We start from the raw sequence: 93,458 nt of genomic DNA on the forward strand, positions 1-93,458 counted from the left end.
GTCGCGGGGTTGGCGGGCGCGGCCGCTCTTCAAACGGAAAATCCCGAAGGTTTTCGGCTGTTGAGCTCCCATGCGGCGCGGTTCGACTATGCAGGGTCGTCCGGCGTGCGGCTGCAGGCGAAGCGCCCGATGATCGAGCTTGGACCCGACGGCGAACTGATCTGCATCCGCTTCAACAACCGTTCGCTGGCGCCGACCGTCGACGTGCCGTTCGCCGAGATGGGCGCCTATTACGCCGCCTACCGCCGCTTCGCCGAGCTGATCGAGGATCCATCCTTCGAAGTCACCTTCAAGCTTGAGCCCGGCCAGGCCTTCATCGTCGACAACACCCGCGTCATGCATGCCCGCAAGGCGTTTTCCGGCACCGGCAAGCGCTGGCTGCAGGGATGCTACGCCGACAAGGACGGCCTGTTGTCGACGCTGGCGGCGATCGAACACGGCTTCAAGGAGGCCGCGGAATGATCGGCCAGGATCTGAACGCGGACACCATCGTCGAATTCATCGCCGACATTTTTGAGCGCCGGGGCGCCGAATCCTATCTCGGCGAGCCGGTGACGATGTCCGAGCATATGCTGCAAGGGGCTTGGCTGGCGGAACAGGATGGAGCCCCAGACGTGCTGGTCGCCGCCGCGCTGCTGCACGACATCGGCCACTACACCAGCGAGTTCGGCACCTATTCGCCTGACGATGTCGAGGACAAGCACCATGACGAGGCCGGCGGCGAAGTGCTGGCGCCGTTCTTCCCGCCTGTCATCGTCGAGTGCGTCCGGCTGCACGTTGCCGCCAAGCGCTATCTCTGCGCCGCCGACCCGACCTATTTCTCCAGGCTGTCGCCGGCTTCGGTTCATACCTTGTCGCTGCAGGGCGGACCGATGAGTGCCGACGAGGTGGCTGCGTTCCGCGAGAACCCGTTCCATGAGGAAGCGGTGCGGGTTCGCATCTGGGACGAGGGCGGCAAGGTCGCCAATATGCGGACGCGGGCGTTTCGCGACTATGTGCCGTTGCTGCAGCGCGTCGTGCACGACTTCGCCAATCGCCCCTGACGAGACCAATGATCAGGAGGAGACAGCCATGTGCTTCTGCTTCGACGGCGAAAGCGCGGTGGCGGCATACCGGCCCTGCCGCGAGCGTTTGGCTGACGAGGGCGTTTTCACGCCATCGCCGACCAGCCCCAGCGGCGAACTCGCCGCTGCCGCCTTGTTCGACGTCGCCGACGCGGGACAGGTTCACCGTGTCGATGCGGGAGAAGCGACCTATCCCTTGTGATGGACCTGCTGCAATCCATAGACAGGTGTTGGCAAGCCAACCTGCCGGGCTTTGAGCTGCAGCGCCAGATATTGCGAATAGTGGCGTGACTGATGGAGGTTGCCGCCATGGAACCACAGCGCCTCCTGCTGGGTCGGCTTCCACATGTTGCGCTGCTCGCCTTCCCAAGGGCCGGGATCCTTGGCGGTGTTGGAGCCAAGGCCCCAGACCTTGCCGACCTTGTCGGCCACCTCCTGCGAGATGAGGTCCGCCGCCCATCCGTTCATCGAGCCGTAGCCTGTGGCGTAGATCACGAGATCGGCCGGCAATTCGGTGCCATCGGCGAATTTGACGCCGGTTTGCGTCAATTCCCGCACCGCCGCACCTGGTCCGCTCTTGAGCTTGATCGAGCCGTCTATGACCAGGTCGCAGGCGCCGACATCGATGTAGTAACCCGAACCCCGGCGCAGATATTTCATGAACAGGCCTGAGCCGTCATCGCCCCAGTCGAGCAGGAAGCCGGCCTTTTCCAGGTCCGCGTAGAACTTCGCGTCGCGTTCCTTCATCTGCTGGTAAAGCGGGATCTGGAACTCGTGCAGGATGCGATAGGGCAGGGAGGCGAAGATCAGGTCGGCCTTGCGCGTCGTCATGCCGCTCTCCACCGCCTGCTCGGAATAGAGTGCGCTGAGCCCGATATCCATCAACGTGTCGGACTTGACAATATGGGTGGAGGAGCGCTGCACCATGGTGACGTCCGCGCCACCCTCCCAGAGAGCCGCGCAGATGTCGTGGGCGGAGTTGTTGGAGCCGATGACCACGACCTTCTTGCCGCGATATTTGTCGGGGCCGGGATGGGTCGAGGAATGCTGCTGCTCGCCCTTGAAGATGTCCTGGCCCTTGTATTTCGGCCAGTTCGCCTTGCCGGACATGCCGGTGGCCAGCACCAACTGCTTGGGCTTGAGGACGATCTCTTCGCCGTCGCGTTCGACCACGACGGTCCATTCCTTGGTCTTGTCGTCGTATTTCGCGGATTTAGCCGAGGTGGAGGACCAGTAATTCAGCTCCATCACCTTCGTGTACATCTCCAGCCAGTCGCCGATCTTGTCCTTCGGGGCGAAGACCGGCCAGTTCTTGGGGAAGTCGATATAGGGCAGATGGTCGTACCAGACCGGATCGTGCAGGCAGAGCGACTTGTAGCGCTTGCGCCAGGAATCGCCGGGACGCTCGTTCTTCTCAATGATGATGGCCGATACGCCGAGCTGGCGCAGGCGCGCGCCGAGCGCAATGCCGCCCTGGCCACCGCCGATGATCACGACATAAGGCTGTTTGCCGCGGCCGAGTTCGGCGATCTCGTCATCACGCTCCTCGCGCCAGGATTTCCTGTCCTTGCCGTGACCGTGCTTGGCGCCGAGCGGCCGATTGAAACCGGCCTTCTCCTCATGGCCCTTGAGTTCGGCCATGGTGGTGAGCAAGGTCCAGATCAGGTCGCCCTTGAACCGCACCAGGCCGAAGCCGCGCGCCACCTCGGTCTCGAAGGTGATCCAGGCGGTGGTGACGCCGTCCGCTTCGGTCGCCTCCTCGCCTTCGGCCACCCTCCAGTCGCTCGGCCGGGTTCCAGCCAGCGTCGCTTTCAGCATGTCGCGGACCTGCTCCTGGCCCTCCATCGTCCTGAGATTCCAGGTGAAGGTGACGAGGTCGCGCCAGTAGCAATCCGCCTGGAAACAGTTGACCGCCGCGTCGATGTCGCCGGTCTCCAGCGCCTTGCCAAGCTTGTCGAGCAGGGCCTGCGCCTTCGTGGTGGGTGTTCTCTCGAGCATGGTTTCTCCTCCGGTTGTCGGTTTCCAAGAACGCCTGTTCAGGCTTCCACTGGAACAGCAAGCGGCCGGCCAGGACCTCCCTGCCTGGGGATGGGACTCCCATTCGCCGGCAACGCGTCTCCTCCCAGGCACGTCGTCAGCCCGGCATAGTGGTGCGTCGATGGGATGGGCTCAACTGTACTATGGTAGCGCGCGGCGGAGCCGATCTCACGGCTGAGTGAATTCGTGCGGTACCCCATTGACGACCCCGCGACTTCGCCTTTATGGTCCGCCACCATGAAAACGGCACTCATTCTCGTAGGAAGGCGCGTGGGCAAGGCGGTGTAACCGCCGGGCGAAACCCCCCCATGCGCAGACACAGGCTCCCTCGGGGGCCTTTTTTATTGCCTGAAACACGACTAAACGACCAGCAACGCCCAATGGCGGACAGTACGGGACCAGACCGATGAGCAATGGACAGAACGAGCGGCGCGAGATGGCAGGTAGGGAAATGACCGGCGCCGAAATGGTGGTGCAGGCGCTGAAGGACAATGGCGTCAAGCATGTCTTCGGTTATCCCGGCGGCGCCGTTCTCCCGATCTATGACGAGATCTTCCAGCAGGACGAGGTCGAGCACATCCTCGTGCGGCACGAGCAGGGCGCCGGCCATGCGGCAGAGGGATATGCGCGGTCGACCGGCAAGGCCGGCGTCATGCTGGTGACATCGGGTCCCGGAGCCACCAATGCGGTGACGCCGCTGCAGGATGCGCTGATGGATTCGATCCCGCTGGTCTGCCTGACCGGTCAGGTGCCGACCTCGCTCATCGGCTCCGACGCGTTCCAGGAATGCGACACGGTCGGCATTACGCGGCCCTGCACCAAGCACAACTGGCTGGTGAAGGACGTCAACGAACTCGCCGCGACCATCCACGAGGCCTTCCATGTCGCGACGACCGGCCGTCCCGGTCCGGTCGTGGTCGACATCCCGAAGGACGTGCAGTTCGCCAAGGGCTTTTATGTGCCGCCGCAGATCGCGCCGCGCACCAGCTACCAGCCCAAGGTCCAGGGCGACCTGGAGAAGATCAAGGCGGCGGTCGAACTGATGGCCGGCGCCAGGAAACCGGTGATCTATTCTGGCGGCGGTGTCATCAATTCCGGCCCGGAAGCGAGCCATCTCTTGCGCGAACTGGTCGATCTCACCGGTTTCCCGATCACCTCGACGCTGATGGGGCTCGGCGCCTACCCGGCGTCGGGCAAGAACTGGCTCGGCATGCTCGGCATGCACGGCACCTACGAAGCCAACATGGCCATGCATGACTGCGACGTCATGCTCTGCATCGGCGCGCGCTTCGACGACCGTATCACCGGCAGGCTGAATGCGTTCTCGCCGAACTCGCGCAAGATCCACATCGATATCGATCCGTCCTCGATCAACAAGAACGTCCACACCGAAGTGCCCATCATCGGCGATGTCGGGCGGGTGCTGGAAGACATGGTGCGGCTGTGGCGGGCAACCGCCAGGGCCGACAAGAAGGCGCTCTACCCCTGGTGGGAGCAGATCGCCAAATGGCGCGGGCGCGATTCACTCGCCTTCAAGATGAACAACGACGTGATCATGCCGCAATACGCCATCCAGCGGCTGTACGAGCTGACCAAGGACATGGACACTTACATCACCACCGAGGTCGGCCAACACCAGATGTGGGCGGCGCAGCATTATCATTTCGAGAAGCCGAACCGCTGGATGACCTCGGGCGGGCTGGGCACGATGGGCTACGGGCTGCCGGCCGCGCTCGGCGTGCAGATCGCGCATCCCGACGCGCTGGTCGTGGACATTGCCGGCGATGCTTCGGTGCAGATGACCATGCAGGAGATGAGCGCCGCCGTGCAGCACGACGCGCCGATCAAGATCTTCATCCTCAACAACCAGTATATGGGCATGGTGCGCCAGTGGCAGCAGCTGCTGCACGGCAACCGGTTGTCGCATTCCTACACCGAAGCGATGCCCGACTTCGTCAAGCTGGCCGAGGCCTATGGCGGCCACGGCATTCGCTGCGACAAGCCAGACGAACTGGACGACGCGATCAAGGAGATGATCTCGGTCAGGAAACCGGTGCTGTTCGACTGCCGCGTGGCGACGCTCGCCAACTGCTTCCCGATGATCCCGTCTGGCAAGGCGCATAACGAGATGCTGTTGCCGGACGAGGCCACCGACGAGGTAGTGGCCAATGCAATCGACGCCAAGGGCAGGGAACTGGTGTAGACGACGAACCGGGGCAGGGCTTGTCAAGATAAGCCGTGCGGAAACAGATAGTTAGATCAAGAACTTGAGATTCATGTCATGAACGCACAGCACCTTCAACCCACCGGCTCCGCCTACTTTATCGCCAAGGAGACCGAGAGGCCGGAAAACCACACGCTTTCCGTGCTGGTCGACAACGAACCGGGCGTGCTTGCCCGGGTCATCGGCCTGTTTTCCGGCCGTGGCTACAACATCGAGAGCCTGACGGTCTCGGAAACCGAGCATGAAAAACACCTGTCGCGCATCACCATCGTAACGCGCGGCACGCCGCATGTGCTGGAGCAGATCAAGCATCAGCTCGAGCGCATCGTGCCGGTGCATCGCGTGGTCGATCTCACCGTGCGTTCGCACGAGTTCGGACAGGAGCGGCCGCTGGAACGGGAACTGGCGCTGGTCAAGGTTGCCGGCACCGGCGAGGCCCGGGTCGAGGCGCTCAGGCTCGCCGACGCGTTCCGCGCCAGCGTCATCGACGCCAACACCGAGCATTTTATCTTCGAGATCACCGGCAAGGGCTCCAAGCTCGACCAGTTCATCGCCATCATGAAGCCGCTCGGCCTGGTCGAGATCTGCCGCACCGGCGTGGCAGCCATGAACCGCGGCCCGCAGGGGATGTAGCAGTCATACGAAATTAAAGTTCAGCAATCACGGTCGGGCGAGGCGATCCGAAAAGCGAACTGAGACTTGGTGGCGCATGACCCCACGACAAGATCTGGTGATACATGTGATGATGTACGCACTGATCGCATACTCGATCTGGGTGCTTGCCCACGGCTGGGTGACGATGACAGTCCCAGCCTTACGAGGCAATGAATGGGTTGTCTATGCGGATAATCCAACCAGATTCTGGGACCTGATCTTCTTCCACGCGGGGTCCATTGTCATCTTCAGTTGGCTTCTCTGGGCTCTGAAGTATCGCCGTCGGAACTGACGCGCCGCTGGCCGTACAGGCGGATCACTGCGGCGCGCATTGGACCACTCGAATGACGTTGCGTCCGGCGCCGGTCGATTTAAGTCAGTATTGCTGACCTTTGGAGCCGTCATGACCCTCGACGCCTTCCTTGCCCTGCTGCTCTACGCCCTGGTGACCTCGGTCACGCCGGGCCCGAACAACTTTATGCTGCTGGCGTCGGGCGTGAATTTCGGCATCGTGCGGACTATCCCGCATATGCTCGGCATCAGCATCGGATTTCTCGTCCTTTTGCTTGCCGTCGGCTTTGGGCTTGGGGCGGTGCTGACCGCGTTCCCCGCGCTGCACACCGGGCTTAAGATCGCCGGCGCCGTCTATCTGCTCTACCTCGCCTGGAAGATTGCCATGTCGCGCTCGCTCAGCGGCAAGGGCGAGACGGATGCGCGGCCGATGCGATTCATCGATGCCGCGGCCTTCCAGTGGGTCAACCCCAAGGCTTGGGTGATGGCAATCACCGCGATGGCCGTCTATACCAATCCCGAACGGCCATTCTTGTCCGTCATTCTGATCGGCGTGGCCTTCACCGTGGTCAATCTTCCCAGCGTCTCGGTCTGGGCCGGATTCGGCACGGCACTACGCGGCTTCCTGTCCGACCCGGTGCGGTTGAAATGGTTCAACATCGCCATGGGCGTGCTGCTGGCGGCGACGCTTTGGCCGATGCTGCGCTAGATAAGGCTGCCCTCTCGGAGGCCATTTTTCGGAGCCCATCCGGCTTCCGGCTTTGAGGATAGCCGGCTGCACAGCTATTGTGCAGTGCACATTAAATCTTCGTAATGCCGTGTTTTGGCCCTTTTCCGACAAACCCGCGTCCTATCTATTCGGCGAAATCGCGGCAGTGAGCCGGGAATTGCGCTAGAATGCGACCACCTGGCTATGGCGTGTCGGACGGAGAGGTCTTTTGTCGATGCGTGGAAAAGTCATGCTTTCATTGCTGGCGGTCGCCTGTGTCGGCGCGGCCTGGCTCTATCTGTCGCCGGACGCGCTGAATAAGGCTCAGCAGTTCCTCGGCGCAAAGCAGGTCGCCGCGACAGACAAGCCAGCGACCGAAAAGCCAGCGGCGGGGGACAAGGCGGCGGGTGGCGGCAACGGTGCCCGTTCGGCCTCGATCGTTTCGGCGACGGCGACGACCGCGGATTTCCCGATCCGCCGCTATGCCATCGGGTTCGTCTCCTCTCCGGCCGTGGTCAACATCAACGCGCGCGTCTCCAGCCAGATCGTGTCGATCGACGTCAAGGACGGGCAGATGGTGAAGGCGGGCGACCTCCTGTTCTCGCTCGACGATCGGGCGCTGAAGGCGCAACTCGCCAAGGACCAGGCAGCGCTTGCCAAGGACCAGGCGCTGCTCGCCAGCTCGAACTCCGACCTTCAGCGCGCCAAGGACCTTGTCGCCAAGCAGGCCGGTACGCAGCAGACCTACGACCAGGCCGTTGCCGCGCAGAAGGCGGCGGCGGCGACCGTCGATGCCGACAAGGCGACGATCGACGCCGACAATGTCCAGCTTGGCTTTGCCACCATCACCGCGCCGATCGCCGGCAGGCTGGGTGCCGTGAATGTCGCCGTCGGCGACCTCGTCACCGTCAGCAACGGCAACAGCAGCACGGCGACGCCACTGGTGACCATCACCCAAATGGACCCGCTGCAGGTCAACTTCAATCTGCCGGAAAGCAACCTTGCGCTGCTTCACAAGGCGCTTGCCAATCCGCAGCAGAACGCGGTGACGTTGATCCAGAACGGCGACCCGACGCCGATCGGCAAGGGCACGCTCGATTTCGTCGATTCCAGCGTCGACACCGCATCGGGCACGATCGCGACGCGGGCAAGTATTCCGAATGCCGATCTTTCCCTTTGGCCGGGCCAGTATGTGAATGTCGTGCTCGACGCCGGCATCATGCCGCGGATGACCTCGGTTCCGACCGTGGCGGTGCAGCCCAGCCAGAAGGGGCCGTTCGTCTACGTGGTCAAGCCGGACAGCACTGTCGAGATGCGGCCGGTGCAGGTGGCGCTGACCGAAGGCGCAAACAGCGCCATCAGCCAGGGGCTGAAAAGCGGCGAGAAGGTCGTCACCGAGGGCCAGACAAGGCTGAAGAACGGCGCCGCGGTGCATGAAGGCAAGGCGGCCGCGCCGAAGGTTGCCGAGGCGACCAACGCCGGCGAGGCGGCCCAATGATCTCCGAATTCTGTATCCGCAGGCCGGTCGCCACCCTTCTGATGTCGTTCGCCCTCGTGCTGGGCGGACTGTTCGCCTACAAATTCCTGCCGGTGGCGGCACTGCCGAGCGCCGAATTCCCGGTCGTCAACGTCTCGGCCTCGCTGCCCGGCGCTTCGCCGGAAACCATGGCCACATCGGTGGCGACGCCGCTGATCAAGCAGTTCGCGACCATCGCCGGCATCGATTCCATTTCGACCACCAACTCGCTCGGCCAGACTTCGATCGCCATCCAGTTCGTGCTCAACCGCAACATCGACGCGGCCGCCGCCGACGTCCAGGCGGCGATCGCGCGCACGCAGAAATCGCTACCGCCGCAGATGACGGCGCCGCCAAGCTACCGCAAGGTCAATCCGGCCGATGCGCCGATCCTCTTGATGTCGCTGGTCAGCGACACGGTGCCGCTGACCGACCTCGATGCCTTCGCCGAAAACGTCATCTCGCCGTCGCTGTCGACCATCGACGGCGTCGCGCAGGTCTCGATCTTCGGCCAGCAGAAATACGCGGTGCGCATCCAGATCGATCCGACCGCGCTTGCCGCGCGCGGCATCTCGATCGATCAGCTGCAGGCGGCGGTCGCGTCCGCCAACAGCAACACGCCGCTCGGCGTGCTGCAGAACAACAAGCAGCAGCTCACCATCACCGCCAACACGCAGCTTACCGACGCGGCCGGTTTCTCAAACCTCATCATCGCTACCAAGAACGGCCACCCGGTGCGGCTGGGCGAGGTGACCCGTGTCGTCGATTCAGTGCAGACCACCACGACCGCAAGCTGGTATGACGGTACCCGCGCGATCATCATGGCGGTGCAGCGCCAGCCGGACGCCAACACGGTCGACGTCGTCGACAAGGTCAAGGCGATGCTGCCGTCCTTCCAGGACCAGATGCCGGCCGCAGCCCAGATCAAGCTGCTCAACGACCGCTCGAGCTCGATCCGCCAGGCGGTCGACGACGTGCAGTTCACGCTGCTTTTGACCATCGCGCTGGTGGTGATGGTGATCTTCGTGTTCCTGCGTCGCGTCACGGCGACCATCATCCCGGCCGTGGCGGTGCCGATCTCGCTGATCGCCACGCTCGGCGCGATGTTCCTGTTCGGCTTTTCCATCGACAACATATCGCTGATGGGCCTGACGCTCGCCGTCGGCCTTGTCGTCGACGATGCCATCGTGATGCTCGAAAACATCTTCCGCCACATGGAGGAGGATGGGCTGTCGGCATTCGACGCGTCGCTGAAGGGCGCGCGCGAAATCGGTTTCACCATCATCTCGATCTCGATCTCGCTGGTGGCGGTGTTCATCCCGGTGCTTCTGATGGGTGGCGTGATCGGGCGCATCTTCAACGAGTTCGCCGTCGTGGTGACCGTCGCCATCCTGGCCTCCATGTTCGTGTCGCTGACGCTGACGCCGATGTTGTGCTCGCGGCTGCTGTCGGTGACCAAGGCCGACCGCGAGGCACATGGTGCTGGCCACAAGCGCGATTTCCTCACGCGCGGCTACGATCGGATTCTGAGCTTCTGCCTGCGGCACACCTTCCTGGTGTTCCTCGTCTTCGTCGGCACCGCGGCAGCCTCGGTGTGGCTGATCGAGGTTTCGCCGAAGGGTTTCTTCCCGCAAGAAGATATCGGCCAGATTTCGGTGACCACCATCGCGCGCCAGGACATTTCGTTCGACGCCATGGCCAAGCTGCAAGGGCAGGTGGCCAGCGTGTTCTCGAAGTCACCCTATGTCGACCATGTGGCGTGGTCGGCGGGCAGCGGTAACAATGCGCTGAACCAGGGACAGCTCTTCGTCCAGCTCAAGGGCAAGGACCAGCGTCCCGATATCGAGAAGGTGCTTGCGGATCTGCGCAAGCAACTGGCCGGCGTGGCGGGCATCGAGACCTACATGCAGCCGGTGCAGAATCTGCGGCTCGGCTCGCGCTCGTCGGCCAGTGCCTACCAGCTTGTGGTTCAGGGCCTCGATACCGGCCTGACGGATCAGTGGGCGCAGAAACTGAATGACGCGATGGCGGCCGACCACACGACCTTCACCGACGTCACCAGCGACCTGCAGAACAACGCCTTGCAGGCGACGCTGGTGGTGGACCGCGACAAGGCCGCCCAACTCGGTATCGACACCGACACGCTGCGCTCGGCTCTTTATGGCGGGTTCGGCACCGACCAGGTTTCAACGATCTTCGGCTCGGCCGACAGTTACGAAGTCATCGCCGAACTCGATCCCAAGATCGAATGGTCGCCGGAGCGGATGCTTGCCATCCAGATGCGGACGGCGAGCGGCAGCCTGGTGCCGCTCGGCGCCTTCGCCAGGGTCGACCGCACGGCCGGAGCCTTGACGGTCAACCAGCTCGGCCAGCTTCCGGCGGTGACGATCTCCTACAACCTGCCGCAGGGCGTGGCGCTGGGCGACAGTGTGAAACGCATCGACGCGCTGAAAGAGCAGATCGGCATGCCGACGGCGATCTCCACGACCTTCGCCGGCACCGCCAAGACCTTCCAGGATTCGCTTGCCAACCAGGGCCTGCTGGTCGGCGGCGCCATCCTGACCATCTATATCGTGCTCGGCATTCTGTATGAGAGCTTCATCCACCCGCTCACCATTCTGACCGGCCTGCCGTCGGCTGTGCTCGGGGCGGTTGTCGCCTTGCGCTTCGCCGGCATGGATCTGTCCGTCATCGCGGTGATCGGCATCCTGATGCTGATCGGCATCGTCAAGAAGAACGGCATCATGATGGTCGACGTCGCGCTTGAACTGCGACGAGAGGGCATGTCGGCCACCGATTCCATCCACAAAGCCTGCCTGATGCGGTTCAGGCCGATCATGATGACGACGCTGGCGGCACTGATGGGCACGTTCCCGATCGCGCTCGGCACCGGCGCCAGCGCGGAACTGCGCCAGCCGCTGGGCGTTGCCGTCGTCGGCGGCCTGCTCGCCTCGCAGGCGCTGACCCTGTTCGTGACACCGGTGATCTACGTCTACATGGAGAATTTCTCGGGCTGGCTGGTCGGACTCATGCCGAAGCGCAAGGCCGAGTTGCACCTGGTCGAAGAGGGCGACCAGCCCTCGCTGTTCGGCACCAATGACGACATCCCCGGTGAGCCGCAGAAGACCGCCGCCGAGTAGCAGGTCGCCACGCAGCCAGTTCCGCTGGCCCAAGCCGTGATACTTGCGGCCGGCGGATCGGAACTTTAGTTTGCCGTCATGTCCCACGATCATGACCACGACAACGAACTCGATCCGTTTGCCGCGCGGGTGCGCGCGCTGGAAACCATCCTGACCCGCAAGGGGCTGATCGATCCGGCTGCGATCGACGTCATTGTCGATACCTACGAGACGAAGATCGGTCCGCGCAACGGCGCCCGGGTGGTGGCCAAGGCCTGGAGCGATCCCGCTTTTGCCGCGTGGTTGAAGCGCGACGCGACGGCGGCGATCGAATCGCTGGGCTATACCGGCCGGCAAGGCGAGCATATGCAGGCGGTGTTCAACACCGGGAATACCCACAACCTCGTCGTCTGCACATTGTGCTCCTGTTATCCGTGGTCGGTGCTTGGCCTGCCGCCGGTGTGGTACAAGGCGCCGCCCTACAGGTCGCGCGCGGTGATCGATCCGCGCGGCGTGCTCGAGGAGTTCGGGCTGGTGCTGCCGGCCGGGACGAAGATACGCGTCTGGGATTCGACAGCGGAACTGCGCTATCTCGTCGTGCCGATGCGACCGGAGGGAACCGAAGGCTGGAGCGAGGAGCGGCTGTCCGAGCTGGTGAGCCGCGATGCCATGATCGGCACGGCTCTGGCGAGTCACCCGGCATGAACGGGCCGCAGGATCTCGGCGGACAGATGGGTTTCGGGCCGGTCGCGCCCGAACGAGACGAGCCGTATTTCCATGCCGACTGGGAGAGGCGGGCGCTCGGCTTGACGCTCTGCGCCGGCGGCATGGGCGCCTGGAACATCGACGAGAGCCGGCACGCACGGGAATCGCTGCATCCGGCCGATTATTATGGCTCCAGCTACTATCAGATATGGATCAAGGCGCTTGAGATCTTGCTCAAGCGGCATGGTTTCGTCAGCGAGCGCGACCTCGGGGCGGGCGAGGCGATCGATCCGGCGGCGACACCCAAAAGAGTGCTGAAGGCGGAAAACGTTCCCGCTGTGCTGGCCAAGGGCGGTCCTTGCGATCGGCCGGTGGAGATAGCGCCACGCTTCAAGGCCGGGGATTCTGTGCGGACGAAAAACTTCAACCCGACCGGCCATACCAGGCTGCCGCGCTATGCGCGCGACAAGCTGGGCACCATCGAGGCGGTGCGCGACGGCTTCGTCTTTCCCGACAGCAACGCGCATGGGCAGGGCGAGAATCCGCAATGGGTCTATACCGTGGTTTTCGATGGCACGGAAATCTGGGGCGAGGGCGCCGACCCGACACTGACCGTCTCGATCGACGCCTGGGAGAGCTATCTTGAGCCGGCCTGAAGCGAAGGGATCCGCCGCCAGTTTGCCCGCCGGCTTCGACGCACCGGTGTTCGCCGAGCCATGGCAGGCCGAAGCCTTCGCCATGACTGTGGCACTGCACGACAAGGGCCTGTTTTCGTGGAACGAATGGGCGGATGCCCTGTCAGCCGAGGTGAAGAAGCCGGATGCCGCGGCGGACGGCCATGACTATTACGAGCATTGGCTGGCGGCGCTGGAAGGGCTGCTCGCCTCCAAGGGGCTGGCTGCCAAGCCGGACGTCGATGCGATGGCGCGGGCCTGGGAGCGCGCCGCGCACGCCACGCCACACGGCAAGCCGATCCTGCTGGAGAACGATCCGCACGCTGCCAACTGAATTTTCGTTCCCTTTACGTTCTTGCCTGCGGCTGATAGCCTGAACAGCAGGGAAGTTCGCCACCGGCGTGTCGATGGTGGTGGCGGCGATCTTGTGTTTGCCTCGCGAATCCGGTCACACGATCAGATGGAATTTTCACCCCAACAAGACGAGGCGCTGCAAGCGGTCGCGCGCTGGCTGAAGACCGGCACGCCGCAGTTGTTCCGGCTGTTTGGCTATGCCGGCACCGGCAAGACGACGCTGGCGCGCTATTTCGCCGAACATGTCGACGGCCAGGTGCAGTTCGCAGCCTTCACCGGCAAGGCCGCCCAGGTGCTGCGCTCCAAGGGCGCGGTCAACGCCCGCACCATCCATTCGCTGATCTACCGGCCCAAGGGCGAGGAATCGGTGGCCGACGAGGTCACCGGCAAGACCTCGATGTCGCCAACCTTCTCACTCAACCGGCAGAGCCCGATCTCGCGCGCCAAACTGGTCGTCATCGACGAGTGCTCGATGGTCGACGAGCAGCTTGGCCGTGACCTGATGAGTTTCGGCACGCCGATCCTGGTGCTGGGCGACCCCGGTCAGTTGCCGCCGATCTCGGGTGGCGGCTTCTTCACCGACCATGAGCCGGACTTCCTGCTGACCGAAATCCACCGGCAGGCGCGCGACAATCCGATCCTGCGGCTGGCGCTCGACGTGCGCGAGGGCCGCGAATTCATGCGTGGCGACTATGGCACCGCGAAGGTGATCGGCAAGGAAGACGTCAATCAGGAACTGGTGCTGAGGGCGGACCAGGTGCTGGTCGGCACCAACCGCACGCGGCGGCGCTACAACCAGCGCCTGCGCGAGCTCAAGGGCTTCAATGCCGATTATCCGCAAGCCGGCGACAAGCTGGTGTGCCTGCGCAACGATCCCGCCAAGGGTCTGCTCAACGGCTCGCTGTGGAAGGTGATGACCTCGTCGCGCGAGACGGTCAAGCCCGGCATCAATCTTCTGGTTTCACCCGAGGAGGACGATCCGGATCGCGGCGTCGCGAAAATCAAGTTGCTGAAGGCGGCGTTCGAGGATCCGGACGCGGAAATCCCTTGGCAGCAGAAGAAGCGCTTCGACGATTTCGACTATGGCTATGCGCTGACGGTGCACAAGGCGCAGGGCTCGCAGTGGAACGAGATCGTGCTGTTCGACGAGAGCTGGGCCTTCAAGGAAACGCGCCAGCGCTGGCTTTACACAGCCATCACCCGGGCCGCCGAACGCCTGACCATCGTCAGGTAGAAAGCTCGGCGGGTAGCCGGGAGAACCGTTTCATCCTCTTTCTGGAGCGGCGGTCGCCTCCTCACTCGTCGGCCGCGCGCCGAGCCATTCCCAGGCAGCGGCTTCGTCCTCGATCTTGAAATGCCTGAATTCGACGGGCGAGGAAGCCGGCAAGGCGTGTCGTGCGTTCGGCGTCCAATCAGGGGCGCCGATCGCCGCGCAACGGCCAATATGTTCCAATGCATGGACGGCACCCTTCTTGATGGTCTCGTCTGAGATGTCGGCCCAGTCGACGCCCTCATGATCGACTATGCGCACGGCCACGTCGATTTTCTGATGGAGCAAATAGGCCGCCTCCAGCAGGCCGAACAGGTTTTCGGCATCGGCGGCCGAGACATGGCCGACCACATCGATGGCAAAGAGGTCGTCGCGGCTGGTCTCGATGCGTCGGATCGCCGGCACGGATTGGAGGAAATTCAAGGTGGTGCCTCCCTTTCGTGGAGTATGTTGGTCTTCTGGAACACCGGAAAGGCCCTATCTGTTCCCGTCAAAGACGCTATAGATGCGCCGTCTCAAATGCGCCGTGCCGGAACGAATGAGGGTGGCGCGCCTCGATCGCCTGTTTCACGGACGCCAAACCATGCCAGCCAAGCTTTCCGTCAACCTCAACGCCATCGCCATGCTACGCAACCGGCGCGACCTGCCGTGGCCCAATGTGATCGCTGTCGGACGCCTCGCCCTTGCCGCCGGAGCGCATGGGCTGACCGTGCATCCGCGCCCCGACGAACGTCACACAAGGCATTCCGACCTGCCCGAGATCAGGGCGCTGATCGACGACGAGTTCCCGCGGGCGGAATTCAACATCGAGGGATACCCAAGCGAGGATTTCCTGGCGCTGGTGGAGAAGCATCAGCCCGAACAGGTGACGCTTGTGCCCGACGATCCCTCCCAGGCAACCTCCGACCATGGCTGGAACTTCGTCACCGATGCGGCGTTGCTGACGCCGATCGTCAGACGCCTGAAGAAGGGTGGTTTCAGGGTCTCGCTGTTTTCCGATGCCGATCCCGCCGGCATGGCGGCCGCGCGCGACACGGGCGCCGATCGTATCGAACTCTATACCGGTCCTTATGGCAGCTACCATTCCGATTCGGGTAAGGCGGCCAAGGAACTGGAAAAATTGGGCAAAACCGCTGACGCGGCATTTGCCGCCGGTCTCCAGGTCAATGCCGGGCACGATCTGACGGTGGCCAATCTGCCCGCGCTGGCCAGGCGCATTCCGGCACTGGCCGAAGTGTCGATCGGACATGGGTTGACAGCCGACGCGTTGGAGTATGGCATGGCCGGAACGGTGGGCCGCTTCCTCAGGGCCTGCGGCTGGTAGGGGGTAGTGCTTCGTATTGGTATGGCAGCCATCGCGTGCATTTGATATCGTATCGCAGCATGCATAAAGCACCGCGCGCTTATCGGAGAGTGGTCGATGGCCCTTGCCAATAGCGGGAGCGAAGCTGAAACCGTCGAGCAATCGAGCCATACCGGGGTCGAGCAGCACAGCACCAAGGTTCTCATGCTGGGCGCACTCGGCGTTGTCTATGGCGACATAGGCACAAGTCCGATCTACGCCTTTCGCGAGGCGCTTCACGCTTCGCCCGGCATCGATACGCGCGTTCACGTGCTTGGCGTGCTGTCGCTGATCGTCTGGGCGCTGACGATCATCGTGACCGTCAAATATGTTGCCTTCGTGCTTCGTGCCGACAACAAGGGCGAAGGCGGCACGCTGTCGCTGATGTCATTGGCACGCAGCGCCTATCCCAAAGGCGCTCGACTGATTCTGGTGATCGGTCTTTGCGGCGCGGCGCTGTTTTTCGGCGATTCGATCATAACGCCGGCCATCTCGGTGCTGTCGGCGGTCGAAGGCCTCACCGTGGTCACCCCAACGCTCGACGCCTATGTCGTGCCGATCACGCTGGTCATCCTTGCCATCCTGTTCTCCGTGCAACGCTTCGGCACGGGAAAGGTGGCGGCGGTGTTCGGGCCGGTGACGGCGCTGTGGTTCCTGGCCATCGGCGTTGCCGGCATCTATCACTTGATGGACGATCCATCGATCCTGCTTGCCATCAATCCCTATTACGCGGTCATTTATCTGGCCAGCACACCGACCGCCGCCTTTGTCACCGTCGGCGCCGTGTTCCTGGCGGTAACCGGGGCCGAGGCGCTTTATGTCGATCTCGGCCATTTCGGACGCAAGCCGATCGTGCTGGCATGGTTTTCCGTGGTTTTCCCCTGCCTGCTGCTCAACTATTTCGGGCAGGGCGCCTTTGTGCTCGCCAATGACGGAAAACCGACCAATCCGTTCTTCCAGATGCTGCCTGACTGGGCACTGATGCCGATGGTGGGACTTGCAACGGCCGCGACGGTCATTGCCAGCCAGGCGGTCATTTCAGGAGCTTTTTCGCTGACCCGCCAGGCGGTGCAGCTCAATCTTCTGCCGCGCATCGAGGTGCAGCATACCTCGGAAATGCAGTCCGGGCAGATCTACATGCCGCGCGTCAACCTGCTCATAGCAATGGGTGTGATGCTGCTGGTGGTCGGTTTCGGCAGTTCGAGTTCGCTGGCGTCCGCCTACGGCATCTCGGTGACCGGCGAAATGCTGATGACGACGATCCTGCTGTTCGTGGTGATGCGCAAGATGTGGAAATGGAAGCTGGCGCTCGCCCTGGCGCTGACCTTGCTGTTCGGCGTCATCGACAGCGGCTTCTTCCTGGCCAATGTCGTGAAGATCGTGGAAGGCGGCTGGGTCTCGATCACCGTTGCCTGCCTGATGGGACTGATCATGTGGACGTGGATACGCGGCACCCGCTATCTCTTCGACAAGACCCGCCGCAACGAAATCCCGCTCGATTTCCTCGCCGGCAATCTGCTGAAGAAGAAGCCGCAGCTGGTGTCCGGCACCGCGGTGTTCCTGACCAGCGATCCCTTGAGCGCGCCGACCGCCCTGATGCACAGCCTCAAGCACTACAAGGTGCTGCACGAGCAGAACGTCATCCTTTCGGTGGTGACCGCGCCGCAGCCCGTCGTGCCCGACAGCGAACGCGTCAAGATGGAGACGGTCAACGAGTTGTTCATGCGGGTGACGCTGACCTTCGGCTACATGGAACAGCCCAACATTCCGCGCGCGCTGGCGATCTGCCGCAAGCAGGGCTGGAAATTCGACATCATGACGACGTCGTTCTTCCTGTCGCGGCGGTCGCTGAAAGCCTCGCCCAATTCAGGAATGCCGGTGTGGCAGGACCGGCTGTTCATCGGCTTGGCGCGCTCGGCGGCCGACGCGACGGAGTATTTCCAGATACCCACAGGCCGCGTCGTTGAAATCGGCACGCAGGTCGCCATTTAACAGACACGTGCTCGCCGGCCCGCAGGTTTTGCCACAGGCCCGGACATGAGCCCGCGAATGTCGCATTGACCGGCATTCGCTCGAAGTCGCTCACAAGAAGCCGCGCGCTGCCAACATGAGTGCCATAACGTTACGGCACTTGATATTGCAGTGCAGCAAGCGTAGAGCACCGCGCGTTTATCGGAGTGTCGTACATGGCCCTTGCCAGTGCTGGTAGTGAGGCAGAACCCGTCGACCAATCGAGCCATCCCGAAATCGAGCAGCACAGCACCAAGGTGTTGATGCTGGGCGCGCTCGGCGTGGTCTATGGCGATATCGGCACCAGCCCGATCTATGCGTTCCGCGAGGCGCTGGTCGCGTCGTCGGGCGGGCAAGTTGCCGACCGTGGCGACATTCTTGGCGTTTTGTCGCTGATCATCTGGTCGCTGACGATCATCGTCACCATCAAATACATCATGTTCGTGCTGCGTGCCGACAATCGCGGCGAGGGCGGCGTGCTGTCGCTGATGGCGCTGGCGCGCGGCAGTTTTCCAAAGCGTTCGGCGCTGATGCTCGGCATCGGCATCGTCGGCGCCTCGCTGTTTTTCGGCGACGCCGTCATCACGCCGGCGATTTCGGTGCTGTCGGCGGTCGAGGGCATGAATGTCGTCACCCCCACCTTCCAGCCCTATGTCGTGCCACTGACGCTGGTCATCCTCGCCATGGTGTTCGCGGTTCAGCGTTTCGGCACCGGCGGCGTCGGTCTGGTCTTCGGCCCGGTGACCGCGATCTGGTTCCTGGCCATCGGCCTTTCCGGTCTCAAGCACATCATCGCCGATCCGGAGATCCTGTGGGCGGTCAGCCCGCACTATATCGTCGCCTTCCTGATCCATTCGCCCGATGTGGCTTTCGTCACCATCGGCGCCATCTTCCTTGCCGTCACCGGCGCGGAGGCGCTTTACGCCGATCTCGGCCATTTCGGCCGCAAACCCATCGTGCTCGCCTGGCTCTCGGTCGTGTTCCCCTGCCTGCTGTTGAATTATGCCGGGCAGGGCGCCTTCGTGCTGGCGAAGAACGGCGTGGTCGGCCATCCGTTCTTCGAAATGAACGAGGGTTGGGCACTGATCCCGATGGTGGTGCTGGCGACGGCGGCGACCGTCATCGCCAGCCAGGCGGTCATTTCAGGGGCTTTTTCGCTGACCCGCCAGGCGGTGCAGCTCAACATGCTGCCCAGGCTCCAAATCCTGCACACGTCGGAAAAGCAGTCCGGCCAGATCTACATGCCGCGCGTCAACCTGCTGCTGGCGCTGGTGGTGATGATGCTGGTGGTCGGCTTCGGCGAGTCCAGCAAGCTGGCCTCCGCCTACGGCATCTCGGTGACCGGCAACATGCTGGTGACGACGGTGCTGCTTTATGTGGTTATGACCCGTATCTGGAAGTGGAAGCTGTCGGTGGCGGTCCCGCTGACCGTGCTGTTCGCTTTCATCGATGTCGGCTTCTTCGCCTCCAACATCGTCAAGGTGTTCGAAGGCGGCTGGGCGTCGCTGGTGGTGGCCTTCACCATCGTGCTGGGCATGTGGACCTGGGTGCGTGGCAGCCGCTATCTCTTCGACAAGACCCGCCGCAACGAAATCCCGCTCGATTTCCTCGCCGGCAATCTGCTGAAGAAGAAGCCGCAGCTGGTGTCCGGCACCGCGGTGTTCCTGACCAGCGATCCCTTGAGCGCGCCGACCGCCCTGATGCACAGCCTCAAGCACTACAAGGTGCTGCACGAGCAGAACGTCATCCTTTCGGTGGTGACCGCGCCGCAGCCGGTCGTGCCCGACAGCGAACGCGTCAAGATGGAGACGGTCAACGAGTTGTTCATGCGGGTGACGCTGACCTTCGGCTACATGGAACAGCCCAACATCCCGCGCGCGCTGGCGATCTGCCGCAAGCAGGGCTGGAAGTTCGACATCATGACGACGTCGTTCTTCCTGTCGCGGCGGTCGCTGAAAGCCTCGCCCAATTCAGGAATGCCGGTGTGGCAGGACCGGCTGTTCATCGGCTTGGCGCGCACGGCGGCCGACGCGACCGAATATTTCCAGATCCCGACCGGACGTGTGGTAGAAATCGGCACGCAGGTGGCGATCTGACGAGTTGGATCGCCTCGGCCTGAACGGGGAGGCGGCCATTGGGCGGCGAATTGGTGCTTGTCACCGGCGGATCGGGTTTCCTCGGCGCGCACTGTATTCTTGCCCTGTTGAAGGCGGGCTATCGCGTGCGCACGACGGTGCGCGCCGCCAGGCGTGAAGCCGATGTTATCGCCATGCTCAAGGCCGGCGGCAGCGAGCCGGGCGACAGGCTTTCCTTTGCCATAGCCGACCTCATGGGCGATGCCGGCTGGCCCGACGCTGTCGCCGGCTGCGACTATGTCCTGCATGTCGCGTCACCATTTCCGCCCGGCGTGCCGAAGCATGAGGACGACCTGATCATCCCGGCTCGCGAAGGCGCGTTGCGCGTGCTCAGGGCGGCGCGAGATGCTGGCGTCAAACGCGTCGTGCTGACCTCGTCCTTCGCCGCCATCGGCTACGGCAAGATGCCGCCCGGCGGCCGGCCTTTCACCGAGGAGAGCTGGACCGATCCGACGGCCAAGGTCAGCGCCTATGTGAAATCGAAGACGCTCGCCGAGCGCGCGGCCTGGGATTTCATCGCCGCCGAGGGTGGCAAGCTGGAGTTGGCCGTGGTCAATCCTGTCGGCATTTTCGGACCAGTGCTCGGGTCCGACCATTCGACCTCCACCGAATTTGTTCAGCGCATGATGAACGGTGCGATGCCTGGGTTGCCGCGCCTGTCGTTCGGCGTGGTCGACGCGCGCGACGTGGCGGACCTGCATGTGCGCGCAATGACCAATCCCGCCGCCAGTGGCGAGCGCTTCCTGGCTGTTGCCGGCGATTTCATGACCGTGCGGGAGATCGCCCAGACGGCGAAAACGCGGCTCGGCGCGGCCGCCTCGCGGGTCACGACCCGGGAGCTTCCCGATTGGTTGGTGCGGGTGGTGGGGCTGTTCAACGCGGAAGCCGCGCAACTCGTGACGGAACTCGGCAAGGTCAAGAACGCCACCAACGCCAAGGCGGTGCGCATGCTCGGCTGGGCGCCGCGCTCGCGCGAGGACGCGCTGGCCGCCACCGCCGAAAGCCTGGTGCGGCTCGGGCTGGTCAAGACCCCGAAATAGCGCGGCGGGAGAAAGAACTTCCCGCCGCGCTGACATCAACCCGCCAGTGCGGCCTTGTTGGCCTCGAGGAACTGCTTCAGCGGTACCGATTTCGGACCGGAAAGTGTCTCGACCGAATCCGTTACCATGCCAAGGTCGCCGGCGCGCGTGGCGGCGTCGAAGGACACCAGGAGCCTGGCGATCGGCTCGGGAAGCCCGGCTGCCTTCATGCCTTCGGTCAGCGCTTCATCGGAGAGCTGGACGACCTGGATCGGCTTGCCTGTGACTTCGGTGACGAGCACGGCGACTTCGGCTGATGTGTAGGCCTCGGGGCCAGTCAGCGTGTAAGTCGTGCTTTCGGTGTTATCCGAAGCCAGCCCCGCAGCTATGGCCGCGGCGAGGTCGTCACGCGCGCCATAGGAAATCGCGCCGTCGGCCGCCGACGTATACCATTGGCCCGATGCGAGGATTTGCGGCATCGCCATGAACAGGTTCTCGTCGTACCAGCCGTTGCGGAAGATCGTGTAGGGAATGCCGCTGGCCTTGATCGCCTGCTCGGTGTCGTAATGATCGGGGGCAAAGAGCACGGCGGAACCGGGTTCGGTGTTGGGCAACGAGGTGTAAAGCAGGTGGCCAACGCCAGCCTGCCTGGCCGCCGCGACGGCGGCAAGCTGCTGCTCGCGCCGCTTTCCCCGGATCGCCAGCTCGTTGGTCGAAATGATGAGCGCCCGGTCGGCGCCCGCGAAGGCTTGGGCAAGCGAGGCCCGATCGTCGAAATCGGCCCCGCGAACGGTGACGCCGCGCGCCGACAGGTCGGCAAGATTGGCGGGCGTGCGGGTCGTGGCGATGATCCGGGCCGCCGGCACCTCGAACGTGTCCAGCAGATGGTTGATGACGCTGCGGCCGAGCTGGCCGGACGCGCCGGTGACGAGAAGAGTTGCGGTCATGGGGGATCCTGACATTGCGCCGGAAGGGCGGTTCGGGTGGTGGTCTCAAAAAGAGACCAGCACTAAAATAGGAATTGACCCGGTGCCGTAAAGAAGGCAGTTTTTGGGGAGGTAGGCACACGCAGGGAACCAGCCATGGACAGCCGGACCGTCAATCTGAAATCCAAACTCGAAGTCTACAAAGCGATGACCGACGGCGGAAACATTGCCGATTGCCCGGTCCGCGATGTCATCCAGGGACTCAATGGCAAATGGAGTTCGCTGCTGACGGCGGCGCTGGCCGAGCAGCCTTATCGCTTCGGCGAGCTGCGGCGGCTGGTTCCCGATATCTCGCAGCGCATGTTGACCCAGACGCTCTACGATCTGCAGCGCGACGGCTATGTGCGCCGCGAGGTGTTTCCGACCAAGCCGCCCAGCGTCGAATACAGCCTGACCGACCTTGGGCGATCGATGTTCGACGCTTTGCAGTGTCTGCTGCAGTGGGCCGAAAACAACCATGACGCAGTGCGTGGCGCGCGCACTGCCTTCGATTCGACGCAGGCTTGACCCACCGGGTAGCGCTCGGCGTCGCGACTTGATTTCATCCGGCGGCTGAAGGATTGTCCCGGCCAGTTCGGCTTGGGGGCAGCGGCATTTCCTACGATATCGCAATCGCCGGCGCTGGTCCGGCCGGGCTCGCCGCGGCGCTTTATCTCAAGCGCGCCGGCCACCGCGTCACCATCTTCGAGCGCTTCGAGGAACCGAGGCCGGTCGGCTCCGGGCTGATCCTGCAGCCGACTGGGCTGACGGTCCTCGCCGATCTCGGCCTGCTCGACGATATAATGGCGCTAGGCAGCAGGATCGATCGACTGCATGGGGTCGATGCGTCGAGCGGCCGCACCGTGCTCGATGTCCGCTACGATGCCCAGCGCGGCAACCGTTTCGGCCTGGCGGTACACAGGGCCGCCCTGTTCGGCGTACTCTTTCGCGCTGCCCGGCGCGAGGCGATCCCCATCGAGACCGGCGTCGAAATCGAGGCCCTGGAGACCGGCGAGCGGGCGACGCTGATCCGGGGCAACGGCCGAAGGGAAGGGCCGTTCGATCTAATTGTCGACGCCAGCGGCGCGCGCTCGAAGCTGCGGCGGTGCGCCGGTAGTGCCGAAGCGCCACGGCCACTCACCTATGGCGCGTTCTGGGCATCGCTCGGCTGGCGCGGCGAGGGCTTTGACGAGCACGCGCTTCTGCAGCGCTACGACAAGGCCAGCGTGATGATCGGCGTGCTGCCGATCGGGCGGCCCGAGCCGGGCGCCGAAAGGATGGCGGCCTTCTTCTGGAGCCTGAAACCGGCGGATGCCGATATAGTCCGCAGCTTCGGCATCGATGCCTGGAAGGAGCGGGTGGTGCGGCTGTGGCCGCAGGCCGAGGCGTTCACCAACCAGATCGACAGTTTCGACCAGCTTTCGCTGGCCCGCTACGGCCATCACACAATGAAGTTTCCGGTTGGCCGGCGGTTGGCGGTGATCGGCGACGCCGCCCATTCGACCAGCCCGCAGCTTGGCCAGGGCGCCAACATGGCGCTGCTCGACGCCGCGGCACTTAGCTATGCGCTGGCGCGAGCGGACGGCGTGGAGACAGCGCTGGAAGTCTATGCGCGAGCGCGGCGCCGGCATGTCAGGGTCTTTCAGGCACTGTCGCTGGCGTTCACGCCCTTCTATCAGTCGGATTCGGTGGCGCTGCCCTTCATCCGCGACAGGCTGGTGGCGACGATCGCCAAGATCCCGCCGGCGCCGCGGTTCCTGGCCTCCATGGTCGCCGGCACGGTGATCGATCCGTTCAGGCGGGCTGGGCTTGCCGAAGCTCTATGGCCGGATCGCCTTGCCGAATGAGGCTCGATAGAAAAGATCCCTTCGCCCGCAGGAAGGCATGCAGGCGCTGCGGATAGTCCGGCGCCACGGCCTGCCTGATCGACGGACGGTCACTCGACGCACTGCGCCAGGCCTGGACAAGCGGCTTGCCGTCAAGAATGCCGAAATCGCCGATCCGATCGAAGGCGTCCAGGTAGCGGAAGACCGGACCGTAAACGGCATCGACGAGGGAAAAGCGATTGCCAGCGAACCATGGCCCGCTCCGCCCGGCGCCGCCCGGCAGTTCAGCCTCAACACGGTCGAACATTGCCGACAGCGCGCTGGCTTCGGCGAGGAAGCCGGCCTCGCTCGGCGCTGAATAGAACCGGCCGATGGTGTTGAGGATGGCTGAGCCATAGTCGATCCAGGCGCGGTGCCGGGCGCGTGCATAGGGGTCGGCGGGGTGGAGGGGATTGGCCTGCGTTTCCTCGAGGAATTCGAGGATGACCGCGGATTCGAAGATTATCGTCTCGTCGCCATTTTGCCGTACGCGCAGCAATGGCACCTTGCCGAGCGGCGAGATCGCCTTGAACCAGTCCGGTTTGTCGGCAAGGTCGATGTCGATCCGCTCGAACGGCACGCCTTTCTCGGCCAGCGAAATCGCGGCGCGCTGGACATAGGGGCAGAGCGGATGGCTGACGAGAACAAGGGTGTCGGCGGGTTTCATAGGAATGTGCCTTTCGATATCGATGCAATTGCATTTATGTAGATGCAGTGCATTGAACGTCAAGCTTGATGCATCTGCATCTATCGCCTAGGGTGGGCCATGACCGAAAAAGCCAAGCCTTCGCCTGAAGCCATCAGGGCCTGGGCCCGCCTGATGCGGGTTTCGCGCCAACTGATGGAACGGGCCGAAGACGCGCTGAAGGAGGGCGGCCTGCCGCCGCTCGCCTGGTACGATGTGCTGCACGAGCTTGCCGAGGCGGGCGAGGGCGGCTTGCGGCCGTTTCAACTGATCGAACGCACCCTGTTCGCGCAGTACAACATCTCGCGGCTATTGGCTCGGCTCGAGGCCGACGGGCTGGTCGAGAAACTGCCGGTGGCCGACGACGGCCGTGGCCATCACATCCGCATCACGCCCAAGGGACGGGAGACGCGCCGCCGCATGTGGGCGATCTATGGCAGGTCGATCGAGGAGTTGGTTGGCGCGAAGCTGTCGTCGGATGAGCTGAGCACGGTCTCGGCACTGCTGGGCCGCCTGCGTCATCCGCCTACCGCGGACTGAGCTTGCGGACTGCGCGGCTGCGCGGACATCAGCGGATTTTTTCTTCTTTGCCCTTGCGCCGCTCACCGGATTGCGCAATATGCCGAACCGTAACGTACGGTACGGCAGGTCGAATTCACGCCCTGCCTTGTCCTTCCGAGGGAAGAGCGTGTTGCACAGCGTACCCGACATCGACAACAGCGCGGCGCTGACGGAGCGGCAGCAGGCCGTCCTGGACGCGGCTTTGCGGCTGTTGGTCGAGGAGGGCGATCACCTGACCATGACCGCGGTGGCGCGTCGCGCGAGCTGCTCGAAGGAGACGCTCTACAAATGGTTCGGCGATCGCGATGGGCTCTTGACGGCGACTGTGCAATGGCAGGCCTCGAAAGTGCGGGTGGCTTCGGTCGACGGCAAGGGGCTTGACCTTGCCTCGCTTACGGCGAGCCTGGAGCGCTTTGCCTCCGACTGGTTGAAGGTGATCTCCAGCGATACGTCGATCGCCCTCAATAGGGTGGCGGTCGGCCATGCCGGTTCGGGGAAGGACAATCTCGGCGCCGTCGTGCTGGAGAATGGGCGCTTTGCGCTGGCCAAGCGGCTGAAGCCGGTGCTGGAGGCCGGCCGGCAGACCGGCCTCCTTGAATTTACGGATGCCGAGACGGCGTTCCGTACCTTTTTCGGGCTGGTTGGCCGGGACGTGCAGATCCGCCTGCTGCTCGGCGACCGGATGGAATTGACTGAGGCGGCGATCGGCGGCGACGCCGTCCGCGCGACGCAGCAGTTTCTCGCTCTTTTCGGAGCAAAAAACGGGCCTCAGGGCTTTTGATCTTCAAAACGGGAAGGAAGTAAAATGCGTGTCTATTACGATCGTGATGCCGATCTCAACCTGATCAAGGGCAAGAAGGTCGCCATCATCGGCTATGGCAGCCAGGGCAGGGCGCATGCGCTCAACCTCAAGGATTCCGGCGCCAAGGAGATCGCCATCGGTCTCAAGGCCGGCTCGGCGACCGCCAAGAAGGTCGAGGCCGACGGGCTCAAGGTGATGAGCGTCGCCGACGCCGCCAAATGGGCCGATCTGATGATGATGGCGACGCCCGACGAATTGCAGGCCGACATCTACAAGAACGAAATCGCGCCGAACATCCGCGACGGCGCCGCGATCGCTTTCGCGCACGGCCTCAACGTGCATTTCGGCCTCATCGAGCCGAAGTCGACCGTCGACGTCGTCATGATCGCGCCAAAGGGCCCGGGCCACACGGTGCGCGGCGAATACCAGAAGGGCGGCGGCGTGCCGTGCCTGGTCGCCGTCAACCAGGACGCCTCGGGCAACGCGCTCGATCTCGCGCTTTCCTACGCCTGCGGCGTTGGCGGCGGCCGTTCGGGCATCATCGAGACCAATTTCCGCGAGGAATGCGAGACCGACCTGTTCGGCGAGCAGGTCGTGCTGTGCGGCGGCCTGGTCGAACTGATCCGCGCCGGCTTCGAGACGCTGGTGGAAGCCGGCTATGCGCCGGAAATGGCCTATTTCGAGTGCCTTCACGAGGTCAAGCTGATCGTCGACCTGATCTATGAAGGCGGCATCGCCAACATGAACTACTCGATCTCTAACACCGCCGAGTGGGGCGAATATGTCTCGGGTCCGCGCATCATCACCGCCGAGACCAAGGCCGAGATGAAGCGCGTGCTGAAGGACATCCAGACGGGAAAGTTCACCTCGGAATGGATGCAGGAATACCGCGCCGGCATGTCCCGCTTCAAGGGCATCCGCCGCAACAACGACAGCCACCAGATCGAGGAAGTCGGCGCCAAGCTGCGCGCCATGATGCCGTGGATTTCCAAGAACAAGCTGGTCGACAAGGCCAAGAACTGAGGATCCACGCTTCGCGATCAATAACGAAAACGGCGCCACGTGGCGCCGTTTTCATTTCTGGTATCAGCCGCAGGCAGCTCAACTATAGGGCGACCAGCATTGCTGGCGCGGGCCATTATAGGGTTGGAACGTGTTGTCGTAGGCGCGATACGAGCGGTAGCGGTTGTAGCACCATTGCACATGCGCGTTCGACAGCCGGCCGGCGCGATAATAGCGGCGCGGCGCCGGCGCATAGTACTCGTAGTTGTTGTAGTTGTTGTACATGCTGCCGAGGCCGAGCCCCAGGCCGAGACCGAGGACCGCCGCAGCGCCATCATCGTAGTAGCGTCCGCCACGATAATGATGGCGGCCATGGCGCCAGCGCCAGTTGTCGCCGCGGTTCCAGTTGCCACCACCGTTCCAGTGGCGGCCGCTCCAGTTGCCTCCGCCATTCCAATGGCGGCCGTTCCAATTGCCTGACCGGCGCCATCTCCAATCGCCGCCGTTGTTTCCGCCAGCCCAGCCCTCGCGGACCGGGATGACCGTCGGCGCGGCGGTGCTGGCCGGGATCGACACATCCGGCTGCAGAATCGGCGCGGCAGCGGATGGCGCCGTGATGCCGGAGACAATACCGAGCGCTATCAGCCCGGATTTGACAGTGGAAGAAAAGAGCGCGTTCATTGCACTTCTCCAAGAGAACAGGCCCCACGCCTACCCTGGGAATGGGCTTACCGTGGACCTTTGCGTCTGAACGGCGGATGAACGGAAAGGTTCCGTCAACCATGGCGTGAAACCCACCGGGACCAAGGGATCCCTGCTTGTGGTCCTGCGATCTTGTTTTCCGCCGCTCTTGCAGGCAAAGGTCAGCGCATGTCGCTGCGCCTTGCCACCTTCAATGTCGAGAACCTGATGAACAGGTTCGATTTTTCCGGCTTTCGCAACCAGCTCAATGAGGATCGCACGTTGGCGCTCTTCGATATCCAGAGCGAGGCCGAATACAAGATGCTGGAACAGGCGCGCGCCATCGCGCAATCCGACGACACGCGCCAGCTGACGGCGTTGGCGATTGCCGCCGCCCGTGCCGACATCATCTGCATGCAGGAGGTCGACAACATCGAGGCCTTGAAGGCCTTCGAGTACGGCTATCTGTTCAAGATGGTGGGGCAGGGCTACCGCCAGAAATACACCACGTCGGGCAATGATTCGCGCGGCATCGATGTCGCGGTGATGATGCGCAACGAGACCGCGCAGGGACAGCCGATCGAATTCGTGCGCATGAGCAGCCACGCCTATGTCACCTACGAGCAGTTCGGGTTGCATACGCCCGAGCTGGCGGCCCTCGGCAACCAGCCCAATGAACGCATCTTCCGGCGCGACTGCCTGGAGGTCGACATCAAGGTGGGCGGCGCGCCGATGACGCTCTATCTCGTGCACTTCAAGTCCATGGGCTCTCCCCGCAACGGGCTCGACGGACGCGAGGCGACGATGCCGGTGCGCATCGCGGAGGCGCAAGCCGTGCGGCGCATCATCGAGGAGCGTTTCGGGGCGGAGCACGCGGCCGACAAGCGTTGGGCGATCTGCGGCGACATGAACGATTACCGCCAGCGGGTGAAGATCGCCGGCGATGAGGTCGACGGCTACCGTTTCGAGGTGGTCGACGAGAACCTGTCCTGCATCAATGTGCTGACGGCGGGCGGCTTCTGTGAAAATGTGGTCGAGCGGCGGCCGGAAATGAACCGCTGGACCTTCTATCACACACGCGGGCCTCAAGAGCGGCATCTGTGCCAGCTCGACTATATCCTGCTGTCGAAGGGGCTGGCGGCGAAGAACGCCACCGCAGTTCCCGACATCATCCGCAATGGCCAGCCCTGGCGCACGATCTTTCCCGCGGGCCAGGAAGTCGAGCGCTTCCCGCGCGCCGGCTGGGATCGGCCCAAGGCTTCGGACCACTGCCCGGTGGCGATCACGCTGGACATGGCCTGAGCCGACATGAGTTTTGATCTTCCGCGCAATGTCATCCTGCCGGTCGATGCCATCGATGTCCGTCTCGATCCCGGCCCGCATCCCTTCGCGGTGGAGAATGCCGCGGTGATTGCCGAGAACTGGCGGGGCGAGATCGAGGCCAATCCGGCGCTGTTCGACGGCATTGTGGTGCTGCTTTCCGAGCTTGCCTATCGCGACCGCAGCCTTATCGGCCGCTGCCATGCGGTCAATTACTCGACCTTCATGCTGTGGCGGAAGCGGCGCGAGAATTCCGGCGCCGAACACGCCTATGCCCATGCCGTGCTGGTGGCCGGGGACAACGCTCTGGTGGCGATCCGCATGGGACCGCGAACCGTCAGTGCCGGCCGGGTCTATTTCGCCGCCGGTTCGTTCGAGCCGATCGATTTCCGCGACGGTCTCGTCGATGTCGATTTCAACATGATGCGCGAGGTGCGCGAGGAGACCGGTATCGACCTGTCGGATGCCAGGCGTGGTGTGCGCTGGCACGCTCTGTCGACGGCAAGCGGCACCGTCATCTTCCGCCGCTATCACGTCGACGCGCCCGCCGATGAGATCGCGCGCCGAATCTCGGCCTTCGTCGCCACCGAAGCCGACCCGGAGATCGAGGGGCCGGTGATCATCCGCCATGCCGGCGACCTGCCGGACGGCCTGTCGCCGCACATGAAGCCGCTGATCGAGTGGCATTTCGCGCGCGCAGACTAATATCGATGCGTACTGGTTGCATCTGATAGCAGATTTGCTATGTTGATAGCAGTGACATCATTGCAGATTGGAATGATATCGATGAGCGCCGTCACGATCCGCAATTTGCCAGAGGAAACGCTCCGCGCCTTGAAGGTGCGGGCTGCGCATCACGGCCGCAGCACTGAAGCCGAGATGCGTGAAATCCTGGAAACGGCCGTGCGGCCGGCCAATCGGGTCAAGCTCGGCTCGCTGCTCGCCGCCATCGGCCGCGAGGCCGGATTGTCGCAAGAGGATGTCGATACCTTGCAGCAGCTCCGCGACAAAACACCGGGCGAGCCGGTGCGGTTCGAATGATCCTCATCGACACCAGCGTCATGTTTGAGCCATGGAGACCTGCACCCGATGCTCGCGTCATCGCGTGGATCGACGCCCAGGCCGTCGAAACCCTATATCTTTCGGCCGTCACCGTGGCTGAGTTGCGTTTCGGGATCGCGGCCATGCCTTCCGGCAAGCGCCGCACGACCCTGCATGATCGTCTTGAGCAGGACGCGTTGCCGTTGTTTGCAGGCCGCATTCTGCCGTTCGACCTCGACGCGTCGCGCGCCTATGCCGACCTCATGGTACAGGCGCGTGCCGCAGGCAAGGCGATCGGCAACGCCGACGGTTATATCGCGGCGACGGCCGTAGCGCACGGTCTCACTGTCGCCACACGTGACACCGGTCTATTCGCGGCCGCCGGTTTGAACATCGTCAATCCGTGGGAAAGCGCGTCGTAGCCCCGCCTGCCACTGAAACCGTACGTCGGTGCCGCGATCATATCGTGGAGCGGCCAGGCCCTATGATGTCTTGCTTTTGAGTGCCTTGCGGTCGTTGCGCGCGGCGGCGAAGAACAGGATGAAGCCGATACCCAGCAACCCACCCATGGCCATTCCCATCGTCTGGCCAACGACCGCCTGGAAATCGGCGGTGACGCGATCGGGATTGGTCATGCCGTAGCGGGCGAGATACCACCAGATGCCTGCAAGGGCGGCCTCGATGATGATCATCACCAGGATCACGCGCGCCTTCTTGCTCATCAGCTGCTCCTCGACCAGATATGCCTTGGCATAACATCGCCAACACAGTGACGATAGGTTGGGCAAGGCGGAAACGTCGAAGGTTGTGTAAAACCGGCCCGGAGTGCCGGACGCCCTCGCAGCTTGCCCTTTTACTCGTGACGCAAGGCGTCGATCGGATCGAGCCTGGCGCCGCGCAGCGCCGGGAAGAAGCCGAACACCATGCCGATCAGCGCGGAGAAGCCGACGGCAAGCAGAATGACGGCCGGGCTTGGCGCGAAAGGTATGGTCAGCGTCACCGAGGCAAGGCCGGCCAGCGCCAGCCCAATCAGGATGCCGATGATGCCGCCAAGCAGCGACAGCACCGTCGCCTCGACCAGGAACTGGATGAGGATGTGCTTTTCATGCGCGCCGATGGCGAGCCTGATGCCGATCTCGCGCGTGCGTTCGGTGACCGACACCAGCATGATGTTCATGATGCCGATGCCGCCGACCAGCAGGCTGACACCGGCGACCGCGCCCAGCATGCCGGTCATCGTCGTGGTGGCGCTGGCCATGGCGTCGGCGATCTGGGTCATGTCGCGGATGCCGAAATCGCTCTCGCGATCGGGCGTGATGCGGCGCGCATCGCGCAAGATGTCCTCGACGCGCGGCTGCAATTCGGTGGTCGGCGTGCGGTCGTCGGCGGCGATGTAGATGTTGTCGATGTCGCGATTGCCGGCGATGCGGCGCTGATAGGCGGCGAGGGGCATCAGCACGACATTGTCCTGGTCCTGGCCGAAGCCGGTGTAGCCTTTCGGCTCGAGCAGCCCAACGATCCTGCAGGAGGTGCGGTTGACGCGGATGATCTCGCCCTCGGGATCGCCGGCGCCGAAGAATTGCTGGCGCACCGTCTCGCCGATCAGGCACACACCGGTGCCGGAGCGGGTTTCGGAATCGCTGAACGGTCGGCCGGACACCAGCTTCCAGTCGCGTGCGTCGAGATAGGCGCTGTCGGTGCCGGTGACGCCAGAGGTCAGGCTCTCGGTGCCGAAGATGACGCGCACCTGCTTCTGCGCCGCCGGCGAGATGGCGCGCGCACCGGTGAGATGCGCAACCAGCGCCGCCAGATCCTTTTCCGCCAGCGGCCGCACCGCCTGGTCGAGCCCGCCCGGACCGCCGGGGCCGGCCGGGCGCCCGGCTCGGACGACCAGAAGATTGCTGCCGAGCTTGGAAATGTCGGACTTGACCTTTTGCGTAGTGCCGGAGCCGATGGTCAGCATGGCAATGACGGCGGCAACGCCGATGACGATGCCGAGCAAGGTCAGGAACGAGCGCAGCACGTTGCGGCGGATCGAGCGCAGCGAGAGGCGGACGGTTTCCCAGATCATGCCACCTCCATATTCATGGTGTCGGAGGCGACATGGCCGTCGAGGAAGCGGATGGTACGCTCGGCATATTCGGCGACATCGGCTTCGTGGGTGACCATGGTGACGGTCAGGCCAAGCTCTTTGTTCAGACGCGTCAGCAGCTCCATGATCTCATGCGTGCGTGCGGTGTCGAGATTGCCGGTCGGCTCGTCGGCGACGAGCAGCGTCGGCCTGGTGACGATGGCGCGTGCGATCGCCACGCGCTGCTGCTGGCCGCCGGAGAGTTCGGCCGGCGTGTGATGCTCGCGGCCGACAAGGCCGACCTCGGCCAGCGCCTGCATGGCGAGGTCGCGGCGCTCGCGGGCGGCGACACCACGATAGATCAGCGGCAGTTCCACATTTTCGGCCGCGGTGGTGCGTGCCAGCAGATTGTAGCCTTGGAAGACGAAGCCGACATAGAGGTTGCGCAGCATGGCGCGGCGGTTGCGGTCGAGCCGGCCGGCATCGACGCCCATGAAGGAATAGGTTCCGGCCGTAGGCGTGTCGAGGCAACCGATGATGTTCATCGCCGTCGACTTGCCGGAGCCCGATGGGCCCATGATGGCGACGAATTCACCGCGCCGGATGGCAAGGTCGACTCCGGCCAGCGCATGCACCTTGGCTTCGCCCTGGCCGTAGCTCTTCCAGACCTTGTCGAAGGTGATGAGGGGGGCGCCCGCGGCCACTGCCTCAGCTCCGCGACTGCGAAGCGGTGATGATCTGCGCGCCTTCCTCCAGGCCGGAGGTGATCTCGGTCAGTTCGCCATCGGTCGAACCGATCTTGACGTTGACCGGATGCGGGCGGCCGTTCTCCAGCACATAGAGCGTGCGGGAACCATCGGTCGGGGCCTTCGCCACCGGGCGCTGGCGATTGCCGCGGCCCATGCGGCCGGTGAACAGGTCGCTCAGGCTCCAGCCGCGCGCCGCTTGCTGCGCCGGGCGATAGCGGAAAGCGGACGAGGGCACGGTGAGCACGCCCTTGGCTTCCCTCGTGACCACAGAAACGGTGGCGGTCATGCCGGGCCGCAGCAGCAACTCGTTGTTGTCGACTTCGAGCCGCGCATTGTAGGTGACGACGCCGTCCGTCGTGACCGAGGCATAGGAGATGTCGCGGATTTTGGCATCGAACGGCCGCTCCGGGAAGGCGTCGACGGTGAAACGGGCATGCTGGCCCGACTTGACCGCGCCGATATCGGCTTCGTCGACCGCCGCCACCAGTTCCATGTTCCTCAAATCGGCGGCGATGATGAACAGCACCGGCGCCTGCAGCGAGGAAGCGACCGTCTGGCCGGGGTCGACTGAACGCGTCAGCACGATGCCGTCGATCGGCGCGTAGATGGTGCTGTTGGCAAGGTCGGTCTGCTGCGACTTGAGATCGGCATTGGCGATGGCGAGATTGGCCTCGGCGCTATCGAGTGCCGCCTTGGAACGGTCGCGCGTCGCCGTCGCCGCCTCGAGCGACTGGTCGGTTGCCATGCCACGCTTGGTCAGGGCCGCGGCGCGGACAAGCGCACTCTCGTTCTCGGCGAGCGTCACCCTGGCGTCCTCCACATTGGCGGCCGCTCCCTTAGCGGACGCTTCGGCGCGTTCGATCTGGACCTGCAGCTTGGCGGTGTCGAGGGCCGCCAGCACGTCGCCCTTCTTCACCTGCTGGTTCTCGTTGACCGCGACCGAGCGTATGATGCCTGAGAGCTGGCTTGATATGTCGACCTGGGTGAGCGGCTGCAGCGTGCCTGTCGCCGACACCTGGACTGTGAGGTCGGCCTTGGCGGCCGGCACCGTGGTGTAGTCAATCCTGGTCGGCGTGCCCGCATACCATTGATAGAGGCCAAGGCCGGCGGCAAGCACGATGAGGGTCAGCAACGCATAGAGCCAGCCACGCCGGCGCGTCCTGCGCCGACCGGTCTGGTCGAGCCCAAGCGCCGTCTCGATGGCGGAATCCGATTCCGTCTTTGGCTGATTGACAATCTGGTCCACGTCGGACCCCTATGATGCGTAATGTCCCTGTCTGTGCACAGATCAGGCTTACCGGTTCGAATATCAAATTAAATTTCGCCCATGTTGGGATTGAGGCAGGGATGCAAACCCGGAATTACTTGCTTTACGATGTGTTTACGACCGAGCGACTGGCCGGCAACCCGCTGGCCGTGGTGTTGGATTGCAAAGGTCTGGACACGGCAGCGATGCAGGCCATCGCGCGCGAGTTCAACCTGTCCGAATCGGTTTTCGTGTTGCCGCCGGACAATCCCAAGCACCGCAACCGCATCCGCATCTTCACGCCCGATTATGAAATGCCATTCGCCGGCCATCCGACGGTGGGCTCGGCCATCGCGTTGGCCGAACTGGCGGGCGAGGGCGGCGCCGGCATCTTCGTGCTTGAAGAGAACATCGGCCCGGTGCGTTGCGCGGTCAGCACGCATGATGGCGCCACCTTCGCCGAGTTCGACCTGGCGAAACTGCCGGAGCCGCTGAAGCTGGAGGCCGATCCGGAGGCGATCGGCGCTGCCCTTGGCCTGGCGCCGCACGAGATCGGCTTCGAGAATCACCGCATCGCCTTCTGGTCGGCCGGCGTGCCCTATGTGACCATTCCTGTCGCCAATCTCGAAGCGGCGGGCCGCATCCGGCTGGACAACCAGGCATGGTCGGAACTGGCGCCGCGCAAGAGCGAGTGGGCCTTCGCCAGCCCGTACGTCTATTGCCGCGAGACGGTGAACCACGAAAGCGCTTTCCATGTCCGCATGATCGTTCCCGGCACGCCTTCCTATGAGGACCCGGCGACCGGTTCGGCAGCGGCGGCCTTCGCCGGCGCCATCATGCATTTCGACGGCCCGACGGACGGGGTTTCGCAGCTATGGATCGAACAGGGACTGGAGATGGGCCGGCCGTCGCGCATCCGCCTCGAACTGACCGTGCAAGGCGGAAAACTGGCGTCCGCGCGCATTGGCGGGCATGCGATCAAGGTGGCGGAAGGCAAGCTTTTCGCCTGATTGGAGAGAGCCCCGGTCGATTTGTCGGGAAATGATTCCAGCAGGGCTGGACAGGACCGGTATCGGCGGCTATATGCCCGCCAACGCCGGTTTTTGCCGGCCGAGTGGGTGCGTAGCTCAGTTGGTAGAGCAGCTGACTCTTAATCAGCGGGTCCACAGTTCAATCCTGTGCGCACCCACCAAATTCCTAGAAGACTTGGTGGAAAGACCCTGAAGGCAAGAGGCGTTTGGCGCGTCTCGCACCGCAATGGCCGTTCACTGCGCCGCTTTGCCAATACTGGCCTTGAACTTGACCTTCATGGCGATCTGCCCGGTCACCGTCATCTGCGATCCCGCAGCGCCTCCCATGCTGCGATCCCTGGCATTGACGTTCGTGGTCACGCTGGTTACTCGCACGTGTCGGCGACGGCATCGAGCACCATGGCGAAACTGGCGGCAGCGACCTTGTAGAACGAACGCAGCGCGGTTTGCTGCTGTGTGGCGACATCCTCTTCGTCCTTGACCGGAAGGGTCATGGTCAGGCTGGACTGGACCTTGGCCAGCCCATCGTCGCCCGTGTGCCGGAAGCAGCCGTTCTCATCGACATACTGCGAAAAAGCTGGCGCAGCAGTGCCGAAAAGCAGTGCAATGACAGGTATCGCCTTCAAATACATCGCCTGATCTCCGCATGAGATCCACTGATCTCATGTAACAATCAAACGACGTTATTATTTTGGCTCAATCACGTTAAAAGTTTGACCGATTATTTCTCCGAAACTCCAGCCTCGGCAAAGCTTGCCATCCCTGCATGGCACTCCAGCGCCGAGCGGACGATGTTGACGGCGAGGCAGGCGCCGGAGCCTTCGCCGAGCCGCATGCCGAGATCAAGCAGCGGCGGCATTGCGAGCGCTTCGAGCAGGCCGCGATGACCCGATTCGGCTGAGACGTGGGCGGCGATCGTGTGCGCAAGGCCGGTCGGGTGCAGCTTCGCCAGCGGCGCGGCGGCGGCGGTGCAGACGAAGCCGTCGAGCAGCACGGGTATGCCGAGATGACGGGCGGCGAGCGTGGCGCCGAAGATGGCGGCGAGTTCGCGCCCGCCGAGGCTGGCAGCGACCCCCAACGGGTCGGCAAGGGCCGCGGCGTGGCGCTTCAGGCCGGCTTCGATGGCGACCACCTTGCGCTTCAGGCCGGCATCGTCGACGCCAGTGCCGCGCCCGGTCCACTTTTCGGCGCCGCCGCCGAACAAGGCAGCCGAAATGGCAGCGGCGGGCGTCGTGTTGCCGATGCCCATTTCGCCAAAGCAGACCAGGTCGAGGTCTTTCGTCACGGCGTCATAGCCCGCCGAGACAGCGGCGAGGAAGGCCTTCTCATCCATTGCCGGCACTTGCGTGAAGTCACCGGTGGGATGGTCGAGATCAAGCGGGATGACGTCGAGTTCCGCGCCGGCGATGCGGGCGAGCTGGTTGATGGCGGCACCGCCGCCGGCAAAATTCGCCACCATCTGCACGGTGACTTCGGAGGGGTAGGCCGACACGCCCTGCGCGGTGACGCCGTGGTTGCCGGCGAAGACGAAGACTTTCACGCGGTCGAGCCTTGGCATGTCGCGGCCTTGCCAGCGCGCCAGCCAGGCGGCGATCGCTTCGAGTTTGCCGAGGCTGCCTTGCGGCTTGGTCAGCGTGTCCTGGCGGCGAGCGACGGCACTGGCGGCCACTTCGCTGCCGGCAGGCAGGTCGAGGCAGGCGGCGCGCAGTTCATCGAGGGATTTGAAGGGCATGGGGGCAATGTCTCCGGAAGGGAATCAGGTCAAGGGGGTCAGGAAAGGGCGACGGAAGCGACGAGAAGCACCGCGATTTCGCTCAACTGCTGCAAGGCGCCAACCGTGTCGCCGGTCTGGCCCTCGATCTGGTTGAGGCAAAGGGCGTGGAAGGCGGCAAAGAACAGGCCGAGCAGGATGAGCGCGGCAATGGCGCCGCCAAGCCCGAGCAGGAGCAGTGGTATCGCGCCGAGCACGGCTCCGGCTATTGCCGTTTCGAGCGAAACGGTGCCGGCGCCAGCCGACAGGCCGTCGGACCGCGCCGGTGGCAAGAGATGCATGAAGGCGCCGAGCACGCCACGCGAGGCTGCGTGCGCCGCCACGAGCGCAAACAGAGCCTGTGTGGGTTCCACCACTTGCGACAGCGCGCTCCAGCGGATCAGCAGCGACAGCGCCAGCGCCATGGCGCCATAAGCGCCGATGCGGCTGTCGCGCATGATCTCGAGCTTGCGGCCGCGCGACTTGCCGCCACCGAAGCCGTCGGCAACGTCCGACAATCCATCCTCGTGCAGGCAGCCCGTGGTAGCCACGGTTGCAACAAGGGCAAGGGCAGCCGCCGGCCCAATGGCAAGGCCAAAGCGTTCCGCCGTGGCAAAAACGATGGCGCCGATCAGGCCGACGACAAGGCCGGCAATGGGGGCGGCCCAGATCGCGGCGGCGAGGTTGCGGCCGCGAAAATCAAACACGGGCAGCGGCAGGCGGGTGAAGAAGACCAGGCAAAGCGCGATGTCGTCGAGGACTTGCCGGGGCGACAGGGTGATTTTCGGGAGCTTCATGGCCCTAGCTCCTCGCAATCGCATGAAAGAAGGTGCCGCTGACGTGGCCGCGCCGGTAGCCTGAGGCGCCGAGCGGATTGCCCTGGCCATCGGCAAGGTCAGCCAGCGGCTCGTCATTGCCGGTGGCCGTCATCTGCGCATAGTGGAATTCGTGACCCCGGATCAGCGCGCCCTGCGAACCCAGCGGGCAATCGGCACGCAGCCGAGCCTCGCGGTAGCCAAGATTCATCTTGCGCCTGGCGAAGCTGGTGGAATGGCCGAGCAGGCCGAGCATGCGATGCGTTTCGCCTGATGCATCCTCCATCGCTTCACCAAGCACCATGAAGCCACCGCATTCGCCATGGATCGGCTTTGTCGTGGCGAAACGTGCCATCCCCGCATGGAAATTCGCGGCGGCCGTGAGTTTGCCGGCATGAAGCTCGGGATAGCCGCCGGGCAGCCAGCAAACATCGCAATCCTCGTCCGGCGCTTCGTCGGCGAGCGGCGAGAACGGGACGATTTCCGCGCCGGCCTTGCGCCAATAAGCGGCGACATGCGGGTAGAGGAAGGTGAAGGCGGCATCCTCGGCAAGCGCGATGCGTTGACCGGGCGGCCGCAGCGCGTAGGCGAAGGAACCTGCTGCCGGGGCGAAGGGCGTTGCCAGGGCCATGACCGCGTCGAGGTCGAGCGACTTCTCCGCCGTGTCGGCGAGCCGGTCGAGATGCGCCATCAGGTCGTCATATTCGCCGGCCTGGACGAGGCCGAGATGGCGCTCGGGCAAATTGAGCGAGGGGTCGCGCAAAATAGCGCCGACGACGGGCAGGCCGATCGCCTCGATGGCGTCGCCGGACAGCTTCCGATGGCGCTCGCTGCCCAGCCGGTTGAGCACGACGCCGGCCATGCGCACATCCGGGTCGTACGTGGCAAAACCCTTGGCGACGGCCGCCGCCGTCGTCGACTGGCCTGACACGTCGAGCACCAGCAGCACCGGCAGACCGTAGAGCCGGGCCAGATCGGCAGCCGAACCGGTGCGGCCAGGCGAGGCCGGGATGCCGTCGAACAGGCCCATGGCGCTTTCGAGGATGACGAAATCGGTGTCGTCGGCCGCTTGCGCGGCGAGCGCATTGAGCAGCGGCGGCGACATCGCCCAGCTGTCGAGATTGACGCCGGACAGGCCGGTGGCGGCGGTGTGGAAGCCGGGGTCGATATAGTCGGGGCCGGACTTGGCGCCGCGCACTTTCAGGCCACGCCGGGTGAGTGCGCGCAGGATGCCGATGGTGACGCTGGTCTTGCCCGAACCGGAGCGCGGCGCGCCGACGATGATCGCCCGGGCCGTCATGCCCCGCCCGCCAGTGCCGCGCGCATGGCGACGATGCCGCCGACGACGATCAATGCCGGCGAGGCGAGCCCGGCCGCCGCCGCTGCCTCGGCAATGGTGGCGAGCGTGGCGACGACGGTCCTTTCCTGCGGCGTCGTCGCGGCGACGATCACGGCCGCCGGTGTCGATGGCGCCAGTCCACCGTCGAGCAGGGCGGCTGCTATGAGAGGCAGATTGGCCATGCCCATATAGACGACGACTGGCTGGCCGGTACGGGCGATCGCCGCCCAGTCGAGATCGTCATCGGTGCCGGCGGCGTGGCCGGTCGCCAGAATGACAGCCTTGTTGATGCCGCGCATGGTGGCGGGAATGCCGGTGGCGGCGAGCGCGCTCAGACCCGAGGTGAGGCCTGGCAGGACGCGGAACGGGATGTTCTCACGCGCCAGCGCCAGCGCCTCTTCGCCGCCACGGCCGAAAATATAGGGATCGCCGCCCTTCAGCCTGATGACGCGGCGGCCTTCACGCGCCAGCCGCACCAGCAGAGCGGTGATGTCATCCTGCTTCATCGAGGGCTTGCCGCCGCGTTTTCCCGCAAAGAAAAGCTCGGCATTTCCGGCAACAGCAACCACATCGGGCGAAACCAGCGCGTCGTAGACCAGCGCATCCGTCTCGGCCAGTGCCGCCAGCACCTCCAGCGTCAGGCAGCCGGGATCGCCGGGACCGGCGCCGGCCAGCCAGACATGCCCCGGCTCGAGCGGACGCGGCTTGAAGTTCAGCCGTGCGAGCGCCTGTTCGAGTGTGGCGTTTTCGCCGTTATTTCCAGTGCTGGCGCTCACAATCCGTCCCGTCCGCGAAAACGCCGCTGGTAATGGGCGTCGTACAATGAACTCTCGCCGAAATCTTGTGCCGCCAGCGAGCGGCCGACGAAAATGAGCGCTGTACGCTCCATCGGATCGGCCGCCAGTTGTGCCTCGATGGATTCCAGCGTGCCGGTCATCACGCGTTCGTCCGGCCACGAGGCGCGGAAGACGATCGCCACCGGGCAATCGCCGCCATAGTGCGGCGTCAGCTCGGCGACGACACGGTCGATGGCGTGGATGGCAAGGTGGATGGCCAGCGTGGCGCCGGTGCGGCCGAAACCGGCCAGGGTTTCGCCCGGCGGCATTTTCGACGCGCGTCCGGAAACGCGGGTCAGCACCAGGCTTTGCGCGACTTCGGGGATGGTCAGTTCGCGTCGAAGTGCGGCGGCGGCGGCCGCGAAGGAAGGGACGCCCGGCGTCAGCGTGTAGGGGATGCCATGCTTTTCCAGCCGGCGGATCTGCTCGGCCACGGCACTCCACACCGACAGGTCGCCGGAATGCAGGCGGGCAACATCATGGCCGGCCATGTGGGCTGCCACATATTCAGCCTCGATCTCTTCGAGCGACATCGGCGCGGTGTCGACCAGCTTCGTTCCCGGCGCGCAATGCTGCAGCAGTTCCGGCGCGACGATGGAGCCGGCGTGGAGGCAGACCGGGCAACTCGCCAGGAGCCTTGCGCCACGCAGCGTGATGAGGTCCGCCGCACCTGGGCCGGCGCCGATGAAATGGACGGTCATGGCGCGTCTCCGCTGATGGCGATGGCGCAGGTGACCGGACCGAGCACGGTGCGGGACCCAAGCAGCGTCGCGCCTTTGCCGGCGACGGCAAGGGCGGAGGCTTCCGAGACCGATGACGTGCCCGCCAGCTCCCGCGAGAGGCTGGAGCTGCTGAGCGTCCCCGGCGAGGCGGCCTGAAGGGCTGCGTCGTCGACGATAATGACGGGAAGGTTCAGCTTGCGACCGGCGGCGGCGATGGCGTCTTCATCCTTCTTGAGCGCCGCGGTCGCCAGTGCCGAAAGAGCTGTCATCGCCAGGCCATGCGTTTCGAGCGCGGTTTCTATGGCCGCGAGCACGTCTTCGACGGTGACGCCCCTTCGGCTGCCGATGCCCGCGACCATCATGGCTTCACCCAGCTCCATTGCGTGACGGGCATGGCCGGCCGCCATGCCTGCATGGAGCCGACCGGCGAAGCGCGGGAGATGCCGATGCGGGTGAGGTCGCCGCCGCGCCTTGTGTGCTGGGCGAGGAGCAGGGCTTCCATTTCCAACGTCACCGCGTTGGCGACAAGACGGCCGCCGGCGCGCAAGGCTCTGATGGCGGCATTCATGACGCCGGCGTCGCTGCCGCCGCCGCCGATGAAGATGGCATCAGGTGTCTCCAGTCTGGCCAGGGCCTTGGGCGCGCTGCCTTCCACAATGACGAGGCCGGGAACGCCGCAGGCGACGGCGTTATGGGCGATGCGGGCGGCGCGGGACGGGTCGACCTCGATGGCGATGGCGCGCAGCGAAGGGTGGGCGAGCATCCATTCGATGCCGATCGAGCCCGAGCCGGCGCCGACATCCCACAGCAATTCGCCCCGCCTCGGCGCCAGCGCCGACAGGGTGATAGCGCGGATTTCCCGCTTGGTGATCTGGCCGTCATGCTCGAACAGATGGTCGGCGAGGCCTGCCGTGAGCGACAGCACGCGCGCCTGCGGGGCCGAATCAATTTCGATGGCCAGGACATTGAGCGGATTGATGTTTTCGAGGTCGAAGGCATCGGCGCGAACCGAGCGCAATGTCTCCTTCGGCCCGCCCAACGCTTCTAGCACCGTCAGCCGCGAAGTGCCGAAGTCGAGTTCGGCGAGCAGGCGGGCAACCGCCGCCGGAGCGAAGCCATCGGATGTCAACGCCAGGATGCGGGCGTTGGGCTGCAGCAGTGGGCGGATCAGGTCGATCGGGTGGCCGTGCAGTGAGACGGTCTCGATATCCTGTAGCGCCCAGCCAAGCCGCGCCGCGGCCAGCGACAACGCCGACGGCGCTGGTATGACGTGCATCTCGCGCGGCTTGACCTTGCGGGCGAGGGTGGCGCCGACCCCGTGGAAGAACGGGTCGCCGGAGGCGAGCACGCAGACGTTCCTACCGGCAAGCGCCAGGACGTCGGCCATCCGGGCATCGAAAGGAACCGGCCAGGGACGCGGCTTGCCCTTGGCGAAGGAAGCGACGAGCGCCAAGTGCCGCTTGCCGCCGAAGATGAACTCCGCCTCGGCGATCCGCCGCTTGGCCTCGTCGCCGAGACCCGCTAAACCGTCCTCACCGATGCCGACGATTGTGAGCCATCTCGGGTTGGGCTTGGCGGCGCGGGGACCCTCAGCAGGCATGATGACCCACCGCATTCTGATCCTCGGCGGCACCACCGAAGCCCGGCAACTGGCCGGAAAACTGGCGGCGCGCGCCGATTGCTCGGTCACGCTGTCGCTGGCCGGCCGTACGGAAAACCCCGTCGCGCAGGGCGTACCCGTGCGAAGTGGAGGGTTCGGCGGTGCCGACGGTTTGGTCGCTTATCTCAGGGAGACAGGCACTGGTCTGCTGATCGACGCCACGCATCCCTACGCGGCGCGTATCTCCGTCAATGCCGCGCAAGCGGCACGCGCCATTGGCGTGCCGATCCTTGCCTTGCGGCGTCCGGGCTGGGATGTCGTCCAGGGCGACCGCTGGCTTGAGGTCGACAGCGTTGCCGGGGCGGCGCGGGCGCTTGGCGATGTGCCGCGCCGCGTGTTTCTGGCGCTGGGCCGGCAGGAGGTCACCGCCTTCGAGGCCGCACCCCAACACCACTACCTCATCCGCAGTGTCGATCCGGTCGAGCCGAAGCTGGTTGTGCCCGATGCCGACTATCTGCTGGCGCGCGGGCCGTTTGGCGAGACCGACGAGCGCGTGCTGCTCGAAAAGCATCGCATCGATGTCGTGGTGTCGAAGAACAGCGGCGGCACGGCGACATACGGGAAGATTGCCGCGGCGCGAACGCTCGGCATCGAGGTGATCATGGTGCGCAGGCCCGTCCTGCCGGATGTGCCTTTGGCTGAGACCGTCGAAACGCTGGCCGCGATGGTCCGTCATTTCGTCGCGCCCGACGCCGAGCGCGGCGTGTAGACCAGCGCCGGCTTTTCGCCGCGCTTGATGATCCGGGTCTCCGGCGAGCCGATGATGATGCAGGTCGCCATGTCGGCCTTTTCGGCGTCGACATCTGCCAGCAGATAGACCTCGATGCGCTCGTCGGGCCGGCCGGCGGCGCGGCCGAAGATCACCGGCGTCGTGCCGGGCAGGATGGCGGCCAGGCATTCGAAGGCGCGGCCAAGCTGCCAGGGACGCGCCTTGCTGATCGGATTGTAGAGCGCGATGACGAAGCCGGCGCCGGCCGCCGCCAGAAGACGCAGTTCGATCAGATCCCAAGGCTTTAGATTGTCGGACAGCGAGATAGCGCAGAAGTCGTGGCCAAGCGGCGCGCCGATGCGGGCGGCGACCGCGAGCATGGCGGTGACGCCGGGCACGACAGCGACATCGACCGCGCGCCATTCGGCCGGACCGGCCTCGATGGCCTCGCAGACCGCTGCGGCCATGGCGAAGACGCCGGGATCGCCGCCCGACACCACGGCGACGTCGTGACCCTCGGCGGCCTTGGTCAAGGCATCCTTGGAGCGGGCGAGTTCCTCGCGGTTGTCGGAAGCGACACGGGTCTGGTCCGGGCGCAGGCCGAGCCGGTCCAGATAGGGCTTGTAGCCGTAGAAGAATTTGGCCTCGGCGATAGCGTGGCTGGCTTGCGGCGTGACCTGGTCTGCATTGCCGGGCCCAAGGCCGATGACGGTGAGACGGCCGCTCATATCTGGGCTCCAGCCGCGCCCGGCCGACCGGACCAGCCGGCAACCAGCACAATGGCGAAGTAGGGCGCCTTGTCGTCTGGCTTGTCGGCAAGTTTCATCGAGGCGCTGCCGGCCATGGTGCCGCGCTCGACATAGACGGCGCGCGTCAGCTTGCCGGTCGCCTCCAGCGCGCGCCTGATCTTGGGCAGGTTGCGGCCGACCTTCATGATGACGGCAGCATCGGTGTCGGCGAGGCGGCGCGTCAGCTCGAACTCGCTCATCGTGCCGGGCAGCACGGTCAGCACGTCGTCGCCCTGGACGATCGGCACACCGGTCTGCGACCAGCAACCGGACATTGCGGTGACGCCGGGGATGACCTCGGTGGGGAAACGATGGGCAAGGCGGACATGCAGATGCATGTAGGACCCGTAGAACAGGGGATCGCCTTCGGACAGCACGGCAACCACCCTGCCGGCGTCGAGGTGCTCGGCGACCTGTTCCGCCGACTCCTCGTAGAAACCCGTGATCTGCGACCGGTAATCGTCGTGATCCTTGTCGATCTCGGTGGTCACGGGATAGAGCAGCGGCAGTTCCAGCATGTCGGGCCGGAAGCGCGCCTCGACGATGGCGCGCGCATTGCTGTTGTTGCCGCGCTTGGCGAAATACGCCACGACATCGGCCTCGGCCAGCACCCGCGCGGCCTTCAGCGTCAACAATTCTGGGTCGCCGGGACCGGTGCCGACACCAACGAGACGGCCTTTGGGGAGCGCGTTCACAGACCCGGCCTCGCCAGTGAATTGAGCGCGGCGGCGGTCATGGCGCTGCCTCCAAGCCTGCCGCGCACGATGGCATAGGGCACGCCATAGGAATTCTCGGCCAGTGCGTCCTTGGATTCGGCAGCGCCGACGAAGCCGACCGGCATGCCTATGATGGCTGCCGGCTTGGGCGCGCCATCGCGCAACTTCTCCAGGAGATAAAAGAGCGCGGTCGGTGCGTTGCCGATGGCGACCACCGAACCGGCGATGCGCTCGCCCCAGAGGTCGATGGCGGCCGCCGAGCGGGTATTGCCGATCTGCCTCGCGATGTCGTGCGTGCGCGGGTCGCGCAAGGTGCAGATCACCTCATTGCCGGTCGGCAGCCGGGCGCGGGTGACGCCATGCGAGACCATTTCGGCGTCGCAGAAGATCGGCGCGCCGGCCGCCAGAGCTTTGCGCGCGGCGCTGACGAAATCGGGGGAGAAAACGAAATGACTTGCCGCCTCGACCTGGCCGCAGGCATGGATCATGCGGATGGCGACATCGGCCTCGGCCTCGGAAAAGCGCGAGAGATCGGCCTCGGCGCGGATGATGGCGAAGGAGCGCTCGTAGATCGCCGTGCCGTCGTGGATATAGTCGTAGGCGGCCATGCTCATTCCTGTTGGTACATTTCGGCGATTGCTGCCGTGCCAAGCCTTGTCAGGCAAGCGGCGGCGGTTTCGCCCTGATATCGTGCGCCGCGGATCGTCGCCGCGACGCGGCTGAAGCCGCGCGCGGCGTCATAACCCGGCCTGTAGCCGGCAGGAAGGGCCTTTGCCGTCGCGTTCACGACAAGTCCGGCTCCATTTTCGCCGCCGACAATTGTGAGCGCTGCCGGGCCGGGATGCGCACAGCCCTTGGCGCAGCCCGACACGTGCAGCATGAAATCCAGGATGTCCGCGTTTTCGGTGGCGATCGCCTCGGCGATGTCGCGGGTCGCAATCCGGCCGGAGGCGCAGGCCGGGGCGCCGGGGCAAGCCGCGATGCGCGTGCGCGGGTCGGTGGGAGAGGTGACGAAGCCGAGGGTGGCGGCGGTATCTTGAAGGGATTGATTGGCTTCCGCCGGCTGGCCGAGGAAAAGCAAGGCGCGGCCGGGGGCGAGGCGGATTTCTGACGTACCGAGGGCAAGAGCTTTTTGCGCGAGGCTGATGATCTTGTCCGCCGGCATGCTGCCGTAGGGGAGGCCGATGCCGAAGGTGAAAATGTCGCCGGCTAAGGAGAAAAGGCCGATAGGCTTGCGCGAGGCGCCTCCCTCAGAGGGGGGCGCCGTAGAGTGCCAACCTGCGAGAGACGCCAACTGCCGCTCCGACAAATCCCGTGTGTGTGCGTCCGGACCCTTCTCAGCGACCATCCGAAGCGCCGCGACAGCAATGTCGCGCGCCGCACCTTCGCCAGCCGTCGCAAGTCGCTTCTCACTTTGGCGGTCACCGGCAACTGATATGGCCCAAAGGGTGCCAGCGCTGACCCCAACCGCCTTCAGCCTGACATCGGCCGTCACCCCATCCAGCGTCAGTTGCCCGCCGCCGTCGACGATCACCGAAACCTTCGGCCCGAGCCTTGTTGCCAGCCCGGCTTCTTCAACAGCTACCCGAATGCGCTCAGCCATCGGCCGGGGATCCGCAATCTCGTGTGGGTCGATACCCGCCAGCGGGCCGGTCTCGACCGGTACGCCGGTGCGCACGGCGATCCCCAGCGCATCGACCTCCGCCGCCAGCAACGCGGCACTTTCCGTTGTCAGGCCGCGGATCTGCAGGCTGCCGCGGGCCGTCACTTCCATGATGCCGTTGCCGTGCCGCGACGAGGACTCAGCCAGGGCGATCAAGAGCTTCGGGGACAACCCTCCGGAAGATGGGCCTCCAGCGACCGGGTTGAGCCGCACCAGCAGGCCGTCGCCTGTCTGCATCGGTGCGGACAGAGCAGGGCAGGCGCCACGGCGCGAGAAGGCGTTCATGCCGCGACCCCGAGCGCGTTGGCCTCGGCGATCAGCGCGGCGAGATCGTCGTCGATGGAATTGCGCAAGGGATGCCAGAGGCCGCGCCGCCGCGCCGACAGGAAGCGCTCGGCAATGACTTTGGCGGCAGCGGGATTTTCGCGCAGGATAAAGGCGCGGACGTCGGCGTCGCCAAGATAGGCATCGTGCACGGCCTGGATCAGCGCGCCTGAAATCGCATGGGTGGTCTCGGCGAAGCCGACCAGCCGGTCGACGGTTTCGGCGAATTCGGAGGCGCCGCGCGGGCCGTGGCGCATCTGGCCCGATATGAAACGTGAATTGACCGCACGGGCGCGCACCACGCGCGAGACCGCCTCGGCGACCGATCGCGGTTTCGGCCTCTGCGGATCCGTGGTGTCGAGCACGATGATGTCGGCGTTCCTGCCAAGTGTGGCCAAGGCGGCCGAGAAGCCGCCGATGAAAGCGACGTCGGCGGAGCCTTCGAGAATGTCGCGGCCGGGGTCGTCGCCGGTGTGGACGAGAAGATCGGCCTCGGCGATGCGGCCTTCAAACGCTCCAGGTGCCGAGACGCCTTCGCCGCCGGCACCGCCATAGGCATGCGAGGTCGCGTCGAGATAGGCGCGGCCGATCTCTTCGCGCGCCGTCCAGTCGCCACTCGACAGCATGTCTTCGACGCCGGCGCCGTACGTGCCGGGCGAAGTGCCGAAGATCCGTGGGCTGACCTTGCCGTCGGCGCGGGTTTTGGCGGCGAGCGGGTTTTCCGAATCGTCCTCGTCGCGCGCGGCAACGGCCTTGGCGGCGGCGTCGATCAGCGCGATCTGGGTCGGGAACATGTCGCGGAACAGACCTGATATACGCCAGGTGACGTCGACACGTGGGCGGCCGAGCGCCGCCGGGGGCAATACCTCGATGCTGGTGATGCGGCCGGTGGCAGTGTCCCATTGCGGCCGGCAGCCCATCAAGGCCAGTCCCTGCGCGACTTCCTCGCCGCCGGTGCGCAGCGAGGCCGAACCCCAGAGATCGATCACCAGCGAACGCGGCCAGTCGCCATGCGACTGCATGTAGCCGCGCACCACTTCTTCCGCTGCGGCTTTGCCAAGATCATAGGCGGTCGGCGTCGGCATGGTGCGCGGATCCGAGGTGAACAGGTTGCGGCCGGTGGGCAAAACATCGGAACGACCGCGCGCGGGTGCGCCGGCCGGGCCCGCCTTGACGTGACGGCCATCGAGCGCCGCGAGCAGGGAGGCTTTCTCGGCGTTCGCGCTTTGCAGGCGCACGGAGTCTGGTTCGTCGTTGGGGACGCGGCCGTAGATGTGCAGCCCGTCCTTGATGGCGAAATCCTTGAGGTCGCAGAGCCAGGCGTCGATGCGGCGCAGCGCTTCGTCGGGCGCGTCGGTCTTGGCGACGCCGGCTTCCGAGGCAAGGCCGGTCTTTTGCGCGGTTTCGACAATCAGCCTGGCGAGCCGGTCGCGGCGACGGCGGTCGAGCCCGTCGGCCTGGGCGTATTCGTCGACCAGCCGCTCGAGCTTGTGCTGGTCCTCGTCCAGCCCGGCGCCTGCCAGCGGCGGCGGCAAATGGCCAAGCGTGACGGCGGCAATGCGCCGTTTGGCCTGCGCTGCTTCGCCTGGGTTGGAAACGATGAACGGATAGATGACGGGTAATGCGCCGGTGACGATCTCGGGAAAGCAGGTTTGCGACAGCGCGACGGTTTTGCCGGGCAGCCATTCCAGCGTGCCGTGGGCGCCGACATGGACGAGAGCGTGGACGCCGAGCGATTTGCGCAGCCACAGGCCAAAGGCGATCAGGGCATGGCGCGGGGGGAGGGTCGGGTCGTGATAGTCGGCGCGGCGATCGGCCGAGCGGCCCCGGTCGGGGGCGAGGGCCACGGTGACATTGCCGAAGGTGGCGGCGCGGAAGGGGAAGTGGTGTTTGCCTGATAGCGAAGGTGTGTGCGAGCGCAAACCTGTCTCGCTTTCCGCTCTGCCCCAAGCAGCCTCTACAGCGGCAGTTGCAGACGTCGGTAACTCCGTCGAAAAGGAGTCATAGTCTTCCAGCCTCAGCCCACCGTCGCCCCGCTCCAGCAAATCCAGCAATTCACGCGGCGTTTGCGGAATCCCCTCCACGGCATAGCCCTGTTCGCTCAAGTCGCGCAGCATGGCCAGCACGCTGGACGGCACGTCCAGCCCGACCGCATAGCCTGTGCGGCCGGGGGCACCGGGATAATCGGGAATGAGGATCGCGAGCTTGCGCTCCTCCCGCTTCGTTTCGCGCAGCCGGATGAAAGCCGCGACTCGACCCGCCACTTGCTCCAGCCGATCCGGTTCCGGCCGGTTCGCCAACGCACGATGGCCAAGCGCCGGATCGATATCGCTCTCGGCCTTGAAGGAAATGGCGCCGGCGAGGATGCGGCCGTCGAGTTCGGGCAGCACGACATGCATGGCAAGGTCGGCGGGCGCCAGGCCGCGCTGGTTGTTTTCCCAGATGTCACGGCGCGTGGTGGCGACGATGACCTGGAAGACGGGCGCGCCGGCGCGGTCGAACAGGGTTTCGACGCCGGGCTCGGCGCCGGAAGCGAACGCGGTCGCGGTGACGATCGCGGCGGGTTTCAGCGATGCGATGGCATTTTCGACGAACGCCAGCGACACCGGATCCTTCAGACTGGAAACGAAGATCGGGACCGGTGCCAATCCCCTGGAGCGCAAAGCCTCGGCCAGCGCATCGATCGGGGCGACATCGGCGGCAAGCAGCATCGATCGGTAGAAGAGAATCGGGATGATGGGAGTGCCGCTATTGGAACCGGCCGGCTCCTCCGCGACCCCCAATCCAGCCTGATAGTAACCGGCCTTCGGCACGCTCACCGGGTTGGCGACGGGCGCATCCTGTCCAGCCAGGCCTGCCAGCCTGTGCACCAGCGCGCCCATATTGGCTGGGCCACCCTCGCGGAAATAGCCGAGCAGGCCGTCCAGTTCGGCGCGCGGCAGCGTCGACGCTTCGACCAGCCTGAGATCCTCGTCGTGGCTTTCGCCGGGAAGCAGCGCCAGTTTGATGCCGCGTTCGCGGGCAATCACCGCCAGTTGGTCGCAGCCATAGCGCCACCAGTCGTAGCCGCCGAGAATGCGCACCAGGATGATTTTGGCGTGGCGGGCGACGCTGTCTATCCAGAGGTCGACGGACATGGGATGGCGCAGGTCGCGCAGTGCGGCCAGCCGCATCGAGGGCAGGCGACCGGCATCGGCCTTCCACGCCGCGGCCAGTCCGGCGAGATCGCTGTCGGTGAAGGACAGGGCCACGATATCCGCTGGCGTCTGCCTGAGATCGACAGGCTCGGCGAGGTCGTCGAGCGAGGCGGAGGTCGTGGTGAGGATGTGCATCGCGGCCCGGGCCTGAAAATCAGCCGGCGAGGATACGTTCGATCGCCGGGCGGTTCAGCCCCTTGAGGCCAATAACGACGAGCCGCGAGCGGCGGTCGTCCCCAGCGGTCCAGGCGCGGTCATAGTAATGATTGACGCGCGGGCCGACGGCTTGCAGCAGGAGCCGCATAGGTTTGCCGCCGACCTCGACGAAGCCTTTCACGCGCAGCACGTTTTCCTGTTCGGCGGCCGCGGCGACGCGCTTTGCCAGCTCGTCGGGATTGGCGATCGAGGGAATGTCGACGATGAACGTGTCGAAGTCGTCATGCTCGTGATCGAATGCGCCGTCATGGTGGGACTTGCGGTTCTCGATGTCGTCCTCGACGGCGAGACCGAGCCCGAGCAGCACCGAGGGATCGACCTTGCCATGAGACGTCGGCACGATCTTCACGGCGCGGGCGGAGTGTTCGTTGATAATGGCGTTGGCGCGGGCTGAACCGGCGGCATCCATCAGGTCGCTCTTCGACAGGATGATCAGGTCGGCGCAGGCAATCTGGTCCTCGAACACTTCCTCGACCGGGTCGTCATGGTCGAGGCTCTCGTCCTGCGCGCGCTGCGCCTGCAGGGCGTCCATGTCGTTGGCGACGCGGCCTTCCGCCAGTGCGGGACCGTCGACCACGGCGATGACGCCATCGACCGTTACGCGGCTCTTCACCGTCGGCCACTGGAAAGCCTGGACCAGCGGCTTGGGCAGAGCGAGGCCCGAGGTTTCGATCAGGATATGGTCGACCTTAGGCGTCAGCGACAGGATCTGGTCGAGCGCCGGCACGAAATCGTCGGCCACGGTGCAGCAGATGCAGCCATTGGCCAGTTCGACGATGTTTTCCTCTGGGCAGGTGTCGATGCCGCATCCCTTGAGGATCTCGCCGTCGATGCCGATGTCGCCGAACTCGTTGACGATGATGGCAATCCGCTTGCCACCGGCGTTTTCCAGGAGATGGCGGACCAGCGTCGTCTTGCCGGCGCCGAGGAAGCCGGTGACGACGGTGCAGGGAACGCGGGACAGAGATGTTGTCATGATCAATCTTTCAGCATGTCGAGGGGAGGGATGCGGGCAACGAGGCCGCGCTTGAGGCTATCGGGTCTGCCTCGCCAGGGAATGAGGCCGTCGTTCGAGGTGGCGAAGAGTTTCGCGCCGGTGACGAGATCGGCGCCGCTGGTCGTGGTCAGATCGCCGAACACATAGCTCCAGCAGCCGTCGCGCAGGACCGCGGCGCTCAGCCGGCGCTTGCAATTGCCGAGGCATTCGACCGTGCGGATGCGAATCTTCTCGCCCGAGGCGGCTTGGCGCGTATCTTCGGCCAAAAGTTCGCCGGCCCGGGGATGGGCATCGGAGCCGGTCTCGTCGCGACAGGAAGCGCAGACGATGACCGTGATGCCGACCAGGGGATGATCCCCGCCGGACGAAATGTCGGTTGTTTCAGCCGAAAAACTGCTGTCGCGATCCACATCAGGCTCCTTGCCCGGAAAACCCGCCAGGCGATCGGATTCTTGCATTCCAGACGGCAGGTCTCCTGGCTCGCGGGTCATCGCCTTGGGTAGCCGCCTTCCCGGGACAATCCCAGTGGCTTTCGGCCTTGGCTCTTCGCTCACAGTTGCGGGGACAGCCGCGGATTTGGGATCTTCAATCCCGCACCGCATTCCCTCTTGGCTCCTCCCTTTGCCGAGAGGAGACCGTCTGGATGGGATTTAGGCTCTTGCGGGCAGTGGTGTCAACGCGAGCTTACGACACCGCGATGTCGGACAGCGCCGGGCCGAGATCGCCGGCAGGCGTTATTTCCATCCGCTCGAGGCCAAGCCAGCCCTGCATCTGCTTCAATTCCTCGAAGAGTTGAGCCGCAGTCTCCGCCGGTGCATTGGCCTGCGCATAGGCCGCATGGACACGCAGGACACTGGCCGGCCGGTCGGCCTTGAGGTCGACGCGTGCCACGATCCTGTCGCCAAGCAGGAAAGGCAGGACATAGTAGCCGTATTGGCGCTTGTCGGCCGGCGTGTAGATTTCGATGCGGTAATGGAAGTCGAAAAGCCGCTCCGAGCGCGAACGCTCGAAGACGACCGGATCGAACGGCGCCAGCAGAGCGCGGGACTCGATCTTGCGCGGGATACGGGCGTCCTTGTGAAGGTAAGCCGGCTTGTCCCAGCCCTCGACACGGACCGGCAGCAAGTCGCCGAGTTCGACCAGTTCCTCCAGCCGGCCTTTCATGTCGGCCGGCGAGAGCCGAAAATAATCGCGCAGGTCGCCTGATGTCGCCACGCCATGGGCACGGGCGGAAATGCGCAGCAATTCGCGGTGCGCGTCCTCAGGCGTCGGTACCGGCAGATCGAGGATCGCCTGCGGCAGCACGCGCTCCGGCAGGTCGTAAAAGCGCTCGAAGCCGCGCCGGTGCGCGGTGGTGATGCGCCCGGCCCAGAACAGCCATTCGAAGGCGTGCTTGGCATGGCTCCAACCCCACCAGCCACCGGAGCCTTTCTGGCCTTCGAGCGCCGAAGCGGCGATCGGCCCGCGCGCGACGACCTCGCGGTAGATCTCTTCTATATAGGCGGCGTGCTCGCGGCCCCATTTGGCCAGCCCCAGATACATTTCATCGCCTTGCTCGGCGCGCTGCATGCGCCAGCGCATCAGTGGGTAGGTCTCGACCGGCAGGAACGAGGCTTCATGCGCCCAATATTCGAAGACGGTGCGCTTGCGCGTTACGGCGGCGTTGTCGAGCAAAGCGAGGGGATAGGGGCCGAGACGCGAATAGAGCGGCATGTAATGAGCGCGCACCACCGCACTGACGGAATCGATCTGCAACAGGCCGGTGCGGGACAGAACGCGGGCGAAATGGCGGCGGTCCGGCGTGCCGGCGGGGCGGGGATCGAGAAATCCCTGGGCGGCGAGGGCGATGCGCCGGGCGGCGGCAAGCGAGATCTTTTCCTTCATGCGTATGCGTCCCTGATGGACCTGTCTGGCGTCATTGCCCGGCGTGATTCCCGTCCATGCTAGCAGGGTTTTGGCGGCAACCCTGTCAGGAGAGAAAAGTGGAGTTAAAGGCGAAGGAAATCAAACAGGAGCGGATGGGACCAGTTTCTCCCGGAATGCCGTCCAGCTCGGTGTTTTGAACAAGGTTTGACTTGCTTCGCTGGAAGTGCTGCGCTAACCCTCGCCGCGTTGCAGCATAGGCCCTTAAAACGGTTCAGCGGTTAATCTGTCACGCTTCCGCATTAAGGTTCGGTGCTGTAGTCAAAGTGGATTGGCGCCAACGGAAAGCCGCTGCATGAACGCACTTCTCAGTTCGTACCTGCCCATCGTCCTGTTTATCGGCGTGGCACTGGTCGTCGGCCTGGCGCTGCTGGCGGCTCCGTTCCTGGTGGCGTATCGCAACCCCGATCCCGAAAAGCTTTCCGCCTACGAGTGCGGTTTCAACTCGTTCGACGATGCCCGCATGAAATTCGACATCCGCTTCTACCTGGTGTCGATCCTGTTCATTATATTCGACCTGGAAGTTGCCTTCCTCTTCCCCTGGGCAGTGTCCTTCTCGAAGATCGGCATGCTCGGTTTCTGGTCAATGATGGTGTTTTTGGCAGTGCTGACCATCGGCTTTGCCTATGAATGGAAAAAAGGAGCGCTGGAATGGGATTGAACGACAGTTCAGGCACCCTCGTCGCGCCGAAGCCCAAAGGTATTATCGACCCCAACACCGGTAGGCCGGTAGGGGAGGACGATCCCTTCTTCCTCGAAATCAACAATGAGCTTGCCGACAAGGGTTTTCTGGTCACCTCGACCGAGGCGCTGATCACCTGGGCGCGTAGCGGCTCGCTGATGTTCATGACCTTCGGTCTGGCTTGCTGCGCGGTCGAGATGATCCACACCTCGATGCCGCGCTACGATTCGGAGCGGTTCGGTGTCGCGCCGCGGGCGTCTCCGCGCCAGTCCGACATCATGATCGTCGCCGGCACGCTGACCAACAAGATGGCGCCGGCGCTACGCAAGGTCTACGACCAGATGCCGGAGCCGCGCTACGTCATCTCGATGGGCTCGTGCGCCAATGGCGGCGGCTACTATCACTATTCCTATTCGGTGGTACGCGGCTGCGACCGCGTCGTGCCGGTCGACATCTATGTGCCCGGCTGCCCGCCGAGCGCCGAAGCCCTGCTCTATGGCATTCTTCTGCTGCAGAAGAAGATCCGCCGCACCGGCACGATCGAACGGTAAATCCATGGCCGCCTCCTTAAGCGAACTGTCGACCTATCTCGGCGAGAAGCTGCCTGGCCGCTTCGGCGATGCGGTATTCGCCTATGGCGAGCTCACCGTTCACGTCGAGCCTCAAAACCTGATCGAGGTGATGACCTTCCTGCGCGACGATGCGCGCTGCCAGTTCATCTCGATCATCGATGTCTGCGGTGCCGACTACCCGTCGCGGGCCAAGCGCTTCGACGTCGTCTATCACCTGCTTTCGCCGAAGCAGAATGTGCGCATTCGCATCAAGGTGCAGACCGACGAGGAGACGATGGTGCCTTCGATCACCGGCGTCTATCCTGGCGCCGACTGGTTCGAGCGCGAAACCTACGATCTCTATGGCGTGCTGTTCTCGGGCCACCCGGACCTGCGCCGCCTGCTGACGGACTACGGTTTCGAAGGCCATCCGCTGCGCAAGGATTTCCCGCTGACCGGTTTCGTCGAAGTGCGTTACGACGACGAAGCCAAGCGCGTCATCTACGAGCCGGTGGAACTGAAGCAGGAATTCAGGAACTTTGACTTTTTGAGCCCCTGGGAGGGAACCGACTATGTCCTGCCCGGCGACGAAAAAGCGAAACAGTGAGTAGGGAAGTAGTGAGTAGTCAGTAGGAGAAAAGTTGGAGCGACGGATCGAATCTTATCGCGACTTGAAGGTGTGGCAATCAGCGATGACGCTCGCTGAAGACTGTTACCGCCACACTAAGGACTTCCCGAAAGAAGAGATCTACGGCATGACCTCTCAGATGCGCCGATCGGCGGTTTCGATCGCGGCGAATGTCGCGGAGGGATACGGTCGCGAAAACAGAGGTTCGTTCGTTCAATTTTTGCGCATGGCGCAAGGTTCGTTGAAGGAACTGGAAACGCACATACTACTGGCATGCCGGGTCGGCTTGCTGCGAAAAGACAATGAGATTGAACTGCTGCTGCGATGCGAAGAGATTGGAAAAATGATGAGATCTCTTATCCGAACGGTGCAGGCCAAGCAGGCGGAATGAAGCAGGCATTGAGATTGATGATCACTACTCACTACTCACTACTGACTCTTCGCCAGAGGCGCCAGAATGGCTGAAACCTCCGTCCGCAACTTTAACATCAACTTCGGACCTCAACACCCTGCCGCGCACGGCGTTTTGCGCCTCGTGCTGGAGTTGGACGGCGAAGTCGTCGACCGCGTCGATCCGCATATCGGGCTCTTGCATCGCGGTACGGAGAAGCTGATCGAAGCAAAAACCTATCTGCAGGCGCTGCCTTATCTCGACCGGCTCGATTATTGCGCGCCGATGAACCAGGAGCACGCCTTCGCGCTGGCCGCCGAGCGCCTGCTCGGCATCGAGGTGCCGAGGCGCGGCCAGCTGATCCGCGTGCTCTATTGCGAAATCGGCCGTATCATGTCGCACATCCTCAATGTGACGACGCAAGCCATGGATGTCGGCGCGCTGACGCCGCCGCTGTGGGGCTTCGTCGAGCGCGAAAAGCTGATGGTGTTCTATGAGCGCGCCTCCGGCTCGCGCATGCATGCGGCCTATTTCCGGCCCGGCGGCGTCCACCAGGACCTGCCGCGCCAGCTGGTCGAGGACATCGGCAAGTGGATCGAACCTTTCCTGAAATCGCTCGACGATCTCGACAGGCTGCTCACCGGCAACCGCATTTTCAAGCAGCGCAATGTCGACATCGGCATCGTCTCGCTGGCCGACGCCTGGGCCTGGGGCTTTTCGGGCGTCATGGTCCGTGGTTCGGGCTCGCCGTGGGACCTGCGCAAGTCGCAGCCCTATGAATGCTATTCGGAAATGGATTTCGACATCCCTATCGGCAAGAATGGCGACTGTTTCGACCGCTACCTCGTGCGCATGGAAGAAATGCGCCAGTCGGCACGGATCATGCGCCAGTGCATCGATCTCTTGCTCGGCAAGGAAAGCACCGGCCCGGTGTCGAACCTCGACGGCAAGGTGGTGCCGCCCAAGCGCCAGGCGATGAAGCGCTCGATGGAAGCGCTCATCCATCATTTCAAGCTCTATACCGAGGGCTACCGCGTCCCGGCCGGCGAAGTCTATGCGGCGGTCGAGGCGCCAAAGGGCGAGTTCGGCGTCTACCTGGTCTCCGACGGCACCAACAAGCCCTACCGCTGCAAGCTGCGCGCACCCGGTTTCGCGCATCTGCAAGCCATGGACTTCCTCTGCCGCGGCCACATGCTGGCCGACGTCACCGCCGTCCTCGGCTCCCTCGACATCGTGTTTGGTGAGGTCGATCGCTAAATGTCAGTCCGCCGTCTCGCAGAAGCCAGCGTCCAGCCAGCCTCCTTCGCCTTCAACCGGGCGAATGCGGCCGCGGCGAAGCAATGGATCAAGAAGTATCCCAAGGGCCGCGAGCAGTCGGCGATCATTCCCCTGCTGATGATAGCGCAGGAGCAGGAGGGCTGGGTCACCAAGGCGGCGATCGAGACCATCTCCGACATGCTCGGCATGCCGCGTATCCGCGGCCTCGAGGTCGCGACCTTCTATACGCAGTACCAGTTGAACCCCGTTGGCACCCGTGCGCACATCCAGGTTTGCGGCACCACGCCCTGCATGCTGCGCGGCTCGGAAGCGCTGATGGATGTGTGCCGCTCGAAGATCCATCACGACCAATTCCACACCAACGACAAGGGCACCTTGTCGTGGGAAGAGGTCGAGTGCCTCGGCGCCTGCGTCAACGCGCCGATGGTCATGGTGTTCAAGGATACGTTCGAGGATCTGACACCGGAACGGCTGGCTGAGATCATCGATCTCTACGATGCGGGCAAGGGCGCCTCGGTGACGCCGGGACCGCAGAACGGCCGCACCGGCTCGGAGCCGGCCTCCGGCCTGACCACGTTGAAGAGCGAAAAGGCGATCCTCAAGTCGACCCGCGACCGTGAAGCCCGGGAAGCGGCCAGGGCCGCGAAGGCAGCGCCCGACGCGATCATCGCTGCGCCGGTGCCGGCACCGGCCGCCCCAGCTGCGCCTGGTCCGGTTGCTCCGTCGAAATCCAGCAGGCCGAAGACCGCCGCGCCAGAGACCAACCCGACGTTGAAGACGCCGTCGCCGGCCAAGGTCGCGCCGGTCACCGAGAACGCGGCCAGCGTTGCGGCACCCCTCCACTCGGCCGCCAACGCCAACAAGGCCGCTCCTGAAGTCGAGGCGACTCCAAAGCAACGCAATGGGCCGAAGAACCGGGCCGAACCGGGCAGCGCCTTCAAGGCGCCAGAGACCAAGCAGCCTGCCGCCAAGCCGACCAAGAAGCCGGTCTGAGGGACGAAAAATGCTTCAGGACAAAGACCGCATCTTCACCAACATATACGGCCTCTTCGACAAGTCGCTGGCCGGCGCCATGGCGCGCGGCGCCTGGGACAACACGCCCGGCATCGTCGCCAAGGGGCGTGAGTGGATCGTCAACGAGATGAAGGCGTCGGGACTGCGCGGACGCGGCGGCGCCGGCTTCCCGACCGGGCTGAAATGGTCGTTCATGCCCAAGCAGAGCGACGGCCGGCCAAGCTATCTCGTCATCAACGCCGACGAATCCGAGCCCGGCACCTGCAAGGACCGCGACATCCTGCGCAACGATCCGCACACGCTGGTCGAGGGCGCGTTTCTGGCCGGCTTCGCCATGGGCGCGATTGCCGCCTACATCTATGTGCGCGGCGAGTTCATCCGCGAGCGCGAGGCGCTGCAGCGGGCGATCGAGGAGGCCTACGAGGCCAAGCTGATCGGCAAGAACAACACGTCGGGCTACGATTTTGAAATCTACATGCATCACGGCGCCGGCGCCTATATCTGCGGCGAGGAAACGGCGCTGCTGGAAAGCCTCGAAGGCAAGAAGGGCCAGCCCCGGCTGAAACCGCCATTCCCGGCCAATGTCGGCCTCTATGGCTGCCCGACCACTGTCAACAATGTCGAATCGATCGCGGTGGCGCCGACCATCCTGCGCCGGGGGGCTGCCTGGTTCTCGTCCTTCGGCCGGCCCAACAATGTCGGCACCAAGCTGTTCTGCGTATCCGGCCACGTCAACAATCCGTGCACCGTCGAAGAGGCGATGTCGATCCCGTTCCGCGAGCTTATCGAGACCCATTGCGGCGGCATCCGCGGCGGCTGGGACAATCTGCTCGCCGTCATTCCGGGCGGCGCCTCGGTGCCACTGGTGCCGGCGGAGCAGATCATCGATACGCCGATGGATTTCGACGCGCTGCGCGATCTCAAGTCCGGCCTCGGCACGGCCGCCGTCATCGTCATGGACAAGTCGACCGATGTCGTGAAGGCGATCGCGCGGCTTTCCTACTTCTACAAGCATGAAAGCTGCGGCCAGTGCACGCCGTGCCGCGAGGGCACCGGCTGGATGTGGCGGGTGATGGAGCGGCTGGTGCGCGGCGAGGCTCAGAAGCGCGAGATCGACATGCTGCTCGACGTCACCAAGCAGGTCGAAGGCCACACGATCTGCGCGCTGGGCGATGCGGCGGCATGGCCGATCCAGGGCCTGATGCGGCATTTCCGCGGCGAGGTGGAGCGGCGCATCGACGAGTTTTCGCGCAACGCGCACCGGGCCGAATCGGTGATGGTGGCGGCGGAATAACAAGAAACTTTTGAACGCGGGAAGAAACGGGGCGGGGCGAACGAAGAAACGACCAGGAGAACTCTATGGCGCCGTATTCGACACCCTACCCATTGATGCCCAATTTGGACCAGATCGAGAAGATGAACCAGGACCTGACCAGGATGATGCCGAAGGAGATGGCCAGCGCCGTCAACCTTTTCGCGCACCCTGTCGCGGGTGCGGCGGCGATGTCGGCGCTTGGCATGGGGCTCGCCAATCATGCGTTCGGCGTCTGGATGGGCGCGCTTTCGGGGGCCGCCGAGGCATCACAACGCCTCATGCAGCCGCTGATCGAGGATTTCGAGGCACGCGTCGAGCAATTCGAGGATGCGAACTCGTCGTCCATCAGGGCGCGGGCGACCGCGAAGACGATGATTGCCGAGGCGCAGTCCTTCGCCCAGGAAGTCACCGATATCGCAGCCAGGGAAGCCGCCACCACCGCGCCGGCCGCCAATGCCGCTTCGGCAACAAGCGAGGCGGCGGATGTGCTGCTGCCGGAAGATTTCAGGCAGCCCAAGGCCATGGAGAAGCCGACGAGGCCGTCCGACCTCAAGGCTATATCGGGCATCGGCCCGAAGCTGGAAAAGGTGCTGAACGGCCTCGGTATCTGGACGTTTGCCCAGATCGCCGCATGGTCGCCGCAAGAGATTGCCTGGGTCGACGACTATCTGTCGTTCAAGGGCCGCATCGGCCGTGACGACTGGACTGCCCAGGCGGCGGCGCTGGCCGCGAAGAAGTGAATGAAATCTCGGGCGCTGCGTCTGTCGCGCCCGGAAAATGAGATTGCGGGAAATCCGCAGGGGTTTGAGGCGAATGGCAAAGCTCAAGGTCGACGGGAAAGAAATCACTGTACCCGACCATTACACGCTGCTGCAGGCGGCCGAGGACGCGGGCGCGGAAGTGCCGCGCTTCTGCTTCCATGAGCGGCTGTCGATCGCCGGCAATTGCCGCATGTGCCTGATCGAGGTGAAGGGCGGACCGCCCAAGCCGCAGGCCTCCTGCGCCATGGGTGTGCGCGACCTGCGCCCCGGCCCGAACGGCGAGCCGCCGGAAATCTTCACCAACACGCCGATGGTCAAGAAGGCCCGGGAAGGCGTGATGGAATTTCTGCTGATCAACCATCCGCTGGACTGCCCGATCTGCGATCAGGGCGGCGAGTGCGACCTGCAGGACCAGGCAATGGCCTTCGGCGTCGATTCCTCGCGCTACCACGAGAACAAGCGCGCGGTGGAAGACAAGTATATCGGCCCGCTGGTCAAGACAGTGATGAACCGCTGCATCCACTGCACGCGCTGCGTCCGCTTCACCACCGAAGTTGCCGGCATTTCCGAACTCGGCCTGATCGGCCGCGGCGAGGATGCCGAGATCACCACCTATCTCGAACAGGCAATGACCTCGGAGTTGCAGGGCAACGTGATCGATCTCTGCCCGGTCGGCGCGCTGACCTCCAAGCCCTTCGCCTTCCAGGCGCGGCCGTGGGAGCTGACCAAGACCGAATCCATCGACGTGATGGATGCCGTCGGCTCGGCGATCCGCGTCGATAGCCGTGGGCGCGAAGTGATGCGCATCCTGCCGCGCGTCAACGAAGCCGTGAACGAGGAATGGATTTCCGACAAGACCCGCTTCATCTGGGACGGCCTGCGCACGCAGCGCCTCGATCGCCCCTATGTGCGCAAGGACGGCAGGCTGGTTCCGGCGAGCTGGGCCGAAGCGTTCGCGGCGATCAAGGGCGCGGTTTCGGCGGCGGCCCCCGACAAGATCGGCGCCATCGCGGGCGATCTCGCGGCGGTCGAGGAAATCTACGCGCTGAAGCTTCTGATGGCCTCGCTCGGTTCGAAGAACACCGATTGCCGCCAGGACGGCGCGGCGCTCGATCCGGCACTCGGACGCGCCAGCTATATCTTCAACCCGACCATCGAAGGCATCGAGCAGGCCGACGCGGTGGTGATCATCGGGGCCAATCCGCGCTTCGAGGCCTCGGTGCTCAACGCCCGCATCCGCAAGCGCTGGCGCCTCGGCAATCTGCCGGTCGGTGTCATCGGCGATGTCGGCGACACGCGCTATGACTACGAACAATTGGGCGCCGGGCCGGATTCGCTGAAGGATCTGGCGGACGGCAACGGCAAGTTCTTCCAGACGCTGAAGAAGGCGACGCATCCCCTTATTATCGTCGGTCAGGGCGCTCTGGCGCGCGCCGATGGCGCGGCCGTGCTCGGCCAAGCGGCCAGGCTCGCCGCCGCCGTGAATGCCGCACGCGCCGACTGGAATGGCTTTGCCGTGCTGCACACCGCAGCGGCGCGCGTCGGCGGCCTGGACCTCGGCTTCGTGCCGGGCGAGGGCGGCAAGAACGTCGCCGGCATGCTGGGCGAGACGGATGTCCTGTTCCTGCTCGGCGCCGACGAGATCGATATGAGCAAGACCGGCGGCGCCTTCGTCGTCTATGTCGGCACGCACGGCGACGCCGGCGCGCATCGCGCCAATGTCATCCTGCCGGCGGCTGCCTATACCGAAAAGTCCGGCACCTACGTCAACACCGAAGGGCGCGTGCAGCAGACCAACCGCGCTGGCTTCGCGCCGGGCGACGCGCGCGAGGATTGGGCGATCTTGCGGGCGCTGTCCGACGTACTGGGCAAGAAACTGCCGTTCGATTCGCTGCCGCAGCTGCGCGCAAAGCTCTATGGCGAATACCCGCATCTGGCCCGCATCGACCAGGTCGCGGCCGGCAACGCCGAGGATATCGCCGGCGTGGCGAAGCTCGGCGGGCGGTTGAACAAGGGAACCTTCACCTCGCCGGTCAAGGATTTCTACCTGACCAACCCGATCGCGCGCGCATCGGCCGTGATGGCTGAATGCTCGGCACTGGCCAAGAGCGGCTTCAAGCAGGCGGCGGAATAAGCATGGACACCTTCTTCTCCTTCTACGTGCTGCCGGCGCTGCTGATCCTCTTGAAGTCAGTCGTGCTGATCGTGGTGCTGCTGATCTTCGTCGCCTACATCCTTTATGCCGACCGCAAGATCTGGGCGGCGGTGCAGCTTCGCCGTGGCCCGAATGTCGTCGGCCCCTGGGGCACGCTGCAGGCCTTCGCCGACCTGCTGAAATTCGTCTTCAAGGAACCGGTCATCCCGTCGGGCGCCAACAAGGGCGTCTTCCTGCTGGCGCCACTTGTCTCCGCCGTGCTGGCGATCTCGGCCTGGGCCGTCATACCGGTCAGCCAGGGTTGGGCGATCGCCAACGTCAATGTCGGCATCCTCTATGTCTTCGCCATCTCCTCGCTCGAGGTCTATGGCGTGATCATGGGCGGCTGGGCGTCCAACTCGAAATATCCGTTCCTCGGCGCGTTGCGTTCGGCGGCGCAGATGGTGTCCTACGAAGTTTCGATCGGCTTCGTCATCGTCACCGTGCTGCTCACCGCCGGCTCGCTCAACCTCAGCGATATCGTGCTGTCGCAGCAGGGTGGGCTTGGTACGCGGCTCGGCCTGCCCAACACGTTCCTCGACTGGAACTGGCTGGCGCTGTTCCCGATGTTCGTCATCTTCTTTATCTCGGCGTTGGCGGAGACGAACCGTCCACCCTTCGATCTGGTCGAAGCCGAATCGGAGCTGGTCGCCGGCCACATGGTCGAATATTCGTCGACGCCGTTCCTTTTGTTCTTCCTCGGCGAGTATGTCGCGATCGTGCTGATGTGCGCGCTGGCCACCATCCTGTTCCTCGGCGGCTGGCTGCCTCCCTTCGACTTCGCGCCCTTCACCTGGGTGCCCGGCGTGATCTGGTTCGTGCTGAAGGTCTGTTTCGTGTTCTTCGGCATCTCGATGGTGAAGGCCTTCGTGCCGCGCTACCGCTACGACCAGCTGATGCGGCTGGGCTGGAAAGTGTTCCTGCCGATCTCGCTGTTCATGGTGGTCGCCACCGCCGCCTTCCTCAAGATCACGGGGTTTGCGTGATGTCCGCTTTGTCCCAGGCCGCAAAATCGCTGCTGCTGCAGGATTTCGTCAGCGCCTTCTTCCTGTCGATGCGCCAGTTCTTCGCGCCGAAGGAGACGATCAACTATCCGCACGAGAAGGGCCCGATCAGCCCGCGCTTTCGCGGCGAGCATGCGTTGCGCCGCTATCCCAATGGCGAGGAACGCTGCATCGCCTGCAAATTGTGCGAGGCGATCTGCCCGGCGCAGGCGATCACCATCGAGGCCGGCCCGCGCCGCAATGACGGCACGCGCCGCACGGTGCGTTACGATATCGACATGGTGAAGTGCATCTATTGCGGCTTCTGCCAGGAAGCCTGCCCGGTCGACGCCATCGTCGAGGGGCCGAATTTCGAATTCGCGACGGAAACGCGCGAGGAACTCTACTACGACAAGGACAGGCTGCTGGCGAATGGCGACCGGTGGGAGCGCGAACTGGCGCGCAACATCTCACTGGACTCGCCCTATCGCTGACATCTGACGCATGGACGGGGCGAGGGGCCTCGTCCAGAGGATGATCCCGAAAAGTTGCGGACTTTTCGGACAAGATCATCCTCCGGAAGACAAAAGTGTCGCATGTTTCTTTTGATCGGGTATTTCAACCCGATCGGAACATGCGATAGGACACAACGAAACTTGCCGACCGGAGGCGGTCGCAAACATCAAACAGGACGAGCGTCCTGTTTGGACAGGAACCCGGGGGATCCCCAATGCTGAGTGGACTAGAGGCGGCCTTCTTCTACCTCTTCGCCTTTGTCGCCGTGGCGTCGGCGTTCATGGTCATTTCGTCGCGCAACCCCGTGCATTCGGTGCTGTTCCTGATCCTGACCTTCTTCAACGCCGCCGGCCTGTTCATGCTGACCGGCGCCGAGTTCCTGGCGATGATCCTGCTCGTCGTCTATGTCGGCGCGGTCCTGGTGCTGTTCCTGTTCGTCGTCATGATGCTCGACGTCGATTTCGCCGAATTGAAGAGCGGCGCCCTGCAATACGCGCCGATCGGCGCGCTGGTCGGGCTGATCCTGGCGGCGGAGCTGATCGTGGTGCTGGGCGGCTACACCTTCGCGCCGAAGCTCGCCTCGACGGTCGCAAAGCCCATCCCGGATCTCGCCGCGCGATCGAACACGGCGGCGCTCGGCGACATCCTCTATACCGACTACCTCTACTACTTCCAGATTTCGGGCCTCATCCTGCTGGTCGCCATGATCGGCGCCATCGTCTTGACGCTGCGCCACAAGGAAGGGGTCAAGCGGCAGTCGATCGCAGCCCAGGTCGGCCGCACCGCGGCGACCGGCATGGAAATCCGCAAGGTCAAGTCGGGCGAAGGAGTCTGAGATGGTCGTCGGCATCGCACATTATCTGACCGTATCGGCGATCCTGTTCACGCTCGGCGTGTTCGGCATCTTCCTCAACCGCCGCAACATCATCGTCATCCTGATGTCGATCGAGCTGATCCTGCTGGCGGTCAACATCAATTTCGTCGCCTTTTCGGCGGCGCTCGGCGATCTGGTCGGCCAGGTGTTCGCGCTGTTCGTGCTGACGGTCGCGGCGGCTGAAGCCGCCATCGGGCTTGCCATTCTCGTCGTCTTCTTCCGTAACCGCGGCTCGATCGCGGTCGAAGACGTGAACATGATGAAGGGTTGACGGGGCGACTATGTATCAAGCGATCGTCTTCCTTCCGCTGCTCGGCTTCCTGATCGTCGGCCTGTTCGGCAATGCGCTCGGTGCCAAGGCATCCGAATACATCACCTCCGGCTTGCTGGTGATCGCGGCCGTGCTGTCGTGGGTCGCCTTCTTTTCCGTCGGCTTCGGCCACGGCGAGGTGTTCACCGTGCCGGTGCTGCACTGGATCCAGTCCGGCGGGCTGGACGTCTCCTGGGCGCTCAGGATCGACACGCTGACGGTGGTGATGCTGGTGGTGGTCAACACCGTGTCGGCGCTGGTTCACATCTATTCGATCGGCTACATGCACCACGATCCGAACCGGCCGCGCTTCTTCGCATATCTGTCGCTGTTCACCTTCGCCATGCTGATGCTGGTGACGGCTGACAACCTCGTGCAGATGTTCTTCGGCTGGGAAGGGGTGGGCCTCGCGTCCTACCTGCTGATCGGCTTCTGGTACAAGAAGCCGTCGGCCAATGCCGCGGCAATAAAGGCCTTCGTCGTCAACCGCGTTGGCGATTTCGGTTTTGCGCTCGGCATTTTCGGCGTCTTCGTGCTGTTCGGCTCGGTCAATCTCGGCACGATCTTTGCCAATGCGGCGACGTTCATCCCGGCCGAAGGCGCGCCGCAAGGTGCCGCCGTGCTCACCTTCCTCGGCCATGCGCTCGACAAGCAGGCGGCAATGACCGTCGTCTGCCTGCTGCTGTTCATGGGTGCCATGGGCAAGTCGGCGCAGGTGCCGCTGCACACCTGGCTGCCGGACGCCATGGAGGGCCCGACCCCGGTGTCGGCGCTGATCCATGCCGCCACCATGGTGACGGCCGGCGTGTTCATGCTGGCGCGGCTTTCGCCGCTGTTCGAATTGTCGCACTCGGCGCTGACGGTGGTCACCTTAATCGGCGCCTTCACCGCCTTCTTCGCGGCGACCGTGGGCCTGGTCCAGAACGACATCAAGCGCGTCATCGCCTATTCGACCTGCTCGCAGCTCGGCTACATGTTCGTGGCGCTTGGCGTCGGCGCCTATGGCGCGGCGATCTTCCATTTGTTCACGCACGCCTTCTTCAAGGCGCTGCTGTTCCTCGGTTCCGGCTCGGTCATCCACGCCGTCTCCGACGAGCAGGACATGCGCAAGATGGGTGGCCTGAGGCAGCTGATCCCGACCACCTATTGGATGATGGTGATCGGCACGCTGGCGCTGACCGGCGTCGGCATTCCGGTGACCGTCATCGGCACCGCCGGCTTCTTCTCCAAGGACGCCATCATCGAGGCCTCCTTCGCCGGCCACAATTCGGTCGCCGGCCTGGCTTTCATCCTGCTGGTCATCGCCGCCTGCTTCACCTCCTTCTATTCCTGGCGGCTGATCTTCATGACCTTCCATGGCAAGCCGCGGGCGAGCCACGAGGTGATGCACCACGTCCATGAATCGCCGCCGGTGATGCTGGTGCCGCTGTTCATCCTGGCGGCTGGGGCGCTGTTTGCCGGTGTCATCTTCCACAATTCCTTTATCGGCGAAGGCTATGCCGAATTCTGGAAGGCGTCGCTGTTCACGCTGCCGGACAACCATATCCTGCACGAGATCCACGAATTGCCGCTGTGGGTGGAGCTCTCGCCCTTCATCGCCATGCTGATCGGTTTCGCTCTGGCCTGGAAGTTCTACATCCGCTCGCCGGAGATGCCGGTCAATCTGGCCGCCCAGCATCGCGGGCTTTACGCCTTCCTGCTCAACAAGTGGTATTTCGACGAGCTTTACGACTTCCTGTTCGTTCGCCCTGCCAAGCGTCTCGGTCACTTCCTGTGGAAGACCGGTGACGGGACCATCATCGATGGGCTCGGGCCTGACGGCATTTCGGCGCGCGTCGTCGACGTCACCAACCGCGTCGTCAAGCTGCAGACCGGCTACCTCTACCACTACGCCTTCGCCATGCTGATCGGCGTTGCCGCACTCGTCACCTGGATGATGCTCTGATGACCGCCTGGCCAATCCTCTCGCTGGTCACCTTCCTGCCGCTGGTTGGTGTGCTGCTGATCCTGTTCATCAACGATGACAGCGAAAACGCGCGCCGCAACATCCGCGCCATTGCGTTCATCACCACGGCGTTCACCTTCCTGGTGTCGCTGTTCATCTGGACCGGCTTCGACAATTCGCAGGCCGGGTTCCAGTTTGTCGAAAAGGTCGCCTGGCTCGATTCCGGCATTTCCTACCATATGGGCGTCGACGGCATTTCCATGCTGTTCGTCATCCTGACGACCTTCCTGATGCCGCTTTGCATCCTGGCGTCGTGGGAAGCGATCGAGAAGCGCGTCAAGGCCTACATGATCGCCTTCCTGCTTCTGGAAACGCTGATGATCGGCGTGTTCTGCGCGCTGGACATCGTGCTGTTCTACGTCTTCTTCGAAGCCGGCCTGATCCCGATGTTCATCATCATCGGCGTATGGGGCGGCAAGCGGCGCGTCTACGCCTCGTTCAAGTTCTTCCTCTATACGCTGGCCGGCTCGGTGCTGATGCTGCTCGCCATCATGGCGATGTTCTTCCAGTCCGGCACCACCGACATCCCGACGCTTCTGACGCACAGCTTCCCGGCCAACATGCAGACCTGGCTGTGGCTTGCCTTCTTCGCCTCCTTCGCGGTGAAGATGCCGATGTGGCCGGTGCACACCTGGCTGCCCGACGCCCACGTCGAGGCACCGACGGCGGGCTCGGTCATCCTGGCCGGCATCCTGCTGAAAATGGGCGGATACGGCTTCCTGCGCTTCTCCTTGCCGATGTTCCCGCTGGCCTCCGAAATGTTCGCGCCGCTGGTGTTCACGCTGTCGGTCGTCGCCATCATCTACACCTCGCTGGTGGCGCTGATGCAGGAGGACATGAAGAAGCTGATCGCCTATTCGTCGGTCGCCCATATGGGCTTCGTCACCATGGGCATCTTTGCCATGAACCAGGAAGGCGTGCAGGGCGCTATCTTCCAGATGCTCAGCCACGGTCTGGTGTCGGGCGCGCTGTTCCTGTGCGTCGGAGTCATCTATGACCGCATGCACACCCGCGAGATCGCCGCCTATGGCGGTCTCGTCAACAACATGCCGAAATACGCGACCGTGTTCCTGATCTTCACCATGGCCAATGTCGGCCTGCCGGGCACGTCAGGTTTCGTCGGCGAGTTCCTGACCATGCTTGGTGTGTTCCGGGTCAACACCTGGGTGGCGTTCTTCGCCGCCACCGGCGTCATTCTGTCGGCGGCCTATGCGCTTTGGCTCTACCGCCGGGTGATTTTCGGCGCGCTGACCAAGGACAGCCTGAAGGGGCTGCTCGACCTGTCGACCCGCGAGAAGGCGATCATCTATCCGCTGGTCGTGCTGGTCATCTTCTTCGGCGTCTATCCCGCACCCGTCTTCGACGCGACGGCCCAGTCGGTCAAGTCGCTCGTCACCAATGTCACCGCATCCATCGGCGCCGCGCAGACCGCGGCGGCGAACTGACCCAGGGGTTTTGCGAACCATGACGCCGGACCTTCTCTCCAGCCTGTCGCTCTCGACGCCCGAGCTGATCCTTGCCATCGGCGCGCTCGCGCTGCTTATGGTCGGGGCCTATTCGCGTTCCAACACCGCCAATACCGTGACCGGCCTTGCCGTCGCCGTGCTGGTGATCGCAGGCGCCTGGCTGATCTTCCACGCAGGGCAGGGCAGCGCCTATGGCAATGCCTTCATCCAGGATTCCTTCGCCCGCTTCATGAAGGTGCTGGCGCTGATCGGCTCGGCGGTGACGCTCATCATGTCGATGCGCTTTGCCAAGGCGGAGCGTTTCGACAAGTTCGAATATCCGGTGCTGATCCTGCTTTGCACGCTCGGCATGATGCTGATGATCTCGGCCAACGGCATGATCGGGCTCTATCTCGGCCTCGAACTGCAGTCGCTTGCGATCTATGTGCTGGCGGCGATCAATCGCGACAATCTGCGTTCGACAGAAGCCGGCCTGAAATATTTCGTCCTCGGCGCGCTGTCGTCGGGCATGCTGCTCTACGGCATCAGCCTGGTCTACGGCTATACCGGGAACACCGGCTTCCAGGAGATCGCCACGGCGCTGGGCGGCGGCGAGCGCCAGCTTGGCCTTGTCGTCGGTCTCGTCTTCGTGCTGGCCGGGCTTGCCTTCAAGATATCGGCGGTGCCGTTCCACATGTGGACGCCAGACGTCTATGAGGGCGCACCGACACCGGTGACGGCCTTCCTGGCGGCAGCGCCGAAAATGGCGGCGATGGCGCTGATCGTGCGCGTCACCATGGGTGCGTTCAAGCCGATCGCCTCCGACTGGCAGCAGATCATCGTCTTCATCTCGATCGCCTCGATGGCGCTTGGCTCCTTCGCCGCGATCGGCCAGACCAACATCAAGCGGCTGATGGCCTATTCCTCGATCGGCCATATGGGCTACGCGCTGGTCGGCCTTGCCGCCAACAGCCAGGCCGGCGTGCGCGGCGTCGCCATCTACATGCTGATCTACCTGGTGATGACGCTCGGCACGTTCGCCTTCATCCTTGCCATGCGGCGCAAGGAAGGCAATGTCGAGCAGATCAGCGATCTCGCCGGCCTCTCGTCGACCAACCCCATCATGGCGACGATCCTGACCATCCTGATGTTCTCGCTGGCCGGCATTCCGCCGCTCGCCGGCTTCTGGGGGAAGTGGTACGTCTTCCTCGCCGCCATCAACGCCAACCTCTATGCGCTGGCAATCATCGGCGTGCTCGCTTCCGTGGTGGGCGCTTACTACTACCTGCGCATCATCAAGATCATGTGGTTCGATGAGCCGGTCGGCGGCTTTGTGCCGATGGCCAGCGAGTTGCGTGTCGTGCTCGGCGTCAGTGGCGCCTTCGTGCTGTTCTACGTGCTGATCGGCGGGCCGATCGGGACCTATGCCGAAGCCGCCGCCAAGACATTTTTCTGACGGGATGGCATTTCGGCTGGCTCCAACCTCGGCGTCGGAAGGGTTCCGGCTCGAGGCGCATGACAGTGTCGGCTCCACCAACGCGCTGGCGCTGGACCATGCCCGGGCGGGCGACCCGGGCAAGCTCTGGGTCGTTTCCAAGAAGCAGGAAAGCGGGCGCGGCCGGCGTGGCCGTGCCTGGGCAACGCCGGAAGGCAATCTGGCGGCGACGCTGCTCCTCATCACCGGCGGCGAATTGCGCCTTGCCGCGACGCTCGGCTTCGTCGCGGGGCTGGCGCTGGCCGACGCGCTCGACGCGGTGGTGCCGAAGGGCCGCATCGCGATAGGCCTCGACGGAGCGAGCCAGGGACAGAACCGTTTCGAGCTGAAATGGCCAAACGATGTGCTCGCCTCCGGCGCCAAGCTGGCCGGCATCCTGCTGGAGTCGGCGATGCTTGACGGTAGCCGCTTCGCGGTGGCGGTGGGCATCGGCGTCAATGTGGTGGCGCATCCGCGGGATTTGCCTTATCCCGCGACATCGCTTCACGCGTTGGGCGCGGCTTGCGATGCCGAAACGCTGTTTCTGGCGCTGTCGGATGCCTGGAGCGAGAATGCCCGCCTGTGGGACGAAGGACGTGGCCTTGCCGCCATCAGGAAGCGTTGGCTGGCCCGCGCGGCGGGCATTGGCGGCGAGGTTGCTGTCAGAATTGACGGTAATGTGGTGCGTGGCGTGTTCGAGACCATTGACGAGGACTGCCGTTTCGTGATCCGCGACGATGACGGGTCTGTTCTGACGGTCGCCGCCGGCGATGTGCATTTCGGCGCGGTGGCGTCCGCGCGGATATAATTTGTTTTTGAGCAATTCCGGACGGAAAACCGGTAGGCACTTGCTGGAATTGCTTTAACGGCTTGGCCCGAGGGTCAGGAAGGAAAAAGTCATGGCGAAAGCGGACAACGCCGAACTCGTCTTCGTGCCGCTCGGCGGCGTCGGCGAGATCGGCATGAACTTCGCCCTCTACGGCTATGGCCCGCCGAGCGCGCGCGAATGGATCGTCATCGATGTCGGCGTCACCTTTCCCGACGCGGCGCATCCGGGCGTCGACCTGATCCTGCCCGATACGCGCTTCATCGAGGAGAACCTCGCCAATCTGCGCGGCATCATCATCACCCACGCGCATGAGGACCACTACGGCGCGCTGCTCGACATCTGGCCGAAGCTGAAGGCGCCGGTCTGGATGACGCCGTTCAGCGCCGGGCTGCTGGAAGCCAAGCGTCAGGGCGAGCAGGGCGCGCCGAAGATCCCGCTGACGATCTACCGGGCGGGCGAAAAGTTCACGGTGGGCCCCTTCGAGATCGAAGCCATTCCGGTGGCACACTCCATTCCCGAACCCATGTCGCTGGCGATCACCTCGCCGGCCGGCACCGTCATCCACACCGGCGACTGGAAGATCGATCCGGAGCCGACGATCGGTCCCAAGACCGACGAGGCGCGGTTCCGCGCCTATGGCGACAAGGGCGTGCTGGCGCTGATCTGCGATTCGACCAATGCGCTGCGCGAAGGCGAGTCGCCTTCGGAAGTGGCCGTGGGCGAGGGCCTGAAAGGCGTCATCCAGGCGGCCAAGGGCCGCGTCGCCGTCACCACCTTCTCCTCCAACGTCGGACGCATCGTTTCCATCGCCAGGGCAGCGCGCGATGCCGGCCGCCAGTGCCTTGTGCTCGGCCGCTCGTTGAAGCGCGTCATCGATGTGGCCGGCGAACTTGGCTACATGGACGGCCTGCCGGAGTTCATCGCCGAGGAGGATTTCGGCTTCATCCCGCGCGAGAACCTGGTCATCATCTGCACCGGCAGCCAGGGCGAGCCGTTGGCGGCACTTGCCAAGCTGTCGCGCGACGAGATGAAATCGGTGTCGCTGACAGCGGGCGACACGGTGGTGTTTTCCTCGCGCACCATTCCCGGCAACGAGAAGGCGATCCTCGAGATCAAGAACCGCCTCATCGATCTCGGCATCAAGATCATCGAGGACGGCGATGCGCTGGTGCATGTCTCTGGCCACCCCCGCCGCAGCGAACTGCGCAAGATGTATGAATGGGTGCGTCCGCAAATCGGCGTTCCCGTGCATGGCGAGGCGGCGCATCTGGTGGCGCAGGGCTCGCTGATGTCCACCTCCGGCATCGGCCAGGTGGCGCAGGTGCGCGACGGCGACATGCTGCGGCTCGCTCCCGGTCCCGCCACGATCATCGACCAGGTGCCGTTCGGCCGCGTCTACAAGGACGGCAATCTGATCGGCACCGATCAGGCGATGGGTATTCGCGACAGGCGCAAGCTGTCCTTTGCCGGTCATGTCGCGGTCAATGTCGTGCTTGATGACAAGTACGAGCTGGCCGGCGATCCCGACCTGGTCGCCATTGGCGTCGCCGAAACCGACGCCCGTGGCGAGACGCTCGAGGACTTGATGATCGATGCGGCCGTCGGCGCGGTCGATTCGATCCCCCGCCAGCGCCGCAAGGATCTCGACCTGGTGCAGGAGGCGGTGCGGCGCGCGGTGCGCGGCGCGGCCAACGAAGCGTGGGGCAAGAAACCGCTGGTGACGGTTTTCGTCACCCGGTGACGGAGGCGTCGGGGGCTCGGATGTTCAGCTGATAGCTGACCGGAATCCAGCGAAAGGAATGGTCTGTCCGCTCGACATAGCCCAGGCCCGGAAACGGCATGTGGTGGCCGGCGACGAGCAGGCGCTGCTCCGCAGCCATGCCGAGCAGCCGCTTGCGGGTCTCGATCGCCTTTTCCTTGTCGTCGTCGAAATCGGCATGCCACTGCGGACGCTGGATCGACACGACATAATGCAGGAAAGCGTCCGACCAGATCAGCAATTGCTGTCCGTCGCTTTCGACAAGGAAGGCCAAGAGCCCGGCGGAGTGACCGGCCGCGTCGATGGCAGTGATGCCCGGCACCACTTCGTCTCCAGGCGCTATGAACGTCGCGCGGTCGGCCAGGCCAGTGCAAATGCGCCTAAAGAGATCACGATTGGCCAACCTGGCCGGACGCACCGCATTTCCTTCGGTCCAGAAGGCGAATTCCGCTGCGCCGAATACCAGGCGTGCGCGGCTGAAAACGGATGCGCCATTCCGGACAAGCCCGCCAATGTGGTCCGGGTGCCCGTGGGTGATGACCACCACATCGATGTCATCAGGGCCGAGCCCAAGGGCTTGCAAACACTCCAGGAGTGAACTGTCTTCATCTCCGCAGCCAGTGTCGAACAGGATCTTTTCGGAACCGGTATCGATCAGCGTCGGGATGAAGCAATGCTCGTAGCGATCCTGGTCGATGAAGTTCGAAACCGCGAGTTCGAGCACGGCCGCCGGCGGCTGTCCGGCCGCGAAGGCCGATGCAAGCCCGTCTCTGACATCGACGGCATCGAGCAGAGCGGCAATTTTGAACGACCCGAGATCGAAGGTGAAAACGCGGGGGCGGGCAGGGCTGATTCCGGACATTGGCCTTTGTACTTTGTGGCTGCTGGTTGCAACAGGTGCGACAGTGCGCTCTTCGCGAAAGGCTGTTGATCTCGGCTGATTTGACGTATGACGCCAGTCGTTGGACCTGGGAGAAAAGCTCGGACATGCTCGGACGGCTGAACCATGTCGCGCTTGCGGTGCCGGATTTGACCGCCGCCGTTGCAGCTTACCGCAACACGCTCGGCGCCGAAGTGACCGAGCCGCAGGCGTTGCCGGAGCATGGCGTCACCGTGGTGTTCGTCGATGTCGGCAACACCAAGGTCGAGTTGCTGGAGCCGCTTGGCGAGGGCTCGCCAATCGCGGCATTCCTCGAGAAGAACCCGTCGGGCGGCATGCATCATCTCTGCTACGAGGTCGACGACATCCTGGCCGCGCGCGACCAGCTCAAGGCCGCCGGCGCCCGGGTGCTTGGTGACGGCAATCCCAAACCAGGCGCGCACGGCAAGCCGGTGCTGTTCCTGCATCCGAAGGATTTCTTCGGCACGCTGATCGAACTGGAGCAATCATGAGCTGGGTCTCGTTCACCGCGCTGTTTTTCGCGACCTGGTGGGTGGTGCTGTTTGCCGTCCTGCCGTTCAGCGTCAGAACGCAGGACGACGATCACGACGTGACGCTGGGCACGGTGCCGAGCGCGCCGCGCGGGCCGCATATGCTGCGTGCCGTGATCCGCACCACCATCGCAACGGCGGTCCTGATGGGCATTTTCTACGGCCTGACGCACGGGCTGGGATACAGCCTCAACGACATCCCGCACATCGTGCCGGAACTCAGTCCGACCCCAGGGAAATAGACGTGGCGGCAAGGGTGCTCCGATAAGGTCGGAGCGCTGCGGATGGGATTGAGATGCCGCCCTGTACGGCGGCTACTGGCTGCTGACGCAAGGTCATGTAGGCTGCCAATTCGCAGCGCTAACCAGATGATTGCACAAAAAAAATGCAAGGCACAAGGCCTTGCAATTAAACGCGTCCGATCTGTTTCCGGTATCCGGCGGCAGCGAGTAACCGCGCCTAGATCGCATCCTCCCAAGACTTTGACCGCGTAGGAGAGCAGATTTTTTTCTGCCCTCTCGGTTATCGGGGCACATTAGCCCAACGGAAATGAAAATGTCACGAAGAATTTTGCCTTGAAACGGGCAATCTCGTGCTGCACTGCACAATAGTGCGGCAGGCTTTGCTTTTGAAACGTCCAGTCAGGCTCGACAGAGCCTTTGCGGCATGTTCGCAATTGACGCGCGCAAAGAATTGACGGCCAAACCCGAAGAGGTTCGGTGCGTTCCATTGTCGGCGCGGGTCGATCCGGAAGCGAGGGATTCGGGCTCGGAAGGGGCCTACGTGGTGGGATGGCCGGGTTTCCATTCGGTCATGAAATCGTTATGAAGCCGGGGCAAGCAAGCCTGCGCCGCGCCGATTCTGGCGTGGCCATTCTCATTCACGGACCTGTCCATGCGTTTGTCGCGCTATTTCCTGCCTATCCTCAAAGAAAATCCGCGCGAGGCCGAAATCGTCTCGCATCGGCTGATGCTGCGCGCCGGCATGATCCGCCAGCAGGGACAAGGCAGTTTTTCCTGGCTGCCGCTGGGCAAACGGGTGCTGGACAAGGTCTGCAAGATCATCCGCGAGGAGCAGAACCGCGCCGGTGCGCTGGAGATCCTGATGCCGACCATCCAGTCGGCCGATCTGTGGCGCGAGAGCGGCCGTTACAACGACTACGGCAAGGAGATGCTGCGCATCAAGGACCGGCAGGACCGCGACATGCTCTACGGTCCGACCAACGAGGAAATGGTCACCGAGATTTTTCGCGCTTACGTCAAATCCTACAAGGACCTGCCGCTCAACCTCTACCACATACAGTGGAAGTTCCGTGACGAGGTGCGGCCGCGCTTCGGCGTGATGCGTTCGCGCGAATTCCTGATGAAGGACGCCTATTCCTTCGATCTCGACTTCGAAGGCGCGAGAGCCGCCTACAACCGGATGTTCGTGTCCTATCTCAGGACCTTCACGCGCATGGGCCTGCAGGCCATTCCGATGCGGGCCGACACCGGTCCGATCGGCGGCGATCTCAGCCACGAGTTCATCATCCTGGCCGACACTGGTGAAAGCCAGGTCTTCTGCCATCGCGATTACCTGTCGCTTGCGGTGCCCGGCGCGAACACCGACTTCGCCAATGACGGCGAGATAGCAGATATCGTCAAGACGTGGACGACGCCTTACGCCGCCACCGACGAGATGCATGACGAGGCGGCGTGGGAGAAGGTTCCGACTGGCGACCGGGTCTCGGCGCGCGGCATCGAGGTCGGCCATATCTTCCACTTCGGCGAGAAATATTCCAAGCCGATGGGGGCCAAGGTGACGGGGCCCGACGGCAAGGATCATTTCGCCTCGGGCGGCTCCTACGGTATCGGCCCGTCGCGGCTGGTCGCGGCGATCATCGAGGCCAGCCATGACGAGAACGGCATCATCTGGCCGGAAGCGGTGGCGCCGTTCGATATCGGCCTGATCAACATGAAGGCGGGCGATGCCGACTGCGATCGCGTCTGCGACGAACTCAACGCCGCCTTCACCGCCGCCGGCAAGGATGTGCTCTACGACGATACCGACCAGCGGCCGGGCGGCAAATTCGCCACCGCCGACCTGATCGGCCTGCCCTGGCAAGTGATCGTCGGGCCGCGCGGTGTCGCCGCCGGCGAGGTCGAGATCAAGAATCGCAAGACCGGCGAGCGCGTGACGCTGCCGATCGCCGACGCGGCCAAACACTTCGGTGCCGCCGCATGAGCGATGCGGCGGCAGCGAGATCGGCGGGCGCCGGCCCTTTTTCCATCTTCGAGCGCACGGTCGCCTGGCGCTATTTGCGTTCGCGGCGCAAGGAGACGGTGATCTCGGTGATCGCCTCGATCTCTTTTCTCGGCATCATGCTGGGCGTCGCCACGCTGATCGTGGTCATGGCGGTGATGAACGGCTTCCGCGCCGAGCTTTTGACGCGCATCCTTGGCGTCAACGGCCATCTGATCGTGCAGCCGCTCGATTCACCGCTTGAGGACTATGCCCAGGTCGCCAGCCGCATCAACGGCGTACCCGGGGTCAAATACGCCATCCCGCTGATCGACGGCCAGGTGCTGGCGCAAGGCAATGTCGGCGGCGGCACCGGCGCGCTGGTGCGCGGCATCCGGGGTGAAGATCTCGGCAAGATCGCCATCGTGGCCAGCAACATCAAGCAAGGCACGCTCGCCGATTTCGATACCGGCGAGGGTGTCGCCATCGGCAAGCGCATGGCCGAGAATCTCGGCCTGACGCTCGGCGATACCATTACCTTGATCTCGCCGGACGGGGATGTGACGCCGCTCGGCACCACACCGCGCATGAAGGGCTACAAGATCGCGGCGATCTTCGAGGTCGGCATGTCTGAATATGACACGTCGATCGTCTACATGCCGTTCTCCGAAGCGCAGCTCTACTTCAACATGGACGGCCGGGCGCAGACGATCGAGATCTATGTCGACAATCCCGACGATGTCGACGCGCTGAAACCCAAGGTGGAAGCGGCGGCGCAGCGGCCGATCGACATGGTCGACTGGCGCCAGCGCAACGAGACCTTCTTTTCGGCTCTGCAGGTCGAACGCAACGTCATGTTCATGATCCTGACGCTGATCGTGCTGGTGGCGGCACTCAACATCATTTCCGGACTGATCATGCTGGTGAAGGACAAGGGGCATGATATCGCCATCCTGCGCACCATGGGCGCCTCGCGCGGCGCCATCCTGCGCATCTTCCTGATGACTGGGGCGGCGATCGGCGTGACGGGCACGCTCGCCGGCGTGCTGCTCGGCGTCGTGATCTGCACCAATATCGAATCGATCCGCCAGTTCTTCTCCTGGATGACCGGCAAGGTGCTGTTCAACCCCGAGCTCTATTTCCTCAGCCAGTTGCCGGCCAAGATGGATCCGCGCGAGACGACCTATGTCATCATCATGGCGCTTGCGCTGTCCTTCCTGGCTACGGTGTTTCCGGCATGGCGGGCGGCCCGCCTCGATCCGGTCGAAGCCTTGAGGTACGAGTAGTGGCCGAAGTCATTATCGAGCTGAAGAGCGTCGAACGGCACTACGTCCAGGGGCCGCGCAAGCTCACCATCCTGAACGGCGCCGATTTCGCGCTGCGGCGCGGTGAAATGGTGGCGCTGGTGGCCCCGTCGGGCACCGGCAAATCGACGCTGCTGCATACGGCCGGGCTGCTGGAGCGGCCGGATGCCGGCGACGTGATCCTGTCCGGACGCGCCTGTGGCCGGCTGTCCGACGACGAGCGCACCTCGATCCGCCGCAACGATGTCGGCTTCGTCTATCAGTTCCATCATTTGCTGCCGGAGTTTTCCGCGCTGGAAAACATCATGATGCCGCAGCTCATCAAGGGCCTGCCGCGCAAGGAAGCGTCCGAGCGAGCGGCGCAACTGCTCGACTACATGCAGATCGGCAAACGGGCGTCGCACCGGCCGTCGGAGCTTTCCGGCGGCGAGCAGCAGCGCGTCGCCATCGCGCGTGCGGTCGCCAATGCGCCGCTGGTGCTGCTCGCCGACGAGCCCACCGGCAACCTCGACCCGGTCACAGCCTCCTACGTGTTCGAGGCGCTGGAGGCACTGGTGCGGCAATCGGGCCTCGCGGCGCTGATCGCCACCCACAATCACGAGCTTGCATCGCGCATGGACCGGCGCGTCACGTTGGCCGACGGCAAGGTGGTGCCGCTCTAAGGACGATTCTCACCCGACGTGTACCGCGCGGGGGTAGCTTAGAACCGCCAGTGAGCGCTCATTGCGATCAGAGTGGACGATATCGCGCTCGTCGCCAGGATGGCCAACCAAATTACGAGATTGCGAGAGAGGCGCCGCCGGCGACCTTGTCGCATACGCTTTCGCCAGCGTTCCCTTGATTTGCGCCTCCGTATTTCCCCATGTCGATCGCTCAGCAATGCCTCAGGCCCAGGCATTTTCGGCTCAGCCAAAATTTAATACAAGCGGTCGCTAATTTGTTCTTCCCGGGCTGAAGCCTACCCTGGCAAGCTTCCAACTCCCTCTCTTAGCGACCAATTAACGTTTCACTAACCGTGCACAGTTCCCCGCCCATGGCCATACCTCCCAGCGGTTGACACTGGAACAAAATTAGAACAAACTAGAAACATATCAACAACAGGAGAGAGTTATGACCGATCTGGTTCAGGATGTCATCTCGCTGGTTTGCATGAGCGCGTTTCTTGTCTCCATGGCGATCTGGATCGGAGCCATGTGATTTGGCAGCGTCGGCCGTCGCTGTTTCTCGATGACCAATGCCGCCCCGCCGTTAAGCTTTTCTTGCCGCAGCAAAGTTAGGGTGCGGCTCCAAGGCAGGGAGCAACGTCCAGGTGTCGCCCATCGTCACGGCCATTCTCGTGGCCAGCAATCTCGGGCTGATCTTTCTCCTGATGGCCGTGCCGCTTGGTTTGCGCACGGTCAGGTCGAGCCGCATCGTGGCGATGGACCGGCAGCGCCTGTGGCAGGCGCTGTGGCCGCTCGGCAGCAATGCCGGCTGGTCCGGCGAGATCCTGTCGGCGCAGCCGCTGGACGAAGAGGGCGTCGCCCGCATCACGCTCTCTTGGGGAGGCCGCGATGGCAAGCCGATAGAGCGCAGGGCGCAGTTTGAAGATGTCGTCGAGGGCAGCCGCTTCTCGATGCAGGTGATCGAGGACACCGCGCTCGATAGCTCGTTCTGGAAGGACTATGGCGAGACCGCCGAACTGGTTTCGGAGGGAAGCGGCACGCGCGTGACGCTCAGCCGGACCGACCGCTACCGCGGCGTGGCTTTCCTGGTGTTTCGCTATTTCGCCATGCGCCGCGAGCTCTCCAAGCTGCAGCGTTGGGCAAGGACCGGGCAGTATCGCAAGGGTGGCTGGTTCGAGCATCCGCTGAGCCAGGTCGGCTTTGCCGTGTTGTCGGCATTGATGCTGTGGCCGTTCTTCGGCCTTCACCTCGGCGGGCTGGCGCTGGCCGCGATCCTGACGTCGGTGGTGGCGCTGCACGAACTCGGCCACATGGCGGCGTTCCGGCTGACGGGCCATCGCAGGGCGCGGATGATCTTCATCCCGCTGCTTGGCGGCATCGCCATTGGCGGCCGGCCCTATAACAGCCGTTTCGAAGTGGCCTTCGTGGCGTTGATGGGGGCGGGGTTTTCCGCCTTCCTGGTGCCGATCGTCATCGCCGCCAGCGTTCTTGCCGGCGGCGAGGGTCACAAGGCGGCTGCCGCGCTACTCGCCGCACTCGCAGGCTGCGCTGCCCTGTTCAACATCGCCAATCTGGTGCCGGTGTGGAAGTTCGACGGCGGCCAGGTGCTGCGCCAGATCTGCCCGGGGCCGGTCGTCCTGGCGCTGGCGTCCTTCTCGCTGCTCTCGGCCTTTCTGGCGCTTGGCTGGCGGGCCGGTTTTTCCCTGGGCTTCCTGCTCGCGGCCGGTGCGGTATTTTCGATTCTCAGCCTGCTCACCGTCGGCAGCGGGGTGAAGCCACGCCACGAACTGGAGCCGATCGGCACTGTCGATCGTTTGGTCATCGCCGGGGCCTTGCTGGCGGTGTTCGCCATCCACGGCTGCGGCGTGTTGTGGGCGTCAGGGCAGTTGCTCTGAGCTGGTTGGGTCCGAAAGGATCAACCCGTCTTGCGGGCAGCCTCGACCGGCAAAGCCGCCACGGGACCAAAAACATCCTCGAAGGCTGATTTCAGCGCCAGATCCAGATCGGCCATGCCGACGGGCAGGCCGAGGTCGACGAGGCTAGTGACGCCGTGGTCCTGGACCCCGCACGGCACGATGCCGCCGAAATGCTCGAGCTCCGGTTCGACATTGATGGCGATGCCATGGAAGCTCACCCACCGCCGCAGCCTTATGCCGATTGCCGCGATCTTGTCCTCGGCAGGTGAGCCGTCGGGCAAAGCAGGGCGATCTGGCCGTACCACCCAGACGCCGACCCGGTCCTCGCGGCGTTCGCCGCGCACGTTGAAGGCGGCGAGCGTGCCGATGATCCACTGTTCGAGCGCCGCGACGAAGGCGCGCACGTCCTCGCGCCGGCGCTTCAGGTCGAGCATGACATAGGCGACCCGCTGGCCTGGCCCATGATAAGTGTATTCGCCGCCGCGTCCGGCCGCAAAGACCGGAAAGCGATCGGGTTCGATCAGGTCCTCGATGCGGGCGCTGGTGCCGGCGGTGTAGAGCGGCGGATGTTCGACCAGCCAGACCATTTCGCCGGCAGCCCCGCCGCGGATCGCCTCGGCGCGCGTCTCCATGAACGCAAGCGCATCGGGATAGGCGACAAGGCCCGGCTCGACCAGCCATTCCACCGGGGCCGAACCGGGCAAGGGCAGGAACGACGTGGCAATCTGGCTGCGTTCTGTCATGGGGTCTCTCTTGTCGCCTTCCATATGGCGATATCAAGCAGAAACGTCCAGTTCGCCGTGCGCTTGGGCGCCGGGCATCCGACGCGCCGGCAAGGCGATGAGTGCTTGCCGGTTCAGTTCGCAGCTGTGTCGTCAGGATGATTTGGTGCGGTCGAGAAGACTCGAACTTCCACGGGTTGCCCCACAGCGACCTCAACGCTGCGCGTCTACCAATTCCGCCACGACCGCACGTGGTAGAGCCGGAACCGACCGGCTCGCGGCGTGTAGCAAATCGTTTCCAGCGAAACAAGTGCGCCACGAGTATTTAATCGCTGGGAATGGCTATAACGGATCAATCGCTTTGCGCGCCCGGAAACGAAGGCGGCGGCGCGTCTTGGAGACTGCGTCGCCGCGTCGGCTTTCGTCCGACCCTGCGGCTACGCCGCCTGCTTCCTTCGCGCCAGCGTATCGGCCACCACCTCGCCAAACGATGAGGGCGTCGGCACGATGATGACGCCGGCCTCCTTCAGGATCTCGACCTTTTCCTGCGCGGACTCGCCGAAGGCCGAGATGATGGCGCCGGCATGACCCATGCGGCGGCCTTTGGGGGCGGACAGGCCGGCGATGTAGGCGATCAGCGGCTTCCTCATATTGTCGCGTGCCCAGATCGCGGCTTCGGCTTCCTGCGGTCCGCCGATCTCGCCGATCATGACCACGGCGTCGGTCTCGTCGTCCTGCTCGAACAGCTTCAGAACGTCCTTGAAGGAGGAGCCGTTGATCGGATCGCCGCCAATGCCGACGCTGGTCGACACGCCGATGCCGAGCGCCTTCATCTGCGAGGCGGCTTCATAGCCCAGCGTTCCCGAGCGGCCGACGATGCCGATGCGGCCGGGCAGGTAGATCGAGCCGGGCATGATGCCCATCAGCGCCTGTCCCGGCGTGATGATGCCGGCGCAATTCGGCCCGACCAGCCGCATGCGGTCCTCGTAGCGGTAGCGGCGCATGTAGCGCTTGACCTGCATCATGTCCTGCGAGGGGATGCCGTCGGTGATGCAGACGCAGAGCTTTATCCCCGCATCCGCCGCTTCCATGATCGAATCGGCTGCAAAGGGCGGCGGCACGAAGACGATGCTGGCTTCGGCACGGGTCTCGCGCACAGCGCCCTTGACCGTGTTGAAGACGGGCAGGCCGAGATGCGTCTGGCCGCCCTTGCCGGGCGTGACGCCACCGACGAGCTTGGTGCCGTAGCGCTTCATGTCCTCGGCATGGAAGCTGCCGATCTTGCCGGTGAAACCTTGCACGATGACGCGTGTGCTGCGGTTGAGCAGGATTGCCATTTTTCCGTCCTCCCTCAGGCTGCTTTTTTGTTGGCGGCCACGCGCCAGGCGGCGACGGCTTTTTCGGCGGCCTCGGCGAGCGTGTCGGCGACGATCACCGCCTCGCCGGAATCGGCCAGGATCTTGCGCCCTTCCTCGGCCCTGGTGCCGGACAGCCGCACCACCAGCGGCACGTTGACGCCGACCTCGCGGATCGCCTTGATGACGCCCTCGGCGACCCAGTCGCAACGGTTGATGCCGGCAAAGATGTTGACCAGGATGGTCTCGACATTCTTGTCGCCGAGCACGGCGCGGAAGGATTTCGCGACCCGCTCGGGCGAAGCGCCGCCGCCGATGTCGAGGAAGTTGGCCGGCTCGCCGCCAGCGATCTTGATCATGTCCATCGTCGCCATGGCGAGCCCGGCGCCATTGATGATGCAGCCAATATTGCCGTCGAGGCCGACATAGGAGAGGCCGCGATCGCTGGCGAAGGTTTCGCGCGGGTCTTCCTGGCTCTTGTCGCGCAATTCGGAGATTTCGGGCCGCCGGAACAGCGCGTTCTCATCGAACGACATCTTGGCGTCGAGTGCCACCAGGCTGCCGTCGCGGGTCACCACCAGCGGATTGATCTCCAGCATCGAGGCGTCGTAGTCGCGGAACACCTGGTAACAGCTGAAGATGGTCTCGGTCGCCTTGCCGATCAGACTGTCCTCCAGGCCGAGCCCGAAGGCGATCTCGCGCGCCTGGAAGCGCTGCATGCCGACGCCGGGATCGACGGTGGCGCGGATGATCGAATCGGGTGCCTTCTCGGCGATCTCCTCGATTTCCATGCCGCCGGCGGCCGAGGCCACGATCATGACGCGCTCTTCCTTGCGGTCGAGCACGAAGCCGAGATAGAGCTCCTGCGCGATGTCGACGGCTTCCTCCAGATAGAGGCGCGAGATCAGCTTGCCACGCGGGCCGGTCTGGTGCGTCACCAGCTTGCGTCCGAGCATGGCTTCGGCGGCGCTGGAAATTTCCTCATCATTGGCGCAGAGCTTGATGCCGCCGGCCTTGCCGCGCGCGCCGGAATGAACCTGCGCCTTCAGCACCCATTTGCCGCCGCCGATCTCGCGCGCCCGGTAGGTCGCCTGTTCGGGGCTGTAGGCCAGGCCGCCACGCGGCACATGGATCCCATGCCGGGCGAGCAGTTCCTTGGCTTGGTATTCGTGGATGTCCATTCTTTTCTCCTCCCCAAATCGTCAAAGTGCCGCGACGTGCTGTTGGCCGGCGCGTTCGATGGCGTCGTTGACCACCAGAACGTTGCGCGCCATGCGTTCCGACGCGGCGTCGATCATCTTGCCGTCGAGTGCGGCGGCACCCTTGCCCTGCGCCTCCGCCTCCTTCAGCACTTCGAGGATGCGGCGGGCGCGCGTGACTTCCTTCTCCGGCGGCGAGAAGACGTCGTTGGCCAAGGCAATCTGCGAGGGATGGATCGCCCATTTGCCTTCGATGCCGAGCGCGGCGGCGCGCCTGGCGGCCGCCTTGTAGCCTTCAGGATCTGAGAAATCGCCGAACGGTCCGTCGATGGCGCGCAGGCCGTAGGCGCGGCAGGCGACGGTCATCCGCGACAGGGCGAAATGCCACTGGTCGCCGGGATAGTCGGGGTTGAGGCCGCCAATATTGACGGTCCGCGCCTTGCAGCTTGCCGCATAGTCGGCAACGCCGAAATGCATGGCTTCCAGCCGTCCAGGGGTGGCGGCGATAGCCTCGACATTGGCCATGCCGAGCGCGGTCTCGATCAGAGCTTCCAGGCCGACACGGGTCTTGAAGCCCTTGGCCATCTCGATCTGGTTGACCATGGCCTCGACCATGTAGAGGTCGGCCGGAACGCCGACCTTGGGCACCAGTATGGTGTCCAGCCGGTCGCCGGCCTGCTCCATGACGTCGACAACGTCGCGGTACATGTAGTGCGTGTCCAGCCCGTTGATGCGCACCGAGACGGTCTTGCCCTTGGCGCGCCAGTCGATGTCGTTCAGCGCCTGGATGATGTTCTTGCGTGCGCGTTCCTTGTCGGGCGGCGCGACGGCGTCCTCAATGTCGAGGAAGACGAAGTCGGCGGCGCTGTTGGCCGCCTTGTCCATCATCTCCGGGCTGGAGCCTGGAACCGCCAGTTCGCTGCGCTGCAGCCTGAGTTTCTTGAGGTGGTTAATGGTGTGGCTCATCGTCGACTCCCTCAGGCGGCTTCGGCGACCGGCAGCGCGGCCGAGGCGCGGAAATGCTGGATGGCGGCGCCGACGCCGGAGCCCGGCGCCAGCCGGACGCCACAATCGAGCAGCGCCATTTCCGCCGCCGAAAGCGAGGCCAGAACCATCACCTCGTTCAGCCAGCCGAGATGGCCAATGCGGAAAACCTTGCCGAACACCTTGTTGAGGCCGCCGCCCAGCGAGGTCTGGTAGGCCTGGTAGGCGCGCTTGACGACGTCGCCGCTGTCGATGCCGTCCGGCACGAGAATGGCGCTGACCGTGTCCGAATGCCATTTCGGCGCCTTGGCGCAGAGCTTCAGCCCCCACGCGTCGACCGCCTTGCGCACACCTTCGGCGAGGCGATGGTGGCGGGAGAAGATGGTCTCCAGCCCTTCCTCGGCGATCAGGTCGAGCGAGGCGCGCAGGCCGCGCAGCAATTGTGTCGCCGGGGTGTAAGGGAAATAGCCGGCATCGTTGGCGCGGATCATGTCCTCGAAGGAGAAGAAACAGCGCCGGTGGGTGGCGGTTCTCGAAGCGACGAGCGCCTTCCTGCTCACCGACAGGAAGCCGAGGCCGGCCGGCAGCATGAAGCCTTTCTGCGAGCCGCTGACGGCGCAGTCGACGCCCCATTCTTCCTGGCGAAAGTCGATCGAGCCGATCGACGAGACGCCGTCGACGAAAAGAAGGGCAGGGTGGTTCACATCGTCGAGCGCGGCGCGGCAGCCGGCGACGTCGCTGGTGACGCCTGTCGCCGTCTCGTTCTGTGTGCAGAAAATCGCCTTGATGCGGTGCGTCTTGTCCGCCTTCAGCCGCTCCGCATAGAGTTCCAGCGGAACGCCGGTTCCCCATTCGCAGTCGATGACGTCGACCTCGAAACCGAGCCGTTCGGCCATGTCGACCCACAGATGCGAGAACTGGCCGAAACGCGACATCAAAACGCGGTCGCCTGGGCTGAGCACATTGGTCATCGCCGCTTCCCAGGCTCCGGTGCCCGAGGACGGGTAGATGAAGACGCGGCCGGTCTCGTTCTTGAAGACCCGTTTGATGTCCTCGAACAGCGGCAGGGTGAGGTCGGGAAAGGTGGCCGCGCGCATGTCCTCCATCGGCAGGTTCATCGCTTGGCGTACCTGCTCGGGGATGTTGGTCGGCCCGGGAATGAAAAGATGGGTGAAACCGGCCATGATGCGAACTCCTCCTGATCCAGCAAAGCGGTGGTGGGAGTTTCGTTTCGACGGCCGATGCCGACAACACCTTGGCGGGTAAGATCTCACCGCATGCGGGTGGGTATGGCCTACCCGGTCGCCCTACCCGAAAGGCTGCCTTTGGCTACGCCTCTCTCGTGAATAGAGCGCGACCGCCATGGCGCGGTTGCGGACGTCCAGCTTGTCGTACAGATTCTTGAGATGGTACTTCACGGTGTTTTCGGAGATGCCGGTCCGGGTGGCGATCTGCAAATTGGTCCAGCCGTCGGACAATACCGCCAGCAGTTCACGCTCGCGCACGGTAAGCCGGGATAGAGGCGTATCGTTGATCTTGTTGATGTCGATATAGGGGATGCAGATGCGGCCGTGCGCGACAGCCAGGATCGTGTCGAAGATGATGGCGGGATCGTCGAACTGGAAGCAGTAGCCCTGGGCCCCCAGGCGCACGCACTGTTTCAGGATGCCGATGTCATGGTCGTTTGAAAAGACCGCGATGCGAACGTCGAGCTTGCGGGTCTGGACCTCGGCCAGGACATCAGCGCCGTCCATGTCGGAGAGCTTCCAGCCGATCACGGCGACATCGAACTCCTGGACCGCTGCCAGCTCCAGGAAATGCCTGCCGCTTTGTACGGAAGCCAAAAGCTCGAAGCGCCCGTCGCAGTCCAGCATTTCGCGCAGAGCCGATATGACGAGCGGATTGCGTTCGGCCACGACCACGCGAACGCGCCGCTCGTGGATTGCCTTGTTTTCTGTCCGCGACCTGATCTTCAAGGGCTTCCGGCTTTTTTGTTGCGGCTTGGGGGTCCAGCCGATGCCTGGACCTGCATCATGACAATTCTGCCCCAATCGCGCACGGGTGCTCTTTCCCCAGCGACATGCGCTGTCGCGTGGCCGGGCCACAAGCACACCCGCTTTGACGGAATCGACTAGGTTGCGCACGCCGGACAATGTCGCGTCGGTGGAAAACGACGCCTTTGCGCAAGCGGGATTTTTCGGCTGGAATTCCCGTGCGTTGGAGCGACGGGCTGCGAAATCGAATCATGCCGCCGCTCCAAATTTCTTGTTTGTGGTCGGACCCAAAACCGATTTCCACTTTTCGGAATCATGGTCTAGACCTGATTGGCAACCTTTCCGGGATTCTGATGGCTGGAGACGCTGGTGGAAGGCCAGGACAAGCAGACGACCTCCGCCAAGGCGGCTGACGACGCCCACGCCGACATCTATGGCGAGGACGGCGCGGTTCTTTCGTCCTTCCTTGCCCAGATCGGTGCGGCGATCGCCGACCGCGATACGCTGACCCTCAAGCGCGAAGTCGACGACCTGCATCAGTCGGAACTTGGCGACCTCATCGAGGCGCTGCATCCCGAGCAGCGGCGCGCGTTGGTCGAACTGCTGGGCGCCGACTTCGATTTTTCCGCGCTGACCGAAGTCGACGAGGCGATCCGCATGGATATCGTCGACAATCTGCCCAATGCGCAGATCGCGCAGGCCGTGCAGGCACTCGATTCCGACGACGCGGTCTACATTCTCGAAGACCTCGAGCCGGAAGACCAGGACGAGATCCTGTCGCAGCTGCCGTTCACCGAGCGGATCAGGCTGCGGCGCTCGCTCGACTACCCGGAAGAGACCGCCGGGCGGCGCATGCAGACTGAGTTCGTCGCTGTGCCGCCTTTCTGGACCATCGGCCAGACCATCGACTACATGCGCGAGGACAAGAACCTTCCGGACCGCTTCAGCCAGATCTTCGTCATCGATCCGACCTTCAAGTTGTTGGGGGCCATCGATCTCGACCAGATCCTGCGCGCCAAGCGCGCGGTCAAGGTGGGGGAGGTCATGCATGAGACGCGGCACGCCATTCCCGCCACCATGGACCAGGAAGAGGCGGCGCGGGAATTCGAACAATACGACCTTCTGTCGGCCGCGGTCGTCGACGAAAACGAACGGCTGGTCGGCGTGCTGACCATCGACGATGTCGTCGACGTCATCCAGCAGGAGGCGGAGGAAGACCTGCTGCGCATGGGCGGCGTCGGTGACGAAGAGCTCTCCGACAGCATTCTGGCGACCTCGCGCTCGCGCGTTCCCTGGCTGCTCGTCAATCTGCTGACGGCATTCCTGGCGGCATCGGTGATCGGCCTGTTCGACCACACGATCGAGCGGATCGTGGCACTCGCCGTGCTGATGCCGATCGTGGCCGGCATGGGCGGCAATGCCGGTTCGCAGACCATGACCGTCACCGTGCGGGCGCTGGCGACCAGGGATCTCGACATCTACAACGCCGGCCGCATCATCCGCCGCGAGATGGGCGTCGGCTTCATCAACGGCATCGTCTTCGCCGTGCTGATCGGCATCGTCGCCGCAAGTTGGTTCCACGACCCTAATCTCGGCGGCATCATCGCGGCGGCTATGATCATCAACATGTTCGTGGCGGCCCTTGCCGGCATCCTGATCCCGCTGCTGCTCGACAGGTTCAAGGTGGATCCCGCGGTCGCTTCGGCGGTTTTCGTCACCACGGTCACCGACGTTGTTGGATTCTTTGCCTTCCTCGGCCTCGCGAGCTGGTGGTTCGGTGTCCGGTAACGGTCTCAATTGACTTTTACGTAAATGCCGTGCGAGGCTTGTGCGGGGTGTCGCGTCGATTCCGGCGGACAAGGGTTTGGTTCGGGACAGAAGGGAGACGCCGCATGGCGATCGCCTGGAATTCCGGCAGGGAGTGACAATGCGGGAATATTATTCGATCACCGAGCTGACCCGCGAATTCGACGTGTCGACGCGGACACTGCGTTTCTATGAAGACGAGGGATTGGTGCAGCCGGTGCGGCGCGGCCGCACACGCCTGTTTCGCCCTTCCGACCGCCACCTCATCCGGCAGATCATGCGCGGAAAACGCCTCGGCTTCTCGATCAACGAGATCCGCGAGATCATCCAGATGTACAAGGAGCCGCCGGGCGAGGTCGGGCAGCTCAAGCTGATGATCAAACGCATCGAGGAAAAGCGCGAAGACCTCAGGCAGAAACGTCGCGACCTCGAGGAGACACTGGCCGAACTCGACCAGGCCGAGGAGTCTTGCGTCGAGCGGCTGGTCGAGCTCGGCGTCAACACGTAGCCCTGCTCAAATCCAGCGCCGGACTCTTTTTGCATAGTCGCGGTATTTCTTGCCGAATTTCGCCGCCAATATCTTTTCCTCGCCCTCGATCGCGACCTTCTGGGTGACGAAGGCAGCGACGAAGGCAAGCAGGAAGAACCAGGCGATGCCCGAGACGAAGGCGACGCCGATCAACAGCAGCGTGTTGGCCAGGTACATCGGATTGCGGCTGACGCCGAAGGGGCCGGTCGTGACGAGATGATCGGGCACGGCGTTGGGATTGAGCGTGGTCCTGGCCCGTATCATGGTGCGGATCGCTGTGAACCAGAGTACGGCCACGGCGAACAATGCCACCCAGCCGGCGGCGAACAGGATGTCGCCAAGGAGATCGCCGATCCAGGGCAGCGGGATGTAGAGGCCGAGCACGACACTGATGAGGATGGCGGCGGCGTAGATCACCGGCGGCCACGGTACCAGCCCAGGCTTCGGCCCGGTCCCAGGCTTCGGTTCGATCCCAGGTTTTGGCCCGATCATTGTGTCCCTCCCTCCGTCATCTTGTCCTCGGTCTTGGCGGTGCACGTTGCGGCAAGATCGGACAGATGCGCCCTGAAGTCCGCAGTCTGGTCGTTGTTGAAGAGCCGATCAAGAGAGGCTTCGCCTTCGAGCGTTTCGAGCATGCAGCCGCAATAGCTCGAACAGAAGGTTGCGTTGCGCATCTGCTCGCACGATCGCTGGCAGGTTTTCAGGAAATTGACCTGCGGGGTTTCGACTTGCGCCGGCATCACTTGCGAGAACAGCCAGACGCAGCCGATCAGCAGCGGCTGGTGGATCAGGTAGAAAGCCAGGCTGTGGCGGCCGATGAAGACCAGCGGGTTGGACCAGCGTCCGGGCGCCAGGTTCGCCAGGCGTGCCCTTATGCCGGAAGTGGAAGCGAATTTGGCCACCGCAATGCCCGTAAGCACGGCGCCGAACCAGGGGAACAGCGGAACGTAGTCGTTGGAGCGCGGGTTGATCGCCGACAGGCCGATCCACCAGAGCCAGGGATGATCGAGGGCCTCGAAGCGCAGGTAGACTGGTGCCGCGATGACGAGCGCGGCGACGGCAAGCGTCAGCAGCGCCGGCAGGCGCAGGAACGCGAGGCCGAGCAGGCTGGCGAGCGCGATCTCGTGCAGGATGCCGAAAAAGATGAATCCGTCGGGCGTGGCGATGCGGGTGACGACCGAAATGGCGACCGCCGCGCCGGCGATCATGGCGAACCGCTTCCAGAAGCCGTTCCAGCGGATCTGTCGGCCATGGGCGAGATAGAGGCTGACCCCGACCAGGAACAGGAAGGTCGATGCGATGCAGCGGGCGTAGAACTTCCACCAGCCGAAGGCGGTGAGGCCGGGATCGGTGTAGCCGAAGAATTCCAGGTCCCAGGTGAAGTGGTAGCTCGCCATCGCGATCAGCGCGATGCCACGCAAGATATCGATGGCGACGATGCGCTTCGATGGCTGCGGGACGGGTACGGTCGGCGTGTGGATGCTCATGGTCTCGCGATCTGATTCAGCCCCTCCACGACGACTATCACGGTTGCACCGGATAGAAGAAGACCGGGCGCCTTGGCCTGCACCGCGCGGCGGGGTCCGCGCCAGCCGCCGGGTTGGGCCAGCGCGGAAAAGCCTTTGACCGGCTTCGCTTTTTGCCGGATGTGCGTCGGTTTCCTCTTAATGGGCCTGAAATGTCCACGGCAGATTTAACGCCTCGATTCTGCTTTGGGGAAGCAATGTCCACCCATGTTCGCCATCCGATCTGGCTTCCGGCCCTCAAGGCCGCGGATGCGCGCACCTTCGCCTCGCTGTACGCTGTCGAATCCTTCGCCCGCGCCATGGTGTCGAGCGTCATACCGATCCAGGCCTACGAGATTCTCCGCAACGAGCAGATCGTCTCGATACTCTACACCGCCGTGTCCCTGCTCGGCCTGTCGGTGACCTTGTTCATGCCGATGCTGATCCGCCGCTTCGCGCGGCGCTGGGTCTACACGGCGGGCGCCTGCCTGCTCGCCATCGGCTCGCTGTTCTTCGTCACCCATACGCTCGCCGGGCAACTGGCCGGAATGCTGTGCCGGGTGATGGGCGCCAGCGCGCTGTCGATCACGCTCAACCTCTACATCATGGATCACATCCGCAAGACCGATTTCATGCAGGCCGAATCGCTGCGCATGGCGTGGTCGATGGTTGCCTGGACCTGCGGGCCGACGCTCGGCATTTTTCTCTATACGCGCTTCGGCATTTATGCCGCGCATGGCGCGGTGGCGGTGTTCGCCATGGCCTTGCTGGCGCTGTTCTGGACCTATCGGCTGAGCGACAACCAGTCGATCCGCCCGGGCAAGACACGACCGGCCAATCCGCTCGCCAACATCGGCCGCTTCGTCGCGCAGCCGAGGCTGAGGCTCGCCTGGCTGATAGCCTTCGGCCGCTCCTGCTTCTGGACGACCTTCTTCGTCTATGGTCCGCTGTTCATGGTCATCACCGGCGAAGGCGAATTGGCCGGCGGTCTGCTGGTCTCGGCCGGCAACGCACTGCTGTTCATGGCGATCTTCTGGGGCAAGGCGGGGAAACGCTTGGGCGGCCGCAGGACCATGACATTTGCCTATTTCGCTATGTCGGCGACGCTGCTGGCGGCCGGTGCCGTGGGCGAAACCGTGCCGTTGCTCACCGGCGCCTTCCTGCTGTGCGGCGCCTTCTTCACCATCGCGCTCGACGCGCTGGGTTCGACCGCCTTCATGCGCTCGGTGCGCTCCTATGAGCGCGCGCAGATGGCGGCGGTCTACCGCACCTATCTCGATTTTTCCGAACTGACGCCGCCGCTGGTCTATTCGGTGGTGCTGGCCTTCTTCGGCCTGGGCTCGGTGTTCGTCACGCTTGGGCTACTGGCAGCCTTTTGCGGCTTCATGACCTGGCGATACCTGCCGAAGTCGCTGTGATCTTCAGGCCTCGGGTGAGCGCGCAGCGTGCCGTTCGCGCACCCAGTTGTGGAAACGGTCCAGGTCGTACTCCTCGGGCATCAGCACGCCAGCTGTATGACGCATCGAGCGCAGGCCCTTCTGGTTGACCTCGCAGATTGCCGCGTCCTCCTCCAGCACCTGTGTGCCGAAGGCAACGATGTTGTCGATGTCGGTCTCAGCGAGCGCCTCGGGCGCGAACAGCCATTCCGCGGTCAATTCGGTCTGTTCGGGACCGAGCGGCGTAAGCCGCACGGTCCTGACATAGTCGACATGGCCGACAATGAACATCGACGGCAGGTTGGTGGAGTAAGTCTGACCGGCGGTTCGTTCCGCCGGCGTCAAGCCCGGGAAGACCGGCCCGTGCGCCTGCCCATCACGCGACCATGTCTCAGCCCCGGTGCGCAGGCCGCCGGAAAATTCCGGCGCGTCATTGTCGGCGTGGCGGAGCCATTCGGGATCGTCATGCCGGCTCATCAGGCCGCGGCCATAGATCGGCACCAGCCGCGACAGGTCCTTGTGGACGCCCGGGCAGTGCAGGCACTCGTTGAAATTTTCCCAAAAAATCTTCCAGTTGCAGTTCATCACCTTGCGCAGCACGTGGCCCGATACCAGCGTTTCCAGCGGCCAGTTGCCGAAGTCGCCGGAGGCCGGGTCGAAGGAGGATTGCGCCGAGCTGGCGGCATCTTCCGCAAGATTGACGAAGACGAAGCCCCGCCACACCGAGAGCGCGACGCGATAAAGCGGGTGATCGGCCTTGTCGAAGCCGTCAGGCAGCGATTTCGACGGCACGCGCACCAGATCGCCACGCAGCGAATAGGACCAGGCGTGATACGGGCAGGTGATCAGCCGCGCCTTCAGCCGGCCCTGGCTTTCCTGGCAAAGCTGCGAGCCGCGATGCCGGCAGGTGTTGTGGAAGGCATGCAACTCGCCGGTGTCGTCGCGCAGCAGGAGGATTTCCTGCGTACCGACGCGGAAGGTGCGGAACGCCAAAGGCTGGGCAAGGTCGGCCTCGCGACAGACGAGCAGCCAGTTCCTGTACCAGATGGCGTCGAGATCGCGCTGATAGTTGTCCTGGTCCCAATAGGCCGACGAGGGCAGCGTCGGCTCCGTTCGAGTCAGGCCGTTGTAGGGCTCGCGCTCGCTGGCATTGGGCTGCATGGCTGGCTTCCCGTGAGGGGTGCCAGCCGACACCCGGCCATGAAGTTTGTCAATCGGGACGGGAGGAGGGCAGCTTCGCCGATACGGCGCTCCTGCGCTGGCGGCTGTCGGAATTTGGTTTGCCGGGCGCGGCGAATTTCCCTATAGTCACCGATGTCGTCGGTTCCTTTTTGGAGCCAAGAGGGAATGCGGTGCGGGCAGGAATTCCTGCCCAATGCCGTGGCTGCCCCCGCAACTGTGTGCGGTAGTCCTCTCCATATGCCACTGAAGATTTTTCTTCGGGAAGGTGGGGAAGGGCGCTTATCCGCGAGCCAGGAGACCTGCCGGCGACAGGAAACTGACTTCGATGCCCTCGGGTGGAGGGCGAAAGGACAAGACATGACTACCGCTTCCGTCTCCCTCGGCGCCTCCGTCTCCTCGCAGTCGCGCTTCATGCAGCTCGCGCTCGCGGCGCTGCTCGGCATCTTCGTCGTCGGCTTTGTCGGCTTCTCGCATATCGATGCGGTCCACAATGCTGCCCACGACTATCGCCACTCGATGGCGTTTCCCTGCCACTAACGAGGATCCGACATCATGAATCTGTTTCGCAACGTCGTGTTCGTCGCGGCGATCGCGGGGCTCGTGGCCGGTGTCGTTCTCGCCTGCATGCAGGCCTATGCCACCGTGCCGCTGATCCTCAAGGCGGAAGTCTACGAAAAGGCCGGCGGCGGCCACCACCATGATCACGCGGCCGCACCAGCGGCGACCAATGATGCCATGAGCACGGTGGCGCCCGCTGGGAATGCCATGAGCTCTGCCGCGCCCGCGGGCACCGATGCCGTGACACCGGCGGAGGAAGACGAAGGCTGGGCGCCGGCCGACGGTTTCGAGCGTTTCGCCTTTAGCGTGGTTGCCAATATCGTCACCGGCATCGGCTTCGCACTGGTCCTGGTCGCGGTTTCCGAGTTCTTCGGCGGCGTCGGCAACTGGCGCCAGGGTGTGTTCTGGGGTTTGGCCGGCTTTGCCGTGTTCACACTGGCACCGGGTCTCGGACTGCAGCCGGAACTGCCGGCAATGCCGGCGGCCGATCTTCTGCCGCGCCAGATCTGGTGGACGGCGACGGCGGCCGCGACCGCGATCGGCCTAGGCCTGATCGTCTTTCGCAGATCGCTGCCATTGACCATCCTCGCCGTCTTGCTGATCGTCGCGCCGCATGTCGTCGGCGCGCCGCAGCCCGACAGCTTCGAAACACCGATCCCGGAAGGCCTGCACCATCAGTTCGTGGTGGCGGTGACGGTGACCAATCTGGTGTTCTGGCTGGTGCTCGGCGCGATCGTGGGCGTGGTGCGCAGGCGCTTCACCGGCATGGCGACCAGCCTGCGCGACAGCTTTGCCTGATCGCGGCAGGCTGACCTTCATCATCGGTGGTGGGGGCTCCGGCAAGAG

General features: G+C 64.1%; 91 protein-coding genes, 2 tRNA genes, 1 pseudogene and 2 riboswitches. Of the genes and pseudogenes, 57 read left to right on the forward strand and 37 right to left on the reverse strand.

Features of this window, described 5'->3' with window-relative positions; translation table 11 throughout:
- From LB555_RS28510 to LB555_RS28520, 3 genes are all read left to right on the forward strand, one after another.
- Positions 1 to 462: TauD/TfdA family dioxygenase (locus LB555_RS28510; RefSeq protein ID WP_224684311.1), on the forward strand; the 462-nt coding region annotated here is incomplete at its 5' end.
- Positions 459 to 1,043, forward strand: coding sequence for an HD domain-containing protein (locus tag LB555_RS28515; RefSeq protein ID WP_015317289.1), 585 nt, complete (start codon positions 459 to 461; stop codon positions 1,041 to 1,043). The genes LB555_RS28510 and LB555_RS28515, both read left to right, overlap by 4 nt.
- Positions 1,044 to 1,071: 28 nt before the next feature.
- Positions 1,072 to 1,266 (forward strand): hypothetical protein, encoded by a 195-nt coding sequence (locus tag LB555_RS28520; protein ID WP_140724120.1) that lies wholly within the window; start codon positions 1,072 to 1,074, stop codon positions 1,264 to 1,266.
- On the opposite strand, the gene LB555_RS28525 is transcribed toward LB555_RS28520, so the two are convergent.
- Complete coding sequence (locus tag LB555_RS28525) at positions 1,254 to 3,062, reverse strand: NAD(P)/FAD-dependent oxidoreductase (protein WP_224684312.1); 1,809 nt, start codon at positions 3,060 to 3,062, stop codon at positions 1,254 to 1,256. The genes LB555_RS28520 and LB555_RS28525 overlap by 13 nt on opposite strands.
- Before the next feature lie 445 nt (positions 3,063 to 3,507).
- On the opposite strand from LB555_RS28525, the gene LB555_RS28530 reads away from it, so the two are divergent.
- From LB555_RS28530 to LB555_RS28570, 9 genes are all read left to right on the forward strand, one after another.
- Positions 3,508 to 5,304, forward strand: coding sequence for an acetolactate synthase 3 large subunit (locus LB555_RS28530; RefSeq protein ID WP_140822173.1), 1,797 nt, complete (start codon positions 3,508 to 3,510; stop codon positions 5,302 to 5,304).
- A 78-nt stretch (positions 5,305 to 5,382) separates the two neighbouring features.
- Positions 5,383 to 5,958 (forward strand): acetolactate synthase small subunit, encoded by a 576-nt coding sequence (ilvN, locus tag LB555_RS28535; protein ID WP_013894763.1) that lies wholly within the window; start codon positions 5,383 to 5,385, stop codon positions 5,956 to 5,958.
- 424 nt (positions 5,959 to 6,382) lie between these two features.
- Positions 6,383 to 6,979, forward strand: coding sequence for a LysE family translocator (locus tag LB555_RS28540; RefSeq protein ID WP_015317294.1), 597 nt, complete (start codon positions 6,383 to 6,385; stop codon positions 6,977 to 6,979).
- A 235-nt stretch (positions 6,980 to 7,214) separates the two neighbouring features.
- Positions 7,215 to 8,477 (forward strand): efflux RND transporter periplasmic adaptor subunit, encoded by a 1,263-nt coding sequence (locus tag LB555_RS28545; protein ID WP_140615751.1) that lies wholly within the window; start codon positions 7,215 to 7,217, stop codon positions 8,475 to 8,477.
- Positions 8,474 to 11,635, forward strand: a complete 3,162-nt coding sequence (locus tag LB555_RS28550; protein WP_140660968.1) for an efflux RND transporter permease subunit — start codon at positions 8,474 to 8,476, stop codon at positions 11,633 to 11,635. The genes LB555_RS28545 and LB555_RS28550 overlap by 4 nt, the downstream gene beginning before the upstream one ends.
- A 78-nt stretch (positions 11,636 to 11,713) precedes the next feature.
- On the forward strand, positions 11,714 to 12,319 hold the full coding sequence (gene nthA / locus LB555_RS28555) for a nitrile hydratase subunit alpha (RefSeq protein WP_224684313.1): 606 nt from the start codon (positions 11,714 to 11,716) through the stop codon (positions 12,317 to 12,319).
- Positions 12,316 to 12,975 (forward strand): nitrile hydratase subunit beta, encoded by a 660-nt coding sequence (gene nthB / locus LB555_RS28560; RefSeq protein ID WP_224684314.1) that lies wholly within the window; start codon positions 12,316 to 12,318, stop codon positions 12,973 to 12,975. Before nthA ends, nthB begins: the two co-directional genes overlap by 4 nt.
- Positions 12,962 to 13,327 (forward strand): nitrile hydratase accessory protein, encoded by a 366-nt coding sequence (locus LB555_RS28565; RefSeq protein ID WP_015317299.1) that lies wholly within the window; start codon positions 12,962 to 12,964, stop codon positions 13,325 to 13,327. The genes nthB and LB555_RS28565 overlap by 14 nt, the downstream gene beginning before the upstream one ends.
- 126 nt (positions 13,328 to 13,453) lie before the next feature.
- Entirely contained in the window at positions 13,454 to 14,581 is a 1,128-nt protein-coding gene (locus tag LB555_RS28570; protein WP_140714693.1) for an ATP-dependent RecD-like DNA helicase, read from the forward strand.
- Positions 14,582 to 14,611: 30 nt separating this feature from the next.
- Here LB555_RS28570 and LB555_RS28575 read toward each other — a convergent pair whose 3' ends face one another.
- On the reverse strand, positions 14,612 to 15,040 hold the full coding sequence (locus LB555_RS28575; RefSeq protein ID WP_015317301.1) for an STAS/SEC14 domain-containing protein: 429 nt from the start codon (positions 15,038 to 15,040) through the stop codon (positions 14,612 to 14,614).
- A 160-nt stretch (positions 15,041 to 15,200) separates the two neighbouring features.
- Between LB555_RS28575 and LB555_RS28580 the strand changes: the two genes are divergently transcribed.
- From LB555_RS28580 to LB555_RS28595, 4 genes are all read left to right on the forward strand, one after another.
- Entirely contained in the window at positions 15,201 to 15,941 is a 741-nt protein-coding gene (locus LB555_RS28580; protein WP_224684315.1) for a pyridoxine 5'-phosphate synthase, read from the forward strand.
- 96 nt (positions 15,942 to 16,037) lie between these two features.
- Positions 16,038 to 17,951, forward strand: a complete 1,914-nt coding sequence (locus LB555_RS28585; protein WP_224684316.1) for a potassium transporter Kup — start codon at positions 16,038 to 16,040, stop codon at positions 17,949 to 17,951.
- 194 nt (positions 17,952 to 18,145) lie between these two features.
- Complete coding sequence (locus LB555_RS28590; RefSeq protein WP_224684317.1) at positions 18,146 to 20,065, forward strand: potassium transporter Kup; 1,920 nt, start codon at positions 18,146 to 18,148, stop codon at positions 20,063 to 20,065.
- Between the two features lie 38 nt (positions 20,066 to 20,103).
- Positions 20,104 to 21,144, forward strand: a complete 1,041-nt coding sequence (locus LB555_RS28595) for an SDR family oxidoreductase (RefSeq protein ID WP_224684318.1) — start codon at positions 20,104 to 20,106, stop codon at positions 21,142 to 21,144.
- 35 nt (positions 21,145 to 21,179) lie between these two features.
- Here the strand turns inward: LB555_RS28595 and LB555_RS28600 are convergent, their stop codons facing one another.
- Complete coding sequence (locus LB555_RS28600) at positions 21,180 to 22,070, reverse strand: SDR family oxidoreductase (RefSeq protein ID WP_224684319.1); 891 nt, start codon at positions 22,068 to 22,070, stop codon at positions 21,180 to 21,182.
- 135 nt (positions 22,071 to 22,205) lie between these two features.
- Between LB555_RS28600 and LB555_RS28605 the strand changes: the two genes are divergently transcribed.
- Together LB555_RS28605 and LB555_RS28610 are read left to right on the forward strand one after the other, a co-directional pair.
- Positions 22,206 to 22,616 (forward strand): winged helix-turn-helix transcriptional regulator, encoded by a 411-nt coding sequence (locus LB555_RS28605; RefSeq protein WP_140724094.1) that lies wholly within the window; start codon positions 22,206 to 22,208, stop codon positions 22,614 to 22,616.
- A gap of 53 nt (positions 22,617 to 22,669) precedes the next feature.
- The gene (locus LB555_RS28610; RefSeq protein ID WP_224684320.1) at positions 22,670 to 23,935 is read left to right on the forward strand and encodes an FAD-dependent oxidoreductase; all 1,266 of its coding nucleotides are present in this window, start codon (positions 22,670 to 22,672) and stop codon (positions 23,933 to 23,935) included.
- Here LB555_RS28610 and LB555_RS28615 read toward each other — a convergent pair.
- On the reverse strand, positions 23,883 to 24,620 hold the full coding sequence (locus LB555_RS28615) for a glutathione S-transferase family protein (RefSeq protein ID WP_224684321.1): 738 nt from the start codon (positions 24,618 to 24,620) through the stop codon (positions 23,883 to 23,885). The genes LB555_RS28610 and LB555_RS28615 overlap by 53 nt on opposite strands.
- A gap of 99 nt (positions 24,621 to 24,719) precedes the next feature.
- Between LB555_RS28615 and LB555_RS28620 the strand changes: the two genes are divergently transcribed.
- The 3 genes from LB555_RS28620 (at position 24,720) to ilvC (ending at position 27,024) form a co-directional block, all read left to right on the forward strand.
- A complete protein-coding gene (locus LB555_RS28620) occupies positions 24,720 to 25,178 on the forward strand; it encodes a MarR family winged helix-turn-helix transcriptional regulator (RefSeq protein WP_224684322.1) in 459 nt (152 codons plus the stop codon).
- 148 nt (positions 25,179 to 25,326) lie between these two features.
- On the forward strand, positions 25,327 to 25,980 hold the full coding sequence (locus LB555_RS28625; RefSeq protein ID WP_224684323.1) for a TetR/AcrR family transcriptional regulator: 654 nt from the start codon (positions 25,327 to 25,329) through the stop codon (positions 25,978 to 25,980).
- Between the two features lie 24 nt (positions 25,981 to 26,004).
- Complete coding sequence (ilvC, locus tag LB555_RS28630) at positions 26,005 to 27,024, forward strand: ketol-acid reductoisomerase (RefSeq protein WP_013531065.1); 1,020 nt, start codon at positions 26,005 to 26,007, stop codon at positions 27,022 to 27,024.
- A gap of 78 nt (positions 27,025 to 27,102) precedes the next feature.
- On the opposite strand, the gene LB555_RS28635 is transcribed toward ilvC, so the two are convergent.
- The gene (locus LB555_RS28635; protein WP_224684324.1) at positions 27,103 to 27,684 is read right to left on the reverse strand and encodes a BA14K family protein; all 582 of its coding nucleotides are present in this window, start codon (positions 27,682 to 27,684) and stop codon (positions 27,103 to 27,105) included.
- A 189-nt stretch (positions 27,685 to 27,873) separates the two neighbouring features.
- Between LB555_RS28635 and LB555_RS28640 the strand changes: the two genes are divergently transcribed.
- The 4 genes from LB555_RS28640 to LB555_RS28655 all read left to right on the forward strand — a co-directional run bounded on the left by LB555_RS28640 (position 27,874) and on the right by LB555_RS28655 (position 30,467).
- Positions 27,874 to 28,986 (forward strand): endonuclease/exonuclease/phosphatase family protein, encoded by a 1,113-nt coding sequence (locus LB555_RS28640; protein ID WP_224684325.1) that lies wholly within the window; start codon positions 27,874 to 27,876, stop codon positions 28,984 to 28,986.
- Positions 28,987 to 28,992: 6 nt separating this feature from the next.
- Positions 28,993 to 29,709, forward strand: a complete 717-nt coding sequence (locus tag LB555_RS28645) for a hypothetical protein (protein ID WP_140822149.1) — start codon at positions 28,993 to 28,995, stop codon at positions 29,707 to 29,709.
- A gap of 81 nt (positions 29,710 to 29,790) precedes the next feature.
- Complete coding sequence (locus LB555_RS28650) at positions 29,791 to 30,045, forward strand: FitA-like ribbon-helix-helix domain-containing protein (RefSeq protein ID WP_140615778.1); 255 nt, start codon at positions 29,791 to 29,793, stop codon at positions 30,043 to 30,045.
- Positions 30,042 to 30,467: a type II toxin-antitoxin system VapC family toxin gene (locus tag LB555_RS28655; protein WP_224684326.1), complete on the forward strand. Its 426-nt coding sequence runs from the start codon at positions 30,042 to 30,044 to the stop codon at positions 30,465 to 30,467. The genes LB555_RS28650 and LB555_RS28655 overlap by 4 nt, the downstream gene beginning before the upstream one ends.
- A gap of 60 nt (positions 30,468 to 30,527) precedes the next feature.
- Here the strand turns inward: LB555_RS28655 and LB555_RS28660 are convergent, their stop codons facing one another.
- From LB555_RS28660 to LB555_RS28675, 4 genes are all read right to left on the reverse strand, one after another.
- Complete coding sequence (locus LB555_RS28660) at positions 30,528 to 30,767, reverse strand: hypothetical protein (protein WP_140660980.1); 240 nt, start codon at positions 30,765 to 30,767, stop codon at positions 30,528 to 30,530.
- Between the two features lie 131 nt (positions 30,768 to 30,898).
- Positions 30,899 to 32,116 carry an ABC transporter permease gene (locus LB555_RS28665; protein WP_140615782.1) on the reverse strand — a complete coding sequence of 406 codons (1,218 nt, stop codon included), beginning with the start codon at positions 32,114 to 32,116 and terminating at the stop codon, positions 30,899 to 30,901.
- Positions 32,113 to 32,820 carry an ABC transporter ATP-binding protein gene (locus tag LB555_RS28670; RefSeq protein WP_140714721.1) on the reverse strand — a complete coding sequence of 236 codons (708 nt, stop codon included), beginning with the start codon at positions 32,818 to 32,820 and terminating at the stop codon, positions 32,113 to 32,115. The genes LB555_RS28665 and LB555_RS28670 overlap by 4 nt, the downstream gene beginning before the upstream one ends.
- A 4-nt stretch (positions 32,821 to 32,824) precedes the next feature.
- Positions 32,825 to 34,111, reverse strand: coding sequence for an efflux RND transporter periplasmic adaptor subunit (locus LB555_RS28675; RefSeq protein WP_224684327.1), 1,287 nt, complete (start codon positions 34,109 to 34,111; stop codon positions 32,825 to 32,827).
- Between the two features lie 101 nt (positions 34,112 to 34,212).
- On the opposite strand from LB555_RS28675, the gene LB555_RS28680 reads away from it, so the two are divergent.
- On the forward strand, positions 34,213 to 35,121 hold the full coding sequence (locus LB555_RS28680; protein WP_140660984.1) for a PhzF family phenazine biosynthesis protein: 909 nt from the start codon (positions 34,213 to 34,215) through the stop codon (positions 35,119 to 35,121).
- A 106-nt stretch (positions 35,122 to 35,227) separates the two neighbouring features.
- Positions 35,228 to 35,303, forward strand: a tRNA-Lys gene (locus tag LB555_RS28685).
- Positions 35,304 to 35,376: 73 nt separating this feature from the next.
- Here LB555_RS28685 and LB555_RS29380 read toward each other — a convergent pair.
- The 9 genes from LB555_RS29380 to cbiE all read right to left on the reverse strand — a co-directional run bounded on the left by LB555_RS29380 (position 35,377) and on the right by cbiE (position 42,204).
- Positions 35,377 to 35,502: a hypothetical protein gene (locus LB555_RS29380; RefSeq protein WP_263486421.1), complete on the reverse strand. Its 126-nt coding sequence runs from the start codon at positions 35,500 to 35,502 to the stop codon at positions 35,377 to 35,379.
- 5 nt (positions 35,503 to 35,507) lie between these two features.
- Positions 35,508 to 35,774 carry a hypothetical protein gene (locus tag LB555_RS28690; protein ID WP_224684328.1) on the reverse strand — a complete coding sequence of 89 codons (267 nt, stop codon included), beginning with the start codon at positions 35,772 to 35,774 and terminating at the stop codon, positions 35,508 to 35,510.
- 89 nt (positions 35,775 to 35,863) lie between these two features.
- Complete coding sequence (gene cobT, locus LB555_RS28695; RefSeq protein ID WP_224684329.1) at positions 35,864 to 36,874, reverse strand: nicotinate-nucleotide--dimethylbenzimidazole phosphoribosyltransferase; 1,011 nt, start codon at positions 36,872 to 36,874, stop codon at positions 35,864 to 35,866.
- Between the two features lie 38 nt (positions 36,875 to 36,912).
- Positions 36,913 to 37,689 (reverse strand): adenosylcobinamide-GDP ribazoletransferase, encoded by a 777-nt coding sequence (gene cobS / locus LB555_RS28700; RefSeq protein ID WP_224684330.1) that lies wholly within the window; start codon positions 37,687 to 37,689, stop codon positions 36,913 to 36,915.
- A 4-nt stretch (positions 37,690 to 37,693) separates the two neighbouring features.
- Positions 37,694 to 39,007, reverse strand: coding sequence for a cobyrinate a,c-diamide synthase (locus LB555_RS28705; protein ID WP_224684331.1), 1,314 nt, complete (start codon positions 39,005 to 39,007; stop codon positions 37,694 to 37,696).
- The gene (gene cobA / locus LB555_RS28710) at positions 39,004 to 39,822 is read right to left on the reverse strand and encodes a uroporphyrinogen-III C-methyltransferase (protein WP_224684332.1); all 819 of its coding nucleotides are present in this window, start codon (positions 39,820 to 39,822) and stop codon (positions 39,004 to 39,006) included. The genes LB555_RS28705 and cobA overlap by 4 nt, the downstream gene beginning before the upstream one ends.
- A complete protein-coding gene (cobM, locus tag LB555_RS28715; protein WP_224684333.1) occupies positions 39,819 to 40,583 on the reverse strand; it encodes a precorrin-4 C(11)-methyltransferase in 765 nt (254 codons plus the stop codon). Before cobM ends, cobA begins: the two co-directional genes overlap by 4 nt.
- Complete coding sequence (locus LB555_RS28720) at positions 40,580 to 40,966, reverse strand: cobalamin biosynthesis protein (RefSeq protein WP_140660991.1); 387 nt, start codon at positions 40,964 to 40,966, stop codon at positions 40,580 to 40,582. The genes cobM and LB555_RS28720 overlap by 4 nt, the downstream gene beginning before the upstream one ends.
- Positions 40,963 to 42,204, reverse strand: a complete 1,242-nt coding sequence (gene cbiE / locus LB555_RS28725) for a precorrin-6y C5,15-methyltransferase (decarboxylating) subunit CbiE (RefSeq protein WP_224684334.1) — start codon at positions 42,202 to 42,204, stop codon at positions 40,963 to 40,965. Before cbiE ends, LB555_RS28720 begins: the two co-directional genes overlap by 4 nt.
- A gap of 1 nt (position 42,205) precedes the next feature.
- Here cbiE and LB555_RS28730 point away from each other — a divergent pair, with 1 nt between their 5' ends.
- A complete protein-coding gene (locus tag LB555_RS28730; RefSeq protein WP_224684335.1) occupies positions 42,206 to 42,973 on the forward strand; it encodes a cobalt-precorrin-6A reductase in 768 nt (255 codons plus the stop codon).
- Here LB555_RS28730 and LB555_RS28735 read toward each other — a convergent pair.
- The 8 genes from LB555_RS28735 to LB555_RS28770 form a co-directional block, all read right to left on the reverse strand.
- Positions 42,937 to 43,701 (reverse strand): precorrin-3B C(17)-methyltransferase, encoded by a 765-nt coding sequence (locus tag LB555_RS28735; protein ID WP_224684336.1) that lies wholly within the window; start codon positions 43,699 to 43,701, stop codon positions 42,937 to 42,939. The genes LB555_RS28730 and LB555_RS28735 overlap by 37 nt on opposite strands.
- Complete coding sequence (locus LB555_RS28740) at positions 43,698 to 44,456, reverse strand: precorrin-2 C(20)-methyltransferase (RefSeq protein WP_224684337.1); 759 nt, start codon at positions 44,454 to 44,456, stop codon at positions 43,698 to 43,700. Before LB555_RS28740 ends, LB555_RS28735 begins: the two co-directional genes overlap by 4 nt.
- Positions 44,453 to 45,085: a precorrin-8X methylmutase gene (locus tag LB555_RS28745; RefSeq protein ID WP_224684338.1), complete on the reverse strand. Its 633-nt coding sequence runs from the start codon at positions 45,083 to 45,085 to the stop codon at positions 44,453 to 44,455. Before LB555_RS28745 ends, LB555_RS28740 begins: the two co-directional genes overlap by 4 nt.
- A 2-nt stretch (positions 45,086 to 45,087) precedes the next feature.
- A complete protein-coding gene (cobG, locus tag LB555_RS28750) occupies positions 45,088 to 46,425 on the reverse strand; it encodes a precorrin-3B synthase (protein WP_224684339.1) in 1,338 nt (445 codons plus the stop codon).
- Positions 46,422 to 49,796 (reverse strand): cobaltochelatase subunit CobN, encoded by a 3,375-nt coding sequence (gene cobN, locus LB555_RS28755; protein ID WP_224684340.1) that lies wholly within the window; start codon positions 49,794 to 49,796, stop codon positions 46,422 to 46,424. Before cobN ends, cobG begins: the two co-directional genes overlap by 4 nt.
- A gap of 19 nt (positions 49,797 to 49,815) precedes the next feature.
- Positions 49,816 to 50,853, reverse strand: a complete 1,038-nt coding sequence (gene cobW, locus LB555_RS28760) for a cobalamin biosynthesis protein CobW (protein ID WP_015317335.1) — start codon at positions 50,851 to 50,853, stop codon at positions 49,816 to 49,818.
- Between the two features lie 2 nt (positions 50,854 to 50,855).
- Positions 50,856 to 51,284 carry a DUF1636 family protein gene (locus tag LB555_RS28765; protein WP_140714950.1) on the reverse strand — a complete coding sequence of 143 codons (429 nt, stop codon included), beginning with the start codon at positions 51,282 to 51,284 and terminating at the stop codon, positions 50,856 to 50,858.
- Between the two features lie 37 nt (positions 51,285 to 51,321).
- A riboswitch (cobalamin riboswitch) is annotated at positions 51,322 to 51,529 on the reverse strand.
- 29 nt (positions 51,530 to 51,558) lie between these two features.
- Complete coding sequence (locus tag LB555_RS28770; RefSeq protein ID WP_224684341.1) at positions 51,559 to 52,758, reverse strand: winged helix-turn-helix domain-containing protein; 1,200 nt, start codon at positions 52,756 to 52,758, stop codon at positions 51,559 to 51,561.
- 334 nt (positions 52,759 to 53,092) lie between these two features.
- On the opposite strand from LB555_RS28770, the gene LB555_RS28775 reads away from it, so the two are divergent.
- From LB555_RS28775 to LB555_RS28860, 18 genes and pseudogenes are all read left to right on the forward strand, one after another.
- Positions 53,093 to 53,458, forward strand: coding sequence for an NADH-quinone oxidoreductase subunit A (locus LB555_RS28775; RefSeq protein WP_010910112.1), 366 nt, complete (start codon positions 53,093 to 53,095; stop codon positions 53,456 to 53,458).
- Positions 53,449 to 54,030, forward strand: a complete 582-nt coding sequence (locus LB555_RS28780) for a NuoB/complex I 20 kDa subunit family protein (RefSeq protein ID WP_015317338.1) — start codon at positions 53,449 to 53,451, stop codon at positions 54,028 to 54,030. The genes LB555_RS28775 and LB555_RS28780 overlap by 10 nt, the downstream gene beginning before the upstream one ends.
- Positions 54,031 to 54,034: 4 nt before the next feature.
- A complete protein-coding gene (locus tag LB555_RS28785) occupies positions 54,035 to 54,637 on the forward strand; it encodes an NADH-quinone oxidoreductase subunit C (protein ID WP_140661000.1) in 603 nt (200 codons plus the stop codon).
- A 34-nt stretch (positions 54,638 to 54,671) separates the two neighbouring features.
- A complete protein-coding gene (locus LB555_RS28790; RefSeq protein ID WP_140714747.1) occupies positions 54,672 to 55,049 on the forward strand; it encodes a four helix bundle protein in 378 nt (125 codons plus the stop codon).
- A 66-nt stretch (positions 55,050 to 55,115) separates the two neighbouring features.
- Positions 55,116 to 56,306, forward strand: coding sequence for an NADH-quinone oxidoreductase subunit D (locus LB555_RS28795; RefSeq protein ID WP_224523219.1), 1,191 nt, complete (start codon positions 55,116 to 55,118; stop codon positions 56,304 to 56,306).
- Positions 56,307 to 57,308: pseudogene (gene nuoE, locus LB555_RS28800) on the forward strand (NADH-quinone oxidoreductase subunit NuoE); the annotation flags it as partial. It lies immediately after the preceding gene.
- 22 nt (positions 57,309 to 57,330) lie between these two features.
- Entirely contained in the window at positions 57,331 to 58,635 is a 1,305-nt protein-coding gene (gene nuoF, locus LB555_RS28805; RefSeq protein WP_224684342.1) for an NADH-quinone oxidoreductase subunit NuoF, read from the forward strand.
- 65 nt (positions 58,636 to 58,700) lie between these two features.
- Complete coding sequence (locus LB555_RS28810) at positions 58,701 to 59,396, forward strand: NADH-ubiquinone dehydrogenase (protein ID WP_224684343.1); 696 nt, start codon at positions 58,701 to 58,703, stop codon at positions 59,394 to 59,396.
- A gap of 73 nt (positions 59,397 to 59,469) precedes the next feature.
- On the forward strand, positions 59,470 to 61,551 hold the full coding sequence (nuoG, locus tag LB555_RS28815; protein WP_224684344.1) for an NADH-quinone oxidoreductase subunit NuoG: 2,082 nt from the start codon (positions 59,470 to 59,472) through the stop codon (positions 61,549 to 61,551).
- Positions 61,552 to 61,553: 2 nt separating this feature from the next.
- Positions 61,554 to 62,597 carry an NADH-quinone oxidoreductase subunit NuoH gene (gene nuoH, locus LB555_RS28820; protein WP_015317345.1) on the forward strand — a complete coding sequence of 348 codons (1,044 nt, stop codon included), beginning with the start codon at positions 61,554 to 61,556 and terminating at the stop codon, positions 62,595 to 62,597.
- Complete coding sequence (nuoI, locus tag LB555_RS28825; protein ID WP_015317346.1) at positions 62,597 to 63,088, forward strand: NADH-quinone oxidoreductase subunit NuoI; 492 nt, start codon at positions 62,597 to 62,599, stop codon at positions 63,086 to 63,088. Before nuoH ends, nuoI begins: the two co-directional genes overlap by 1 nt.
- A gap of 236 nt (positions 63,089 to 63,324) precedes the next feature.
- On the forward strand, positions 63,325 to 63,945 hold the full coding sequence (locus LB555_RS28830) for an NADH-quinone oxidoreductase subunit J (RefSeq protein WP_015317347.1): 621 nt from the start codon (positions 63,325 to 63,327) through the stop codon (positions 63,943 to 63,945).
- 1 nt (position 63,946) lies between these two features.
- On the forward strand, positions 63,947 to 64,255 hold the full coding sequence (gene nuoK / locus LB555_RS28835; RefSeq protein WP_023798863.1) for an NADH-quinone oxidoreductase subunit NuoK: 309 nt from the start codon (positions 63,947 to 63,949) through the stop codon (positions 64,253 to 64,255).
- Between the two features lie 10 nt (positions 64,256 to 64,265).
- Entirely contained in the window at positions 64,266 to 66,239 is a 1,974-nt protein-coding gene (nuoL, locus tag LB555_RS28840) for an NADH-quinone oxidoreductase subunit L (RefSeq protein WP_224684345.1), read from the forward strand.
- A complete protein-coding gene (locus LB555_RS28845; protein WP_023769786.1) occupies positions 66,239 to 67,744 on the forward strand; it encodes an NADH-quinone oxidoreductase subunit M in 1,506 nt (501 codons plus the stop codon). Before nuoL ends, LB555_RS28845 begins: the two co-directional genes overlap by 1 nt.
- Before the next feature lie 19 nt (positions 67,745 to 67,763).
- Complete coding sequence (nuoN, locus tag LB555_RS28850) at positions 67,764 to 69,200, forward strand: NADH-quinone oxidoreductase subunit NuoN (RefSeq protein WP_015317351.1); 1,437 nt, start codon at positions 67,764 to 67,766, stop codon at positions 69,198 to 69,200.
- Between the two features lie 4 nt (positions 69,201 to 69,204).
- Positions 69,205 to 70,026, forward strand: a complete 822-nt coding sequence (locus LB555_RS28855) for a biotin--[acetyl-CoA-carboxylase] ligase (protein ID WP_224684346.1) — start codon at positions 69,205 to 69,207, stop codon at positions 70,024 to 70,026.
- Between the two features lie 91 nt (positions 70,027 to 70,117).
- Complete coding sequence (locus LB555_RS28860) at positions 70,118 to 71,788, forward strand: ribonuclease J (protein WP_224643510.1); 1,671 nt, start codon at positions 70,118 to 70,120, stop codon at positions 71,786 to 71,788.
- On the opposite strand, the gene LB555_RS28865 is transcribed toward LB555_RS28860, so the two are convergent.
- On the reverse strand, positions 71,778 to 72,668 hold the full coding sequence (locus tag LB555_RS28865) for an MBL fold metallo-hydrolase (RefSeq protein ID WP_224684347.1): 891 nt from the start codon (positions 72,666 to 72,668) through the stop codon (positions 71,778 to 71,780). The genes LB555_RS28860 and LB555_RS28865 overlap by 11 nt on opposite strands.
- 125 nt (positions 72,669 to 72,793) lie before the next feature.
- Here LB555_RS28865 and mce point away from each other — a divergent pair, with 125 nt between their 5' ends.
- The 6 genes from mce (at position 72,794) to LB555_RS28895 (ending at position 79,321) form a co-directional block, all read left to right on the forward strand.
- Positions 72,794 to 73,198 carry a methylmalonyl-CoA epimerase gene (mce, locus tag LB555_RS28870; protein WP_015317355.1) on the forward strand — a complete coding sequence of 135 codons (405 nt, stop codon included), beginning with the start codon at positions 72,794 to 72,796 and terminating at the stop codon, positions 73,196 to 73,198.
- Positions 73,195 to 73,479, forward strand: a complete 285-nt coding sequence (locus tag LB555_RS28875; protein WP_015317356.1) for a DUF1467 family protein — start codon at positions 73,195 to 73,197, stop codon at positions 73,477 to 73,479. The genes mce and LB555_RS28875 overlap by 4 nt, the downstream gene beginning before the upstream one ends.
- 652 nt (positions 73,480 to 74,131) lie before the next feature.
- Positions 74,132 to 75,460, forward strand: coding sequence for a proline--tRNA ligase (gene proS, locus LB555_RS28880; protein ID WP_015317358.1), 1,329 nt, complete (start codon positions 74,132 to 74,134; stop codon positions 75,458 to 75,460).
- Complete coding sequence (locus tag LB555_RS28885) at positions 75,457 to 76,743, forward strand: lipoprotein-releasing ABC transporter permease subunit (RefSeq protein WP_224684348.1); 1,287 nt, start codon at positions 75,457 to 75,459, stop codon at positions 76,741 to 76,743. Before proS ends, LB555_RS28885 begins: the two co-directional genes overlap by 4 nt.
- Entirely contained in the window at positions 76,695 to 77,423 is a 729-nt protein-coding gene (locus LB555_RS28890; protein WP_174361970.1) for an ABC transporter ATP-binding protein, read from the forward strand. The genes LB555_RS28885 and LB555_RS28890 overlap by 49 nt, the downstream gene beginning before the upstream one ends.
- A 647-nt stretch (positions 77,424 to 78,070) precedes the next feature.
- Positions 78,071 to 79,321 carry a site-2 protease family protein gene (locus LB555_RS28895; protein ID WP_224684349.1) on the forward strand — a complete coding sequence of 417 codons (1,251 nt, stop codon included), beginning with the start codon at positions 78,071 to 78,073 and terminating at the stop codon, positions 79,319 to 79,321.
- A 20-nt stretch (positions 79,322 to 79,341) separates the two neighbouring features.
- Here LB555_RS28895 and lipB read toward each other — a convergent pair whose 3' ends face one another.
- The 7 genes from lipB to LB555_RS28930 form a co-directional block, all read right to left on the reverse strand.
- Complete coding sequence (gene lipB, locus LB555_RS28900; protein WP_224684350.1) at positions 79,342 to 80,085, reverse strand: lipoyl(octanoyl) transferase LipB; 744 nt, start codon at positions 80,083 to 80,085, stop codon at positions 79,342 to 79,344.
- Positions 80,086 to 80,228: 143 nt separating this feature from the next.
- A tRNA-Leu gene (locus tag LB555_RS28905) sits at positions 80,229 to 80,313 on the reverse strand.
- 188 nt (positions 80,314 to 80,501) lie between these two features.
- Positions 80,502 to 81,401, reverse strand: a complete 900-nt coding sequence (sucD, locus tag LB555_RS28910) for a succinate--CoA ligase subunit alpha (protein WP_140724002.1) — start codon at positions 81,399 to 81,401, stop codon at positions 80,502 to 80,504.
- A 14-nt stretch (positions 81,402 to 81,415) separates the two neighbouring features.
- Positions 81,416 to 82,600: a malate--CoA ligase subunit beta gene (locus LB555_RS28915; RefSeq protein WP_140615842.1), complete on the reverse strand. Its 1,185-nt coding sequence runs from the start codon at positions 82,598 to 82,600 to the stop codon at positions 81,416 to 81,418.
- A 21-nt stretch (positions 82,601 to 82,621) separates the two neighbouring features.
- Entirely contained in the window at positions 82,622 to 83,584 is a 963-nt protein-coding gene (locus LB555_RS28920) for an HpcH/HpaI aldolase/citrate lyase family protein (protein ID WP_140788676.1), read from the reverse strand.
- 11 nt (positions 83,585 to 83,595) lie between these two features.
- On the reverse strand, positions 83,596 to 84,786 hold the full coding sequence (locus tag LB555_RS28925; protein WP_224684351.1) for an aminotransferase class V-fold PLP-dependent enzyme: 1,191 nt from the start codon (positions 84,784 to 84,786) through the stop codon (positions 83,596 to 83,598).
- Between the two features lie 123 nt (positions 84,787 to 84,909).
- Positions 84,910 to 85,476: a LuxR C-terminal-related transcriptional regulator gene (locus LB555_RS28930; protein ID WP_411970838.1), complete on the reverse strand. Its 567-nt coding sequence runs from the start codon at positions 85,474 to 85,476 to the stop codon at positions 84,910 to 84,912.
- A gap of 489 nt (positions 85,477 to 85,965) precedes the next feature.
- Here LB555_RS28930 and mgtE point away from each other — a divergent pair, with 489 nt between their 5' ends.
- The gene (mgtE, locus tag LB555_RS28935) at positions 85,966 to 87,384 is read left to right on the forward strand and encodes a magnesium transporter (protein ID WP_015317368.1); all 1,419 of its coding nucleotides are present in this window, start codon (positions 85,966 to 85,968) and stop codon (positions 87,382 to 87,384) included.
- A gap of 139 nt (positions 87,385 to 87,523) precedes the next feature.
- Positions 87,524 to 87,910: a MerR family transcriptional regulator gene (locus tag LB555_RS28940; RefSeq protein WP_006203215.1), complete on the forward strand. Its 387-nt coding sequence runs from the start codon at positions 87,524 to 87,526 to the stop codon at positions 87,908 to 87,910.
- A gap of 6 nt (positions 87,911 to 87,916) precedes the next feature.
- Here LB555_RS28940 and LB555_RS28945 read toward each other — a convergent pair whose 3' ends face one another.
- Complete coding sequence (locus LB555_RS28945) at positions 87,917 to 88,423, reverse strand: methyltransferase family protein (RefSeq protein WP_140723996.1); 507 nt, start codon at positions 88,421 to 88,423, stop codon at positions 87,917 to 87,919.
- Positions 88,420 to 89,418 carry a heparan-alpha-glucosaminide N-acetyltransferase gene (locus tag LB555_RS28950; protein ID WP_224523203.1) on the reverse strand — a complete coding sequence of 333 codons (999 nt, stop codon included), beginning with the start codon at positions 89,416 to 89,418 and terminating at the stop codon, positions 88,420 to 88,422. The genes LB555_RS28945 and LB555_RS28950 overlap by 4 nt, the downstream gene beginning before the upstream one ends.
- 236 nt (positions 89,419 to 89,654) lie before the next feature.
- Here LB555_RS28950 and LB555_RS28955 point away from each other — a divergent pair, with 236 nt between their 5' ends.
- A complete protein-coding gene (locus LB555_RS28955) occupies positions 89,655 to 90,854 on the forward strand; it encodes an MFS transporter (protein WP_224684352.1) in 1,200 nt (399 codons plus the stop codon).
- A 3-nt stretch (positions 90,855 to 90,857) separates the two neighbouring features.
- Here LB555_RS28955 and LB555_RS28960 read toward each other — a convergent pair whose 3' ends face one another.
- A complete protein-coding gene (locus tag LB555_RS28960; RefSeq protein ID WP_224684353.1) occupies positions 90,858 to 92,033 on the reverse strand; it encodes an aromatic ring-hydroxylating oxygenase subunit alpha in 1,176 nt (391 codons plus the stop codon).
- 143 nt (positions 92,034 to 92,176) lie between these two features.
- Positions 92,177 to 92,376, forward strand: a riboswitch (cobalamin riboswitch).
- A 35-nt stretch (positions 92,377 to 92,411) separates the two neighbouring features.
- Between LB555_RS28960 and LB555_RS28965 the strand changes: the two genes are divergently transcribed.
- Positions 92,412 to 92,591 carry a CbtB domain-containing protein gene (locus tag LB555_RS28965; RefSeq protein WP_015317373.1) on the forward strand — a complete coding sequence of 60 codons (180 nt, stop codon included), beginning with the start codon at positions 92,412 to 92,414 and terminating at the stop codon, positions 92,589 to 92,591.
- Between the two features lie 15 nt (positions 92,592 to 92,606).
- A complete protein-coding gene (locus LB555_RS28970) occupies positions 92,607 to 93,410 on the forward strand; it encodes a CbtA family protein (protein ID WP_015317374.1) in 804 nt (267 codons plus the stop codon).
- Positions 93,411 to 93,458: the final 48 nt, after the last annotated feature.

It is taken from the genome of Mesorhizobium sp. BR-1-1-10, from assembly GCF_020165595.1.
Taxonomy (GTDB): Bacteria; Pseudomonadota; Alphaproteobacteria; order Rhizobiales; family Rhizobiaceae; genus Mesorhizobium; species Mesorhizobium australicum.

Coding starts and splice junctions, on each gene's coding strand:
- nthA (WP_224684313.1), top strand. CDS start 11,714: ATGTCCCACGATCATGACCACGACAACGAACTCGATCCGTTTGCCGCG.
- LB555_RS28620 (WP_224684322.1), top strand. CDS start 24,720: ATGACCGAAAAAGCCAAGCCTTCGCCTGAAGCCATCAGGGCCTGGGCC.
- LB555_RS28570 (WP_140714693.1), top strand. CDS start 13,454: ATGGAATTTTCACCCCAACAAGACGAGGCGCTGCAAGCGGTCGCGCGC.
- sucD (WP_140724002.1), bottom strand. CDS start 81,401: ATGGCAATCCTGCTCAACCGCAGCACACGCGTCATCGTGCAAGGTTTC.
- LB555_RS28720 (WP_140660991.1), bottom strand. CDS start 40,966: ATGATGGTCGCGGGCATCGGCAGCCGAAGGGGCGTCACCGTCGAAGAC.
- LB555_RS28960 (WP_224684353.1), bottom strand. CDS start 92,033: ATGCAGCCCAATGCCAGCGAGCGCGAGCCCTACAACGGCCTGACTCGA.
- LB555_RS28845 (WP_023769786.1), top strand. CDS start 66,239: ATGACCGCCTGGCCAATCCTCTCGCTGGTCACCTTCCTGCCGCTGGTT.
- cobG (WP_224684339.1), bottom strand. CDS start 46,425: ATGAACGCCTTCTCGCGCCGTGGCGCCTGCCCTGCTCTGTCCGCACCG.
- LB555_RS28950 (WP_224523203.1), bottom strand. CDS start 89,418: ATGAGCATCCACACGCCGACCGTACCCGTCCCGCAGCCATCGAAGCGC.
- LB555_RS28965 (WP_015317373.1), top strand. CDS start 92,412: ATGACTACCGCTTCCGTCTCCCTCGGCGCCTCCGTCTCCTCGCAGTCG.
- LB555_RS28860 (WP_224643510.1), top strand. CDS start 70,118: ATGGCGAAAGCGGACAACGCCGAACTCGTCTTCGTGCCGCTCGGCGGC.
- cobW (WP_015317335.1), bottom strand. CDS start 50,853: ATGACAACATCTCTGTCCCGCGTTCCCTGCACCGTCGTCACCGGCTTC.
- lipB (WP_224684350.1), bottom strand. CDS start 80,085: ATGACAGAACGCAGCCAGATTGCCACGTCGTTCCTGCCCTTGCCCGGT.
- LB555_RS28580 (WP_224684315.1), top strand. CDS start 15,201: ATGCCAGCCAAGCTTTCCGTCAACCTCAACGCCATCGCCATGCTACGC.
- nuoG (WP_224684344.1), top strand. CDS start 59,470: ATGGCAAAGCTCAAGGTCGACGGGAAAGAAATCACTGTACCCGACCAT.
- LB555_RS28520 (WP_140724120.1), top strand. CDS start 1,072: ATGTGCTTCTGCTTCGACGGCGAAAGCGCGGTGGCGGCATACCGGCCC.
- cobN (WP_224684340.1), bottom strand. CDS start 49,796: ATGCACATCCTCACCACGACCTCCGCCTCGCTCGACGACCTCGCCGAG.
- cbiE (WP_224684334.1), bottom strand. CDS start 42,204: ATGCCTGCTGAGGGTCCCCGCGCCGCCAAGCCCAACCCGAGATGGCTC.
- LB555_RS28680 (WP_140660984.1), top strand. CDS start 34,213: ATGCAAACCCGGAATTACTTGCTTTACGATGTGTTTACGACCGAGCGA.
- LB555_RS28585 (WP_224684316.1), top strand. CDS start 16,038: ATGGCCCTTGCCAATAGCGGGAGCGAAGCTGAAACCGTCGAGCAATCG.
- ilvC (WP_013531065.1), top strand. CDS start 26,005: ATGCGTGTCTATTACGATCGTGATGCCGATCTCAACCTGATCAAGGGC.
- LB555_RS28745 (WP_224684338.1), bottom strand. CDS start 45,085: ATGGCCGCCTACGACTATATCCACGACGGCACGGCGATCTACGAGCGC.
- LB555_RS28660 (WP_140660980.1), bottom strand. CDS start 30,767: ATGAGCAAGAAGGCGCGCGTGATCCTGGTGATGATCATCATCGAGGCC.
- LB555_RS28945 (WP_140723996.1), bottom strand. CDS start 88,423: ATGATCGGGCCAAAACCTGGGATCGAACCGAAGCCTGGGACCGGGCCG.
- LB555_RS28955 (WP_224684352.1), top strand. CDS start 89,655: ATGTCCACCCATGTTCGCCATCCGATCTGGCTTCCGGCCCTCAAGGCC.
- LB555_RS28970 (WP_015317374.1), top strand. CDS start 92,607: ATGAATCTGTTTCGCAACGTCGTGTTCGTCGCGGCGATCGCGGGGCTC.
- LB555_RS28855 (WP_224684346.1), top strand. CDS start 69,205: ATGGCATTTCGGCTGGCTCCAACCTCGGCGTCGGAAGGGTTCCGGCTC.
- LB555_RS28550 (WP_140660968.1), top strand. CDS start 8,474: ATGATCTCCGAATTCTGTATCCGCAGGCCGGTCGCCACCCTTCTGATG.
- LB555_RS28635 (WP_224684324.1), bottom strand. CDS start 27,684: ATGAACGCGCTCTTTTCTTCCACTGTCAAATCCGGGCTGATAGCGCTC.
- ilvN (WP_013894763.1), top strand. CDS start 5,383: ATGAACGCACAGCACCTTCAACCCACCGGCTCCGCCTACTTTATCGCC.
- LB555_RS28735 (WP_224684336.1), bottom strand. CDS start 43,701: ATGAGCGGCCGTCTCACCGTCATCGGCCTTGGGCCCGGCAATGCAGAC.
- LB555_RS28615 (WP_224684321.1), bottom strand. CDS start 24,620: ATGAAACCCGCCGACACCCTTGTTCTCGTCAGCCATCCGCTCTGCCCC.
- LB555_RS28730 (WP_224684335.1), top strand. CDS start 42,206: ATGACCCACCGCATTCTGATCCTCGGCGGCACCACCGAAGCCCGGCAA.
- LB555_RS28920 (WP_140788676.1), bottom strand. CDS start 83,584: ATGAGCCACACCATTAACCACCTCAAGAAACTCAGGCTGCAGCGCAGC.
- LB555_RS28810 (WP_224684343.1), top strand. CDS start 58,701: ATGGCGCCGTATTCGACACCCTACCCATTGATGCCCAATTTGGACCAG.
- LB555_RS28775 (WP_010910112.1), top strand. CDS start 53,093: ATGAACGCACTTCTCAGTTCGTACCTGCCCATCGTCCTGTTTATCGGC.
- LB555_RS28605 (WP_140724094.1), top strand. CDS start 22,206: ATGGACAGCCGGACCGTCAATCTGAAATCCAAACTCGAAGTCTACAAA.
- LB555_RS28915 (WP_140615842.1), bottom strand. CDS start 82,600: ATGGACATCCACGAATACCAAGCCAAGGAACTGCTCGCCCGGCATGGG.
- LB555_RS28865 (WP_224684347.1), bottom strand. CDS start 72,668: ATGTCCGGAATCAGCCCTGCCCGCCCCCGCGTTTTCACCTTCGATCTC.
- LB555_RS28940 (WP_006203215.1), top strand. CDS start 87,524: ATGCGGGAATATTATTCGATCACCGAGCTGACCCGCGAATTCGACGTG.
- LB555_RS28530 (WP_140822173.1), top strand. CDS start 3,508: ATGAGCAATGGACAGAACGAGCGGCGCGAGATGGCAGGTAGGGAAATG.
- nuoH (WP_015317345.1), top strand. CDS start 61,554: ATGGACACCTTCTTCTCCTTCTACGTGCTGCCGGCGCTGCTGATCCTC.
- LB555_RS28885 (WP_224684348.1), top strand. CDS start 75,457: ATGAGCGATGCGGCGGCAGCGAGATCGGCGGGCGCCGGCCCTTTTTCC.
- LB555_RS28770 (WP_224684341.1), bottom strand. CDS start 52,758: ATGAAGGAAAAGATCTCGCTTGCCGCCGCCCGGCGCATCGCCCTCGCC.
- LB555_RS28925 (WP_224684351.1), bottom strand. CDS start 84,786: ATGGCCGGTTTCACCCATCTTTTCATTCCCGGGCCGACCAACATCCCC.
- LB555_RS28930 (WP_411970838.1), bottom strand. CDS start 85,476: ATGCTGGACTGCGACGGGCGCTTCGAGCTTTTGGCTTCCGTACAAAGC.
- LB555_RS28590 (WP_224684317.1), top strand. CDS start 18,146: ATGGCCCTTGCCAGTGCTGGTAGTGAGGCAGAACCCGTCGACCAATCG.
- LB555_RS28875 (WP_015317356.1), top strand. CDS start 73,195: ATGAGCTGGGTCTCGTTCACCGCGCTGTTTTTCGCGACCTGGTGGGTG.
- nuoN (WP_015317351.1), top strand. CDS start 67,764: ATGACGCCGGACCTTCTCTCCAGCCTGTCGCTCTCGACGCCCGAGCTG.
- LB555_RS28830 (WP_015317347.1), top strand. CDS start 63,325: ATGCTGAGTGGACTAGAGGCGGCCTTCTTCTACCTCTTCGCCTTTGTC.
- nuoL (WP_224684345.1), top strand. CDS start 64,266: ATGTATCAAGCGATCGTCTTCCTTCCGCTGCTCGGCTTCCTGATCGTC.
- LB555_RS28525 (WP_224684312.1), bottom strand. CDS start 3,062: ATGCTCGAGAGAACACCCACCACGAAGGCGCAGGCCCTGCTCGACAAG.
- nthB (WP_224684314.1), top strand. CDS start 12,316: ATGAACGGGCCGCAGGATCTCGGCGGACAGATGGGTTTCGGGCCGGTC.
- nuoF (WP_224684342.1), top strand. CDS start 57,331: ATGCTTCAGGACAAAGACCGCATCTTCACCAACATATACGGCCTCTTC.
- nuoK (WP_023798863.1), top strand. CDS start 63,947: ATGGTCGTCGGCATCGCACATTATCTGACCGTATCGGCGATCCTGTTC.
- LB555_RS28890 (WP_174361970.1), top strand. CDS start 76,695: ATGGCGGGCGGCCCGCCTCGATCCGGTCGAAGCCTTGAGGTACGAGTA.
- cobS (WP_224684330.1), bottom strand. CDS start 37,689: ATGAAGCTCCCGAAAATCACCCTGTCGCCCCGGCAAGTCCTCGACGAC.
- LB555_RS28655 (WP_224684326.1), top strand. CDS start 30,042: ATGATCCTCATCGACACCAGCGTCATGTTTGAGCCATGGAGACCTGCA.
- LB555_RS28650 (WP_140615778.1), top strand. CDS start 29,791: ATGAGCGCCGTCACGATCCGCAATTTGCCAGAGGAAACGCTCCGCGCC.
- LB555_RS28665 (WP_140615782.1), bottom strand. CDS start 32,116: ATGATCTGGGAAACCGTCCGCCTCTCGCTGCGCTCGATCCGCCGCAAC.
- proS (WP_015317358.1), top strand. CDS start 74,132: ATGCGTTTGTCGCGCTATTTCCTGCCTATCCTCAAAGAAAATCCGCGC.
- LB555_RS28540 (WP_015317294.1), top strand. CDS start 6,383: ATGACCCTCGACGCCTTCCTTGCCCTGCTGCTCTACGCCCTGGTGACC.
- cobM (WP_224684333.1), bottom strand. CDS start 40,583: ATGACCGTCCATTTCATCGGCGCCGGCCCAGGTGCGGCGGACCTCATC.
- LB555_RS28515 (WP_015317289.1), top strand. CDS start 459: ATGATCGGCCAGGATCTGAACGCGGACACCATCGTCGAATTCATCGCC.
- LB555_RS28785 (WP_140661000.1), top strand. CDS start 54,035: ATGGCCGCCTCCTTAAGCGAACTGTCGACCTATCTCGGCGAGAAGCTG.
- mce (WP_015317355.1), top strand. CDS start 72,794: ATGCTCGGACGGCTGAACCATGTCGCGCTTGCGGTGCCGGATTTGACC.
- LB555_RS28705 (WP_224684331.1), bottom strand. CDS start 39,007: ATGACGGCCCGGGCGATCATCGTCGGCGCGCCGCGCTCCGGTTCGGGC.
- LB555_RS28545 (WP_140615751.1), top strand. CDS start 7,215: ATGCGTGGAAAAGTCATGCTTTCATTGCTGGCGGTCGCCTGTGTCGGC.
- LB555_RS28795 (WP_224523219.1), top strand. CDS start 55,116: ATGGCTGAAACCTCCGTCCGCAACTTTAACATCAACTTCGGACCTCAA.
- cobT (WP_224684329.1), bottom strand. CDS start 36,874: ATGCCCTTCAAATCCCTCGATGAACTGCGCGCCGCCTGCCTCGACCTG.
- LB555_RS28690 (WP_224684328.1), bottom strand. CDS start 35,774: ATGTATTTGAAGGCGATACCTGTCATTGCACTGCTTTTCGGCACTGCT.
- LB555_RS28600 (WP_224684319.1), bottom strand. CDS start 22,070: ATGACCGCAACTCTTCTCGTCACCGGCGCGTCCGGCCAGCTCGGCCGC.
- nuoI (WP_015317346.1), top strand. CDS start 62,597: ATGTCCGCTTTGTCCCAGGCCGCAAAATCGCTGCTGCTGCAGGATTTC.
- LB555_RS28645 (WP_140822149.1), top strand. CDS start 28,993: ATGAGTTTTGATCTTCCGCGCAATGTCATCCTGCCGGTCGATGCCATC.
- LB555_RS28780 (WP_015317338.1), top strand. CDS start 53,449: ATGGGATTGAACGACAGTTCAGGCACCCTCGTCGCGCCGAAGCCCAAA.
- LB555_RS28640 (WP_224684325.1), top strand. CDS start 27,874: ATGTCGCTGCGCCTTGCCACCTTCAATGTCGAGAACCTGATGAACAGG.